The 115343-nt window shown below is 35.1% G+C and carries 109 protein-coding genes, 2 tRNA genes and 1 pseudogene (2 of these 112 cut by a window edge); 43 read left to right on the forward strand and 69 right to left on the reverse strand.

Going from position 1 to position 115343, the window contains the following annotated elements; genetic code table 11:
- Nucleotides 1-48 carry the 5' portion of a 30S ribosomal protein S15 gene (gene rpsO / locus ACPF63_RS14950; protein ID WP_034692246.1) on the reverse strand. It extends 222 nt beyond the left edge of the window, so only the first 48 of its 270 coding nucleotides appear in the window; it begins with the start codon at nt 46-48; its stop codon lies beyond the left edge, outside the window.
- Between the two features lie 173 nt (nt 49-221).
- Here rpsO and ACPF63_RS14955 point away from each other — a divergent pair, with 173 nt between their 5' ends.
- From ACPF63_RS14955 to ACPF63_RS14990, 8 genes are all read left to right on the forward strand, one after another.
- Nucleotides 222-770, forward strand: a complete 549-nt coding sequence (locus ACPF63_RS14955; RefSeq protein ID WP_077415517.1) for a pyruvate decarboxylase — start codon at nt 222-224, stop codon at nt 768-770.
- A 254-nt stretch (nt 771-1024) separates the two neighbouring features.
- Nucleotides 1025-1180 (forward strand): hypothetical protein, encoded by a 156-nt coding sequence (locus tag ACPF63_RS14960; RefSeq protein WP_426480458.1) that lies wholly within the window; start codon nt 1025-1027, stop codon nt 1178-1180.
- 158 nt (nt 1181-1338) lie between these two features.
- Nucleotides 1339-1479 carry a bacteriocin-like protein gene (locus ACPF63_RS14965; RefSeq protein ID WP_175627217.1) on the forward strand — a complete coding sequence of 47 codons (141 nt, stop codon included), beginning with the start codon at nt 1339-1341 and terminating at the stop codon, nt 1477-1479.
- Nucleotides 1480-1519: 40 nt separating this feature from the next.
- Entirely contained in the window at nt 1520-1666 is a 147-nt protein-coding gene (locus tag ACPF63_RS14970) for a bacteriocin-like protein (protein ID WP_172625734.1), read from the forward strand.
- Nucleotides 1667-1812: 146 nt separating this feature from the next.
- Nucleotides 1813-1962: a bacteriocin-like protein gene (locus tag ACPF63_RS14975; RefSeq protein ID WP_156121080.1), complete on the forward strand. Its 150-nt coding sequence runs from the start codon at nt 1813-1815 to the stop codon at nt 1960-1962.
- 346 nt (nt 1963-2308) lie between these two features.
- Complete coding sequence (mgtE, locus tag ACPF63_RS14980) at nt 2309-3631, forward strand: magnesium transporter (protein ID WP_077415519.1); 1323 nt, start codon at nt 2309-2311, stop codon at nt 3629-3631.
- 26 nt (nt 3632-3657) lie between these two features.
- Nucleotides 3658-4398, forward strand: coding sequence for an ABC transporter substrate-binding protein (locus tag ACPF63_RS14985; RefSeq protein ID WP_426480459.1), 741 nt, complete (start codon nt 3658-3660; stop codon nt 4396-4398).
- 50 nt (nt 4399-4448) lie between these two features.
- Complete coding sequence (locus ACPF63_RS14990; protein WP_426480460.1) at nt 4449-4916, forward strand: cupin domain-containing protein; 468 nt, start codon at nt 4449-4451, stop codon at nt 4914-4916.
- 95 nt (nt 4917-5011) lie between these two features.
- Here ACPF63_RS14990 and ACPF63_RS14995 read toward each other — a convergent pair whose 3' ends face one another.
- A complete protein-coding gene (locus ACPF63_RS14995) occupies nt 5012-5461 on the reverse strand; it encodes a GAF domain-containing protein (protein ID WP_047381126.1) in 450 nt (149 codons plus the stop codon).
- A gap of 13 nt (nt 5462-5474) precedes the next feature.
- Nucleotides 5475-6902 carry a nicotinate-nucleotide adenylyltransferase gene (locus tag ACPF63_RS15000; protein ID WP_077415524.1) on the reverse strand — a complete coding sequence of 476 codons (1428 nt, stop codon included), beginning with the start codon at nt 6900-6902 and terminating at the stop codon, nt 5475-5477.
- Nucleotides 6903-6956: 54 nt separating this feature from the next.
- Between ACPF63_RS15000 and ACPF63_RS15005 the strand changes: the two genes are divergently transcribed.
- Together ACPF63_RS15005 and ACPF63_RS15010 are read left to right on the forward strand one after the other, a co-directional pair.
- Nucleotides 6957-7724: an MBL fold metallo-hydrolase gene (locus tag ACPF63_RS15005; protein ID WP_426480461.1), complete on the forward strand. Its 768-nt coding sequence runs from the start codon at nt 6957-6959 to the stop codon at nt 7722-7724.
- 93 nt (nt 7725-7817) lie between these two features.
- Nucleotides 7818-7897: transfer RNA gene (locus tag ACPF63_RS15010), tRNA-Leu, on the forward strand.
- A 91-nt stretch (nt 7898-7988) separates the two neighbouring features.
- Here the strand turns inward: ACPF63_RS15010 and ACPF63_RS15015 are convergent.
- The 3 genes from ACPF63_RS15015 to ACPF63_RS15025 form a co-directional block, all read right to left on the reverse strand.
- Nucleotides 7989-8144, reverse strand: coding sequence for a hypothetical protein (locus ACPF63_RS15015; protein ID WP_426480462.1), 156 nt, complete (start codon nt 8142-8144; stop codon nt 7989-7991).
- Between the two features lie 171 nt (nt 8145-8315).
- A complete protein-coding gene (locus ACPF63_RS15020) occupies nt 8316-8585 on the reverse strand; it encodes a heme oxygenase (protein WP_426480463.1) in 270 nt (89 codons plus the stop codon).
- Nucleotides 8586-9091: 506 nt separating this feature from the next.
- On the reverse strand, nt 9092-9652 hold the full coding sequence (locus tag ACPF63_RS15025) for an AraC family transcriptional regulator (protein ID WP_318849366.1): 561 nt from the start codon (nt 9650-9652) through the stop codon (nt 9092-9094).
- Nucleotides 9653-9816: 164 nt separating this feature from the next.
- Between ACPF63_RS15025 and ACPF63_RS15030 the strand changes: the two genes are divergently transcribed.
- From ACPF63_RS15030 to ACPF63_RS15040, 3 genes are read left to right on the forward strand one after another with little or no spacing between them, the layout of a single operon-like run.
- Nucleotides 9817-9948, forward strand: coding sequence for a hypothetical protein (locus ACPF63_RS15030; protein ID WP_257468955.1), 132 nt, complete (start codon nt 9817-9819; stop codon nt 9946-9948).
- Nucleotides 9949-10977: a pesticidal protein Cry7Aa gene (locus tag ACPF63_RS15035; RefSeq protein ID WP_426480464.1), complete on the forward strand. Its 1029-nt coding sequence runs from the start codon at nt 9949-9951 to the stop codon at nt 10975-10977. It begins immediately after the preceding gene.
- A gap of 45 nt (nt 10978-11022) precedes the next feature.
- Nucleotides 11023-13290, forward strand: a complete 2268-nt coding sequence (locus ACPF63_RS15040) for a glycosyltransferase (RefSeq protein WP_426480465.1) — start codon at nt 11023-11025, stop codon at nt 13288-13290.
- 22 nt (nt 13291-13312) lie between these two features.
- Here the strand turns inward: ACPF63_RS15040 and ACPF63_RS15045 are convergent, their stop codons facing one another.
- A complete protein-coding gene (locus ACPF63_RS15045) occupies nt 13313-14410 on the reverse strand; it encodes a calcium:proton antiporter (protein WP_077415529.1) in 1098 nt (365 codons plus the stop codon).
- A gap of 465 nt (nt 14411-14875) precedes the next feature.
- On the opposite strand from ACPF63_RS15045, the gene ACPF63_RS15050 reads away from it, so the two are divergent.
- The 6 genes from ACPF63_RS15050 to ACPF63_RS15075 all read left to right on the forward strand — a co-directional run bounded on the left by ACPF63_RS15050 (nt 14876) and on the right by ACPF63_RS15075 (nt 18360).
- Complete coding sequence (locus ACPF63_RS15050) at nt 14876-15094, forward strand: hypothetical protein (protein ID WP_077415531.1); 219 nt, start codon at nt 14876-14878, stop codon at nt 15092-15094.
- A gap of 138 nt (nt 15095-15232) precedes the next feature.
- Nucleotides 15233-15571: a cupin domain-containing protein gene (locus ACPF63_RS15055; RefSeq protein WP_426480466.1), complete on the forward strand. Its 339-nt coding sequence runs from the start codon at nt 15233-15235 to the stop codon at nt 15569-15571.
- Nucleotides 15564-15803 (forward strand): hypothetical protein, encoded by a 240-nt coding sequence (locus tag ACPF63_RS15060; RefSeq protein ID WP_180565347.1) that lies wholly within the window; start codon nt 15564-15566, stop codon nt 15801-15803. Before ACPF63_RS15055 ends, ACPF63_RS15060 begins: the two co-directional genes overlap by 8 nt.
- Nucleotides 15800-16597: a hypothetical protein gene (locus tag ACPF63_RS15065; RefSeq protein WP_077415537.1), complete on the forward strand. Its 798-nt coding sequence runs from the start codon at nt 15800-15802 to the stop codon at nt 16595-16597. Before ACPF63_RS15060 ends, ACPF63_RS15065 begins: the two co-directional genes overlap by 4 nt.
- 43 nt (nt 16598-16640) lie before the next feature.
- Complete coding sequence (locus ACPF63_RS15070) at nt 16641-16904, forward strand: heme oxygenase (RefSeq protein WP_077415539.1); 264 nt, start codon at nt 16641-16643, stop codon at nt 16902-16904.
- A gap of 385 nt (nt 16905-17289) precedes the next feature.
- Nucleotides 17290-18360 carry an acyltransferase family protein gene (locus tag ACPF63_RS15075; RefSeq protein ID WP_077415541.1) on the forward strand — a complete coding sequence of 357 codons (1071 nt, stop codon included), beginning with the start codon at nt 17290-17292 and terminating at the stop codon, nt 18358-18360.
- A gap of 106 nt (nt 18361-18466) precedes the next feature.
- Here the strand turns inward: ACPF63_RS15075 and ACPF63_RS15080 are convergent, their stop codons facing one another.
- Both ACPF63_RS15080 and ACPF63_RS15085 read right to left on the reverse strand, forming a co-directional pair.
- Nucleotides 18467-20104: a S41 family peptidase gene (locus ACPF63_RS15080; protein ID WP_426480467.1), complete on the reverse strand. Its 1638-nt coding sequence runs from the start codon at nt 20102-20104 to the stop codon at nt 18467-18469.
- Between the two features lie 148 nt (nt 20105-20252).
- On the reverse strand, nt 20253-20948 hold the full coding sequence (locus tag ACPF63_RS15085; protein ID WP_426480468.1) for a VIT1/CCC1 transporter family protein: 696 nt from the start codon (nt 20946-20948) through the stop codon (nt 20253-20255).
- Between the two features lie 218 nt (nt 20949-21166).
- Between ACPF63_RS15085 and lgt the strand changes: the two genes are divergently transcribed.
- Nucleotides 21167-22003: a prolipoprotein diacylglyceryl transferase gene (gene lgt, locus ACPF63_RS15090; RefSeq protein ID WP_077415547.1), complete on the forward strand. Its 837-nt coding sequence runs from the start codon at nt 21167-21169 to the stop codon at nt 22001-22003.
- Between the two features lie 78 nt (nt 22004-22081).
- Here lgt and ACPF63_RS15095 read toward each other — a convergent pair whose 3' ends face one another.
- A complete protein-coding gene (locus tag ACPF63_RS15095) occupies nt 22082-22837 on the reverse strand; it encodes an SDR family oxidoreductase (RefSeq protein WP_077415549.1) in 756 nt (251 codons plus the stop codon).
- A 733-nt stretch (nt 22838-23570) separates the two neighbouring features.
- On the opposite strand from ACPF63_RS15095, the gene ACPF63_RS15100 reads away from it, so the two are divergent.
- Nucleotides 23571-23993 carry a cold shock domain-containing protein gene (locus ACPF63_RS15100; protein ID WP_077415551.1) on the forward strand — a complete coding sequence of 141 codons (423 nt, stop codon included), beginning with the start codon at nt 23571-23573 and terminating at the stop codon, nt 23991-23993.
- Nucleotides 23994-24252: 259 nt separating this feature from the next.
- On the opposite strand, the gene ACPF63_RS15105 is transcribed toward ACPF63_RS15100, so the two are convergent.
- From ACPF63_RS15105 to queG, 8 genes are all read right to left on the reverse strand, one after another.
- Nucleotides 24253-25710: a TolC family protein gene (locus ACPF63_RS15105; RefSeq protein WP_426480469.1), complete on the reverse strand. Its 1458-nt coding sequence runs from the start codon at nt 25708-25710 to the stop codon at nt 24253-24255.
- Complete coding sequence (locus ACPF63_RS15110) at nt 25691-28813, reverse strand: efflux RND transporter permease subunit (protein ID WP_426480470.1); 3123 nt, start codon at nt 28811-28813, stop codon at nt 25691-25693. Before ACPF63_RS15110 ends, ACPF63_RS15105 begins: the two co-directional genes overlap by 20 nt.
- Nucleotides 28814-28841: 28 nt before the next feature.
- Nucleotides 28842-29930 carry an efflux RND transporter periplasmic adaptor subunit gene (locus tag ACPF63_RS15115; protein ID WP_426480471.1) on the reverse strand — a complete coding sequence of 363 codons (1089 nt, stop codon included), beginning with the start codon at nt 29928-29930 and terminating at the stop codon, nt 28842-28844.
- 60 nt (nt 29931-29990) lie between these two features.
- On the reverse strand, nt 29991-30287 hold the full coding sequence (locus tag ACPF63_RS15120; RefSeq protein WP_426480472.1) for a hypothetical protein: 297 nt from the start codon (nt 30285-30287) through the stop codon (nt 29991-29993).
- 332 nt (nt 30288-30619) lie between these two features.
- Nucleotides 30620-31072: an SRPBCC family protein gene (locus ACPF63_RS15125; RefSeq protein WP_426480473.1), complete on the reverse strand. Its 453-nt coding sequence runs from the start codon at nt 31070-31072 to the stop codon at nt 30620-30622.
- 51 nt (nt 31073-31123) lie between these two features.
- Nucleotides 31124-31771, reverse strand: coding sequence for a murein L,D-transpeptidase catalytic domain-containing protein (locus ACPF63_RS15130; RefSeq protein WP_426480474.1), 648 nt, complete (start codon nt 31769-31771; stop codon nt 31124-31126).
- Between the two features lie 3 nt (nt 31772-31774).
- Nucleotides 31775-32458, reverse strand: coding sequence for a TIGR02117 family protein (locus ACPF63_RS15135; RefSeq protein WP_426480475.1), 684 nt, complete (start codon nt 32456-32458; stop codon nt 31775-31777).
- A gap of 358 nt (nt 32459-32816) precedes the next feature.
- Nucleotides 32817-33755: a tRNA epoxyqueuosine(34) reductase QueG gene (gene queG, locus ACPF63_RS15140; protein ID WP_180565808.1), complete on the reverse strand. Its 939-nt coding sequence runs from the start codon at nt 33753-33755 to the stop codon at nt 32817-32819.
- Between the two features lie 174 nt (nt 33756-33929).
- On the opposite strand from queG, the gene ACPF63_RS15145 reads away from it, so the two are divergent.
- Together ACPF63_RS15145 and ACPF63_RS15150 are read left to right on the forward strand one after the other, a co-directional pair.
- Nucleotides 33930-34229 carry a rhodanese-like domain-containing protein gene (locus ACPF63_RS15145; RefSeq protein ID WP_077415567.1) on the forward strand — a complete coding sequence of 100 codons (300 nt, stop codon included), beginning with the start codon at nt 33930-33932 and terminating at the stop codon, nt 34227-34229.
- A 27-nt stretch (nt 34230-34256) separates the two neighbouring features.
- Nucleotides 34257-34874 (forward strand): HD domain-containing protein, encoded by a 618-nt coding sequence (locus tag ACPF63_RS15150; protein WP_426480476.1) that lies wholly within the window; start codon nt 34257-34259, stop codon nt 34872-34874.
- A gap of 74 nt (nt 34875-34948) precedes the next feature.
- On the opposite strand, the gene ACPF63_RS15155 is transcribed toward ACPF63_RS15150, so the two are convergent.
- The 23 genes from ACPF63_RS15155 to ACPF63_RS15265 all read right to left on the reverse strand — a co-directional run bounded on the left by ACPF63_RS15155 (nt 34949) and on the right by ACPF63_RS15265 (nt 55752).
- A complete protein-coding gene (locus ACPF63_RS15155; protein ID WP_426480477.1) occupies nt 34949-35719 on the reverse strand; it encodes an alpha/beta fold hydrolase in 771 nt (256 codons plus the stop codon).
- A 15-nt stretch (nt 35720-35734) separates the two neighbouring features.
- Nucleotides 35735-36724 (reverse strand): NAD(P)H-dependent flavin oxidoreductase, encoded by a 990-nt coding sequence (locus ACPF63_RS15160; RefSeq protein WP_426480478.1) that lies wholly within the window; start codon nt 36722-36724, stop codon nt 35735-35737.
- Between the two features lie 71 nt (nt 36725-36795).
- Nucleotides 36796-37293, reverse strand: coding sequence for a hypothetical protein (locus tag ACPF63_RS15165; RefSeq protein WP_426480479.1), 498 nt, complete (start codon nt 37291-37293; stop codon nt 36796-36798).
- Between the two features lie 60 nt (nt 37294-37353).
- Nucleotides 37354-38721, reverse strand: a complete 1368-nt coding sequence (locus ACPF63_RS15170; RefSeq protein WP_077415575.1) for a peptidylprolyl isomerase — start codon at nt 38719-38721, stop codon at nt 37354-37356.
- Nucleotides 38722-38807: 86 nt separating this feature from the next.
- Nucleotides 38808-39731, reverse strand: coding sequence for a PfkB family carbohydrate kinase (locus ACPF63_RS15175; protein ID WP_077415577.1), 924 nt, complete (start codon nt 39729-39731; stop codon nt 38808-38810).
- Between the two features lie 27 nt (nt 39732-39758).
- Nucleotides 39759-40316, reverse strand: a complete 558-nt coding sequence (gene gldD, locus ACPF63_RS15180; RefSeq protein WP_047381079.1) for a gliding motility lipoprotein GldD — start codon at nt 40314-40316, stop codon at nt 39759-39761.
- A gap of 44 nt (nt 40317-40360) precedes the next feature.
- Nucleotides 40361-41395 carry an A/G-specific adenine glycosylase gene (mutY, locus tag ACPF63_RS15185; protein ID WP_426480480.1) on the reverse strand — a complete coding sequence of 345 codons (1035 nt, stop codon included), beginning with the start codon at nt 41393-41395 and terminating at the stop codon, nt 40361-40363.
- A 675-nt stretch (nt 41396-42070) separates the two neighbouring features.
- On the reverse strand, nt 42071-42232 hold the full coding sequence (locus tag ACPF63_RS15190) for a hypothetical protein (RefSeq protein WP_426480481.1): 162 nt from the start codon (nt 42230-42232) through the stop codon (nt 42071-42073).
- A complete protein-coding gene (locus ACPF63_RS15195) occupies nt 42219-42785 on the reverse strand; it encodes a DUF6934 family protein (RefSeq protein WP_426480482.1) in 567 nt (188 codons plus the stop codon). The genes ACPF63_RS15190 and ACPF63_RS15195 overlap by 14 nt, the downstream gene beginning before the upstream one ends.
- Nucleotides 42786-42980: 195 nt before the next feature.
- A complete protein-coding gene (locus tag ACPF63_RS15200; protein ID WP_426480483.1) occupies nt 42981-43226 on the reverse strand; it encodes a hypothetical protein in 246 nt (81 codons plus the stop codon).
- Entirely contained in the window at nt 43217-44143 is a 927-nt protein-coding gene (locus tag ACPF63_RS15205) for an IS1595 family transposase (RefSeq protein ID WP_426480484.1), read from the reverse strand. The genes ACPF63_RS15200 and ACPF63_RS15205 overlap by 10 nt, the downstream gene beginning before the upstream one ends.
- Before the next feature lie 3 nt (nt 44144-44146).
- The gene (locus ACPF63_RS15210; protein ID WP_426480485.1) at nt 44147-44521 is read right to left on the reverse strand and encodes a hypothetical protein; all 375 of its coding nucleotides are present in this window, start codon (nt 44519-44521) and stop codon (nt 44147-44149) included.
- 6 nt (nt 44522-44527) lie between these two features.
- On the reverse strand, nt 44528-44866 hold the full coding sequence (locus ACPF63_RS15215) for a hypothetical protein (protein ID WP_426480486.1): 339 nt from the start codon (nt 44864-44866) through the stop codon (nt 44528-44530).
- A gap of 454 nt (nt 44867-45320) precedes the next feature.
- The gene (locus tag ACPF63_RS15220; protein ID WP_426480487.1) at nt 45321-45536 is read right to left on the reverse strand and encodes a hypothetical protein; all 216 of its coding nucleotides are present in this window, start codon (nt 45534-45536) and stop codon (nt 45321-45323) included.
- Between the two features lie 96 nt (nt 45537-45632).
- Entirely contained in the window at nt 45633-46301 is a 669-nt protein-coding gene (locus ACPF63_RS15225) for a hypothetical protein (RefSeq protein WP_426480488.1), read from the reverse strand.
- Between the two features lie 646 nt (nt 46302-46947).
- Complete coding sequence (locus ACPF63_RS15230) at nt 46948-47799, reverse strand: hypothetical protein (RefSeq protein WP_077415583.1); 852 nt, start codon at nt 47797-47799, stop codon at nt 46948-46950.
- 75 nt (nt 47800-47874) lie between these two features.
- Nucleotides 47875-48945 carry a hypothetical protein gene (locus tag ACPF63_RS15235; protein WP_426480489.1) on the reverse strand — a complete coding sequence of 357 codons (1071 nt, stop codon included), beginning with the start codon at nt 48943-48945 and terminating at the stop codon, nt 47875-47877.
- A 212-nt stretch (nt 48946-49157) separates the two neighbouring features.
- Nucleotides 49158-49769, reverse strand: a complete 612-nt coding sequence (locus tag ACPF63_RS15240) for a hypothetical protein (protein WP_139348496.1) — start codon at nt 49767-49769, stop codon at nt 49158-49160.
- A complete protein-coding gene (locus ACPF63_RS15245) occupies nt 49766-50440 on the reverse strand; it encodes a hypothetical protein (protein WP_219072345.1) in 675 nt (224 codons plus the stop codon). The genes ACPF63_RS15240 and ACPF63_RS15245 overlap by 4 nt, the downstream gene beginning before the upstream one ends.
- Nucleotides 50437-53187: a hypothetical protein gene (locus ACPF63_RS15250; protein ID WP_426480490.1), complete on the reverse strand. Its 2751-nt coding sequence runs from the start codon at nt 53185-53187 to the stop codon at nt 50437-50439. Before ACPF63_RS15250 ends, ACPF63_RS15245 begins: the two co-directional genes overlap by 4 nt.
- A 199-nt stretch (nt 53188-53386) precedes the next feature.
- Nucleotides 53387-53845, reverse strand: a complete 459-nt coding sequence (locus ACPF63_RS15255; protein WP_228408734.1) for a hypothetical protein — start codon at nt 53843-53845, stop codon at nt 53387-53389.
- Between the two features lie 78 nt (nt 53846-53923).
- A complete protein-coding gene (locus tag ACPF63_RS15260) occupies nt 53924-55285 on the reverse strand; it encodes a DUF5458 family protein (RefSeq protein WP_077415595.1) in 1362 nt (453 codons plus the stop codon).
- Between the two features lie 20 nt (nt 55286-55305).
- A complete protein-coding gene (locus ACPF63_RS15265) occupies nt 55306-55752 on the reverse strand; it encodes a type VI secretion system contractile sheath small subunit (protein ID WP_047381441.1) in 447 nt (148 codons plus the stop codon).
- A 353-nt stretch (nt 55753-56105) separates the two neighbouring features.
- Between ACPF63_RS15265 and ACPF63_RS15270 the strand changes: the two genes are divergently transcribed.
- Nucleotides 56106-57152 (forward strand): hypothetical protein, encoded by a 1047-nt coding sequence (locus ACPF63_RS15270; protein WP_426480491.1) that lies wholly within the window; start codon nt 56106-56108, stop codon nt 57150-57152.
- Between the two features lie 63 nt (nt 57153-57215).
- Here the strand turns inward: ACPF63_RS15270 and ACPF63_RS15275 are convergent, their stop codons facing one another.
- The 4 genes from ACPF63_RS15275 to ACPF63_RS15290 form a co-directional block, all read right to left on the reverse strand.
- The gene (locus ACPF63_RS15275; RefSeq protein ID WP_426480492.1) at nt 57216-59312 is read right to left on the reverse strand and encodes a M13 family metallopeptidase; all 2097 of its coding nucleotides are present in this window, start codon (nt 59310-59312) and stop codon (nt 57216-57218) included.
- A 362-nt stretch (nt 59313-59674) separates the two neighbouring features.
- Entirely contained in the window at nt 59675-61732 is a 2058-nt protein-coding gene (locus ACPF63_RS15280; RefSeq protein WP_426480493.1) for a M13 family metallopeptidase, read from the reverse strand.
- 187 nt (nt 61733-61919) lie between these two features.
- Nucleotides 61920-65318 carry a polysaccharide deacetylase family protein gene (locus ACPF63_RS15285; RefSeq protein ID WP_426480494.1) on the reverse strand — a complete coding sequence of 1133 codons (3399 nt, stop codon included), beginning with the start codon at nt 65316-65318 and terminating at the stop codon, nt 61920-61922.
- An 87-nt stretch (nt 65319-65405) separates the two neighbouring features.
- Nucleotides 65406-66656 (reverse strand): CinA family nicotinamide mononucleotide deamidase-related protein, encoded by a 1251-nt coding sequence (locus tag ACPF63_RS15290; RefSeq protein WP_426480495.1) that lies wholly within the window; start codon nt 66654-66656, stop codon nt 65406-65408.
- Between the two features lie 115 nt (nt 66657-66771).
- On the opposite strand from ACPF63_RS15290, the gene ACPF63_RS15295 reads away from it, so the two are divergent.
- Nucleotides 66772-67245, forward strand: coding sequence for a hypothetical protein (locus ACPF63_RS15295; RefSeq protein ID WP_077415608.1), 474 nt, complete (start codon nt 66772-66774; stop codon nt 67243-67245).
- Between the two features lie 45 nt (nt 67246-67290).
- Here ACPF63_RS15295 and ACPF63_RS15300 read toward each other — a convergent pair whose 3' ends face one another.
- The 5 genes from ACPF63_RS15300 to ACPF63_RS15320 all read right to left on the reverse strand — a co-directional run bounded on the left by ACPF63_RS15300 (nt 67291) and on the right by ACPF63_RS15320 (nt 71853).
- Entirely contained in the window at nt 67291-67833 is a 543-nt protein-coding gene (locus ACPF63_RS15300; protein WP_426480496.1) for a lipocalin family protein, read from the reverse strand.
- Nucleotides 67834-67905: 72 nt separating this feature from the next.
- Nucleotides 67906-68640, reverse strand: coding sequence for a LytR/AlgR family response regulator transcription factor (locus ACPF63_RS15305; protein WP_047381057.1), 735 nt, complete (start codon nt 68638-68640; stop codon nt 67906-67908).
- Between the two features lie 81 nt (nt 68641-68721).
- Entirely contained in the window at nt 68722-69138 is a 417-nt protein-coding gene (locus ACPF63_RS15310) for a DUF6326 family protein (protein WP_180565329.1), read from the reverse strand.
- Between the two features lie 12 nt (nt 69139-69150).
- Entirely contained in the window at nt 69151-69843 is a 693-nt protein-coding gene (locus tag ACPF63_RS15315) for a DUF4386 domain-containing protein (RefSeq protein WP_426480497.1), read from the reverse strand.
- A gap of 216 nt (nt 69844-70059) precedes the next feature.
- Nucleotides 70060-71853: a tetratricopeptide repeat-containing sensor histidine kinase gene (locus ACPF63_RS15320; RefSeq protein WP_426480498.1), complete on the reverse strand. Its 1794-nt coding sequence runs from the start codon at nt 71851-71853 to the stop codon at nt 70060-70062.
- A gap of 134 nt (nt 71854-71987) precedes the next feature.
- Between ACPF63_RS15320 and ACPF63_RS15325 the strand changes: the two genes are divergently transcribed.
- From ACPF63_RS15325 to ACPF63_RS15340, 4 genes are all read left to right on the forward strand, one after another.
- Nucleotides 71988-72905 carry an SIMPL domain-containing protein gene (locus ACPF63_RS15325; protein ID WP_426480499.1) on the forward strand — a complete coding sequence of 306 codons (918 nt, stop codon included), beginning with the start codon at nt 71988-71990 and terminating at the stop codon, nt 72903-72905.
- A gap of 113 nt (nt 72906-73018) precedes the next feature.
- The gene (locus ACPF63_RS15330; RefSeq protein WP_426480500.1) at nt 73019-73699 is read left to right on the forward strand and encodes an SIMPL domain-containing protein; all 681 of its coding nucleotides are present in this window, start codon (nt 73019-73021) and stop codon (nt 73697-73699) included.
- A gap of 237 nt (nt 73700-73936) precedes the next feature.
- Complete coding sequence (locus ACPF63_RS15335; RefSeq protein ID WP_426480501.1) at nt 73937-75538, forward strand: DUF4139 domain-containing protein; 1602 nt, start codon at nt 73937-73939, stop codon at nt 75536-75538.
- A gap of 18 nt (nt 75539-75556) precedes the next feature.
- A complete protein-coding gene (locus ACPF63_RS15340) occupies nt 75557-76726 on the forward strand; it encodes a VWA domain-containing protein (RefSeq protein WP_426480502.1) in 1170 nt (389 codons plus the stop codon).
- Between the two features lie 364 nt (nt 76727-77090).
- On the opposite strand, the gene ACPF63_RS15345 is transcribed toward ACPF63_RS15340, so the two are convergent.
- Nucleotides 77091-78296, reverse strand: coding sequence for an NAD(P)/FAD-dependent oxidoreductase (locus tag ACPF63_RS15345; RefSeq protein ID WP_426480503.1), 1206 nt, complete (start codon nt 78294-78296; stop codon nt 77091-77093).
- Between the two features lie 115 nt (nt 78297-78411).
- Between ACPF63_RS15345 and ACPF63_RS15350 the strand changes: the two genes are divergently transcribed.
- Nucleotides 78412-78792: an STAS/SEC14 domain-containing protein gene (locus tag ACPF63_RS15350; protein ID WP_047377160.1), complete on the forward strand. Its 381-nt coding sequence runs from the start codon at nt 78412-78414 to the stop codon at nt 78790-78792.
- A 73-nt stretch (nt 78793-78865) separates the two neighbouring features.
- On the opposite strand, the gene ACPF63_RS15355 is transcribed toward ACPF63_RS15350, so the two are convergent.
- Nucleotides 78866-80068 (reverse strand): MFS transporter, encoded by a 1203-nt coding sequence (locus tag ACPF63_RS15355; protein WP_426480504.1) that lies wholly within the window; start codon nt 80066-80068, stop codon nt 78866-78868.
- Between the two features lie 182 nt (nt 80069-80250).
- On the opposite strand from ACPF63_RS15355, the gene ACPF63_RS15360 reads away from it, so the two are divergent.
- Nucleotides 80251-81150, forward strand: coding sequence for an AraC family transcriptional regulator (locus ACPF63_RS15360; RefSeq protein WP_426480505.1), 900 nt, complete (start codon nt 80251-80253; stop codon nt 81148-81150).
- A 306-nt stretch (nt 81151-81456) separates the two neighbouring features.
- Here the strand turns inward: ACPF63_RS15360 and lipA are convergent, their stop codons facing one another.
- Nucleotides 81457-82323: a lipoyl synthase gene (gene lipA, locus ACPF63_RS15365; RefSeq protein ID WP_002981042.1), complete on the reverse strand. Its 867-nt coding sequence runs from the start codon at nt 82321-82323 to the stop codon at nt 81457-81459.
- Between the two features lie 114 nt (nt 82324-82437).
- Between lipA and ACPF63_RS15370 the strand changes: the two genes are divergently transcribed.
- Nucleotides 82438-83070 carry a hypothetical protein gene (locus tag ACPF63_RS15370; protein ID WP_426480506.1) on the forward strand — a complete coding sequence of 211 codons (633 nt, stop codon included), beginning with the start codon at nt 82438-82440 and terminating at the stop codon, nt 83068-83070.
- Nucleotides 83071-83170: 100 nt separating this feature from the next.
- Here ACPF63_RS15370 and ACPF63_RS15375 read toward each other — a convergent pair whose 3' ends face one another.
- Complete coding sequence (locus ACPF63_RS15375) at nt 83171-83731, reverse strand: RNA polymerase sigma factor (protein ID WP_047420407.1); 561 nt, start codon at nt 83729-83731, stop codon at nt 83171-83173.
- Nucleotides 83732-83918: 187 nt separating this feature from the next.
- On the opposite strand from ACPF63_RS15375, the gene tyrS reads away from it, so the two are divergent.
- Nucleotides 83919-85214 (forward strand): tyrosine--tRNA ligase, encoded by a 1296-nt coding sequence (gene tyrS, locus ACPF63_RS15380; RefSeq protein ID WP_426480507.1) that lies wholly within the window; start codon nt 83919-83921, stop codon nt 85212-85214.
- A 77-nt stretch (nt 85215-85291) separates the two neighbouring features.
- On the opposite strand, the gene ACPF63_RS15385 is transcribed toward tyrS, so the two are convergent.
- On the reverse strand, nt 85292-85711 hold the full coding sequence (locus tag ACPF63_RS15385) for a hypothetical protein (RefSeq protein ID WP_426480508.1): 420 nt from the start codon (nt 85709-85711) through the stop codon (nt 85292-85294).
- A 199-nt stretch (nt 85712-85910) separates the two neighbouring features.
- Here ACPF63_RS15385 and ACPF63_RS15390 point away from each other — a divergent pair, with 199 nt between their 5' ends.
- Together ACPF63_RS15390 and ACPF63_RS15395 are read left to right on the forward strand one after the other, a co-directional pair.
- On the forward strand, nt 85911-87884 hold the full coding sequence (locus ACPF63_RS15390) for a tetratricopeptide repeat-containing sensor histidine kinase (RefSeq protein ID WP_426480509.1): 1974 nt from the start codon (nt 85911-85913) through the stop codon (nt 87882-87884).
- Entirely contained in the window at nt 87874-88512 is a 639-nt protein-coding gene (locus tag ACPF63_RS15395; protein ID WP_077415637.1) for a response regulator transcription factor, read from the forward strand. Before ACPF63_RS15390 ends, ACPF63_RS15395 begins: the two co-directional genes overlap by 11 nt.
- A 47-nt stretch (nt 88513-88559) precedes the next feature.
- Here ACPF63_RS15395 and ACPF63_RS15400 read toward each other — a convergent pair whose 3' ends face one another.
- Nucleotides 88560-88991, reverse strand: a complete 432-nt coding sequence (locus ACPF63_RS15400; RefSeq protein WP_264518604.1) for a hypothetical protein — start codon at nt 88989-88991, stop codon at nt 88560-88562.
- A gap of 246 nt (nt 88992-89237) precedes the next feature.
- On the opposite strand from ACPF63_RS15400, the gene ACPF63_RS15405 reads away from it, so the two are divergent.
- From ACPF63_RS15405 to ACPF63_RS15415, 3 genes are all read left to right on the forward strand, one after another.
- Nucleotides 89238-89876: an alpha/beta hydrolase gene (locus ACPF63_RS15405; protein WP_426480510.1), complete on the forward strand. Its 639-nt coding sequence runs from the start codon at nt 89238-89240 to the stop codon at nt 89874-89876.
- Nucleotides 89877-89996: 120 nt separating this feature from the next.
- Nucleotides 89997-91316, forward strand: coding sequence for a PDZ domain-containing protein (locus tag ACPF63_RS15410; protein WP_426480511.1), 1320 nt, complete (start codon nt 89997-89999; stop codon nt 91314-91316).
- 4 nt (nt 91317-91320) lie between these two features.
- Nucleotides 91321-91848 (forward strand): hypothetical protein, encoded by a 528-nt coding sequence (locus tag ACPF63_RS15415; protein ID WP_180565320.1) that lies wholly within the window; start codon nt 91321-91323, stop codon nt 91846-91848.
- Here ACPF63_RS15415 and ACPF63_RS15420 read toward each other — a convergent pair.
- The 3 genes from ACPF63_RS15420 to ACPF63_RS15430 all read right to left on the reverse strand — a co-directional run bounded on the left by ACPF63_RS15420 (nt 91841) and on the right by ACPF63_RS15430 (nt 94205).
- Nucleotides 91841-92884 carry a L,D-transpeptidase gene (locus tag ACPF63_RS15420; RefSeq protein ID WP_175627221.1) on the reverse strand — a complete coding sequence of 348 codons (1044 nt, stop codon included), beginning with the start codon at nt 92882-92884 and terminating at the stop codon, nt 91841-91843. The two genes, ACPF63_RS15415 and ACPF63_RS15420, sit on opposite strands and share 8 nt — an antisense overlap.
- A gap of 184 nt (nt 92885-93068) precedes the next feature.
- Nucleotides 93069-93908: an XAC2610-related protein gene (locus ACPF63_RS15425; protein WP_426480512.1), complete on the reverse strand. Its 840-nt coding sequence runs from the start codon at nt 93906-93908 to the stop codon at nt 93069-93071.
- A gap of 9 nt (nt 93909-93917) precedes the next feature.
- On the reverse strand, nt 93918-94205 hold the full coding sequence (locus ACPF63_RS15430) for a hypothetical protein (protein WP_426480513.1): 288 nt from the start codon (nt 94203-94205) through the stop codon (nt 93918-93920).
- Nucleotides 94206-94454: 249 nt separating this feature from the next.
- Here ACPF63_RS15430 and ACPF63_RS15435 point away from each other — a divergent pair, with 249 nt between their 5' ends.
- The 3 genes from ACPF63_RS15435 to ACPF63_RS15445 all read left to right on the forward strand — a co-directional run bounded on the left by ACPF63_RS15435 (nt 94455) and on the right by ACPF63_RS15445 (nt 99689).
- Nucleotides 94455-95504, forward strand: a complete 1050-nt coding sequence (locus ACPF63_RS15435) for a helix-turn-helix domain-containing protein (protein ID WP_426480514.1) — start codon at nt 94455-94457, stop codon at nt 95502-95504.
- Between the two features lie 135 nt (nt 95505-95639).
- Nucleotides 95640-98486: a TonB-dependent receptor gene (locus ACPF63_RS15440; protein WP_426480515.1), complete on the forward strand. Its 2847-nt coding sequence runs from the start codon at nt 95640-95642 to the stop codon at nt 98484-98486.
- Between the two features lie 21 nt (nt 98487-98507).
- Complete coding sequence (locus ACPF63_RS15445) at nt 98508-99689, forward strand: phosphatidylinositol-specific phospholipase C domain-containing protein (protein ID WP_426480516.1); 1182 nt, start codon at nt 98508-98510, stop codon at nt 99687-99689.
- Nucleotides 99690-99766: 77 nt separating this feature from the next.
- Here ACPF63_RS15445 and ACPF63_RS15450 read toward each other — a convergent pair whose 3' ends face one another.
- A complete protein-coding gene (locus tag ACPF63_RS15450) occupies nt 99767-100093 on the reverse strand; it encodes a winged helix-turn-helix transcriptional regulator (RefSeq protein ID WP_426480517.1) in 327 nt (108 codons plus the stop codon).
- Nucleotides 100094-100808: 715 nt separating this feature from the next.
- Between ACPF63_RS15450 and ACPF63_RS15455 the strand changes: the two genes are divergently transcribed.
- Nucleotides 100809-106313 (forward strand): T9SS type A sorting domain-containing protein, encoded by a 5505-nt coding sequence (locus tag ACPF63_RS15455; RefSeq protein ID WP_426480518.1) that lies wholly within the window; start codon nt 100809-100811, stop codon nt 106311-106313.
- A gap of 145 nt (nt 106314-106458) precedes the next feature.
- Here ACPF63_RS15455 and ACPF63_RS15460 read toward each other — a convergent pair whose 3' ends face one another.
- The 5 genes from ACPF63_RS15460 to ACPF63_RS15480 all read right to left on the reverse strand — a co-directional run bounded on the left by ACPF63_RS15460 (nt 106459) and on the right by ACPF63_RS15480 (nt 110411).
- Nucleotides 106459-106881 (reverse strand): transposase, encoded by a 423-nt coding sequence (locus tag ACPF63_RS15460; protein ID WP_426480519.1) that lies wholly within the window; start codon nt 106879-106881, stop codon nt 106459-106461.
- Nucleotides 106882-106887: 6 nt separating this feature from the next.
- A complete protein-coding gene (locus tag ACPF63_RS15465; protein WP_426480520.1) occupies nt 106888-107196 on the reverse strand; it encodes an IS3 family transposase in 309 nt (102 codons plus the stop codon).
- Between the two features lie 206 nt (nt 107197-107402).
- Nucleotides 107403-107495 (reverse strand): hypothetical protein, encoded by a 93-nt coding sequence (locus tag ACPF63_RS15470; protein ID WP_426483226.1) that lies wholly within the window; start codon nt 107493-107495, stop codon nt 107403-107405.
- 344 nt (nt 107496-107839) lie between these two features.
- A complete protein-coding gene (locus tag ACPF63_RS15475; RefSeq protein WP_426480521.1) occupies nt 107840-109351 on the reverse strand; it encodes a tetratricopeptide repeat protein in 1512 nt (503 codons plus the stop codon).
- Nucleotides 109352-109670: 319 nt separating this feature from the next.
- Nucleotides 109671-110411 carry a hypothetical protein gene (locus tag ACPF63_RS15480; protein ID WP_426480522.1) on the reverse strand — a complete coding sequence of 247 codons (741 nt, stop codon included), beginning with the start codon at nt 110409-110411 and terminating at the stop codon, nt 109671-109673.
- A 377-nt stretch (nt 110412-110788) separates the two neighbouring features.
- Here ACPF63_RS15480 and ACPF63_RS15485 point away from each other — a divergent pair.
- Nucleotides 110789-111899: pseudogene (locus ACPF63_RS15485) on the forward strand (IS3 family transposase).
- A 132-nt stretch (nt 111900-112031) separates the two neighbouring features.
- On the opposite strand, the gene ACPF63_RS15490 reads toward ACPF63_RS15485, so the two are convergent.
- From ACPF63_RS15490 to ACPF63_RS15505, 4 genes are all read right to left on the reverse strand, one after another.
- Nucleotides 112032-112105 (reverse strand) — tRNA-Asp (locus ACPF63_RS15490).
- Between the two features lie 396 nt (nt 112106-112501).
- A complete protein-coding gene (locus tag ACPF63_RS15495; protein WP_426480523.1) occupies nt 112502-113689 on the reverse strand; it encodes a glycosyltransferase family 4 protein in 1188 nt (395 codons plus the stop codon).
- Nucleotides 113689-114822, reverse strand: a complete 1134-nt coding sequence (locus tag ACPF63_RS15500) for a glycosyltransferase (RefSeq protein WP_079240790.1) — start codon at nt 114820-114822, stop codon at nt 113689-113691. Before ACPF63_RS15500 ends, ACPF63_RS15495 begins: the two co-directional genes overlap by 1 nt.
- Nucleotides 114822-115343, reverse strand: the final stretch of a protein-coding gene (locus tag ACPF63_RS15505) for a hypothetical protein (protein ID WP_426480524.1). It continues 579 nt past the right edge of the window; 522 of the gene's 1101 nt are visible here — the last part of the coding sequence; the start codon falls outside the window, past its right edge; its stop codon occupies nt 114822-114824. Before ACPF63_RS15505 ends, ACPF63_RS15500 begins: the two co-directional genes overlap by 1 nt.

Consider the following 115343-nt stretch of genomic DNA (forward strand, 5'->3'; position numbering starts at 1 on the left):
TCCGTGTTTTGCGAAAATTTCCTGCTTTTTGTCTGTTGTTAAGTACATTCCAATATTGTTTAATGATTATTATGTAACGGGTGCAAAATTACGACTATTTTTTGATTCTGCAAACATTATTGATTTCATAAATCAAATTTGATAGAAAAAAATGTTAAAAATTTCTTAATAAATTTTATGCAATCCAACGAAAAGGCAGTAATTTTGCATTCGAATTACAAATGAAAAAAATTATATTCTTTACGGCAATTACAACTTTTTTATTCATCGGCATTACTTCGGTAAAAGCTCAGAAAACGGCTGATGACAAAATAAAAAAAGTTCTGTACTTCAATCCTGAAGTAGAGCCTGATGTTGATGAGATAAAAGATCCCACCAACAATGCATTCTTTGACGCTGTTTCCGATAATTTCAGCAGCAGAAGAAATAAAATGCTCCGGGCGGAAGTTCAGGTTCCCTTTGACAGCATAGATAAACAGACCATCGCAGATTACTGCCTCAATAACGATGCTGATTTTGCGATTGTTTCCAAAGTACGGTATTTCAAAGTAGGCTTGGGAAAATATGTTTTCTCCAATCAGGTAGTTGTCAGCATGAAACTTTTTGGTTCTGACGGAAATCTTGTCACGGAAACAGACTATGATACTTACCGAAAAAATATGCGCCTGCTGGGTTCAACAGTAAACTCTGTTAAAATAGGAACCGAAGGAGCTATAAAAGGAATCATAAAAAAGCTGAGAAAGCTGAAGTCAACGGAAGCAGTGCTTTGAGTTTAAAGTTTAAAGTTTAAAGTTTAAAGTTGGAATATAAGACCTTTGATAATCAATGGTCAATTTTGCTTCGCAAGTCAATCGTGAATTTTCACTCTCAACGTCAGTTAGGTATACCAGAATAATTCATAATTCATAATTCATAATTCATAATTCATAATTCTTTCATAGCCTTTATCCTGCAGAATATCTACATGTATATCAATACTTTGAATGTTTTCATTAGTTTAGTTTGATCTTAAATCTAAATTATTATGAAAAATTTAAATTTAAAAAGACTGAACAGAAACAGTCAGAAAGAAATCTCAGGAAATATCATACATCTTCAGAAATGTCAATATCCTTTTGAATGTCCGGGTGGATCATGCTGTCACAGAGTATGTGTAGTGTATCCATGCCCTGAATTATAAATATTTTCATGTTAAATAAAGCACTTGTTCACGCCTATGAAACAGGTGCTTTTTAATTTAAACACATCATAAATAACTGATTAACAATTAAATATTTTCACCAAATAAGGAATTATTAAATATTTTTTACTATTTTAGTTCAATATTAAATAAACCCTATGAAAAATCTAAAGAAACTCAGTAGAGAAAAAGCAAAACAAATCAATGGAGGATCCATTGAAAGATGCAGTGACAGTAACCCGTGCACTGTAGGATATTGCTGCTATGGCATTTGTTCACCGTTCATCTGTCTTGAATAGAATATAAAAAACTTAACCCACTCACATAAAATAAAATATCATGAAAAATCTAAAAAAACTCAGCAGGCAAGTACAAAAGGAAATCAAAGGGAGCGGACCTTTCAAAAAATGTACAGAACATTACGAATGTCCGGGCGGTTCGTGCTGTCATAACATCTGTGTTGTGAATCCATGTCCCCTGGAATAATATATGATCATTACAGACACCTGCACTTGTAGGTGTTTTTTATTTAAAAATTAAACAAAACCTTTATTTATAGTAAAATATTTTCACCACCAAATGAATAATATGAAAATATTTACTATTTTAGTTTAACATTAAATCTAAACCATATGAAAAACTTAAAGAAACTCAGCAGACAAGCTGCTAAAGAGATCAACGGCGGCATCGGCCCCTTCAGATGCAGTATAACAAGACCATGTTCTGTGGGATATTGCTGTAACGGAGAATGTTGGGATCATGACTGTCCGATAGAGCCTTAATCTTACTATATTTGATTACCATGAAAAATTCAAATCTTAAGAAGCTCAACAGGCTGCAGCAAAAAAATATTAAAGGAAGCGGAATAAAAAAGTGTGGGGACAACTCAGATTGCGGCCCCTACCAGTGCTGTACAAATGCTGTCTGCACATACATCCCTACCTCGGAATGTGAACCAATTTAAAGAATATTGGAATTTAAATTTAATTTTTTAACATTCGCTTCGGCGGGTGTTTTTTTTTGGCCTTATACTGAAGTGATAAACTTTAATTAATCCTTAATTTTGCCACTTTATTGCTCAGTCTTAAAAATTTGAATTATTTTTGCATATCCAAAAAATTTCACGTTTTGAATTCTAGAGACGAACTTATCTTCAACCCTGCCGATATTGCCGAAACTCTCAGCGAACTTCCTGCTGATGAGAGACTGCTCGCGTTCCTGAAGGTTCCGAAAGAATACAAAGCAGAGGTTTTTTCACACCTTGATCCTGATTTTCAGGAAGATACCATCAGAAGTATCGGAAGCGATGAAGTTTCTGAGATCCTGAATGCAATGACTCCGGATGACAGGACTGCTCTTTTCGAGGATTTTCCGGATGAGCTTATCAAATATTCTATCAATCATCTTAACCCTCAGGAAAGAAGAATTGCTTTAAAACTTCTTGGATACAATTCAGACTCTATTGCCCGTCTGATGACGCCTTATTATATTCAGATCCGTAAGGAATGGACAGTAAAGAGATGTCTTCAGCAGATCAAAAAGGTAGGAAAAAGAGTGGAAACCATGAACTACCTGTATGTGGTGGATGAAAGAAACCGCCTGATTGATGACCTTGCTATCGGAACTTTGCTGTTGGAAGAGGAAGATACACTGGTTTCTGATATCACAGACAATCATTTCGTGGCGATTACCACTACAACTTCCAAAGAAGATGCAGTAACTTATTTTGAAAAGTATGACCGTGGCGCTCTTCCAATCATTACAGAAGCCGGTGTTCTGGTAGGAATTGTAACAATTGACGATATTCTCGATCAGATTGAACAGCAGAATACGGAAGATATTCAGAAATTCGGGGGATTGGAAGCATTGGATCTTCCTTACATCCAGACCTCCTGGACTGAAATGATCAAAAAAAGAGCAACCTGGCTGATCATTTTATTTGTTTCGGAAATGCTGACAGCTTCTGCAATGGGATATTTTGATAAAGAAATTGAAAAAGCTGTTGTTCTTGCTCTATTTGTTCCGTTGATTATTTCCAGTGGAGGAAACTCCGGATCGCAGGCAGCAACATTAATTATCCGTGCAATGGCGCTTCAGGAGATCAGTCTTAAAGACTGGTGGTATGTCATGAAAAAAGAAATTATCTCCGGATTATGTCTTGGGGCAATTTTGGGAGTTATAGGATTTATAAGAATCATGCTTTGGCAGCAGATTGGTCTTTTTGATTATGGCCAGTACTGGGCTTACGTTGGATTAAGCGTTTCAGTTTCATTAATTGCCATTGTGTTGTGGGGAACGCTATCCGGTTCTATGATCCCGTTTGTCTTAAAGAAATTAAACCTTGACCCAGCTACTTCTTCGGCTCCGTTTGTAGCAACATTGGTAGATGTGACGGGACTTATTATCTATTTTACCGTAGCCGGACTTTTCTTAACCGGAAAACTTTTGTAATTTTAGGCATCATCTAACATGCCAATATGAAAATCGTTTCACTTGTACCTTCAATAACTGAGGCTTTATTTGACCTTGGACTCACCGAAAATAAAGTTATCGGGAGAACAAAATTCTGCATTCACCCTCAGGATAAAATAAAAAATGTACCCATAATCGGTGGAACCAAGAATATAAATATCGAGAAAATAAAAGCATTACAGCCGGATCTTATTCTTGCCAATAAGGAAGAGAATGTAAAAGACCAGGTAGAAGCTTTAATGGATGACTTTAAAGTAACGGTGACGAATGTTGAAACGATTGAGGACAATTATTATCTGCTTAAAAATCTCGGACAACTTTTCGGAAAGGAAGAGAGAGCACAGCTTTTTAATCTTAAAATATATGAAATACTAAATCAGGCCAAGCTGGAAACACCTCTGAAAGCGGCTTATCTTATCTGGAAGAATCCTTATATGACCATTGGTTCAGATACATTTATTCATAGGATTTTATCAGAAATTGGCTTTGAGAATATTTTCAAAGATAAAACCCGCTATCCTCAGATTACTACTGAAGATCTTGCAGATGCAGAGGTTATCATGCTTTCTTCCGAACCATTTCCCTTTAAAGAAAAACATATTGAAGAGCTGCAGGCTTTTTACCCTGATAAAAAAATCATGATTGTAGATGGTGAAGCATTTTCCTGGTATGGAACTCATATTGCAAAATGTGAGAATTACTTTAAAGAATTATTGGCTGAAATTCACCTGATGCAGCAAAGCTAATTTTTTTGACCATTAACTTTAAACTCTGAAACATTAAACTTTAAACTCACATGTCCGATACAGTTATATTATCTGAAGGAGCAGAATTTGATCACGTTATTCAGGAAGTTTCAAAATACATCAATCTTTATGTAATGGCTTTTGAAAAGAATGAACGAGCCATCACACAAATGGATAAACGTCAGAATATGTACGGTGGAAAAGGGACTGTATATATGCTACAGATGTTTGATCAGAAGGAATTAGCCAATAATCGCCTTGCAGCGTATATGGTTTTACTGAATAAAGGTGATGAATCCGGGTTTCATACGCACAACCAAAGAAATGAGCAGGAACTGTACGTGGTCATTCACGGAACCGGAGAATATCGTGAAAGAACCGGACTTGAGGGATCCATACGAAAGAAAGTTATTAAGAAAGGAGATATTACAGCCATCAGTTCTATAGGATATCATTCTATTGAAAATACAGGAGACGAACCTTTAATCATGTTTGTTATTACCACTTATAATCCATAATTTCTGAATAGTAAGGCTAGAAATTTCCGGCTATACTTATAAAAAACTCCGACTATAAAAGCCGGAGTCTATATTGTATTCTTATTGAAATTCTACTATAAAACCTTAGAAACTTCGTTACAAAGCCATTCTAATAATTCACGGTCTTCATTAGTGAAAGGGTCTACTTTATGAGAATCAATATCAATCTGGCCGATGTTTTTTCCGTCTTTAAAGATAGGAACTACAATTTCTGCTTTTGTATCAATAGAGCAGCTTAAATAATTGCTTTCTTCATTTACATCAGGAACTACAAATGTTTCATTGGAAACCGCAACCTGTCCGCAGATTCCTTTACCGTAAGGAATAATGGTATGATCTGTTGGTGCTCCTACATAAGGACCTAAAATCAATTCTTCCTTATCTCCGTTTTTGAAATAGAAACCCGTCCAGTTGAAATAAGAAATTTCCTGATCCAACAAGTGGCAAACTTTTTCAAGTTTTTCTTCTGTATTATGTTTAGGACTTTCAAGAATTGAGGAAAGTCTTTTCTTTAATTCTGACATTGTATATATTTTTTTAAGAGAATTGTTTTAGGGAAAGTTCTTCTTTATATCCGAACATTCCACGCTCTTTAATCATTTCTGCTACGCCTTCCGGAACCTGGCTTTCCCAGCCTTTCACACAACATGCTATTTTTCTCAAAATTTCTCTTGAGTAGATTTCCAGAAACTCCGGATTATAGTTCGTAATATCTACAATACGATTGTTGTGTTTGAAATATTTATAGAGTTCTTTCAGGTTTTCTTCTACTTTCAGGTTTGAAGAATCCAGCAACTGGTGAGTTTCAGGATCTTTATATGGATAAAGATATACTCTCATTCCGTTTCTGAAAAATTTCCCGAATGCTTCAAGGATTCCTCCTGACATATCTTTATAGTATTTTTCATCAAATACCATCAAAAGGTTATTTACTCCCATCGCTACACCAATATCTCCACTTGTATAAGATGCGAAATAATCGATCAGTCTGTAATATTCAGAGAAGTTTGAAATAATAACAGTATAGCCCAGTTTACCAAGAATATCTACTCTATCAAGGAAATCTCTTTCATCAATATCTCCATCTGCTCTCAGATTGGAAATAGTGATTTCGATTAGAACTTCTGTTTCTTCATGGGTGCAGATAGCGTCTTTGAAAAACATATCCATCCCATTTTTAAGCATATCAATGTTTACTTTCGTTACCGGTCTGAAACTTCCCCTTACCGCGAAAATATTTTTCTTGTACAATACATCTGCCGGAAGCATATTACTGCCCTGAGAATTGAAAATCACTGCATCGGTCATTCCATTTTTCACCAGCTGAAGAGACATCAGTCTGTTATCAACATAGGCAAAAGCAGGTCCGCTGAAATCAATCATATCAATTTCCAGGTTGTCTTTTGCAACATCATCGTATAAAGATTCTACTAAAGTTCTTGGATTGTCAAAGTAATTGAAAGCCCCGAAAATAAGATTTACCCCAAGATTCCCTAAGGTTTCCTGCTGAAGGGTAGCATCATTTTCTTTGAATTTTACGTGAATCACGATTTCATTGTAATCTTCATTTTCTTTGGTCTGAAAACGAATTCCTACCCAGCCATGGCCTTTTACAGTCTTGTCAAAATTGATGGTTGTTACCGTATTGGCATAAGAAAAAAATTTTCTATCAGGATTATTATCTCTTGAAATTCTTTCTTCAATCAAAGCTACTTCATATCGAAGCATTTTTCGAAGCCTGTTTTGGGTAACGTATCTGTTTTTTACTTCCTTTCCGTAGATGGCATCACTAAAATCTTTGTCATACGCAGACATCGCTTTAGCAATCGTACCGGAAGCTCCTCCTGCTCTAAAAAAGTGGCGAACAGTCTCCTGCCCTGCTCCAATTTCTGCGAAAGTACCATAAATAGTAGGATCTAGATTAATTGTTAATGCTTTTTGTTTAGGAGTTAGTTTCTGATACATTAGGACATGAAATTTTTTGTAAATTTACCAAAATTAAACCAACCTCAAAACAAAATGAAGTTGAAATTTTTAGGAACCGGTACTTCTCAAGGTGTACCCGTTATAGGCTGTACATGTGAAGTGTGTACTTCTGAAAATCCCAAAGACAAACGTTTACGTTCTTCCGTGATGATGACTACGGAGGAAAATAAAAAAATATTGATCGACTGCGGTCCGGATTTCAGGCAGCAAATGCTTACCAACCAAGAACATACCGTAGATATTGCGTTGATTACTCATGAGCATAATGACCACGTAATCGGGCTTGATGATATGCGTCCATTGATTTTTAAGAGTGGAAAAGATGTTCCTCTCTACTGCTATTCAAGAGTCGCTCACGAAATTAAAAATAGGTTTCCTTACGCTTTTGCAGATGTAAGGTATCCCGGTGCGCCCGCTTTTGAACTTCATGAAATTGAAAACAAACCTTTTCACGTACTGGACACAGAAATCACTCCCGTAGAAGTGATCCACTATAAAATTACCGTATTTGGATACAAATTTAAAAACCTTGCCTACATTACAGATGCCGGATTCATTTCTGAAACAGAAAAGGAAAAGCTGAAGAATCTGGATGTCCTGATATTAAACTGTATCAGAAAATTTGACCCCCATCCTGCCCATTTTATTCTTCCGGACGTCATCAAACTGTTTGAAGAGCTAAAACCGAAAAAATTATTTTTAACACATATCAGCCATCATTTAGGGCTGCATAATATTGAAGACAAGCAGCTTCCGGCCGGAATACACCTTGCCTACGATGGTTTGGAGCTCAACTTTTAAAAATTTTTCTTCAAAAAGCTTTTGAACATTGAAAAAAGTTCCTATATTTGCACACCAATTTGAAACAAACATCACGTTTGAATTCAACATCAAGCCCAGGTGGCGGAATTGGTAGACGCGCTGGTCTCAAACACCAGTTCTTAGGAGTACCGGTTCGATCCCGGTCCTGGGTACAAGACCGGAGAAAGGTGATAATTCACTTTTTCTCCGGTTTTTTTTGCTCCTAAATTACTGTTTATCTGCAAGATATATGATAATAAAATATTAACCTCTAATTATTTGACTAATATCTCCGTCAAATTCAAATTTTTCAGGAAAAGTCGAATCCATTATTTTCCTTTTTGTTATACTATTTTCTTCTGTATAGAGTTTGGCAATATTTCCAATGCTCTCCATCGGCTGATCAATCAATTTAGACATATCAACTTTTTTCTCACATCTACTACACACAATCCCGAAATTACGCTTCTGCTATAGATACTGTTTCATTCATTGTAATGAGTGATGTAATCAAGTAAATTTTGCTAAAATTTCATACATCGAATGTTTAATGTTAATCTAAAAAGCTTTTTACACTACTGAAGCTAATATTCAGATAACGTCATAATCATTCATTGTTGTTACAAAATAATGCTCAATCATTTCCTTTGCATTTCCGCACATTGACAAAAGATTTTCTCTGGTCATATCTTCAAAAATAAAATCATCATGAACCTCAATAATGAACTCGGTCACTTTTTCGGTGTTCATTAGGTCACAGACCATTAAATCATTTAAATTATCTAATCTACATTCTTCCTTAAAAAAAGGAAGCTTTCGGGAAATGGAATTCTTAAACTGAAAAAGATGTATTGTTTTCATTACTTCTGGCATTAGGGTAATAATAAGAAAAGTCTGTTTATATATAAAAACGCTGTTTACTCATTAATGTTCAAACAGATTTCTTTTTGTGGATTCAGTTGATGAAATTTATTGTACATCAATATGGTTAAAAAGGACAGAAACCATAGGTTCCTATCCTTAATTAATTAAAACCTTCTGAAAACAGATCTACTGTTTTATCGGGATTTTAATATGCTCATTATTAAAATTGAGAATCCTTAAGCCTATTAATTTTATCATGGTGTATAATTCGCTTTTCCTTGTCTTTATTTACTACTGCGATGCTATCAAATATCGGAGAACAACATTTTGCATATGAATATTTCCAACTGCACACTATATTTTCCTGTCAAAAATTGTACTATTTATGATGATATAAACTTTAATGGATCTGATAAATTCCTGATTATTATGATACAAAGATGACTGTTTAAGAATATATTATACTGTATATATCCGGGATAATCTTACATATATCACACCTTTTATAAGTCTTCCAGGTTTCCAAGACGTTTTTGTTTCAACTGTTTATAAAATGAAGGGGAAAGACCTGTAATCTTTTTAAACTGGTTAGAGAGATGGGCCACACTACTGTAATTGAGTTTATAGGAGATTTCTGTAAGATTGAGTTCATCATACAACAATAATTCTTTCACCTTTTCTACTTTATTAATAATGATAAAATGTTGCAGGGTCATTCCTTTCACTTCAGAAAAGGTGTTCGCAAGGTAGGTATAATCATATCCTAATTTTTCACTTATATAATCTGAGAAGTTTTCTTTTGGGAGTGCATCTGAATAATGAATCATTTCTATGACTACATTTTTTATTTTCTCTATCAGGATGCTTTTTTTGTCATCTAATATCTCAAGCCCTGTTTTAAGTAAGTTTTCTTTTAGAATTTGTCTTAGTTCAACGCTGATATCATCCAATAATTCTACAGTTCCCAAATCTACAATAGCATTTTTAATGCCCAGCCTTTCCAATTCCTGATGAACAACCATTTTGCAGCGCAAACTTACCATATATTTTATATACAACTTCATCCCCTTTACTATTTATACTGCCAATTATTTCATTAACAGACATTTACTCAAAGTTACTCTATTAAATCGGAAATATCTATGATTTATACAACAAATTGAAAGACAATTGCAAAGCTTTCCTTTTTTAATGATTGAAATTTACAGGTAACAAAAAATATTTCACAATGTCAAAAGAAAAAGACGGAAAAAAGAAGTCAGATAAAACTCCACCCGCAAAATCCGCAAAAGAGAAACGGGAGGAAAAAATGAATAAACGAAGAGACAGGGAAAACGAAGCCCAAAATACCGGCAACTAAATGGTATCCCCGAAAAAAGACGGAATTATACTCAGAAAAACGACTTTAGACTTTGAGAGTGAAGGTGTTTTAAACCCCGCAGTTGTTAAGGATAACGGAAAAATACATTTATTTTACAGGGCTCTTGCAAAGAATAATTTCTCCAGTATCGGATACTGTATACTATCAGATTATAAGACAATAGAAACCCGGTTGAGCAAGCCGGTTATCATCCCCGAGTTTGAATACGAAAAACATGGTGTTGAAGATCCAAGAATCGTAAAAATCGATCATTTGTTTTATCTTACCTATACCAGTTATGACGGGATTAATGCACTGGGAGCACTTGCTGTATCGGAGGATCTTACGTCATGGCAAAAAAAGGGCATAATTGTTCCCAAAATTCCATACAACAAGTTTAGATTTTTATCAGAATCCCAAGGTGAAATAGCAGAAAAGTACAGACGTTTCAACAAACTCCCCCCTACTCTTACAAAGGATAAAGATGTCTTCCTGTGGGATAAAAATGTGATATTTTTCCCAAGAAGGATTAACGGTAAGCTTTATTTTCTTCATCGCATAAGACCCGATATTCAAATTGTAGGTATAAAAAACATTGAAGATCTGAATCCTGATTTCTGGAAAGATTATTTCCTTCACTTTAAAGATCATATTATATTATCTCCTCTGTATGAGCATGAAGTAAGCTACATTGGCGGAGGATGTCCCCCTATAGAAACTGAGCATGGGTGGCTTTTGATATACCATGGCGTACATGATACTATTGAAGGATATGTTTACAGCGCATGTGCTGCTTTACTGGATCTTAATACTCCCGAAAAAGAAATTTCAAGGCTTCCTTACCCTCTTTTCAAACCCGAAGAAGAATGGGAACAGAAGGGAGAAGTGAACAATGTCTGTTTCCCTACCGGAGCCATTGCAGAAGGAGATACACTCCATATTTACTACGGAGCTGCAGATAAAAGAATTGCTGTTGCTTCTTTAAATATCCCGGAATTACTGAAGGAATTACTACAGTATACATCATAACTGACTATTCTATAGAGAATATCATACTTTAAAATAGATATCAACATGAATAAAAATATAAAATCAGACGTGGAGGAAAAGACAAAAAGACGATCTGTCCAAAATAGAAAAAACACAATTAATCATAAACCAGAAATTATCTTTATAAGTACTTTTCCTCCAAAGGTGTGTGGTATTGCAACTTATTGTCAGGATTTAGTAAAATCTCTTCAGACCAAGTTCAATGAATCATTTAACATAATCATCTGTCCAATGGAAACTGAAGAGGAGCATCATCTATATGAAGAAAATCCTGAATATCGCTTAAATACATCCGATGCTATTTCTTATTTGGAGCTGGCTGATAAAATCAACAAAAATGACAGGATTCAACTGGTTATGCTTCAGCATGAGTTTGGATTTTTCACTGAGGCCAAAAACGGATTGCTGCTTTTTCTTCAAAACTTAGAGAAAGACGTCATCATTACTTTTCACACCGTTTTGCCAAAACCGGACTGGGAGTTAAAAGAAAAAGTAAAAGAAATCAGCAGTTTCTGCAAATCTATTATTGTGATGACAGGTATTTCTGCGGACATCCTTTCTACTGATTATGATATTCCATCTGGTAAAATTAAAGTAATCCCCCATGGTACTCACCTGTTACCATTTATCGATAAAATTTCACTGAAAACGAAATACGGATTTAAAGATAAAAAGGTACTTTCAACATTTGGCTTATTGGGTTCTGGTAAAAATATTGAAACCACTTTAGAAGCTCTACCTGAAATCATTGCTCAAAATCCGGATGTAATATTTTTGATTATTGGAAAAACGCACCCTGGTGTCATTAAGTATGAAGGTGAAAAATACCGTGATTTTTTGCAGGACACAATTAAAAGACTCCATTTGGAAAAGCATACTTACTTTATCAATCAATATCTGCCTTTAGATGAGTTGTTAGAATATCTTCAGCTTACCAATATCTATCTTTTCACTTCAAAAGACAGACACCAGGCGGTGAGTGGCACCTTTTCCTATGCTATTAGTTGTGGATGTCCTATTGTTTCTACTCCTATTCCACATGCCCTAGAAGTATTAAATGAAGATCTGGGAATTATTATTGATTTTGAAACTCCGAAACAACTCGCTACTGCTGTGAATACATTACTGAAAAATGAAAGCACACAGGAAAAATTACGTTCAAATAGTTTGGAAAAAATGGCTCCCACAGCCTGGGAGAATTCATCTATTTCACACGCCCTATTATTTCAACAATACAGCAAAGACAACATGATATTACATTATACATTCCCCATCATCAATCTTAGCCATATCAAAAATATGACAACAGATTTTGGAATGATCCAGTTTTCTAAAATCAACAAACCTGATATCAATTCCGGGTATACTTTGGACGATAATGCCCGTGCTATGATTGTAGCCTGCAGACATTATGAACTGAGCAGAGATGAATCTGACCTTGATTTAATCTTAACTTATCTAAGGCTTATTAAGTTTTGCCAGCAGCCGGATGGAAGCTTCCTCAATTATATAAACCAACATAAGGAATTTATACAGCAGAATTATGAGACCAATCTTGAAGATTCCAATGGAAGAGCTATCTGGGCACTAGGATATCTTCTTTCAATAAAAACAATCTTACCGCAACAGTTTTCAGATGAAGCAGAGTCTATCATTGAAAAAAGTCTTTCACCTATTGAGAACATCCATTCTACCCGAGCAATGGCTTTTATCATAAAAGGATTGCATTATCAAAACTCTGAAAACAATATTCCATTATTGAAAAAACTGGCCAATCGACTGGTAAAAATGTATCAGCATGAAAAACACAGAGACTGGCATTGGTTTGAAAGCTATCTTACCTATGGAAACAGTGTTCTCCCTGAGGCTTTATTGTATGCATGGATTACGACCCAAGACGAAATGTATAAGCAAGTTGCTAATGAATCATTCAAATTTTTGCTTTCGAAAATATTTATTAAAGGAGGCATCAAAGTAATATCCAACAAAGGATGGCTTCAGAAAGAAACGGTTAAAAGCCATGAATCAATTGGTGGTGAACAGCCTATTGATGTTGCTTATACCATACTGGCCTTATCTACATTCTATAAGGTTTTTAAGGATGAAAAATACCTGCAGATGATGAGGAATGCTTTTAGTTGGTTTTTAGGGAAAAATCACTTACATCAGATTATTTATAACCCTGCAACAGGTGGATGTTATGACGGCCTTGAAGAGAAAAACGTTAATCTCAATCAGGGAGCGGAATCAACAGTAAGCTATCTAATGGCAAGACTCTGCTTTCCAAAATAACAACCCTTAATTACTCGGTGCTTTATGGAACTATAGTAATAAAAAGGTAAATTAAAAAGATCGCAATCAATACAATTCCCTGCATAATATTGGTTCTGCCCGTTGCCAGTGAAACAGTAATAATAAAAAGCGACAGCCCTAAAAGTATTGTTGATTTGATATCTATTCCCAATGTCATTCGTATACCAGTCATTACAGATATAATGGCAATGGCAGGAATACTTAGTCCTATACTTGCTAAAGCAGAACCAAAAGCCAGATTTAATGAGGTTTGAATTTCATCACTTTTTGCAGCCCTGAATGCAGCCAATCCTTCCGGAAGGAGAACAATACCAGCAATTATAATACCTACCAAAGACCTTGGAGCACCCACTGAAACAACTATATGCTCAACATCCTTTGAAAGAAGCTTTGCCAGAAAAACGACTATTCCCAGGGATAAGATCAATAATATACAACTGATATACAATTGTTTTCGGGAAATCATTTCATGACTACTTTGTACAGGCTCATTTTTGGATAGTTTATTTTGCGGAGAAATAAAAAAGCTTCGGTGTCTAAACGTCTGGATCATAGTAAATCCGAGATAAAGCCCTAAAGAAATCAAGGCAATAAAAAGCAATTGAAAGGATGTATATTCGCCTCCGAGATGACTTATCGTATAATTAGGCAGAATAAGCACAAAAATAATCACGGAGGTAAGCGTAATGAGTGCCGTACTTACCCCCTGCAATGTAAAGCTCTGTTCTCTGTATCTTAATGAACCTATGACAATACAGCTCCCAATAATTCCGGTAAGGATTATCATCACTGCTGCAAAAACAGTATCTCTGGCAAGGGTAATGGTTTCTAAACCTTTTGCTCCCATCATGATAGAAATAATAAGTCCTACTTCTATGACCGTGATGGCAAATGCCAGAAGTAAAGTTCCGAATGGCTCCCCCAAACGATGGGCAATAACTTCAGAATGATACACTGCAGCCAAAACACTTCCTATCAGAAATAAAGTAAGAATCACAGAATAATACCCTGAAGAAAAAACAGAATTTCCAACATACGAAAGCCACGCCAAGATAGGAACTAAAAAAGTCCACATCCATAAATATTTTTTAATATTCATAAAAACACTAATATTTTTTACAGTTGAATGGTCTTTTGGAAAAATTCAATAGATTTATATTTTCCTTTTCAAAACAGTTTTATTAATGATTTGAAGCAGACTAGAGATGACGATATACCGGAAATATTAAATGATGAAAAGAAGAGAATATGCCGGAACTAAGAGTCTAGATCATCAGTTCAATGTAGTTATTCAGCAAGGTACGAATAATCAATCACTTATTTGAAATTATATAGTAATATTTTAAGTTTGTAATCATTTCCTAAGGCTCAATAATGTTCGTCACTTCATCAGAGTCACCAACTTTTTACAGCTTATAAACGACCGGATTTCAGATGCTCAAAACAATCCGAAATTTCGTAAAAGTGTGATATCTGCAACATAAAAGAAACAATCTGTAATACAATAGATTATTAAATACCCAACTTTGTACTGTAGCAATGAAGTTACACTAAAATCCACCTTATGGACACAAACCACAACAAAGGCGACAAATTTTTCAAAACTCCTGGAGACTGGATTGAACAGTCAAAACAATTGAAAGAAAAATTCTCAACATTAACGGATCACGATCTGAAATTTGAAGAAGGTAAAGAAAAGGAAATGCTGGAAAGAATCGGAAACAGATTAAGAAAAAACCGTGAAGAAGTTCTCAATATTATCAAAGAAATCAATCTTTCATAAATTGTTTTCAAGGACAGCTAAAGCCAATGAAAAGATATATTTATCAAAAGTTTTACTGGAAAAGGGATGGAATATTAGACAGTTCTGTCCCTTTTATTTACAATACCATCTACTCTTTTTATGTTTAAACCCAATGTGATGAATCATAGAGAACTTGAAAAATCGAAAGTATATATTACCAGCCAGATTGTAGATTACATTCCAAATTCTGTAGTCAGCAAAAAAATAATGGAAAAACTGACCGGCAATATCAGTGTTTTATCTTTTGATGACAAAGAAGGGTTATCTGAAAAGATTTCTCCTTTTGACACTGTTGCACAAATTATTGAAGGTAAAGCAGAAATTATTATAGACGGAGCTACTTATTTTATGGAAGAAGGTGAATGCATAATTATTCCTGGCCATATATCTCATTCGATAAAAGGAAATAATCGCTTTAAGATGATCGTAACAATAATAAAAAGCGGCTATGAATAATGTAGATACTATATCAGTTTTAACAAAAAAGATATTAAAAAAAACAGTTGAGATTCAAAAAGAATTTCCTGAACTGTATGACCTTTTAGACGAAACTCCATTATTTTTTTCTTTTGCAGAGAAAAATATTACGATCAGAGATTTAAGACAATATCTTATTTCCCTTATAAGACAGCAAAAATCCTTTGAAAAAGGGACATCAAAAAAAATAATATACAATAACTCCCAATGAAAAAGCTGACTAATCATCCAAAGAACAAATTGGGACTCAGAAATAAAAAAAATATTTCAAGAAGGGCCTATTACTCACAATTTGTTTCTTTATTTTACATCAGAAATACCAACATCACCTTAGAAAGAGACACGAAGGAAGTTCTTCGCATGTTAAAGGAATTACAGATTCTCAATAACAAATCAAGATTGGTATTTAGTACTCATTGCAGTTTAAGCCAGCATAATCTGTGGCAGTCTGTTTTAGAAGATCTAAGCGACAGTATAAAATACATTAGAATACAGTTTGAATATTTATTGGAGAATATTATTAAAAGAAATAAAATCAATTCACTCATATTCTGGAAGCAAAACAAAACCTATACAGATGAGCTGGAAGCAAGCCATAAAAAACTCATCCATTTGGCTATCCAAATTTTACCGGAAGAAGAAAGGTTATCATGGAAAACAGGTATTTGTAACTTTTATGATGAAATTTTTTCTTTATTCATTCCACTTATTGGTATGTGCAGGCTTGAATCTGACTTTATAGAAAAATATTCGCCTAAAATCTTTAACCAAACCACTATGGATATTATTAAAGATATTCCGAAAAATTACACATTACAGGAAGCAAAGAAATATGAACACGAATACTTAAAAGTATTAACTAACTACAGTCATGAATTCTATAGAAAAAATAATTTTTGGAACAGCTTACTATATATACTTTCAGGAGGCATGTACGCATTGCCGTCAGAGCATACTCTATCCAAAAAATGGATCAATAGAAAAATGAAAGATAAACTTTCTTAATGAACCTCACCCTACATTTTTCATCTTATTAAATATTTTTGCAATGAAAACAATACATTTCTTTCGATTTAACGATTATATTTTCCGTAAAATTCCTTTTTTTAAGGAAGAACACAGACTGAAAACCGATGTAACAGAACTTGATTTAATGGATATTGAAATAGTAACCGAATATATCGTAAAAACAGATGATGATTTTAGCTTCGACAACACATCAAGAAATGATCTTCTATCAATGTGCAAAAAAGCTCAAAAAACAATTGAACATTACTTTGTGATAAAATTAGATCAATATGATTTTATATGAAATTATTATTTATTGTCCTCAAGAGCTTCATACTCAATAAAACTGTTGATGATAATTATACCTTACAGTTTCTCTGATAAATAAAAAAACGCTCTCGTTTTCATGTTACTGTAGCGTCAATAAAAATTGTTAAGTTGCTATAAAATTGAAGTCTTTACTAAATATCTTATTAAAATAATTTGTAGAACAAACCAGAAAAATAAAGCCAATTAAAGTTCATACAATAAATAATTTCACTTTTACTCTTGTTGTTATAACTCTTATTTTTCAAATATTAGAAATATAATAATCTAAGCCTAAACACATTCATTAATAAAGTATTAGTAATATTATTTTTTAACACATTCAGATTTTAATTTTCTTTACTTTTGCGGAAAATTTTTTTATGAAGATAAGATTTGAGTTTCTTGATGGAATAAGAGGAATTTCTGCGTTATGGGTAGTTTTGTATCATTCTTTATTATTTAATGGCTATTCTGCAGCTCATGATATTAAATGGTCTAATGACCTTGTTCTCTATTTTATACAAAAAGCTACGTCAATTGGTCATTTGGCAGTATCTATATTTATAGTTCTTTCCGGTTTTTGCCTTGCGATTCCAGTGGTTAACAATAATATGGAAATAAAGGGAGGGTTTAAAAGATATATTAGCAGAAGAGCCAAAAGATTAATTCCGCCCTATTATATTGCTTTATTGTTATCAGGATTAATGATTTTATGTTTCCCCTTATTACAAACAGCACAAAATACAGCCTGGGATAGTAAAATACCTGTTACTTTTTGGTCTGTTATCAGTCATATTGGATTATTTCATAATTTAAATTCTTCATGGGTTTATAAGATCAATGGAGCACATTGGTCCATAGCTACAGAATGGCAGATTTATTGGCTTTTTCCTCTCATGCTTATACTTTGGAAAAAAACTAATAAATATGTCTCATTTATTATATTCGCTTTATTGGCATTATTATTAAAAAAGCTGATTCCAATGGCAAAACCTGAATTTATAATTCTATTTTTCATGGGAGTTATCTGTTGTTATTTATCATTTAAAAAGACAACAATCAATAAATTTTTAATTCCTTTAGCTGTAATTCTTTTCATAGGAAGCTTATCACTATTCGCATTGTTAGATATTAACAGTTTTTTAATGATATTAATTACAGGGGTAACATTCTCTTTTTTATTGTATTCATTAGTCACATACAAAAAAGCAACAGGAAAATCAATCATTATTCTTGAAAGCAAACCATTAGAATTTTTAGGAAAAATATCATACAGTTTATATCTTATACACGGTCCGTTCCTTGCATTAATAAATCTTTATTTATTAAAAAACTTTGAACTCACAGATGATACCCGGCAATGGGTGATCTTTGCATTTATTTTTATTTTTATTATCCCTATAACCACTATTTTTTATCACCTGGTTGAAAAGAGATTTCTAAATAAGTAATAATTACCTCTCATGAAATAAAATATGAGAATAGTTTATTAATACAAAAGACCACCTGCCTTTTGCAGGTGGTCTTATTCTTTTATCTAACTCATCTTTTTTTTAACTAATTCAATCCTTTTAAAACTGCTTCAAGCTCCAGATCCCGTTTCTGAATAATATCATCATCAGAATACTCAATGAATTCATTGATTCTCACACCTACTTTTTGAGTCTGGGAATTGTCATAATAAAAAATACCATTTCCGGTAAATTCCAAGTTATATCCGGCAGGCAGTTTCAATGTTCTGATGTCACCATCTGCACCTGCTGTTCTTTGGCCGATGGTTTTGGACTGAGGAAAAATATTCTGAAGATTCATTGTATTCCACTCGCTCATACTTAAGGACTCCGGATTGACAATCATAAATACCTTTCCCGTGTATGGATGGATGGTTTTATTTTTAATATCAGAATAATAAGTCCCAAAATCTTTATAACTGATTGGAATATAGGTCCCGATATTTTTCACGTTGGGTTTATAGTATTTTCCAAAATGGTTCTCTACGGGCGAGAAGTATTTGTAGACATAATAGAATACAAATCCACCCCAATCCGGATATCCTCTCATATCAAAGACAATAGCCTTTTTTGATGATGCTTCTTGGAAAATAGAATCCATATGATCATCCAGCTTATCATCAGCTATATTGTTTGTAAAAGCAAAAGCATCATTGATTTTAAAATAGGCAATATCTTTATGATCAATTTTGTACTGCTGCTTAAGGCGGGTTTTATTTTGGATGTACTCTGTTACTATTGCTCGTTGTTGTTTGTCTGTGAAATTAATAAACTCTGTATCTGCGTGATAGGCTTTATTATCCTTTGACATTACTTTTAAGTCTTTACGAGGCTGATCATCAGGCCAGATCAGATTTCTCTGGTAATCTGACATCAGATACAACAACGTTTCAGGGTTAGAGGTGGAAAGTAATTCTTTCTTTTCTTTAATAATCTGACGGATACTTTTACCACCAACCTCCGTTATTCTATCTCCAATATGAATATTAGCTTTGGAACAGATTTCAGGTAAAAGAAGCTTAGTAACCAATATATGATCTTTCAATATCACATAATCAAAGGGAGGAAAATATGATCTGTGGAAAATTTCATTTTTATAATTAAGCTGATCATAAAACCTGAAAGAATGGGTATCTTCCATTGAGGAAACTACTTTTGCCAGAATAATCTCAAACTCTTTTCTTGAAGTACAGTGAATAGTTTGGTCTGTTAAATCTGAAAAATAGGCTTCAGCATTTTTATCCATCAGATATTTATGTGGATAAAGATAATCAATCGCACCCTGCAATTTGGCCAATGTCAGCAAGCGGTAGGCAAGCGGCAGATTCTCATCTTTTTTAAATTCGTTTGTCTCAGAAGCAAGTATTTTTTCTTTCTGATCAGCATCAGCAATGAATCTATGGCTGTAGATATCATTCAGTACTATTTTGTTTTCTAAACTGACTTTTTTATTGTTCTGATACCATCTGAAGTCTTGATTGACAGAGAGTACATCTTTCGGAGTATCAATAACCGGAGCACCGGAAAATTTATGATTCAGATTTGCTGATAAAAAGGTAATAACTGCATTTTCATCTGATTTTTCATTCACTCTCCCAATAGTCTCCAAAAACAGGCTGTCGGCATCTTTTTTTCCACTGGCAACATCAGGATGATAATATTTTATGAAATTCCAGGTCTTCATAAAATAGGTGTAGCTATTTTTTTGAGCGCAAACAGTTGCATTCATAACAACCACAAAAAACAAAATAAAAATATTCTTCATTTATCTGAATTTGTGATGTAAAATACACTTTTTAAGGCATATAAAATGTAAATAATTTTTACAGACTTTACGCTACATTAACTCCAAAAATGTGCCCTACAAATGCTGTAATTCCCATTGCAACAGTTCCCCAGAAACAGATCCTCAATACGGCTACTTTAATACTGGAACCTCCCGCTTTGGCAGAGATTGCTCCCAAAAGCATTAAAAATATAATTGAAAATCCATATTGGAAATACACCATTTGTTTAAGTGGTGCTAAAAGAGAAACGCTAAACGGCAATAAAGCTCCCACAGCAAATGAACTGAATGAAGCCATCGCTGCCTGCAATGGTTTCGCCTGCGTTATTTCATTAATACCTAATTCATCACGGACATGTGCTCCCAATGCATCGTGTTCCGTAAGTTCAACTGCTACCTGCATTGCTGTCTCTTTGGTACATCCTCGTTTCTCATACACTTTGGCAAGCTCTCTAAGTTCTATTTCAGGCATTTCTTCAAGCTCACGTTTTTCACGAAGTAAATCTGCTTTCTCGGTATCTTCCTGCGAACTCACGGAAACATATTCCCCCGCTGCCATAGACATCGCTCCGGCAATCATACCTGCCAGTGCCGCAAGAATAATAATATGCCGGTCTGGTTCTGCGGCTGCAACCCCAATGACAATACTTGTGGTGGACAACAAACCGTCATTCGCTCCCAATACAGCTGCACGAAGCCAGCCTACCCTGTTTACATAATGTTTCTCCAACTGATGATGCATAGCTTTTTATTTTGGCGGTCCCCTAAAGTTACCAAATGTTTCATCAAGAATCATTTTAAATTATGTTCATTCTTACCCAAGATAAAGATCTCGTATGCTCAGAAACAGAATTCTATCTGATGTACAAAACGAACCCTTAGCATTCTGAAAATCAAATTGAAAAACAGTAAAATACTTCCATTCGGTTCAGAAATTCCTATTTTCTTATCTTTGCAGGAATGAATTTATTATATATCAACTGGGATGTGAATCCCGAAATCGTCAATATCTTAGGATTTCCTTTAAAATATTACGGGCTGCTATTTCTTGCAGGACTGGTTTTATGTTTAAATATTTTAAAACGTATTTATAAAAAAGAAGGCCTTAGTTCGCAGGCTCATGAAGCTTTATTCTCTTACGCACTTATAGGAATTTTGGTGGGTGCCAGACTGGGACACTGTCTTTTTTATGATTTTGATTATTATTCCCAGCATCCGCTTGAAATATTGCTGCCAATTCAGAAGGGAGTGGACGGAACCTATCACTTTACAGGATTTGCAGGACTTGCCAGCCATGGTGGTGGTATCGGATTGGTGATCATGCTTCTTATCTATGCGAGAAAATTTTCTATCCCGTTCATGACGGTTTTAGATGCTATAGCGATTGTACTTCCGTTGGGTGGTACTTTTATAAGGCTTGCCAATCTTATGAATTCTGAGATCATAGGAGTTCCTACGGACGTTCCATGGGCTTTTATTTTCCATCAGGTAGATAACCTTCCGAGACACCCTGCCCAACTTTATGAAGCGATCTCTTATTTTATTATTTTCCTTTCTGTGTATTTTATTTATAAGAAAAACATATTTAAAATCGGAAAAGGGTTTTATTTCGGAATCAGTATTCTGCTGATCTTCATTATGAGAATTCTGATTGAGTTCATCAAGGTAGACCAGGTAGAATTTGAGCACGGAATGATTCTGAATATGGGACAGCTGCTAAGTATTCCTTTTATTCTTCTCGGTTTATTCTTTATCATCAAAAGTATATTGGAAAAAGGAAAGGTAAAAACCACTTAATTTTCTGATTTTCTTCTAAAATAAAAACTCACTGAAAGCTGTTTTCAGTGAGTTTCTTTTTTATGATTATCTGATAGATTATCTTGTGGTATATCCTCCGTTAGCAAAAATGGTCTGCCCGGTAATCCACCAGCCTTCTGTTACCAGAAATTCTACCAGCGGAGCGATATCTTTTATATTTGTAAGTCCTCCCAATGCTGATGCTGATTTATGATAAGCAACGGCATCATCTGTTTCCTGTCCATAGAAGAAAGGAGTATCCATTGGTCCAGGGGCTACAGCCGTTACAGAAATTCCTCTTGCTCCGAATTCTTTAGAAGCAGCTCTTGTAAAATGCTCTACAGGAGCCTTTGCTCCGGCATAAGTAGAATACAGTCCTGTGTAAGCAGCCAGCAGTGAAGTAACAATGGTACAGATCTTCCCGTGATCGTTCAGTTTTTTACCTGCTTCCTGCAAAAAGAAGTAAGCTGATTTTGAATTGACATTGAACATGGTATCATATTCCGCTTCTGTAGTCTCTGAAAATGGTTTTTTCAGTACCATTCCTACGGTATTGATTGCAATATCAATCCCTCCGAAACGGGAAATTGTTTCATCAAAGAATTTTGTAATATTGTCTACTTTGGTAAGATCTCCCTGGAACAAAAATGCTTCTGCTCCTAATGCCTGTACCTCAGCAAGTGTTTTTTCGCTATCTGCTTTTGAACTTTCACTGTTATAATGTATTGCCAGTTTTGCTCCTTTCGCAGCAAAATCTCTACTTAAAAGTCCTCCAAGGTTTTTACCTCCTCCGGCAATTAAAACAACTTTTCCTTTTACATTTTGTGTTGACATCGATTTTATTTTTAAATGTTAATGAGACAAAGATGAATAATAAAAATGGTCTCAACATGGTGAAGTTTTCGGGAATTTTAGAAAACTGCAAAGTGATTATCAGCTGATATTATGATTCTCAATGTAAACTAAGACAGAAACATTTATTTTTTTTATAAACAACATTTTTTAATAGAATGCTATTTACCAGCCAGATATGACCCAAAACATCCCTTTCATATTAAACAAAGTTATATAATTCACTATTACGCATCAATTTTAGGCATAACATTTGATGCTTTTCCAGCCGTATTATACACCACTTCATTTTTATAATATATTTTTTTATAATCCTCAGTCTTCTGAGGATTTTTTTATGCCCTTGTTCTGGCTCTCATTATCGTCTTACATTCAGACTATAAAGGTATCCCGGCAGGTCTGCCGTAAAACCATTTCTGATAATCAATCATTTAAAACCTGATAATTCATTTTATTGTTGTATATTTGTACATTAAATAACCAAGTCTATACTTTGTTTTCTGTAACGACCCGAATATTTTTTATTCAGTCTTTGCTTTTTGAGCAGCCATATTTTAAACTTTTATTCTTCTACTAAGAACAATACTTGTCGGAATTTTAAAGCTCTGTATGATTGGGATTATCCAAAACAGAAAACATAGCCAGGCTTTATAAGGTCTAAAACGGACCAGATTGAACCAATTAATTTATAGAAACTAAATACTAAAAATAATTTATGGCAGATTCTTTTTCTAAAAAGGAAAATTTCAAGAAAAAAATTCAAAAGCAAAAAGAAAAGGCGCTAAGACGCGAAGATCGTAAGACGAACAACAACAAAGGAGCGGAGGACGTCTACATGTATGTAGATGAATTCGGAAGATTAACATCTACTCCACCTGAACAAAGACAGGAAGTAAACCTTGATGATATTCAATTGGGAGCAGCTCCTATTATTGAGGAAGATCCAAGAAAAACTGGAATTGTTACTTTCCTTAGTGAAAAAGGGTATGGCTTCATCACCGAAGATAATAACAAAGAAAATATCTTCTTCCACAACAACAACTGTGTGGAGCCGGTAAAAAAAGGAAACAAAGTATCTTTCGAAAAAGAGAAGTCTCCTAAAGGATTTTCAGCTGTTGAAATCCAGATTGTTAAATAATACTTACACATAAAATGATTCTGCCTGTAAAGCAGGTTTGTTTTAAGAAATATAGAAAGGGACTGTCTCAATGAGACAGTCTCTTTTTTTGGACATATAAAAAAAGTTAACTCAACTTATAAAAAGTTAGATTCTAACGCAATATCCTTGAATTATTTTAATTACCATTACGGGAACCCGCAGAACATAGTTAAAGTTTAAAAATATAAAATAAGCTGTCTTTTTGGACAGCTTATTTCATCATAAAAAAAAGTAAAAATTAATCCAGTTTCCCACCCAGCGCTTTAAACAGCAGGACGTTATTTATGGTATTCTGGTGCTGGAACTGTAATAAATCCAGTTCAGCAGTCAGTTTGCTCTTCTGAGAGTTGATCAGTTCAAAATAATTGGCATATCCTGTCAGATAGAGATCGTTGGAAACCTCCACCCCACGATCAAGAAAACCTACTTCCTCTGATTTCAGTTTCAGAACACGTTCATAGATCTTAGTCTGTTTCAGGATCGACTGAAGCTCATTAAAAGCAGTCGTAATACTTTTCTGATAGTTTAAAAAAGCAATTTCCTGCTCCTTATTCGCTACCTTGAATTCATATTTCAGTTGTCCCTTATTAAAAACAGGCACCATCAATCCACCCAACAATTGCCCTGCCAGTGAACTTGGTTTAAAAAATGTCTCTATAGAGAAAGAATTCAGTCCGAAGTCGGCTCCAAGATCAATTTTAGGATAAAATGCAGCCCTTGCAGCTTTTGCATCAGCCTGAGAAGCCTCTAAAACATAATAGTTTGCGGCTACATCCGGTCGGGAATGGATAACTCCTTCTACATTAATTGTTTTATTTAAGACTTCCATATTGGTAGGCATCAATATTTTTCCACGTTTTACATCTCCGCCATAACTTCCCGTGAGTGTAGTAATAGCCTGTTCTACAGTAACAATTTCTACCCTTATGTGTTCAATCTCTGCCAGCCAGTTGTTATTCTGCGCTTTGAACTGCTGTACAGCTAATTCTGTAGCTTTTCCCACTTCACGCTGTGCCAGAACAATTTCAAATGCTCTCTGCTGGAGGTTGTAATTCTTCTGGTAAATAGCAAGACGATTGTCTAAAGCCACCAGCTGATAATATAAATTGGCAATATCTGTAAAAAGTTCTACCTGCAGCAGTCTCAGCCCTTCTGTGGAAGCCAGATATTTCTTCTGGGCAGCAATCTTTTTGTTTTTCAGTTTGCCCCACGCATCAATTTCCCAGCTGCTCCTTGCTCCAAGCCCGTAATTAGGCGTAAAATTTCTATTGATCTTCTGATCTTCCGTAATATTGGGAGAAAGATTGGTATCATAGTTCCCGACTCCTTCCATGGTATATTTTCCATACCGGTTGCCGGAAGCCTCTACTCCTACTTCAAGGGAAGGCAGTAAATCCATTTTTGATCTTTGAAGGAAACTGTTGGCAATCTCCACTCTTTGCTGCGCAATCTGGAAATCCGGATTGGTCTGAACCACTTTATCAAAAAGTTCAAGCAGCTGCGGATCTGTAAAATAAGCCTTTAAGTTGATCTGCTGGAATTCATCCGGAGATTTAGATTTATTGTTATCAGCTTTGATAATTTCCTCTGGCAATTCCTGAGCTTTTTTCAATTCGGTTACTTTTGGAACAGCACATGAAACCAGGCTTAGTGAAGCAATTCCGTATATTATATTTCTATGATTTAATCTTTTCATCTTTCTTCTTATTTTCAAGTTTTGCAAAGAATATATACAGTCCCGGAATCACTACCAATCCGAAGATGGTTCCTATCAGCATTCCTCCTGCTGCTGCTGTACCAATGGAACGGTTACCTATTGCTCCTGCTCCTGATGCAATACATAATGGAATAAGCCCTGCTACGAATGCAAAAGAGGTCATCAGAATAGGTCTCAGACGCTGTCTGGCTCCTTCAATTGCTGCAGGAATGATATCGTATCCCTGTTTATTTCTTGCCACCGCAAATTCTACGATCAGGATAGCATTTTTAGCCAAAAGTCCAATCAGCATGACCAATGCTACCTGTGCATAAATATTATTATCCAATCCCATAAGTACCAATGCGACATAGGAACCAAAGATTCCCGTTGGAAGGCTTAATAATACCGGCATAGGAAGAAGAAAGCTTTCGTATTGTGCAGCCAGTAAAAGATAGACGAATAAAAGGCAGATCGCGAAAATATAAACAGTCTGGTTTCCTGATAAGATTTCTTCTCTTGTCATTCCGGACCACTCAACATCAAATCCTCTTGGCAGTGTCTCTTTGGCAACACGTTCTACAGCAGCAATGGCATCCCCGGAGCTGTATCCGTCCGCAGGTTCTCCATTGATCATCGCAGACATATACATATTGTATCTCGTCAGTACTTCAGGTCCGTACACTTTTTCAATGGTGATGAAGGTAGAGAAGGGAATCATTTCACCTTTATCATTCTTTAAATATAAATTCAGAATACTTTCAGGGGTATCCCGATGCTCCGGACTTGCCTGTACCATCACTTTATACATCTGACTGAAACGGATAAAATTCGTGGCATAATAGGATCCCAGCATGGTCTGTAATGTGGACATCGCATTGTCTACTGAAACTCCTTTCTTCGCTGCCATATCATAATCCACATTGATCATATATTGCGGGAAAGTGGCATCAAAACTGGTAAAACTGTTCTGCAGCTCCGGAGCTTCATTTAGTTTTTTAACAAAGTCCTTGGTGATTTTATCTGTGTTCTCAATGGTTCCTCCGGTTCTGTCCAGCAAACGCAGTTCAAAACCACTGGTATTACCGAATCCCGGAACTGTGGGTGGGGCAAAGATCTCAATCTGGGCATCTGCAATGCTTTTAGTTTTATCAGAAAGCTCCGTGATCAGATCGTTCACTGAAATATTTCTTTCTTTCCAGTCTTTAAGATTGATCATCGCCATTCCGTAGGATGAACCTGCGATTTCCGTTACAATACTGTACCCTGCAAGAGTGGTCACGTTTTCTACTCCTTTAATTTTCTTGGCAATAACAGTCACTTCATCCAGCACTTTTTCAGTTCTTTCTACCGTTGCTCCCTGCGGAGTAGTGACACTTACATACACCATTCCCTGATCTTCCATTGGAATAAATCCGGTTGGCAGGAATTTGCTGGTCACAAAAGTCAATCCAACGAATAAAAATAACAGTCCAAAAGTAACCGTAGTTCTCGTCGCAAATTTTGATAGAATACTTACATATCCATTGGTCAGCCTTTCAAAACCTGTATTGAAACTCTGGAAAGCTCTGTCAATGATTGTTTTCCTCTTATCGTGATTGTGAGGTTTTAAAATAATCGCACAAAGCGCTGGCGTAAGAGTCAATGCATTCACTCCGGAAATCACAATACTGATTGCCAATGTCAGTGAGAACTGACGATAGAATACTCCTACCGGACCATCAAGAAATGCTACAGGAATAAATACTGCTGACATTACGATGGTAATAGCCACTACCGCTCCTGCAATTTCTTTGGTTGCACTGATGGTTGCATCCATTGCATTCATTCCTTCTTCCATTTTCACATGGACGGCTTCAACGACGACAATGGCATTATCAACCACAATTCCGATGGCAAGAACCAATGCAAACAATGTTAAAAGGTTAACAGAGAAATCAAGCATATTCATGAAGGCAAAAGTTCCTACCAATGCTACCGGAACAGCCAACACAGGAATCAAAGTGGAACGCCAGTCCTGAAGGAAGATAAACACCACAATTCCTACCAGAATAAAGGCTTCGATAAGAGTTGTCAATACCGCACTGATGGAAGCATCCAGGAATCGGGAAACATCATACGCCATATTGTACTCCATTCCGGGTGGGAAAGATGTGACTTTTAATTCTTCCATTTTTGCCTTTACACTTTCAATAACCTCGGAAGCATTGGAACCGGGACGTTGTTTCATCATGATGGATGCGGATGGTCTTCCGTCTGTTTTGGAAACCATTCCGTAGTTCATCGCTCCGAATTCAACTTTAGCAATATCTTTAAGCTTTAAAATTGTTCCGTCAACATCAGATCTGATGGGAACTTCTTCATATTGTTTAGGCTCAAAAAACTTCCCTTTATATTTGATCACATATTGAAGCTGGCTGGAAGTCTTTCCTGACGTTTCTCCTACTTTTCCGGGCGCTGCAGAAATATTCTGTTTTTGTAATGAAGTGATCACTTCATCCGCAGAAATATTGTAAGCCGCCATTTTCTGTGGATCCAGCCATACTCTCATCGAATATTCTTTCTGCCCCATAATCTCGGCACGGCCCACTCCATCAATACGTTTCAATTCCTGAAGGACATTAATATCCGTAAAATTATAGATGAACTGCTCATCCTGGCTAGGATCTGTACTTGTTATATTGAGGTACATCAGCATACTGTTCACCTCTTTTTCAGTGGTAACTCCGGCTCTGATTACCTCTTCAGGAAGTTCGTCAAGAATGGTTGTCACCCTGTTCTGAACGTTTACCGCTGCTACATCAGGATCTATTCCCACTTCAAAGAACACCTGAATAAGGGTAAGACCGTCATTGGAAGTAACCGTAGACATATATGTCATTCCCGGCACTCCATTGATTGCCCTTTCCAGAGGAAGAGCAACCGCATTGGCAGATACTTCGGCATTGGCTCCTGTATATTTTGCCGTAACGGTTACTGAAGGCGGTACGATATCCGGAAACTGGGTAATAGGCATCTTTAATAAAGCCATAATTCCCAGCAGTACAAATAATATGGAAATAACCAACGAAAGCACCTTTCGTCTTATAAACATTTCTACCATAGTCAATAGATTTAAAGATTATGAAAGGTTAATACTTCTTTTTGATTTTGATGATATCACCATCTTTCAAAGACTGAGTCCCTTCATAAATGATTAAATCTCCTTTTTTAAGACCGTTTTCTACCATATAAGAATCTCTTAAGGTAGTTCCGATCTTAATACTGGTCATTTTCACTTTATTCTGTTTATCCATAACAAAAACATACGTCTTATCCTGGATGGAGAAGGTAGATTTTTGTGGAATAAGAATAGCATTATTCTGTTGTTCAGAAATAATAAGTTTCCCGGAAGTTCCGTGTTTAATCAGACGGTCCGGATTCGGGAAAAGTACTTTATAACGAATGGAACCCGTGGCTCTGTCGATTTCCCCTTCAGCGGTTTTTAAAGCGCCGTTGAACTGATAATTGACTCCATTGGGCAGCGTCAGCTCTATCTTTTGATGACTTCCGATCTTATCGTTGGCCAAAAGCTCAAAATACAGATTTTCAGGAATGGAAAAATACGCATATACTTCATTCAATTGAGACAGCGTAGTCAATAACGTCCCATTTTCTACCAGACTTCCGTCTTTATGAGGAATCACGTCAATTACCCCATCAAAAGGTGCCGTTATCCTTGTAAAGCTTATTTTCTGAAGAACCGTTCTCTTTTCTGCATCGGCAAAAGCATGTTTTGCTTTGGCAGAGGACAGTTTTGCTTTCACCATTTCCAACTCATTGTTGGCTACAAATTTTTTAGCATGAAGACTCTGAATCTGCTTCAGTTCTACTTCTGCTATACGAACATCAGCTTCAGTCTGCTTTAATGTCGCATTAGCTTTCAGAAGTTCCATCTGCAGCTCGGCATCATTGATTTTAAATAAAGCCTGCCCCTGATGTACAAACTGTCCCTCGTTTACATAAATATGCTGTATAATACCTCCGATTCTGGACCGCATTTCAACATTTTTTTTAGCCTGGATATCGGTGACAAACTGGTTGCTTACCAGTGTATCTTTTTCTTTGATTTCCAGTACGGGAACTTCTTTGTCTTTTTTATTATTTTTCTCCTTGTCTTTACTGCATGACACAGCGAATAATGTTGCCATAAAGCAAATTATCACAGTTTTAAAATACATTTTTAAATGTTTAAGTTATAAAATTTTCGTTATAGTAATTTGATATTCAATAACTTAAACCTAGTACAACTGGAGGAGATGGAGAAAGGATTTAACTCCACAAATAGTAGATACAGCAATCTCCGGAAGGATGATTTTCGGAATAACTTTTAAAATTCCTGAAAAATCCGCAATTGTGGGATCACTTTTTTTGACGGAATGTTTTACAATTTTGGCAGCTGCAGGCAATGCATGCGTGTTCATATCGGCCTCTTCGTACACATCCAGAAGATAAATATTGGTTACATGGGGAACATGAGGAATATTCTGCAATGATTTTTCTGCCCAATTCGAATTGAAAAGGGTAAAAACCAGCATGATATAAAATAAGATAAATGACCTCAGACCTGCCATGTCAACCAGAACACATTAGTTTTTTAGTAAAAACGATATGGTGCAAAAATAGTGATTTCTACTGGGAAATCCGATCATTGAACTGTTAAAAAAACTTAAACAATGGATGAATAATTCCAATAATTGGAATTTAGATTCTTGCGGAATGACAAACAGAACGTTATATTTATTCATAGCCTCTGTTATTCCATAGGAATTTAGATAAAATCATTAAAGGTTTTGGCTAAAGCCAATTGATTTTGCTTTTATTTTTAACGGGCTAAAGCCCATTCCTATTGAATAATTAAAATTAATAGCTAGAACAATTTCCTGAGCACTCTGAAACGGTAATCAAAAATATGTTCCAGTTTCTTTTTAACGAAAAGACGGTGAGCAATTTCGCCTAGAAATCCCATAGGAAGTTCATAATCTATGGTATCTCTCATCAGTACGCCTTCTTCATTGGGAATAAATTCATGATGGTGGTTCCATAGTTTGTATGGGCCTTTTTTCTGGAAATCAATAAAGCTTTTTTGAAAATCGACGTGGGTTATTTCTGTCTGCCATTTCATTTTAATACCAAACAATGGAGAAACATAATAGTCGATGAGCATTCCTTCATAGATTTCATCATCATCCATTTCCGTCAATACAATAAAGCCCATATCTTTCGGGGTAATTTCTGAAAGGTTATTGGCTGAAGAAAAGAATTTCCAGGCGGTTTCTATATCACAATTGAGCTGTTGTTCGCGGAAAAGCGTATGTTTCATAAGACGGAATCAATTTACATGATTGTTATGAAGCAAATGTATAACAAAGATTTAATTATATATCCACATCAGAACGGGTTTCTTCGAGTACTGAATCATCGGATCAATTTCCTTCATAGCATTGTTGGAAACAGTAGGACAACCCCATCCTTCGGGAGATCCTTTGGGAAAGACTTCATCATCACTCATCATGTCCCAGGAATGAAAGACAATAAATCTTTTTAAAGCATTGCTGTTTGTTTCCTCAAGTCCGTGCATCAGGTATTTGATATTAATTCCCCAGTCGCTGTACCCTCTTCCTTCAAGCTTATATTTTCCTAAAGAGGAAAGGTGGCTTCCATCTTCATTACTGAATCCCGGATTTGCTTTAGAATCGTCTTTACTCCATGAATTGGAACCACAACCATGGCCTACCAGGTATTTTTTGGAGATCTTATTATTTTTAAAATCCCAGACAAAAAACCGGTTCACTCCGGAATGGAGACTCATATCAATAAGAATACAGAAATCATTATTAAGGTTCTTTGAATTACAGAACTTCAACGCTTCTTCGGCTTTCATTTTTATCCCGGATAAGTCTGCTGCAGGCTTCTTTTCAATAGTAGCAGGTATTTCAGCAGTATGTATGGTACTGCTTTTTTTCTCCTGAGAACATGAACACAACCAAAACGCGATGAAAAACAGATAAATTCCCTTCATGAATTATTTATAGTGCTGAAAAATTCCGAAATCTGATGGAGTCCAAAGTGCTGCTTTCTGTCCTGCAGCCTTTAAAGCATTATTTGACCATGTATTGCAGGTGTAAAGAAAGCTGTAAGTCCCTTTGGCATCATAAAAGGCATCATTATCACTATACACTGCATTTGTAGGAATTAACATGAAATGACCGTTCTGATCTCTGTCAAATTTATCTTCTACAAATTTTACCAGATTCTCATACTGGTTTCTGCTGATCATAATCATTTTACAGTCGTCTCCTTCTTTCATTGTATTATAATAAGTACAGTGCATAGCGGAATCACTAAGCCAGAATGCTGCTTTTACAGCGGTTGAAAACTTCAGATCTGCCCATGTAGGCGTATCAAGATAGAATCCTTTGTCTCCCCAGCCTATTCCGATATACTGATAATCTGTTTTTTTTGATTTTGTATTGGCGAAAGGAATTTTCATGCTCCAGTCCTGCAGATCATTTTTTACAGGCATTACTATATCAGTATGTACTCCGTTGGTATAAATATAAATCGGAATTTCTTTCTTCTGTCCATCATTTTTAGCCGAAACCGGAATATAGGGAATCAGTAACCCCAGGATTACATAAATCACCACAATTCCTAAAATAATTCCTACCACTTTCAGGAGATACATTAATATAGTTTTCACAGTCATGTTTTAATAAAATTTAATCTTTAATTTTTAGTAAAAGTATTTGTTTTAATCGAAAAATTAGCTATATTTAGTTACGAAATATTCACAAATATGCGTAAAACTATCAAATCCCAAAAAAGGTTTAAAGTAAGAGTAAAAACTGCTCCTAAAAGAATACAAAAAAAACGTTGATTTTCGGTGAGATTCTGATCTCCTGAAAGTCATTTTTTCTTTATAGGAAACGGTTTTCAATTAACTTATTGATACAAATCTTTACCTCCTTAAAGCCAAAAATTTAAGGAATGGTCGATTATCAGCTCTGGTTTGGAACTATAAAAAATTCCGAAGGAGGGATCGTCACCGAAAGTTCAGGGAAAAATCAATCAGAAGACTTCTGTAAAAACTCAATATTTCGCTTCAAACCTGCAAATTTGGTTCTTTTTACGGGGGATTTCCTGAAGATTTCAGAGAAAATTTCCTGGGTAATTTCTTTCCATTCTCCTTTTTTAAAGTTTTTCAGGGCTTCATTGGGTTTGAAACGGCTTTGTTTGTTGGGAGCTGAAAAACGGTTCCATGGGCAAACATCCTGGCAGATGTCACAGCCAAACATCCAGTCTTCCATTTTATCTTTAAAATAATCCGGAATTTCATTTTTGAGTTCTATGGTTGCATAAGAAATACAACGGCTTCCGTCAATAATTTTCTCCGAAACAATAGCATCCGTGGGACAGGCATCAATACATTTTCTGCAGCTTCCGCAATGGTCTGTAGTGGCATGATCGGCAATCAGTTCCAAATCGCAGATAATTTCAGCCAGAAAGTAAAAAGATCCGTTCTGTTTGGTAATGAGGTTTGCATTTTTTCCTACCCAGCCGATTCCAGATTTTCGGGCCCAGCTTCTTTCCATAATGGGTGCAGAATCTACAAAAACCCGAAATCCGAACTCTCCTATTTCCTCCTGCAGCTCTGCAACCATCTCACGAAGGATTTCTTTGATTACTTCATGATAATCTTCTGCATAAGCATATTTTGAGATCTTGTAATTTTCTAATATTGAAATTTTTTCCTCGGGAAAGTAATTGTATGAAAGTGAAATAACAGATTTGGAACCCTCTACCAAAAGCCGGGGATCAAGTCTTTTGTCGAAATGATTTTCCATGTACTTCATTTCGCCGTTATAATTGTTCTTCAGCCATTTTTCAAGATGGGGAGCATCTTCTTCCAAAAAATCAGCTTTAGAAATGCCACAACTCTGGAATCCAAAACTTTTTGCCTTGGACTTTATCAGTTGGGAATATTTTTCAGCGCCTGCATTCATAATTTCACACTGCAAAATTAAGATTATTTTATCAATCTTCTGATTTCTGTGGAGGTTCATCTGAACTCCTGTTTCTATCCTGCTTCTTTTCTGAAAAATTATGTTTTAATTAGGATTTTTTTCAAAAAAAAATTACGTAATTTCGTTTCTAATTTAATGTTTAAACCAACAACTATGTCTTTAATAGAAGTAATACAATCCGGAAACTATGAATTAATTGACGTTCGTGAGCCAATGGAGCTTGAAATGGACGGCAATATAGATGGTGCTAAGAATATTCCTTTAGGTGAAGTAGAAGATAGACAGGATGAGATTCTATCTATTGAAAAACCTGTCATCTTATTCTGCAGAAGCGGAAACAGAAGCGGAAAGGCATTGGATTATCTTAACAATCAAGGATTAAAGGACGGTTATAACGGCGGAGGCTGGGCCGAGCTGAAGGCTGTTCTGGAATCAAATCAAGGAACTTTTTAAAAGTTCCTTTTTTTATATCTTATTTCTATGGATCTGAAAAATTATTTTGAAACGCTTTGTTCTCCTTTCACCGAAAACAAACAGCTGATCAACAACATGTGGAACGAACTTGAGACCAGATATTCTGAAAAAGGCAGATATTACCACAATCTTTTTCATCTGGAAAATATGTTTCATGAACTTGAAGCGGTGAAAGTTAATATTTCAGATTTTAAAGCTATTGCTTTCTCAGTATTCTACCATGATATTATTTATGATGCCACTTCCAAGTCTAATGAGGAAAAAAGTGCTGCTAGAGCTGAGAAAAGACTTGGTGAGCTTCATATAAATAACAACAAAATCACTATCATTTCGCAGCAGATTCTTGCCACAAAATCGCATCAGAAGTCTGATCATGAGGATACCAATTATCTTTTAGATGCTGATCTTTCTGTGTTGGGAAAAGATTTTAAAACTTATTTGGAATATACTCAAAATATCAGAAAAGAATATTCCATTTACCCTGATTTTCTTTATAAGCCGGGACGAAAAAAAGTACTCAGACATTTTCTGGAACTTGAAAGTATCTTTAAAACAGAGTATTTTAAGGAAAAATATGAGGTGCAGGCAAAGGAAAACATTGCCGCTGAGCTGGAGTTACTGTAACCGGAATTCATTTAATATAAAAAGACACCCGTTAAAAAGGTGTCTTAATTCATATTGTTTATCGTAATTCCAGATTAAGAATACTTACTTATAAATTCTGTTGCTCTTTCCAATACTAGTTCAGGAACTTCTTTGTGTGGTGTATGCCCTGTAGCTGGGATAATATATTTCTCAGCAATTCCGCTTACCTGGGTAACAGTTTTCTCTACCTGATCCAATGTCCCATATTCATCAGCTTCTCCCTGGATAAATAACAATGGGCAAATGATATGCTTCAAGAGATGTTCAATATTCCAAGTTCTGTAATCGTCCCGTGTCCATGTTTCCGTCCATGCTCTGAAAAGCATTTCGACTTTATCACCGTGGTATTTCTGCAAACGTTCTGCAAGATTGTTTGTTTTGTAGGCTTCCCAGGCATCATAAACTCCTTTCAACGTTACATCTTCCACAAATATATGTCCTGCTTCACAAACAACGGCATTTACTCTTTCCGGATATTTTGCAGCGGTGATCAAAGCAATGGTTCCTCCATCACTGTGCCCGAAAAGAATAGCGATATCAATATTCATTTCAACCAATAAATCATTCAAGAGATCTGCTTCCAGCTCCATATAATTTACCGGTCTTTCATGAGTAGGCATCGGATGTGATTTTCCATACCCTAAACGGTCGTAAGCAAGAGTATTGCACTGTGCAGCTTCAGATAATTTAGTTGGAAAGTCTCTCCAAAGCTGTACTGAACCGAGTGAATCATGCAGAAAAATAATGGTAGGTCTGCCTTCAAACGGATTATAGTGTTCTATATATAATTTTTTACCCTTTACATCAATTATTCTTCCTTCCATTAAATCAATTATATTTTAAAATACAGGCATTTTCGTTTCTTCAAATTCTTTTAATAAGTGACTGAAAACAGTTTCCACCGGGAGAACTTCATCAATCAGGGCAGAAACCTGGCCTATTTCCAACTCTCCATCTTCCATATCTCCTTCAAACATTCCGCGTTTTGCTCTGGCTCTTCCTAAAGAGGCAATTAAAGCTTCTTTATCTCTCCCGGTTACATAGATATCTTCCAATTCATTAAAGAATTTATTTTTCACCATTCTTACAGGTGCCAGTTCCTTCAAAGTCAGATGGGTATCTCCTTCCTGCAGTTCTGTGATTTTCTTTTTCCAGTTTTCATGAGCACTGGCTTCTGTAGTAGCGGCAAAACGGGATCCGATCTGTACACCATCTGCCCCCAGAATCATTGCCGCTTTGATCTGTGACCCTAAAGCAATTCCTCCTGCAGCAATTAACGGCTTAGAAATATGTTTTTTAACGTTTGGAATAAGGCAGAACGTTGTTGTTTCATCTCTTCCATTGTGACCTCCTGCTTCGAAACCTTCTGCAACGACAGCATCTACTCCTGCATCTTCACACTTTACAGCAAATTTGGTGGAGGAAACTACGTGAGCTACTTTTATTCCTTCTTTCTGCAGGGTTTCTGTATAAGTCTTCGGGTTACCTGCTGATGTGAATACAATTTTGACTCCTTCTTCAAGAATGATCTGAATGATCTCTTCAATATTAGGATATAACATTGGTACATTTACCCCGAAAGGTTTATCTGTAGCCTGTTTGCATTTCTGGATATTTTCTCTCAGGATGTCAGGATACATACTTCCTGCTCCAATTAAGCCCAATCCTCCACAATTGGAAACCGCAGAAGCGAGTCTCCATCCGGAATGCCAGATCATACCTGCCTGGATAATGGGATATTTAATATTAAAAAGGTGTGAAATTCTATTTTGGGAAGCCTCCATATCATGAAGTTTTTTTGCAGCGTTAAAATCTATAAAATTGCTCATGCGTAAAAATACTAAAAACAACGATTCCAAGGGTCTCCTGTTCGCTAAAAATATACAGAAAACTCATAATATCATCTTTTATAAAGTTCCAAAATGCGGTCAATAACTGGAGTTATTTTCAAAAAAAGCTGAGCAAGCTCACCTATATCTTTCTCTATACTATCTTCTTGTAGCTCTACCCAACCTTGCATTAATGTCAGAGGGCCATAATTTACACTCACATTAGGCCATTCTTTCTGGTATTCTAAAAACTCTTTCCTGAAATTCTGAGCAAAATCTCTGCTGGATATTTTGTAGGCTTTCAATGTTCTTAGTTTTAGGGCATGGGTGTTATAATAGATCTTTTTTTCACGAATCGTTTCATCATTTAACCAAACAGAAAAGAAAATCCGCCCCTCGGCATCCAAAGGTGACTGAGGGTCTCCACTCCATTCCGGATTGTAGACTTTAAGTGCAACAGATTCCAAAACTATATCAACAGACAATTTCAACCCATTATTACAGAGTATTTCTTCAGGAATTCCGGATGTTGCCAATTGAAATTTTCTAAGATAAAAAGCATAATCCATACTCTTATTTTTATCAATATATCAATAAAAAAACCTTCAGAAGTTCTGAAGGTTTTGATTTTATTTTGTCATGGATTGTTTCTTCCAGTTTGACTTAAAGCTACAACTGTCGTAACGTCCGTCAATAGAGATAAAAGTTGTCGGTAACTTAGAGTTGACAAACTTTTCAACCATTTCACTTTTCTTTTTATTCAGCGCCATTTGCTTGATTCTGCTGAAATCTGTTTCCAGTGTAATCTGGTGAGAAGGAATCACATCTTCCACTTTGATGATTTTGATTTCCTTTCTCTTGTTTTCTTCATCTTCAAAAGCTGTAGTGATATCTCCTTTGTTCAATCCTGCTAATTCGTAGCTGATTGTTCCCGGAATACTTTCTCTCTCAATTTTATCAGAACCATCTGCTCCAGGAATTATTCCTGCGTTGAATTTTGTTCTTTTATCATCTGAGAATTTAAAAGCAGCATCTTTAAATGTCATTTTACCACTCACGATAAGACCTCTGATACTGTCTAGTTTTGCTTTTGCAGTTTTAAGTTCATCATCAGTAGGTACTCCTTTTAGCAAGATATGTCTTGCATCATACACTTTACCTGATCTTTTCAGCAACTGGATAATGTGGAATCCGAATTCTGATTCAATAGGATCTGAGATATCATTTTCCTGAAGGTTCAGTGCAGCAGCCTCGAATGGCTTCACCATCTGCCCTTTATTGATATTTTTATATAACCCGCCGTTAGCAGCTGATCCTTCATCTTCAGAATAAATTCTGGCCTGGCTCTCAAAAGTTTCTCCTCCAAGAATATCCTGCTTGATTTTTTTCAATCTGTTGATAAGGTCTTGTTTGTGTGCTTCCGTTAATGTAGGATAGATCATAATCTGAGCTAAAGTAACTTCATCTTTTATCTGTGGCAGCTGTGTTTTATACATATTATAAAAGTCAGTTACCTCATTTGGAGTTACGTCAGCCTTCTCAGTAACTCTCTGGTATTTTGCCTGTCCGTAATACTGGTCAGTATCTATCTTTTCGATAGCATTTTTCATTTCATAAGCATTTCTGAACTTATAAGCGGTAAGCAAAGTTTTTTCATCCGGAAATTGAGAAAGCAACTGACGGTATTTTGCATTAGCCTGTTCTTTGATTGCTGCAGAACGGTTTTCAATTAAGGTATCTTTTTTTGCTTCATATACAAGAAGCTTGTTGCTGATAAGGTTTTCCAGGAACTCACATTTGTCTGTGTTGGCAGCTCCCTGCTGTTTCCCATAATTCATTTGCTCAAGAACATCAGATTCCAAAACAATCTCATCTCCGATAACAGCTGCAATACCATCCACCAAATCTCCTTGTTTTAGCTGGGCATTCATCATATTTGAAGAGAATATCATGATGAAAATCCCAAGAAGAAAAGTGATTTTTAGTTTATTTGTCATTTTACTATTTTAACAAGTTGCAAATTTAGAATTCTTAACGAATTTCACTCAATTTTTTATTATAAATATTTCTTAAAAAGACTTATTTACTGCAGTTCAACATCAAAAGTCGTTAATTCTTTGAATTGTCTCAATCTGCTGAACATATCTGCCTCGCTTACTTCCTCTATTCTTTCTGTTCCGAACTTCTCTACAGTGAATGAAGCCATAGCAGATCCTACGATAAGAGCCGATTTCATTGTTTCGAAATCTATTTTCTCTTTTTTAGCAAGATAAGCTGCAAAACCTCCTGCGAAAGTATCTCCAGCTCCTGTTGGATCGAAAACATCTTCTAACGGAAGTGCCGGGATAGCAAATACTTTATTGTCATGGAAAAGTAAAGCTCCGTGCTCTCCTTTTTTGATGATCACATACTCAGGTCCCATTGTATGAATCTTTTTAGCTGCTTTTACTAAAGAATATTCTCCAGAAAGCTGTCTTGCTTCTTCATCATTAATAGTAATTACGTCTGTTTTCGCAATCATATCCATTAAGATATCCCATGCAGAATCCATCCAGAAGTTCATGGTATCAAGGATAACCAATTTCGGACGGTTGTTCATTTTTTCAAGTACTGATAACTGAACTCCAGGGTGTAGGTTTCCAAGTAACAAAATTTCGGCATCCTGCATTGAATCCGGGATTTTCGGATCAAAATTCTCCAGCACATTTACTTCTGTAGCCAAAGTATCTCTTGTGTTCAGATCATTGTGGTATTTTCCAGACCAGAAGAATGTTTTTCCTTCTTTTACGATTTCAATTCCTTCGATATTTATATCTCTGTCTGTGAACATATCAAGATGTTCTTGTGGAAAGTCTCCTCCTACTACAGAAACAATTCCGGATTTAACGCCTAAAATTGATGAAGTGATTCCGATATAAGTGGCTGCACCTCCTAAAATTTTATCCGTTTTACCAAATGGTGTTTCAATTGCATCAAATGCAACACTTCCTACAACTAAAAGTTTCATATATTTTTCAATGTATATTAAAAGTAATTATTTTTTCCATTCAAAAGAGTCCAGCATGTGTTTCATATCGTTTTTGATATAGTTCACTGCAGGTGCAAGAGAATCCGGTTTCGGTCTCGTATTAAAGTATAAGTAAGCAGTAACGAAGTGTTTCGTACTGTCTGTAATGTAAAACTGAAGGTTGGAAGCACTCTGCCCTTTCAGCTCATAGAAGTTCCCGTATACTTTTTTTTCAGGGTATTCAAAGGATTTCGTATCTATAGAACTGGCTTTGATGGTATGCTCATATACCATTTTTTCAGCTTCTTTGATATGGTCTGCAAAGTCATTTTGTATCGGGTAATAGGTAACGAAAAGCTTTGCCTTCATTTTAGGATAGTTCACATAGAACCAGCAAGGTTTTTTAGCAGGAGCAATAGTAGCAAAGTCCGAGTACTCAAAGGTATAGGCACAATCGTTTTCAAACTTTTGGTATTTCGGTGTTGGATATTCAAGACGCAGTTCTCCATAAGGTTTGGGTGAAGGGTCTTTTCCACATGAAATTAAAAGCAGTGATACAAAAATAAAAATGACTTTTTTAATCATTTTGCAAAAGTACAAATTAGATTTCAGATTTCGGAAGACAAATTTCAGTCTTTCAGAGAGTTTTGAATGTAATTTTCCAAAGGCTTGGGAAATGATTTTCCGTGAGAGCCTTCAACATCTGTAATCAGGTATTGATTTTCAGCTATAAAATCATTCCATATCTTTTGTGAAGTGACCTCAACATTCAATATTTCAATACTTAAATTCTTATGAGTAAGTTTATGAGCAACCGTTTTTGAACCTGTAATAAATGGTTCCATATCCGATGAAATACCTGCAGGAAACTCAAATAACTTTTTCCATATGAAATCGTCTGTTCTCTGACGGATCAGAAATTGGCCGTTTCTGTGGACAAAATAATAAGTCAAAGCAAGATCTTCGGCTTTTATTTTTTTTGTTTTTACAGGATAATCTGAAGTCTTTTGCATAGAAAATGCCAGACAGTCTTCATTGATGGGACATTCTCCACAAAGTGGATTTTTGGGTTTACAGATCTCTGAACCTATATCCATCATCGCCTGATTAAAGTCCCCAACTTTTTCCGGCATCACCAAAGCAGCCAGCTCAGAGAAATAGGTAAAAGCTCTGGAATTCGAAATATCAAAATCATCAGCAAAAAGGCGGCTCAGAACACGATAGAAATTCCCGTCAACAGCAGGCATTTTTCCACCGAAACAGATACTTGACACGGCTGCAGCGGTATATTTCCCTACTCCTTTTAATTTTAGAATTTCTTCATATTGATGAGGAAAGACACCCTGGTAATCATCCATGATCTGTTGGGCAGCTTTATGAATATTAATGGCTCTTGAATAATAGCCCAATCCTTTCCAATACAATAAAACTTCATTTTCCTCAGCTTGCGCCAACGTTTTTACATCGGGAAATCTTTTAATGAAATTATTATAATGATTCAATCCCTGATTGATCCTTGTCTGCTGAAATACGATTTCACAGATCCAGATTTTATACGGATCTTTTGTCTGTCTGAAAGGCAAGTCTCTTGCATTATTTCTATACCATTCCAGGATTTTGTTGCCAACGTATAGAAATTCTGAGGCTGTTTTATTTTTTTCCAAAAACCAATCTTGTTTTAAATCATTGAAGAGATGATTTTCTCTTCCTCTTTAACATTATTTTCAATGCTGCAAAGATAGGTTTATTTTATTTTTTAGACCTGTTTAAAATTTTTAGAAAGAGTTTAAACAGATGCTCCAGAATTTTTTGAAATATGAAAGCAATAATAATATTTATTGTTTTCTTTATTAATGAGATGCCATTTACCTTTAAATAAATTACTGGCAATATTTTCCGAATGAATTTCATCATTCGTTTGTTTTTCTTATTTAGACTGTTTACAAGAGTATGGGAGAAGTGCGAATAATTAAAATCAATTTTTTTTTCATCATTTGGTTTATAAATAGGGTAAAAATTGACTTATTGCATCAATATCCATTCATTATTAGTAGATTCTCCTCCAACTCCTTTTATATAAAATTGAGTTTTATCTTTTTTAATTATAAATTTCGGATCAATACCTACACAATTTAATTGATCACCATTATAATATATTTCTAATTGATTGCCTTTTTCGATACCTATTTGCCTTCACAAAGGTTTGACTCTTTATATGTATTTAATGATAAGATTATATTATTTTTTTGGTAATTATACGTTAGTTTACACTAATTTGTTAAAAATAAAAGAGGGCTAAAATTAATTAGTCCTCTTTATTTATGTGTTATAATATCGATTTAAATAATGTCAGTATTAACATTTAACCTTTTGGAAATCTCTTTTGCTTCCCTAAGTTTTTTAGGGAATAAAACACGACCTTTTAGTTTACTAGAAACTAATGATAATAAGGTAGATTCTGGAATTAGTACCGTTTGTTCCCTTTTTTTATTTGTTCTCATTTGATTTATTTTTGATAACATAAACAATATTATATAAATGTTTTTCAGTGCTATTATAATCAACTAAATTTATGTTGTTATTTTCATCTTCAATACCACCATAAAATTTATATTGCTTTATCAAAGCATCATAATTTGCATCAATGTAATTGGTGTAAATTCTCAATCTTTGATTAAATTTTCTACAATTACCTTCTTCACATTTATCACATGCTTCTTGACAAATTTGTAGAAATTCTTTAGTTCCATCACTTCCTCTAACCATTAATATTCTATCAGAGTAATTTCCAAAAAAAAGTGGAATACTACTTAATACAGTATTGAATACTTTACGTCCATCATCATTATTTGAAACAACATTATCTATAATTTCATCTTTTTCTATATCATAATTTCCAAAAGCTAAATTATATATTTGATAATTACGCAAAGGTTGAACGTGCTGATATTCAATTGCTTTAACAATAACTTCTTTTCCCTGACTTATGAAAATATATTTTAATGTTTCTTCCTCTACATCTTCTAGTTGATAAAGATCTGTATTTAAATTCATTATTGGTTTTTAGTTCGTCAAATATAATGCTTTTTTATATTCATAACTACAATGAACTAGTCAATAATAATACATTAATTAAACAAATATAATTCAAATTAACGACAAAACTCGTCGTATTTAAATAGTTACTTTATAAATACATAACAAATATACAACCAAAATTTATTATAAACAAAAATCTTGATTCTCAGATTAAGATTCTTTATCTTTCTTCTTAGGTTTAAAGTTTAAAACCTTTCTCATATTCAAATCGAATTCCGTTAATTTAACTACATATTTGCCGTCAATTAAAGGAATATTGTCAATGTAAATTATTTCTCCACCATTAAACATAAAGTATTCAAAATATTTCTCTATATCTTCTACATAAAAATAATCTACACCATCTTTCGTAATGTATCTCACATTTTTTTCTTTAAGTGCTTCGCCTAATGACATAATTCTTTATACTTAGTTCGGACATTTGAATTTGACAACAAATATCTGAATTTTTCTTGGTCTGTGACCTTTCTCAGGTTAAATCTATACACAAATTCATCAACATATTTTTGAAGGTGCTTTCTGGAAACATGATTATACATTCCTGATACACTTCTTTTCAGAATGTTCCAACTTCCTTCTATATTATTTGTGTGTATATTATTGTCCTGCAAACTTACATACTCTTTTTTAGAATGATCTATGATTCTATGATCGTAATGTTTATTCAATCCGTTATAAGCCCACCATTCATCACTAATAATTGTTTGTGTTGTTGGTTTTACATATTTATAGATGTAAGGTTGAATACTTTTTCTTTTGGTATCAGGCACAACAAAAGCATTCATCTTACCATCTCTTTGCAACATTCCCATCACAGGAACTTTGTCTTTAAAACTTCGTCCTTGTGAGTGTGGAACCTTCTTATCTTTATGACGATTTTTGTTCTTGCCTCCTATGAACGTCTCATCAAGCTCAACAATACCTTCAAGCTCATTATTATTCTCAATACCAAAACATGCTCTAATTCTTTGTAACATGAACCATGCTGTTGCTTGTCTCACTCCAATATCTTTTCCTAGTTGTATGGAACTAATCCCTTTTTTGTGGGATGTAACAAGCCAAATAGCCATAAACCATTTACGAAGACTAACTTTTGAATTCTCAAACATTGTTCCTGTCTTAACATTAAAGTACTTGCCTGTATTCTTACATCTATATTGATTATTCTTACACTTATATACTTTTGAAGTTTCATCAAAAGGACTTACAGGAAGTTTGTTCCATTTCAACATCTCCAAATAATCAATACAATCCTGTTCAGTAGAAAAGATTTGAGTTAATTCAAATACTGATTTTATATTGGTGTTAAACATAGGCTATTTAATTACAAAAAATTCATAAACGTGTTCCCAATCGTTGTATCTTACATATAGCTTACGATTCTCGTTTACTATTTCTATTATACATCTTCTACCATTTGCATCCATACAGTAGTATTTTCCAATTCTTGATTTATTATCAAAAAATCCATCCAGAATGTCATAAGTCTGTGTTGTATTTGAATCTATGACTATTCTTTCATCTGATATGTTTACACTTATTAATACTGAAGCCTTTCTCCAACTTTCCCAATTTGACCACACATTATTTTGATTAATTCTATATGTGTAATATGTTGTTCTAAGTTTCAAAATCTGCCCAAAACAAATAACAGATAGTATTAATAAAGAAACTGTCAATAGCTTTTTCATACTATCTTATTTTGCAGTATCAAAAGGATTTTGATTAGCTCCCATAAAAACACTGCCCATGCGTTTATATTTCATTGGCTTTCCTGCAACACAAACCGAATACATTCCATTACCTTTTTGTTCTGAAATTCTTAGAAATACAATATCTTTTTCATCACAGTCATTTTCAACTGCAATGTGCTTTCTCAGATCTTCAATAGTGGCATCAGCACGTTTTAACCATGACTGAATTTTCTTATCAGGTTTTGGCTCCTGATAGCTTTTTGGTAGATCACATTTTTCTGTTTCTTGTGCAAAAAATAAGGTTGGTAAAACTAAGCCAACTGTAAGTAATAATTTTTTCATAAGTGAATTTGCTAATCCACTCAAAACCCAAAGTAGAAATATTTTTGATGTTAAAATAGAAAGGCGTGGGCTTTGTAGACTACTAATCCTGTTCTGAGGTTCTGACAAAACCTGCCCCAATGATAAATAGCAACATATAACCCACACCATATGGAGTGAGCATCAGTTACTTTAATCGTGTGGGGCAAAGTGTCGAAACTGTCAGATTTCAGAACCCAGATTAAAATAGCTTAACGCTTTCTTGTTCGATAAATATTCCTACAAAAGTACAAAAATTATACCTTTTTTACCTATATTTAAGGCAAAACTTTCAGCTTATGGACAACGAAAAATTACTTGATACACTAAAAAGACAAACAAAAATTAATAAACAAATTGAAAAGATACTTAAATCTCTAACTTTAGGTGGAACAAGTCAAGATCTCGATCAATTAAAGGATTTGATATCATTAAATCAATCTACAGTACATGAGTTTGAAAAGAGTATAAAGTTCTCTGAGGAATAGCCTTTCCATACATTTTCTATTTTTTTGTTTATGTTTGAATTTTCAAGTGTCCATTTTTCTAAAAAATTAAGAATTACTTTAATTTTCCAATATGGTTCACCTTGAAATTCTTTTAACAACTCTGTAATTAGTATTTCTACTTTTTGTTGTTTTGTATTTTTCATTTTGTAAAATTTAAATATTTATGAAATAAAAAAGACCTAACTAATTTAATAGTTGGTCTTTATTGTTTTGTTTTAAATTTACACCTTCGGTGTAAACTAGCGTATAGTTACCATTTTTTTTATATCAAATTTATATGAAATAGAAGCCATACCTATTGTTGTAGGCTCTGTTTTTACTGAAGTAGAATGAGTACCATCATAAGTTGATGAGTTGCTTTTAAGATTTTTAAAAAGCTCTTTCTGAATAAGGTTTGTTTCAAATGCTAAAATATCTTCTGGAATCTTTGAAGGCTCTATTTCTCCTATTTTTTTCCATTTATTGTTTTCATATAAATAGAAAGTTGTTTTTGCATTTTGCTTTGGTTCAAATTCTCCATCTTTCCCTCCTGTATAAGAGATGAATTTATTTGGTAGATAAGAAGCAACTATATAATAATCGTTTTCTTTAATATAGTTTTTTATCAATTTTGAATCTTGAGAATCATTTTCTTTATTGATGGACTTTGAAAAAAAACCTTTTGAATTGTTGGGGTTCCAGAAATTTTGTTCTATATCTTTTTTTCCAATAAAGTCAACACTGAAAACACCCATTTTTTTATCCGAATAAGTGTATGTTGGATAAGGATTGGAGATATCTGGAATAAAAAAACCAATTGTTTGGTATTTTGTATCTAGAAAATTTATGTTATCATTTTTCTCTTTTTGACCTTTACAGTCGTAAAAGAAAAAAATAAGAAGTAATAAAATTAAAAAGGGTTTCATCATTGTCCTTTTTTTTATAAAATTTTATTCAATTTCATTTCCATATAGTAAAAGTTTACCGATAAAATCACTATTCCAATTTTCTATATATATATGTTTTGAAGTTCTGAAGCCCAACCAGATGTCTCTTCTTTTTTACCATCAAAGTATGATGAAGTATAAAACTTACCTGTAATAAAATTAAATGATTTTGAATAATTCTTTTGAGCTTTTGTATAACTTAGATCATACCCAATAACTTGTATTTTTTTGTTTTTAGGATCAAACCTAAATTTTATTTTTTCAATCAGATTCTTTCTCCGGAAATATTTGGTTTTGTAATTTGATCGGCATAATCTACTCGAATGATAATGATTTTATTTTTAATAATAGGATCACTTAAATAATAATCTGATTCAGCATTGTTATATAGAATACTATTATTTATAATGGGGATTTCAACCGTTTTGTTCAAAGAAGATAAATAGATGGATAAAATAAAACTTGAGAGTTCTGCATTTTGTTTCGCCCTAACTTCCGCTTTGTCCCAAATATTATCATCATCAAAGTATAATGTTTCATATTGTTATTCTATACTATCAATAGCTTTTGCATTATCCTCTTTGCAGTTAATAAAGAAAAGTAAGGATAATAGAATTATTTTTTTCATTTATTCTAATAGGATTTTATCCAAATCAAGTTGTTTAAGGGATGTTTTTTCAGAAATCTCTTTTTGCATCCATTCTTCCTTACCTGTTTTCGCACTCGTTCCCAAAGTTGCAATAAATAATTTTTCAATAAGTAAATCATTATTTTTGAAAAATACTGGTATAACAATTTTCCGAGATGTGTTTTGATATTGATCAGTGTAACCTAAAATTAAATTGAAAGCTTGTTTGTTTTTTGTATTAGTATCTATTTCTATAAAATCACAGCTAATATTTTTGGTAAAAAATACTTTATTATCAGTTTGTGCTTTTAAAGTATAGTCATTTATATTTTTTTCTATAAAAACGATATCATTTTTATCACTTTTATTAAAGTTAACTCTATAATTTTTAGTTTGTGTAGATTCTGAATTAGAAGAAGAGGATAGATCTTCTTCTTCCATATTTTCTTTAGATTTGAGAAAATACTTTTTACATTCCGGTAGTTCACATCCTAAGATTTGTGTTTTTTTTCCATCAAAAAAAGAAATGTATGAACCTCCATTAATCTGTAAGTCATATTTTTTTCCTTTATATGAATAACCTTTTATATTAATATTACATGGTGTAATCGGATATGAAAAATGCCATTCTTCTTCGGTAAGAGGAACTGATAAATTCATGATTTTTTCAATATCACTATTATTGAGAGACCATCCTTTATCTTTTTTAGTTAATTTTTCTTTTGTAGAATATTCACCTTTACAGTTGGCAATGTAAACTTTTGTATCTATTTTCTTTTTTTCATCCTTATCCTGGCCTTTGCAATTGTAGAATAAGAATATAAGAAGTAGTAAAGTAGTAAAGTTTTTCATTATTTGGTTAAGTTATTTATTCTGCTTTTATTCTGCTTTTGTGAACATATCCCTTTTTACCTTCTTTAGAAACTACTAATCACCATTTTGATCTAAAACTTCAATTTTTTCACCTGTATTTATCTTTTGGAGAATTTGAGAAGACGAATTTTTATCCTTTCTTAAATTAGTATAGCCGTCAGAATCTTGAATGATAAAATTGGTATTGTTTTCTTTTTGGTAGATATATTTTACATAACTTTTTAAAGTAGCTAAATCATAAAAATTGTTTTTTTCCAGATTTGATTTATATTTTGGATTTTTATTTAAATAGCTTTCAATATCACCTTGTATTCCAACTCTTAATTCTCTCTCAAATAAATAAGATATTGTTTTTTCAGGTTCAAAATATTCTTTTGGAGATGATGATATTTTACTTATAATATCACCTATTCTTAAATAACTATTACCCTCTTTAGCATAAGAAAAGTCTTCAACTTTACCTTTGTAAATAATGGTTTCTATGTCGTCAAATATTTGTTTTTTCAATTTTTTATAGCCACCAGAATCTATAAAAATTAACTGTTCCATATCGGAAAGGTTATTAAAATCGAATTTTTTAAATACTGATTCTACAAGCTTTTTATCCTTATTGTATCCATAGTAAACAACTAAATCGTATAAAAGATTTGAATTGTTTGTTTGCAGCCAAACATAAGATACGGGAGTATTATAAAATACGTAAGAATTAAAATGATATAATAAGTCAGGATTTATAAACTCTGGTTCTTCAGCATCGGCATCCTGAATGAAAATAAATTTATTTTCTTTAATAACTACCTCTGGAAACATTGCTGGACGTAAAGCAATTATGGAATTTTTATAATCTTTTAAATTGAAAGAAAATATATCCAAAATTTTTTGACTAAATGTATTTTCGTCAGGAAATTGAAATTTTCTTTGCTCTAATACTTTTTTCGCTTTATTGATAAATTCAGGAGACAGGTCACCACAGTTTGATTTTGTGCCGTCTCCTTCATCTGTAATATTATAAGGTGCGTCTTTTAATGAAATTATTTCTTTGATATTCTGCAAGTGAAGTTTACTTTCTTGTCCGGTGCAAGATAGTAGCAGTGAATATATAAGAGCTAAAGAAATGTTTTTCATTATTTGTGGTTATTTTACACCCCTATTATAGGGTCCCAATCTTATCAAAATCGTCTCTGTGCCAAATCATATATTCTAAATAAGGTAAATTATAATTAAAATAGCTTGAGAGTTTATTTCACATTTGATCGTACTGTGCAGTGTACAAAAAACTATGATTTTATATTTGTTTTATCAAAGTTTCTTTTTATGTTTTATACTATTAAAAATATTTAATAATATAAATTAAGCTCATCTAATTTCAGATCCAAAGATTCATCTAAATATTGTATCGAATCCGATTTAATAGAACCATCAGAAGATATATTTCTCTCTGTATAGGAAATTATATTAAGACCTTTATTATTGTCTGAGTGAAAATATTTGATTTGCCATATTTTCCCTGTTTTAGAGTTAAAATATGATAAACAATTATACATACCTAATTCCGACTGAGGAATATTTCTGTAAAATTGTATTGAGTCAGTTTTTTTATTGTTGATAAAAGTAAAGAGGTTTACTTTTATTGTATTTTTACCTTCTAGCTTTTCTTTTATAAGTTTAATTGAAATATTATTCTCTAGCGGCAAATAAAGCTCATTGTTTTCAGTTAAAGAGTATTTTTTCAAATATTCTTCATTTTGTTTTTTTAATACTAAATACCCTTTTCCGTTCTTTAGAGAATTGAAATAGTTTGCACTTGCAAGAATAGAATCTCCAATAAAATAATTTTCATTGTGTGCGATGTTTTTTGATGAAGTATCCACTGCTTGTTTACAACAAATACTTATCAATATTGTCAATAACAAAGCGAAGTAACTATATACTTTTTTTATGGTTGTCATTTGATATTAAATATTTTTTTTAAATTTTTTTTATGGGATCCTTCAAAATAAACTTTGTCTTCTTCAATACTAAATTTTTTACACTCTAAATTTCCATTTTTATCTAAATAACATATATTTTGTTTTGTTGCGTATGGATAATCAATTTCAGAAAAGATATTTTCACTCTTAAGGACATTCTTACCTTTAAAAATAGCAACATCTACTTTAAAAATCTTTACAGGGAATTCGTATTCATCACTATCTAAAGTTGCTACAGTTTTAAATGCTAATAATTTTCTACCATCATGTAAATTTGTAGAATCAGTAATAAATAAAGAATCTATTTTTGAGATCTTTAATATGCTGTCTTGCTTAATGAAATTGAAATAATTTGGATTCGTGTATTCATTTTTTGTTCCCTTGATTGTATTAAAATAATCAATTTTTTCAAGTTTAGTCTGAGAAGTGATATCATCTTTGTTAAGTGATACATTTTCTTCCATATATGTATTAACTTTCCATTCTTTTGGAAAGGAATAAACTTTTATAGACTCTAAACCTATCGGTTTAAATTGAAAAGTTGTATCAGTTTTACCTAATGTTAGTTGAGAATTATTATCCTGAATAGTGTTGCTTTTTTTGCAGCTTATAATAATTAGAGATAATAAGAAAATTATATTATTTTTCATTCTTTTATAATTTTTATTTTACCAGGAGCGATAATTCCTGAATGTAAGTGACTGTTATGTAATTTTTTACCGTCAGTAGTATGAGTGAAAGCTTTCTTTTTGCTACCTCTTAATTGCTTAGTGATACCAAATTTATGAAAAGCATTAATTAATTTCTGTTCCCTAATGTCATCTAAATATAATGTGTCAATGCTTTTCCCATTAACATGTTCAACACTTGGAAAACAAGATGCTTCACTAAAACAGCTTCCTGTTGTTTGAACATCAGAATATCCACATTCTGCTAAGACACCTATAAATACAGCAAGATGCCCAGGCTCTGTGTATCTCCTTTTAGTATTGGTAAAAGAGTATTTAATTGAAATTCCTGAATTATTATAATTTAAAGAATCAGGCATTTTAACTAGTTCTATTTTTCTTCCAGTTACTTTATAAAGAACCCAAAATGATTTTCCTTCATTTGTCCCATATTCGGCAATATCACCATTTTGATATTTTACTCTTCTTTTAGTTTGTCCATCCGATACTGGAATATCTGAAAGTATTTTGCTGTGTGTTGGTTTTATTCCTGGTTTTTGTCCATTTAATTTTTCCTGCGTTATATGCCATTCTGCTTTACATATAACATGCTCCTTATTATTCTTGTCATGATAAATATATTGGTATAGGTATTGGTTTTCTAATTTTATATTTTTAGGAATATGTTTTTCGATATCTCCATTAGCAAATATATGATATGTGACAATATCTTTAGCATTAACAGGTGTAGAAGGAGAAGTATTTCCATGAAATTTGTTATATATGAAAAAACCTGTTTTTAATAGATCGTAATTATTTTTTCTTATTTGCCATCCATTTGGCATTTCTGTTTCTGAATTACGTCCATTTAATAAAACAGAAATTAATTCTAAATATTTATCACCATATAATGCTAACTCATTCAGAGATTTTCCTAAAGTTTCTTTACCCCATTTGGTTATTGCATCAGATTTAGGATTACTGGTCATTTTTTTATTAACGCTCCAAATCCAAGCCCCACTATCAATACAATAATTTGCATTGTTAGCAAGAATACTCGGATTTTTTACAATATTTTGATCATTTTTATAATCAGCATAATCCTTATAAGGCCCAGGTTTATTAAATAAAGTTGTTAAATCTTTCTCATCTGTTCTAACACCAGTTAGTTGTAGTAATCCGCGACCTTTATAAATACTTTGACTTGATAAGTAATCACTTTTAGTTTCTTCTGATAGGGCAAAGGTACCAGCCTCTTCACAAGCTTGGGCGAGGAAATGGATCTTTTGAATACAGGTATTAATATTATACTTTTTGAATGCAGAGTTTAATCCTTTTGTAAGGGTGGCAAAAGACTTGTCACTGATATTGCAAGGAGCTCTTTTACCTCCTTTTAATGCTTGTCCTTCCCAAATTGTTTCAGTTCCTTTTAGTAACTTAACAAGTTGCTTTACATCTTTTTCTTCAAAATCTCTATTACAAAAACATTTTTCTCCAGTCTGGTTTTTGTTTTGTTTCTGCACCCCCGCCGCACTCTTCACCTTCTCCACTTCCATCAAGCCCTCCGAATTTACCCCAAATTTCTGAGATTCTGCGGATAGTTCTTTGGAGATAATTTCTATAAAATAATTTTGTGTATCGGAGTCAGGATCACCAATACGAGAGTCTATTCCTTTTCCAAAAATCTCTTTACTAATGACAAATCCTGAAGTGTCACATACATCGGCAGGAATTTTAATATTTCCGCTTCTGTAGACTTCATCGTTGGAAGTAGTGTCATATTCCCAGACCACATACTGGATGTGTTTTCCAACCATATTTTTGGAGTGAATTCTTATTCTTACTTTATCTCCTACAGCTACTTTGGAAAGTTCATTTCCTGTATCATCAATGAAAAGAGCTTCTATAATATTACCCTTGAATTTTGGTGTGTGTTGCTGAGGTTGATTTTGATTTTGAGGCTTAGGTTGTGGCTTGGGCTGATTTTGAGGCTGTCCTTTATAATCCGGATTGGCTACATCTACATTCACCTGGCTGGCTCCCTGAATTTTCCCGGAGTAAGTTGCCGTAACATAGTATTCATGATTAGCTCCTTCATTCTTGTCACCTTTCATCATAAACTGATTGGCTACCTGACGAAGAATTTTTTCATCAGACATCAGGGGGATTGGTACTTCTGCAATCCCTTTTTCATTGACAAGAGCCTTGTAACTTCTTGTATGACGGTTGTTTTTATTAATGTTGGGATCATGGCCTTTGCCCGGAGCATCATCTTCCCAAAGGTGAAATTCTATTTCCTTATTGAACATTGCAATGCAGTGAGCCTGGGCAATAAGAGTATCATGATAGCTGGCTTTATTAACATCTTTTCCTCCTCTGTTGAAAAGAATTACTTTATCTATTTTTGGAACCTTGTTACTGGTAGGAATCAGTATGAAAGTGGCAGCCAATTCTTTGGTAGCAGGAAGCCCCGGGAAAATACCTTTTTTAGTTTCGTAGACTTTCATTTGAAACTCTATTCCCAGCGCTATTTCTCCAAAATTGTAGGTTACTTTTTCACCGGTTTTGGGTTGGTTGGTGATATCTTTCCAGGTTCCGTTTTTTTGTTTCTTATAAAGATGCCATTCATATTCTCCTTTCAACCCGAATGAGAGGCCGGAAGGTTGTATTTCGTAAGGATAGGCTTTTCCCACCATTGGATTTTGATTCCCGATAATAGTTCCTGTCATGGGTAATATAATGTATTACTAACTTTTAGCTGACAGTTATTTAGACAAGTATTGATTTTCGGATCAAATTGTAAGAAACGATGATGGATAATATCATCAATTAGGATAACATTTTTTTTCATTTTGTTTTTGTGTTTGTTCAAAAACAAAAATACAAAAAATCATTATATCGTGATATAAAAAATTATCGGATTCAAAGTTATTTCTTATCTACATTGTAAACAGGAGCCGCTTTTAACCACTGATAATTAAGGTTTCTGTCTTTCTTTAAAAAACGGTATCCTTCCAGTTTTTTCAGATAAACATACATAGAATCCGTATTTTTTATCTTTAATTTATACTGGGATAAAAACAGCATCGGCATTTCTACAGTAGAATCTCTTACTGTTTTTAATACTTTCCCAGATCTTACTTTGTAAAGGAAGAATGATTTTCCACGGCCTTTTGAACTGTCTGCCAGTTTTACTTCTGAACTTGCAATTACCAGCTCACTGCCATCAAAACATTCATCCTTACTCATGATATATGCCTTCCCTTCCTGATGTTCATCTGCAAAAAGATCATTTTCGTATTGTCCGGGACTTTGGTATTTTTTCTCACAGCTTATCAAAAGCACCATCAATATAGCGGGTAAGCTAATAATAAGTTTCTTATTCATATTAAATTTCATAGGTGTTGGTTGAAAAAAAACCGATGTAAAATTGCATCGGTTTTTGTTATGTAAAGTACGTTGATGTTACTCCTGAGTATATTCTGCATCCCATTCGTTGCCATCATCTCCTTTGTGTCCGTCAAGTTTAATAACGAAACTCTTCGTAGGGAAATAAGGGGTCATACGGATATCCAGCCACACTCTGTCTTTGTTTACTCTATCCTGCTCGAAACGAACAATTTTGAATTTTTCGATCAATTTGTCCGGCCCTTTAATGTTATCAAGGAAGGTTACGATCTGTCTTCTCAAATCGTCCTCGTTTTTAGCATTCCAGTTTTCAAAAGCTCTTCTGTTCAGGAAGTCCAGAAGTACTTTGGTTACGTAGTCGAATACACGAACTACGGAATACGTCTGAAGACCGATATTGTCTCCTGTAAATAATGTCTTCGCAGAGAAGGCCATAATTTTTCCGTATTCGTTTACCATTGGTACAAGACCCATTTTTTCCAACTGAGAAATTTCACTTTTCTTCAATTCAAATTTTACAGCGTCTACTTCGTTGATATTACCATGTTTTTTACCTGCTGCAACCTGAGACATCAGGGTTTTATGGATTTTTCCTGCTAATGAAGTGGAAGGTGGAAGTTCTACATTTTCTTCTTCCCCTACTTCTTCAGCTTTACCACGTCCTACCAGCCAGTTACACGTCATAATAACGTTACTTCTGTGAAGTTCTCCTCCTGTAAGATTAGCTGAGTGGAATAAGTCTACCACGTCATCCGGCTTATCAAGGTTAGCAAAGTCTGTAACCATCATTACTTTGTTTTCGTTACAGATTTTTGCCCATTTCTCGATTACCTTGTTGGATCCTAAATATCCTGGTATTGCAAGGATTGAGTAGTTATCTCTAAGGTCAAGACGGTCATAGTAATTTTTAAATTCTTCTGAGATTGCATCAATGAACAAAGGATTATCCAAATCTGAAACCTGTTCGATGCTTGCGTTTACAATACTTACGTTGTCCACTTTATCCAATTCTGTGTTTTTGTAGAATTGAGCTACTGTTCTGTAATTGGTTTCCAACAGACGAACAGTATCCAGTGTATTTTTTAAGTTTGTCTTTAAGTTTTGGTCGGCCTGTTGTGCTTTAGTTTTGCACGTATCAGCCATTTTATCTGCAGATTCGCTACCTTCTAAAAGGTTTACCCAAAGATTGATCTTCTGAAGAAGTTCTTTTCTTTCATCTGCTTTATTGCTGTCATTCAGGAAGATTTCTTTTCTTGCCTTTCTTGTTGGGTTCATATTGGCAATACCGTCTACAACGGATTCAACAAAGCCAAATCCTCCCATTTTATTGAGCTCTGCAAGCGGGTTGCCTTTCGGTTGTCCCGAGTGCTGCTGCTGACCCTGCTGCTGGCTTTCTTGTGCCTGTAATTTGCTATCCATGATTTAATGTAAGTCTTTAATTATTTTTCAAGTTCTTGTGCCACTTCTTTCAATACTTCTATGAACGCTGCTCTTGTCTGATCGTTCTCCAGCATATTGCGTAGAATTTTGTTTGTTTTCAGCTGACGTACGATTTTATTGTACTGCTCCTGCTCCATGCTCAGCTGCTGCAGATAATCTGACTTCTGAGTAAGGCTTTTAGGGGTAAAGTCTCCAAGGTTTTGAAAACGGAATTCTTCTTCTACCACTCCTCCGTCTTCTGTTTCGTGTTGTACCGATATTGAAGGCTGAAAATGTTTGAAAACGTCTTCCACTGTTTTTAATCCTGTTACGATTTCAGGTGTATAAGACTCTTCTGTTGTAAGTTGGCTTACTATCAGTGATTTATTTTCCTGTATTTCCTGAATAGCTTCATTAGCGTCTACTTTTACTTCGTTTCCGCCAACACCATAATTAAACATTGCCATATTATTGTTATTTTGAGATTTCTTATTTTGGTTTGGATCTGTCTTTGAGTAATTTACAGATGAATCAAATAAATTACCAATCCAGTGTTTAAATTTAAAAAAAAACTGTAACATAAAAAACTTTACTAAGATTTTTCTTGAATCATCTAATTTTATCTACATTTATTCAACATAAAATCACCATATTACGATATCACTAAGCTATGAAAAAATAAATAAAAAAATTCAAGAAAAAATAAATAAAATTTTTGTTCACTTTATTCTTATACAAAAGCATCCAATGAATGTTAAAATAAGGATTCCCAGTTATTACACAAAAAATATTCTTTATATTTAATCAAAGTGAACAGTGTATGAAAGATGTAAAAATAGCGTTTAGAAAACCGATATTTCCAGTTTCAGAAGCATTACAGCAATACCTGGAAAAATATAACAGAACTACTAAGATTAAGTTTTTGTATGAAGATCTTCTAAGGTTCAGTGACAGCGTGAGTATTCTGGATAAAGACGGAAAAGATACTTTGTGGCTTGGGGTATTATATCCTGAATTTGAGTTTAAAGAAATAGAGGCTAATTTAAATAAGATTTATACCCTTCTTCATTCTGATGGAGACATCGCTACTTTACCTTATCTGAAAGTGGATACCATTGACTTTTGTACTTTCGGAAATTCTAAACCTTTCCGGGTTCGGGTGAGAAATATCCTTAACGATAATTATACTTATTTTTATATTAAACAGGCGGATGCTTCCCGAATATTCGGACTGGAACTTGAAGACCTGCTTTCTCCCAACCGAATTAATTTTCTGGTGTATAAAAACACTTTGATTGAAGAGCATATTTTGGGAATTCCAGGGGATGTTTTTATTCAGAAGCATATGTTCAACTGTACGGAATTGGAAAAGGCACAGATTTCCAAGGAATTTGTGAAATTCAATGAGCGCTGTCTTATTGGGCTTCTTGGTGATATGAGGTCTTATAATTATGTTGTGATTCCCATACATGATTTTGACCAGGTCATTTACAGAATCCGCCCCATTGATTTTGACCAGCAGTCTTATGAGGGAAATCTGAAAGTTTATCTTCCACAGTATTTCAAAGAAAACAGTCAAATGGTGAATATGGTACTGGAAAAACTGAAGCCCAGTTCTATAGAGCAATACCGTAAGGAAGTACGTTCACAAATCGTAAAAAGAGTGACAAGCAGCCAAAACAGATTCGATGAGCTCATTTCTATTATGAAAAAAGATAATATTGCACCGGAAGCCAATGTTACAGAACTAAAGACCGCTTTACAAAAACTCACTTATGATATCAATTTCAAGTATTGTAAAACAATGGGAGATATTATAGAAACCGGAATAAAATTTGTTCTCCGGAATTATAAGAAAGAATATTAAAAAGAGAATCCGCCCCAACCAATGTGAGACGGATCCTTTCTTTTCTAACAATTTAAGGTAAAATTACCAGATTTTTATTCTGTCCTGAGGAGCTTTATATAATTTGTCTCCCGGTTTGATATCAAATGCTTTGATGAATGAATCCTGGTTTACCAGTGGCCCGAAAGCTCTGAACATTCCCGGAGAGTGCGGGTCTGTTTTCACCTGATTGATCATATACTGATCAGTAGCCTTTGTTCTCCAGACGGTTGCCCAGCTCATAAAGAATCTCTGATCCTGAGTGAACCCGCTGATCTTACCTGGATTTCCTTTATCTTTTAAATACATCTGCAGCGCGTCATAAGCCACCGCTACTCCACCTAAGTCACCGATGTTTTCACCGCTTGTAAATTTACCGTTTACGAAACTTCCTTTTACAGGCTCATAAGCGCTGTACTGAGCTGCCAGCTGACCTACTTTTGCATCAAAGTTTTTACGGTCTGCATCACTCCACCAGTTATTAAGGTTACCATCTCCATCGAAACGGGAACCGCTGTCGTCAAATCCGTGAGAAATTTCGTGACCGATAACGGCACCAATACCTCCGAAATTCACTGCTGCATCAGCTTTAGGATTGTAGAAAGGCGGTTGAAGAATAGCTGCAGGGAATACAATTTCGTTGTTTGATCCACTGTAGTATGCATTTACCGTTTGTGGAGACATTCCCCATTCTGTTTTGTCCACAGGTTTTCCTACTTTATCTAAACTCCTCTGATACTGCCATGCTGCTACATTCTGAAGGTTAGAATATAATGTTGCTCCCTCTTTTGGAGATTCTACTTTTAACTGTGTATAATCTTTCCATTTATCAGGGTAAGCAATTTTCACGGTAAACTTGGATAGTTTTTCCTGAGCTTTCACTTTGGTTTCAGGAGACATCCAGTCTATATTGGCGATATGTGTTTTGAATGATTTTAAAAGGTAATCAATATACGTTTCCATCTGCTTTTTAGCTTCAGGAGTGAAATATTTGTCAACATATAATTTTCCGAAAGCTTCTCCAAGAACACCATTTACAAGAGTAAGTCCTCTTTTGTTCATTGGGCGCTGTTCTTTCTGACCCTGCAAATATTTAGCATAGAAGTCAAATCTGATCTGCTCCAGGCTGTCATTCAGGTTGCTTGCATTTCCATTGATGATATGATATTTCAGATAGTCTTTCAGTAAAGGAAGGTTTTTCTGCGTTACAAACTGATCCATATTCTGGTAGTACTTCAGTTCACCAATGATTACTCTGTCTGTATTTACTCCGGCATCCTTAAGATATTTTGCAAGGTCAACATTTTTAACCAGACCAGACAATTCTGATACATTTTTAGGGTTGTATCTTAAATTGGCATCTCTGTTTTGCTCAAGAGTCAATAGATAATTAGCAAGCTGTTTTTCAAAGTCTACCACATTCTGTGCAGCCTGTGGAGAATTTTTATATCCTAAAACTCCGAATAGCTTTCCAACGTATGCCTGATATTCTGCCAGTGTTTTGGTATTGGCCTCGTTTACTTTCTGATAATAATCTCTTCCCAACCCTAAATCCGGACCGCCAAGATATACTGCATTCATATTGGAGTTCTTCATATCAGCACCTACTCTCCATCCATAGAAAGAGTTGTCTCCCAATTTTGTAGCATCCAACAGGTATTTCTGAAGATCATTAAGGCTTTTAATGGCATCTACTTTGGCAAGATCAGCTTTGATAGGAACGAGTCCTTCTGCATTTCTCTTATTGGTATCCATAAAAGAGGCATACAAATTCTGGATTTTCTGTCCTTCTGATCCGGCCGGATATGATTCTGTAAGGATTTTGTTTAATATATCTAATGAAGCATCATCTACGTTTTCTCTCAAAGCATTGAAAGAACCCCAGTTTGCTTTATCAGAAGGAATCTGAGTAGTTTTCACCCAATTTCCGTTTACATAGCTAAAAAAGTCATCCTGTGGACGGACACTGGTATCCATATACGATAAATTGATTCCCTCTTCTTTTGCTTCTTCTTTTACCGGTTCAGCCACTTTTGCTGCAGCTTCTGTTTTATTCTCTGTCCCTGCAGTCTTTGCTGCACCACACGAATTAAGAAATACAATACCTGAAAGGGCAAGTATTCCAATATTTAGCTTTTTCATTAAAGATTATTTTTGATTTTACACAAACTTATCAAATATACAAACTTTAATGATATGTGATGAGTGATATTTATATCTGAATGGAGATTTAAGGTTAAAAATTTAAAGTTTTGAGTTTAAGATTCAAGGTTCATAGTTTAAGGTTTGATGTTTTTGGGTGTTCTTTTGAAATGTGGGTGGAAAATAACATTGTTGTAGACCACCCCGTCAAAAAATTCTTTGAATTTTTTGACACCCCTCCAGAGGATGGGAATGATGGAAGTCGTTATGACAAATATAACTCATCCGATTCCCTAATCCCTAATCCCTATTCACCTGCTACCTAAAAAACAAAACCGCCCATTGCTGAGCGGTTGTTATTGTTACCAGATTTTGATTCTTTCTTCCGGAGTTTTGTATAATTTGTCTCCTTTTTTCACGTCGAATGCTTTATAGAAGGCATCAACGTTGATAAGCGGACCAAAACTTCTGAAGTATCCCGGAGAGTGCGGATCAGTTTTCACCTGATTTACCATATATTTCTCACTAGATAATGTTCTCCAAACCGTTGCCCAGCTTAGGAAGAATCTCTGATCCTGAGAGAATCCACTGATTTTTCCTGGGTTTCCTTTGTCTTTTAAATACATCTGAAGAGCATCATAAGCGATATTCACTCCTCCTAAGTCAGCGATATTTTCACCGTTTGTGAAAGTACCGTTTACAAAAGTTCCTTTTACAGGCTCGTATTTGTCATACTGGGAAGCAAGAGCTTTTGTTGCCTTTTCAAAGTTCGCTTTATCTTCCGGAGTCCACCAGTCTACTAAGTTACCATCAGCATCGAACTGTGCTCCTGAATCATCAAATCCGTGGCTCATTTCGTGACCAATAACGGCACCAATACCTCCGAAGTTTACAGCAGCATCAGCTTTAGGGTTAAAGAATGGCGGCTGAAGGATAGCAGCAGGGAATACAATCTCGTTGTTTACCGGGTTGTAATATGCATTTACAGTCTGTGGAGTCATTCCCCATTCTGTTTTATCCACTGGCTTACCAATTTTAGCTAAATCTTTATTGTATTGCCATTCACCGATGTTCTGAAGGTTTTTATACAGGTTTCCACCTTTAGCTTCAGAAACAATATTTAATTTTGAATAGTCTTTCCATTTGTCCGGATAAGCAACTTTTACCGTAAACTTATTCAGTTTCTGCATTGCTTTTTCCTTAGTTGTAGAAGACATCCAAGCTAAGTTGTTGATATGAACTGCGAAACTTTTCTTTAAATAATCGATCAATTCTACCATCTGAGCTTTAGCTTCAGCAGGGAAATATTTCTCAACATATAATTTTCCGAAAGCTTCACCTAAAGAACCGTTGATCAATTCAAAACCTCTTTTGTTAAGAGCTCTTTGTTCCTGCTGTCCTCTAAGATATTTACCATAGAAAGCAAATTTCATGTTTCCTAAGTTTTCACTTAAGTAAGAAGCACTTCCATGGATCATGTGGAATTTCAGATAATCTTTGATCACAGAAAGATTCTGAGCATTTACTAATTTATCGAAGTTTTTATAGAATCCTAATTCACTGATAATTACTTTGTCAGAATTTACTCCAACTTTTTTAAGATATCCCGGAAGATCTACATTTTTTACCAGAGCAGAAAGTTCAGCCATCGTCTTAGGATTGTACTGAAGTGTGTTATCACGGCTCTGCTCGTTTGTCAGATAAGTCTGTGCGATGCTTTTTTCATAATTTACGATACCTTTTGCTGCTTCATCAGCATTTTTGTACCCTAATTCTTTTAGCATGGAAGCTACATATTTCTGATATTCAGCAATTGCTTCTGTATTTTTTTCGTTTACTTTCTGATAGTAATCTCTTCCTAAACCTAAAGAAGCATTTCCTAAATAAACCGCGTTCATTTTAGAATCTTTAAGGTCTGCATCTACTCCCCATCCGTAAAAAACATTTTCTCCTTCTTTCGTTACAGAAGTAAGGTAGTTCTGAAGATCAGCCATGTTTTTAATAGCATCAATCTTATTCAGATTTTCCTGGATAGGTTTGATTCCGTCTGCATTTCTCTTCTCCATGTTCATGTAAGTAGCATAGAGATCCTGGATTTTTTTACCTTCACTTCCGTCAGCAAATTTATCTTTCAGAAGAGAGTTCAGGATTGTCATGGAATTGTTATCCGTGTCCTCAGCCAGTTTGTTGAAGCTTCCCCAAGTTGGTTTATCAGATGGAATTTTGGCAGTTTTCATCCAGGTTCCACTCACATAGTTGTAAAAATCATCCTGAGGACGCACCGAAGTGTCCATCAAGCTAAGGTCTAAACCTTTGTCTGTATTGTTCACTGCTACTTTAGCAGCTTTAGCTTGTGCGCTCATGGTAGTCTGAGTACAAATCCCTGCTATTAAAAACAAAGAAAGCGTTATTTTTTTCATTATGATAACAATTTTTAGAATAGGTATGATTTATTTCGTATTTGTTACTTTTTATGAAAACAAATTTAAACAAATAACATTACAGCATTATAAAAATTTATAAAAGATGGAAGCTGGGAGAAGGAAGCTGGAAGTTATGAAAATCATACAATAACTTCCAGCCTCATTCTTCCGGCTTCCCGGCTTCTTAAGAAGTTGCTATCTCTTTTACATTTCCGGTTCTTTTCAGGAATCCCCAGGACTGCATTTCGCCTTTCAATGCCTTTCTTAAACTTTTAAACAAAACAATATACATCAGCCATCTATATCCGAATCTCTGCGGAATAATATACAGCAGATTGATCAGTTTTTCACGCTGCATAATGAATGCCACTAAAGCTAAGGAAGCATCCACCAAAAGGAAGATCAGATAATAGGTAAATATTTTATCTCCGTTACCGGACAAAATTCCAAAGAACATAATCACATCTGCCAGCGGTGAGAAAAATGGAATAATATATTGGAATAATAAAATATTCGGCATTGCCCAAAGTCCCAATCCTTTATATTTGGGGTTAAGGAAAGTCTGTCTCTGTTTCCAGAACATCTGCATGATTCCGTAAGTCCAGCGGAAACGCTGTTTCAAAAACTGGCTCGCAGTCTCCGGAGCTTCCGTAACAGCAACCGCTCTGTTTTCATTGGCGACGGTATACCCTGCTTTTAAAATTTTCACGGTAATATCACAATCTTCTGCTAAAGTGTCGGATGAATAACCTCCGGCCTCAAGGATCACAGCTCTTCTGAATGCCCCAATAGCACCCGGAATTACGGTAATCGCATTGATATTCGCATATGCAAGCCTGTCAAAATTCTGACTTGTTGTATATTCTATAGCCTGCCATCTGGTAAGCCAGTTGACTCTGTTTCCAACTTTCACATTTCCTGCTACGGCTGCAATTTTCTCTTCCGGATCTGAGTTCAAAAATCTTGCAACCAGATATTTTACGGCATCCTGCTGCAGTTTGGTGTCTGCATCAATGCAGACTACGTATTCTGCATCTGTCCGTGATATTCCGAAGTTCAGGGCCGTTGCTTTTCCTCCATTTGTTTTGGTGAAAATTTTCATTTTCGGATGCCCAGGGAATGCTTCTAATACCTTTTCATAAGTAGAATCCTTACTTCCGTCATCTACCATAATAATGTTAAAATTCGGATAGGTCTGCTTCAGCAGATTCTGCAGGGAAGAAACAATATTCACTTCTTCATTATAAGCAGGCACAATAATAGAAACTTTCGGATAAGATTCCAAAAGCGGAAACCCACCAAGTTTTTTTTCTTTTTTTCGTTCTTTAAAAGCCCAGTATGTCATCAGCAATAGTCTGATCAAACCCAATACAATGAAAATGGTAAATAATGCAACCAGAAAATGGCTTATTCCATAAATTACAGTGGCCAAAACAAGGTTGAGCTGCATGATATAATATGACTTCGTTTTCGGAACTTCAGGCATCAGTTCACTTCTGGTTTTATGCAGAATACTGGTAAGGTTGGTAAAATGATAGCCCTGTTTCTGAAGTGTAGGGATCAGGATTTTTAAAGCTTTCACGGTTTCTTCTCTGGTGTCTCCGCCCGCATCATGAAGAAGGATGATATTTCCTCTCTGTAGTTTGAGCCCGGCCATCACACGTTTTACAATCTCATCTGCTTTTATTCCCGGCTGCCAGTCTTCAGGATCTATATTTTCCCCGATATCCAGATAGTTTTGCTGTCTTGCCAGTGCTACCGGAATAATTTCTTCCGAAGTAGTAGGCTCAGAGTCTGCATTATACGGAGCTCTGAACAGAATTGTACTGTGTCCTGTCACGCATTCTATCAGCAATCTTGTTAGTTTCAGTTCCAACAAAGCTCTTTCCGGACTTACTTTCGCTACATTCTCGTGGGTAAATGTGTGATTTCCTATCTCGTGTCCTTCTCTGTAAATTCTTTTAACGAGTGGAAGGTTCTTTTCTGCATTTAATCCTACTAAAAAGAATGCTGCCGGAACATGATATTTGGACAGTACATCTAATATCTGCGGAGTATATGTTTCGTCCGGACCGTCATCAAAAGTAAGCACCAATTCTTTTTGTGGGGCACTTCCATATTTTTTCACCTCATAAGAGCTTGGATAGGTAATATAATTTTCATCCGTGATTATTTTTTCTTTCGGGTCAATTTCAAGTGCAATTTTTCCGTCATGAGGCGTATTCAGAACGTCTAATACTTCTCCATCACCAATATAATCCACCATGGTCTGCCCTTTTACATTTTCCAGTGTTTTTAAATTTAATTTTGAAAGGCCGGCAAACGTAAGATCTTTATCATAGAAATTCCAGACTCTGCTGTCCTCACTTCCCAGTCTCCAGAGTGCTGTTCCTGCCAATGGATATTCTGAGGAGAAACGCATCGTATTGAAAATAGAAGCCGCATCATTGAAAAACACCGTGTGGGTGAGGTTTTTAGAATCGGTATAGGAATAATTTAAATTAAAAGTATTGTCATTAAAATCAATTACTGCTTTACTGGCGCTGGCTTTGGTAATTGCCTGCATATAGGTTACAGAGGTATTGTCATCTTTATTGGAACTCCAATCATAGCCATAAGCTCCCAAGCCCAGAATGATTTTTTGCGGAGAAGTTTGTTTTACGATTTTTCCTGTCTGTTCTTCGATCCATTTTTGAGAGGAAACCGGCCCTGCATCACTTCCTGCAGAATATTCATCGTAAGCCATCAATACAAAGTAATCTACATAGGGATTCAATCTCGGGATGTTGTAATCATCATTGTCTGTCATGATATCCATAGTCACCAGCAGCTGGTTCTTTTTGAAAGTTTCTGAAAGCTCTTTCATAAAAGCAATCAGATTTTCATCAGAATCCAGATTCATATCCTCAAAGTCAATATTAATGCCTTTGAAATGGTATTTTTTACATTGCTGGGTAAGTTTTTGAATCAGATGTGATCTTTTCTGAGGATCATTAAGGACTTTTACAAGTCCTTCTGAATGAAATTCCTGATCAGAATTGTTGCTCAACATTGGCATTGCAGCAACTCCCGTTCTTTTAATCACTTTGTACCCTTCCGGATCCACATTGGTTTTCAGATCACCTGTTTTCGGATCAAGGAAAAACCATTCCGGAAAAACCAGATTAACGTGTCTGATATTTCGTTTCAGAGACATCAGAGACTGAGGGTCCCATGCTACATAGAATGCAGACCGGATTCCGCCTGGAAACTGAGCCCAGTTTCTGTTCTGATTTTTATATCTTTCTGCTCTCGCTTTCTGAATTTTATCGAGGTTGGTATGGATTGTTTTTTCCGAGATAAAGCTTCTGAAACCTTTATATTCTTTGGAAATTTTATTCTCCTGAAGATAGGGTTTATTGGCCGTAATTACAGCTTTATAATCTTCTTTAAAAGGAATTTTAGGACTTCTGTCCAGGGTCATCATCAGCCCCAAAGCAAGCAAAAGCAATATTCCTACAAAGATAAAAATACGGCTTCCCCACTGTACACTTTTCCAGCGTTTCTTGCTGTTGGTCTGAAAAATCTGTTTGGAATCTTCCACAATTTTGAAATTTATTGAATGGGTCTCAAAAAGTGTGAAAAACTATACTGAAATTAATTAAAAAAAAATTAAAAAGCAGAAATGTATCTAACTGTTTATAAGTAAGCTTACAAGATCCTGAATCACCTTTTGGGAAACGAAATTCATGAAGTCTACTCTTTCCAGATGAGGCATGTATAATTTAAATGTTTCTGCCTTGTCATTAATCCTTATCGTATAATAAACCGTTCCGATATCCTTACCGTCTTCTCCTTTTCCCGGGCCAGCCACACCTGTCGTAGAAAGAGAAATATGGGTTTCAAATAATTCTTGACAACCTTTTGCCATTTCCTGAGCTACCTCTTCACTTACCACAGTAAACTGATCTACGGTTGCTTTAGAAACATTTAAAATTTTAATCTTTTTCTCTGTAGCATAAGCCACCATTCCGCCAAGGAAATATTTTGAACTGCCGGAAACTGAAGTGATCATTTTTGCCAGTTCACCTCCGGTACAGCTTTCTGCTGTGGAAATCGTCAGATTTCTTTCGGTAAGCATTTCTGCCAGAATATTTTCGATTTTATCCTCCGATACAGCGATTACGTGACCTTCTACCAAAGGAAGTAGTTTCTGAATTTCTTCTTCCGTTATCTGTTTCAGCTGTTCCTCATTATCACCGGAAGCTGTCAGACGAAGCTTTACACGTGTTCCCACCGGAAGATAAGACAGTGCAATATTTTCCGGAAGTGCCAGCTCCCAGTCTTCAATGGTATCTGCAAGGATACTCTCGGGAATTCCCACTACGGAAACAATCCTGGTATGGATATAATGAAGGCTGAATCTTTCCTGTAAATAGGGAATAATCTGATCTTTGATAAGCGGTTTTACCTCGTAAGGAACACCAGGAAGGCTGTAGCACAGTTTACCTTCCAGCTCCATCATCATGCAGGGCGCTGTTCCGTAATGATTCTGAAACACAATAGATTTTGTAGGGACAAAAGCCTGTTCCTTATTTCTTTCGAGAATATCTGCCCTTCCTCTTCTCTCCATATACCCTTTAAGATGATCGAATGTCACCTCATCCAGGGCAATTTCATCATTGAAATACTCCGCAAGTGCCTTTTTGGTTTTGTCGTCTCTGGTAGGCCCGAGTCCTCCTGTTGTAATCACTAAGTCGCCTGCTTCAAAAGCAACATTCAAAGCCTCTTTAATGGTTTCAATTTCGTCTGAGATGGTAAGAATCTGAGTAACTTTTATTCCTATGTTTTTAAGTTCAGCAGCAATAAAATTAGAATTGGTATCTACCGTGTTTCCAGAAAGGATTTCATCACCAATGGTAATCAGAACAGCTTTTTCCATATGTTTTTTTGTTGAAAAAAATTCTATGCAAATGACGGAAAATTCTGTGGCTGCAGCAATATAAATTGATTTTTTCTATTTTTGACAAAATTTATTTAAAACTACAATAAGAATTATGTCGAAATATGATGATGCTTCATGGCATTATGGTGGTGATTTTCCTGAGGAGCTTCCTCAGAAAAACGGAGCAACACATACAGGAATGTTCCTGAACTGGTGCATTCAGAATGATCTGATTTCTGATGAACTGAAAGAAGATAATGAAGAGGAAATTGAAAAATTAAAACGCAGAGAAATCACAGGTGCAGAATTTATTATGGAGTCCTGCGACGGGAAATTTTCTGAATATGACCTGAATGAGCTGGGAAATCTTTTTGCAAAGGATTACTATGCCGATGAAACAGATTTCGGAAACAGATACAGCTCATTTGCTGATGATTACGTTAATATTTTTGATGCTAAAGCTGAGGAAAACGATTACGAATACGAAACCTTCTACCACATTGAGGATACCTACGAAAACTATGATCTGATGAAACAGGTTATTGATCACCGCTTTGAGGAATGGAAAGAATATATTAAAAACTAAAAAATGAAAGGGCAAATTTGCACATCATTTTGCCCTTTCATTTTTTTACTGATTATGTTTTACCCAGATCAGCTCATCTGTATTATAGCCAATTTTTCTTGCTTTCTGAAGGAAACGCTGGCGGATACTTTCAGGAATGTTAGGAGTACGGGAAAGCATCCATAAATATTTTAAGCTGCTTCCTGCCACCAGAGCATATTGATAGTCTTCATCAATATCTATAACGTTATAACCGGCCCAGATTGGTTTAAAAAAGGACACTTTCAGACGGGCTTCTTTCGGATCTTTTACAAATTTTGCTTCCCCGATAGATTCATTCCATACTTTTTTAATGTAATCGTACCCTTTATTTCTGACCTGAACTGTTCCATCCGGATTTTCTGTATATTCTGCAGTGACATTATCCATATTTTTTTCAAACCTGTAATCAAAACGGGCAACCTCATACCATCTGCCAAGGTATTTCTTAAGATCAAAATTCTTTACAGCAGAAGCACCTCTGGGAATCCTTACAGAATATGAATTGAAGACAATAAGCCCTAAAGCTCCCAATGAAACGGGAAGTATAATTTTATGAATGGTTTTCATGACAGAAATATTTTGTTGGTTATAATAAAACGTCAAAAATAATGCCTTTGGTCTGTTAAGAACCCATAAATTCTATGAAAAGACTTTCAGGAAATTATCTTTAAAGCTTCCTGAAACCTCAATTTCAGTATCATCAGACAGCATTACCGTTCCGCTTTTATGGTAGGATTTCACAAATCCTGTATTGATAATATGGGAACGATGAACTCTCACAAACGGGCTTTCCAGCAAGTCATCGAAATGTTTTAAAAAGCGACACACCATTTTTTTTGAGCCGTCAGTGAGATAGACCTGCGTAAAGTTTCCATCAGCCTGAAGTCTCATAATATCTTCAGTCTTTACAACATCGAATCCTTGCAGGGTTGGAAGAATTAACTGCTGTTTTTCAGGTTTTAATTTCAGGTTTTCAAGCAGAATCTTATTCCGGTTGAGCTCTTCTTTTTTCTCAAGGCTTTCTACTACTTTATTCACTGCAAGAATCAGCTCCTGAATATCAATAGGTTTTAAAATATAATAACTTGCTGATTTATTTAAAGCCTGTAATGAATATTGTGAAAATGCAGTAATGAAAATGGTTTCATAGGAGAATTCCTTGGTAGCTTCCAATACATCAAAGGCATTTCCGAAAGGCATTTCTACATCCAGAAATACCAACTGAGGCTGCTTTTCAGCAATCAATGGCACGGCTTCTTTAATATTTTCAGCTTCACCAAGAATTTCCACCTGCGGACAGTATTTGGTAAGATAACTTCGTAAAACTTCTCTTGCTATAAGTTCATCGTCTACAATTACGGCTTTTATTTTCATTACGTAAGATATTATTCCAGATGCAAATTAGGAATATTTAATTAACCTTACAATCTTACCCAAACCATGTGTGGATAAAGGTTATACTTTCTTCCAGCACCATGCGTGCTTTACGATCAATATTGTAATAATGCATTCTACCATGGCAAGAAAAACATAAAACAAATACCAATCCGAGAAAGAAATAATACCAATAAACAGCATTACCAGAGTAAAAAATGTACCAAAGATGATGTTGAGCATTCTGTTCACTACCGGTTTTAATATCAGAGAAAGAAACACCATTACCGCGGGAATAGCCAAAATGACTGAAGCAAGAAGTAATTTAGATGGGGAATCTAATAAATTGGTTCCCTCCACCAGACCACGGGTTTTCCCCGGAGTATAAAGCTCGAAATAATCACCGTACAGATAGCACAGAGTAACCGAAGTCCAAAGACCTGCCAATATGATTTTCACATTGATCTGCACATCTTCAAATTTTGTAGAATTGTTCATGGTTATGATTTTTTAATCTATTTTTTTATTTCGTATCCCAACCAACAGCAGCCACAGACAGGTTCCTATCTCTCCTACTGTTGCCGGTAATGTGACATAACCAGATATTGAATTGTCTGAAAAATGAGGAATTGCAGTTCTTCCAAAAACGTTGATCACATATCCAAAGCAGCCCAACATTAAGAAGATTCCTAAAACTTTTGGTAAAAAACCGGACTTATATACCAAATATCCAAAAGGAAAAAGCCACAATCCCCAAAAGATCTGCGCAATTAAAAGTCCCTTGTTATAACTGCTCAGCAAGAGCATCATCTGGGCCTGCAGCTGCTGTAGATCAAATATTTTCAGATAGTCAGCGCCTTCAATAATAGTAAGAACAGAAAATTTGCTTTGGAGATTGATAAAGGAAATAGGAATACTGATAAGAGCAAGAATAACCATCAGTTTTGCATAACGATCATCTACAGCTTTCAATAGTTTATACAAGACCAAAGGAAGTAAAGTAAAAGCGATATAACAGGTAATGCTGCTTGCTATACTTAATCTGAATAACTGTGCTGAAGAAGAAATATTTTGAAAAGTCAATGCAGGATTCTCCCAGACGATCAGCTTAGACGGAACGTACATTAGGCTGAAAAGTCCGGTTACGATAACAATAAGATAAAAAAAACCTGCGAGTCTGGCTGTTTGACGGTTAGTTTCCATTTTGGGTTAAGTTTTTATCTATTAAGACAATAACTTTCTCAAAATGGTTACAGGTTTTTTGGGTGGCGGGTGGCAGATAGAAGGTAAAAGGTATTAGAAAAGTGCAATTTTCGAGTGTTTCTGGCACTTTGATAAAAAGTAACATCCTATTAAATTAAAAAAACATAGTAAGTAAATGACTGATTCACAAACAAAATACACTAACCTGAATTCAGATTAGTGCATATTAATTTTTATAGTGACTAAAACTCCGGTATCATTTTCCTTGTCCTTTACAGAGCAGGTAATATCTTTTTTGTACAAATCATTCAGAAGCTGAATTCTTTCCAGTGTATTTTTCATTCCTCTGCCCTCTCTTGTTTTTTGATGCTGGGTTTTCTGCTTTTTGCTTTCTTCAATGCCTATTCCGTTGTCTTCGATAAGAATCTTCAGATGCGATTCACTCTTTTCAAAGTTTAATTTTAAAAATCCTTTTTCTGTTCTGTAGCGGAGTCCGTGCCATATTGCATTTTCCAGAAACGGCTGTATCAGCATTCCCGGAATCTGGAGGTTTTGCATATTCAAACTTTCATCTACTTCAATTTCATAATCAAACTTATCTGCAAAACGTGTTTTTTCTAAAGCAAGATAATTCTGGAGAAGGTCAAGCTCCTGTTGGAAAGGAATAAAATCCTCGGTAGAATTTTCCATCACGCCACGCATCAGCTTGGAGAATTTTGTCAGATACTGGTTGGCTTCCAGTTCATTATTGGTTGCAATAAAGTGGTTAACACTATTCAAACTGTTAAAGATAAAATGCGGGTTCATCTCTCTGCGCAACGACTGAAGAGCAATCTTTTTATTTTTTGTCTGAACTTTTTTCAGTGTTCTGAAAATAAAAATAATCAATCCGGTTAAAAGAATTAAAGCTCCGATCAGACTATAATTGAATACATTTTTCTTGCGGATAAGCTCATCTTTCAATTCTCTTTCTTTTTCCAGCTGAGAAATCCGCTGCTCGGTATCTTCCAGAATTTTATTGTCTACCAGGCTTCTGTCCTTGGAAACCAGGTTTGGAAGTTTTCCTAAAAAGTCTCTGTACAATTGAACGGAGGCATCAATATTTCCTGAAATAGCGTACAGACTGTCCAGCTTTTTTACGCTCTTCTGCGCTTCTAATGTATGGCCTTTATCCAAAGCAATTCCATAGGCATTTTTCAAAAGATCTACCGCTTCTTTAGGATCATTTTTCTTAATATAAATATCCGCAAGTTCCTGAATCTGATTGACTTTTTCCTGCGAGTTTTCTTTTACAAAATCTTCTTTCAAAATCTTCTTTTTGGCTTCAATAGCTTTTTCAAAGTTCTTGTTTTCAACATAAAGATCTGCGAGTTTCTGATTGATGGCCAACGCTTGCTGCGGAGCTTCTTTTTTAGAGATTTTATACGCTGTATTAAGATTTTCTTCCGCACTGGAAACATCTTTCTGTTTAAGATTGACATCAGCTAACTGACTGTAGCTTTCCGCAAGATCACCCTGTTCGTTTTCTTTTTTACTCAGGTTGATATTATTCTGAATAGCTTCTGCCCTAAGCTCCGGCGTAGGAGAAGAAAGTCTTGTAACGTCATTAGAATTGACGGCCTTACTTTTTTCACTATAATTCATTTGTGCCGCTCTGCCATAGTTACTGATAGCAGGCGTTATTTTATTCTGTTTTTCCTGTGACTGGGCCAATCTGCGGGTTGCTTTTTCAATATTTGGCTTGTCATTGAGTTTTTCATACAGATTTTTCGCTTTGGTGTAATACTCTTCACTTTTCGGAAAATTTCCACTATTAAAAAATGTTTCGGCAATATTATAATATGAATCTGCCTGGGCAGGTTCATTTTTAGTATCCATTGCTTTTTTCAGCTTCTTCGTTTCTACCTGCACTTCTTCCACAGCAGCACTGCTATTATTAGTGTTCTGGGAAGACATAGTATTTCCCCAAAGCATCAGTAAAAAGATTGTAAGAAGTGTAAACATTTTCATAAAACAAAGATATACATATATATAGTGTACTCAAAAACTATTCACCAAGTGAAGATTGCCTTTCACCAAGTTTAGTCATTGACACTGTGACCGTAAGACTAAGTTTGGGGCAAAATAATTCAAATTTAAAAATCATGAAAAAACAAACAGTAGCATTTTTTCTCATCATGACTTCTTTTTTAAGCTTTTCAAAAGCGCAGGTGGGAGGAAACCAAATTTACAGAGACAAAAATAACAGCGATTATTCCGCCCTAAAAAATCTCCCTGACTTCAACAATACTAATAGTTATTTCGCCAATGATTCCACCTTGGTTGTTAGTGTAAAAGTATTGATGAATAAGACTGCAGACCAATATAAACTTACTCTGGGTTTGAATGAAGAAGCTGCCACGCCTAAAATTGCCATCGAAAATATCAACAGGAGAATCAATGGTTTTATAAAAACGATATCATCAATGGGCATCAAAAACGATGATATTTTTGTGGATTTTATCTCGCAGACAAAAATCTATGATTATGACATTAATAAAGACACTCAGGTAACCATTCAGAAAATGGATGGGTTCGAAACCAAGAAAAATATCATTATTACGGTAAACAAACATTCAATGATTGAAAAACTGATTTCTGAAGCTTCGGATTTTCAGATCTATGATATTATTAAAGTGGATTACATCAACAATGATATTGATAAAATCCAGGAAAATCTTCTCAAAGAAGCATATGCTGTTTTCGATAAAAAGAAGGAAAACTACTTTGGTTTATTTAAAAAGGAAATTATCGGCAACCCTACAGCCAGTTCAGGTTTTACTTATATTTTTCCCAAAAATCAATATCAAAATTATACCGCTCTTGAAAGCGCCAGCGTCACCTATGGATATGACAGCAGATATGTAAAAAAAGAAGAAAGGAAATCAAAGACCTTTTACTATGACGGAACAGATTATACCGGCTTTGATAAGGTTATTAACAACTCTGATCCTGAAGTCGGTATACAGTATATTATGAACCTCAACGTAAAATATGATCTGAAGAAAAATAAAGAGAAGTAATTCATTTCTGAAGTCTCACCAAGTGAAAGCTCCATTTCACCAAGTCTCCCGAATTCCGGTTTCTGATCGGCGTAATTTTACATCAGTAATTAAAAATTTAAAAACAGGAAATTATGAAATTGAAACATTTTTTATTAATCGGAATTTTAACTCTTGGAAGCTTTGTAAATGCTCAGACACAAGAAGTAAAGAAAAACGCAATTGAAGTTACAGGTGTTGCCGAAATGGAAGTAGAACCGGATGAAATCATCTTCAGCATCGGAATAAAAGCAGATAACAAAAATGATCTGGCAGATAATGAGAAGAAGTTATTTGAAACTTTAAAAAATGCAGGCGTAAAGAACGAGGACATCAAGTTCAAATCAATGTACCAGAATATTTATTCTAAAACAGCCAAATTTACTAAAAGTTATCAGTTTAAAGCAGGCACAAAATCAAGTCTGAGTAAAATTTTTGAAGACCTGAACCAAAAATGGGTAAGCAACCTGAACATCGCAGAGGTAAAGAGTACTAAAATTGCAGATTTCAGAAAAGCAGTAAAGATCAATGCTTTGAAAGCCGCTAAAGAAAAAGCAGATTATTTACTGGAAAGTATGGGCAAAAAAACCGGAAATGCTCTTGAAATCGTAGAAATAGAAGACTATACCAGCGATATGATCATGCCGGCAGCTTATAAAGGCAGAGTAAACAGCGTACAGATGGAAATGGCTGATGCTCCGGTAGACTATTCTTTTGATAATATTGAAAACATCAAGCTGAAATACAGCATTAAGACAAGATACGAGATTCTTTAAAATAATAAATTAAATAAGGCTGCCCCCAAAGGGTAGCTTTTTTTTGTTTTCTGTCATTTCGAACGGAATCGAATTTATTGTAAAAGAGGTTCTTCCTTCGTCAGAATGACAATTTTGAAACAACCTCTTTTTTCTCTATGGCATACTCACCAAGTCAAATTACCCCTTCACCAAGTTTCCCAATTTTCAGCCTTAAATAGAGATAATTTTACTTCTAGAAATTCAAAATAATAAACGATGAAACGCTATTTTTTACTATTAATCATATTTTTGGCTGCCTTTAGTAAAGCACAGGAAATAAAAAAAGAAATTGAAGTAAAGCAGGCCACTGTATTTCTTCAGGGAGCAAAAGTTTTCGGAAGTACCAATGTGAGTCTTCAGAAAGGTAGAAATACCATAAGAATTGTCAATCTTCCCAATAATCTGGATGAAAATACGTATAAAATCAATCTTGAAAAAAATACTACACTCCTTTCCATAACGCCTCAAAATAATTTTTTGAAGAATGATGAATTATCAGACAATGAAAAGAAACTTGAAACAGAGACAAAAAAGCTTCAAAGACAGGTGAGCCTGCTGAATATTCAAATCAAAAACCTGATGGGAGAGCAACGGATCATTAATGACAATTTAAAAGTCTCCACCAATGATAAATCTACTCCGCAGGAACAACTTATTAAGCTTACGGAGTTTTATAGAAAACGAATGCTGGAAATCGATAGCCAGGTATTTCTTCTGGACGAACAGAAAACGGTTCTGGATGAAAGTATCGCAAAACTCAACAAGCAGTCTGCCGAGGAGCAAACGCATAAAAATACCAACCGCAGAGAGCTATTGCTTGAAATTCTTGCAGATAACGAAACCAATCTGAATCTTGGGGTAAGCTATATTGTTTATGATGCCGGATGGATTCCTTCTTATGATTTGCGTGCTGAGTCTGTCAAGAAACCTCTTGAAATGGTTTATAAAGGTAAAATTTATCAGAAGACCGGACAGGACTGGAAAAATGTGAAGCTGTTTGTCTCTACTTACAGACCTTCATACAACCAGGACAGACCTATTCTGTCGCCACTTTATGTAGCAGAATATACTCCTTACAATTCTCAGATGGAAATTGCAGGTTATAAATCTAAAAAAGAAATTTCAGCGGCCAATGCTTATCAGATGAGAGAAGATATTGCTGCAAAGCCAAGTCAGATTCCTGTAGCTTCAGTTTCTGACAGCCAGATGAATGTGATCTATGAGCTTAATTACAATCAGACCATAGTAAGCCAGGAAAAAGAACAGTATGTCATTCTGGATAAAAAACAAATTGATGCCACTTATAAATACCACACCGTTCCGAAACTTAATAATCAGGTATTCCTGATGGCTTTTATAAAGAACTGGCAGAATCTTAACCTCATCAATGGAGAAGCCAATATTTACTTTGATGATAATTATATCGGGAAAACCAATATTACCAGCAATTATGTGAAAGACGAATTCCCAATTTCTCTGGGAACAGATGAAAGAATTACGGTAAAAAGAATTAAGCTTGAAGATAAAACTTCTCAAAAGGCAATGAATTCTAACAAATGGGAAACAGAGTCTTACCAGATAAGTATCAGAAATAATACGAAAGAAAATATTGAACTGGAAGTTCTTGACCAGCTCCCAATCAGTGAAAATTCTAAGATTCTGGTTAAAACATTAGACCTTGGCGGTGGAAGCCTTGATGATAAAACGGGAAGTATCCTGTGGAACAAAAACATAGGTTCAGGCAATTCTGAGAAGATTACTTTCTCCTATGAAGTAAAATATCCTAAAGAGATGCAGATCCAATATTACAGCAGATAACCAATAATAAATAATAATATGACAACTTTAAAAATCTTAGCACTTGCAGCGGGTACAGCTTTTTTAAGCTCTGGCAATATTCCGGACAACCGCTCTATACAAAGTAATGTACCAGTAACATTGATTCCGTCCAGCTCAATGGTAAAGGACAATAAAATCCAGGTCGCTCTTTTACTGGATACTTCCAATAGTATGGACGGGCTGATTGATCAGGCAAAATCCAGACTGTGGAATATTGTGAATACTTTGACCACTTTAAAGTACAACGGAAAAGCGCCCCAGATTGAAATTGCCCTGTATGAATACGGCAACGACGGAATCCGCGATGAAAATTATATCCGCCAGGTTGCTCCTCTTACTCAGGATCTTGATCTTATTTCCGAAAAACTATTTGCCTTAAGAACCAATGGCGGCAGTGAATATTGCGGTGCTGTTATCCGTGATGCCTCTGCCAACCTGAACTGGGACAGTAATGATAAAAGTATGAAACTGATTTATATTGCAGGGAATGAAGCATTCAATCAGGGAAAAATAAATTATAAAGATGTTGTTTCAAAAGCAAAGGATAAAAACATTTACACCAACACTATTTTCTGCGGAAGCCGGGAAGAAGGAATCCAGACATTCTGGCAAAACGGCGCGTCTTTGGGAGGTGGAAAATATTTCAATATCGACAGTGACAGAAAAGTAATCTATATTGAAACGCCTTACGATATCAAAATTTCCGAATGCAATGCAAAGCTGAACGATACTTACATCTATTATGGAAACCACGGTTCGGAATACAGACTAAAGCAGATCACGCAGGATAAAAACGCGGAATCACAGTCAGCATCCAACTTAGTGGAAAGGGCCGTTGCCAAATCTAAAAAGAATGCTTACAAAAATGATCACTGGGATTTGGTGGATAAGGCCGAAAAGGATGCCGGATTTATTGCCAATGTAAAAGAAAGTGAACTTCCTGCCGAGCTGAAAGGAAAAAGCAAGGAAGAAATTCAAAAAACGATCACGGCAAAGTCTGCCGCTCGTGATAAAATTCAGAAAGAAATTGAAGAGCTTTCCAAAAAGCGCCAGACCTTTATTGACGGAGAAATGAAGAAACGAGGCACTGATGATTCTGATGATCTGGGAAAAGCAATTGAGAGTTCTATTGTTGAACTGGCTAAAAAGAACGGGTATAGTTTGTAGTTTAAAAGCGGGTTTTACCCGCTTTTTTATGTTATTAAATACATGTAAACCACCCTGTCAAAAATTCTTTGAATTTTCGCCACCCCTCCAGAGGATGGGAATTAAGCGTCTGCAATTGGAGTATTTGTTGGAGTATCTATTTATTACATTTTTTCAAGTAATTTAACCAGGATTCTTACGGAATGACAACCTGCATAAATAAACAGCTATTCCAATTGTGTCATTCCGTAGGAATCTAAACAGTTTTTATGGATAGATTAAAAATCGAAAGTTTTCAGAAACTTAAGTGCACTCCTTAAACATTTAGCAGTAGCTTAAAATAACTTAAGTGTTTAAAGACTTTTGTGGTTCAAAAACTCCAGTATCATCTCCCAAACTTAAAATATCTTGACAGCGGATGTTTTTTATTTTTCATAAATAGAGAAGCCATCTCCATTCCCGTTACTGAAAAAGTGATTCCGTTTCCTCCAAAACCTAATACAAAATAGGAGTTTCTCAGTTTTTTATGTTCTCCGATATAAGGCAGACCATCTTTAGTTTCTCCAAAAGTTCCTGCCCATACAAAATCGGAGTAAAAATGGTAATCAGGCTTTATTTTCTTTAGATTTTTAAGGATCTCTTTTTCTTTTTTATTAAGGAGACTGTCCCGTTTTTCAGCGTCATAAAAGTCTTCGTCTCCTCCTCCAATAAGAATTCTTCCGTCGTCGGTAGTCCGCATGTAGAGGTAAGGATCATCAGTATTCCAGACCAATGTACTGCTTATATTTTTAAACTTGTCTTTGTCTATTTCAGAAACCACAGCATAGGTACTTTTCAGATTCACAAAGTTTTCTTTCAGTAAATTTTTACTTTCATAACCAATGCAGTAAATGATTTTTTTTGCTTTGATCTGATATCCACTGTTTACCGTAACCAGGTTAAAACCTTTATGCTCCTCCACTTTTATCATTTCAGTTTTATCAAATATCTTCAATCCTTTCTTTACATTATGCATGAAAATTTCATGAGCAAACTGAAAAGCGTCAATACTTGCTCCATGCCTGGATAAAATACCGCCGTAAGTATTTTTAAATTCAAATTTTTCAAGAATCTGTTCTGCATCAAGCCACTGCACTTCAAATCCGTTTTCTTTTCTCACTTCATATTCTTTCTTCAGCCATTCTGCATCTTTCTTTTTTGAAGCAAAATACAGAGATTTCTTTCTTTTAAAACCTGCATTGGATTTAATCATTTTTGAAAGTTTTTCCAATGTATCAATAGCATCACGACAGGCTTTATAACTTAAAACAGCTCCTTTTATGCCTATTTTTTCTATCAGTTCATAAAGAGGAACATCTATTTCGTACTGCAGCATTGAAGTCGTAGCAGAAGTGCTTCCATTGCAAAGCTCTCTTTTATCAATAAGGATTGTATTATATCCGTTTTCTATCATCTGATGGGCAATCAGACTTCCTGTAATACCACCTCCCAAAACAAGAGCATCACATTCTTCATTTGATTTTAAAGAAGGATAAGAAGCTAACAGTCCGTTTTTTAAAAGCCAGAAAGGTTCATTTGATTTGAGATCCATATTAATATTTTACATTGAAAGTAACAATATTTATACCTTTTTTAACAATTTTTCATCAAATTATGGTGTAATTATTGTTGTTCTTTAAAACTCAAACCACCATAAAATATTTATTATGATAACAATTATTCCAGAAGCCCCGGAAAATGTTGCAGCATTTAATGCAACGGGAGAAGTAACGAAAGAGGATTTTGAAAGACTGGTAATTCCGCGCGTAAAAGAGAAGGTAGAGCAATTCGGTGAGTTGAATTACTTATTGTATTTGGATACCGATCTGGATAATTTTACCATGGGAGCATGGCTTGAAGATCTGTTGTTAGGATTGAAAAATCTTACCAACTGGAATCGGTCGGCCATTGTGACTGACAAAGAAGGGATACGTGATTTTACCAGTATTTTCAGTGTTCTGATGCCGGGAGAGTTTAAATCTTTTCCCAAAGAAAATTTATACAATGCCCTCTATTGGTGCAAAAATGGAGATGAGGTAGAGGCATAAAACTCATTTTATACAAAAGAGCCTGTTTCTGATTGAAACAGGCTCTTTTTTTATTTCATAAGAAAGAATAATCTTATTTATCACAAGATACACATTCTGCGGCAACTTCCTCTTCATTTTGAGCCTTTGAACCGTACAGATACATATACCTTACACTTATAATCACCCCAATAAAAGTCATTCCTACTCCTACCAGTGATGGATAGTTGAATGAATAACCGTATTCCAGAGGAATTCCCCCAAAAAAAGCTCCCATTGCATTGGCAATATTAAAACCTGCCTGCATAAAAGCAGCGGCCATCATTTCGCTTTTTGGAGCAGCTTTCATCATCATAATATTGATAGGCGATGCAATAGACATCGATAAAGCGCCACACATAAAGGTCAGTATAAGAGCGATATTCTGATGCTCAGCAAGGAAAAATACTCCACCCAGAGAAATCATCATCAGGAAGATCAGAAGGGCACATGTTTTTTCAGGTCCCAATTTATCTGAAACGATCCCTCCTACCAGGTTTCCAACTACCATTCCGGCTCCGGCAAGAACCATGACATAGGCCATTTGGCTGCTTTTGATTCCTGCAACAACAGTCATTAAAGGTGTAATATAACTTAACCATGTGAAAAGACCTCCAAATCCAATCGCTGTAATGGCAAGGACCAGCCAGGATTGTTTATTTTTAAGGAATTTCAGCTCTTCCATAAAATGTGTATTTTGATTGGATTCCATTGCAGGAAGCCACAGTTTCAAAAATAATATGGCAAAAAGACCAATAACTGCTACAATAGCAAAGTACAGTCTCCAATGGAATGTATGTCCGATGTAGGTGACCAGAGGAACCATGGCCAGGTTGGCGACCGTGAGCCCCGTAAACATCATCGATATATAAAATGCTTCTTTCCCTTTTCCTGCCATTCTTGAAGCGACTACCGTTCCTACTCCGAAGAATGCTCCATGAGGAAGTCCAGACAGAAAACGGATAACCAGCATACTGTTATATCCTGGAGCAATTGCAGAAAGTCCATTAAATAGGGTAAAAAGGATCATAAAAGCGATTAAAACTTTCTTAGGGGAAAATTTCACCGAGTACCCGATCAGAATCGGAGCTCCGATGACCACTCCCATAGCATAAGCAGAAATTAAATGTCCGGCCTGCGGGATCGTAATCTGTAATGTTTTTGCAATATCCGGCAACAGCCCCATTACGGTAAACTCTGTAGTTCCTATCCCCAAACCACCGATGGCCAGGGGGATTATTCTTTTATCAATCTTCATTGTATCTAAATCTTTTTTCTGAATTATTTTCTTTCAAATTAAAAATACCTGAGCGTCTTCATTTTGAAAGTGCAAAAATCGAAAGAAAGTTTGAATTTCACACCTCTTCGAATGATAAAAATTTGCTCCATATTAACCTTTTTATTTAATTTTATATTCAGAAACAATCAAATAAGAACAAAATGAAAATCCAGAAAGAAATTATTGAATTTGAAAAAGGGAAATCTTTCAAACTATTTGCCCCTTCCCTGAAAAACTGTTTTTTCTGGCATTATCATCCGGAAATCGAATTGGTCTATGTAGAAGCCGTGAACGGAATCCGGCATGTAGGAAGAGATATTTCGGCCTTTACAGACAGTGATCTTTTATTGATTGGATCTAATGTTCCCCATCTTAATTTTGATTATGGTATTCAGACTGAATGCCAACAACTTGTGCTGCAGATGCGGGAAAACTTCCTTCAGGATATTATTCTTCCTGTTCCTGAATTTGAGAATATCAAAATTCTTTTAGAACGCTCATATCTTGGATTATCATTTTCCGGAGAAACAAAAAATACAGTGGTTGAAAAACTGCAGATCATTAAAGATAAAAACTCCTTTGAATCCCTGGTAGGATTAATTGAAATTCTACAGATCCTCGCTGATTCAACAGAAGTAAAGGAACTCAACAAGGAAGATACCAGAATCAAGTGGTTTCTGAATGATAAAATCCGAATGGGAACCATTTACGATTATATCCACGAAAATTACGACAAGAAACCTAATGTCAATGAAATTGCAAAAATTGTAAGTCTAAGCACGCCTGCGTTCTGCCGTTATTTTAAAAAGCAGACCAATATGACCTTTACCGATTTTGTTAATAACTATAGAATCAATCAGGCTAAAATATTCCTGTTGAAAGATTATTCTGTGACTGAAGTTTGCTTTCAGGTAGGTTTTGAAAGTCTTTCTTACTTTAATAAACTATTCAAACAGCATACAGGCGAAACACCTTCCGAATTTAAAAAGAAACATTTTAAACCGATTGAAATCAATGGCCGGATTGGAGTAATTACAAAGGAAACGGCTTGTAATAAGTAGGATCAATTTGCAGGGTGTACAAAAAATATTCACAGCTTTAGGTTTCGGCTAAAGCCGGATGATTTTTAATTCTATAATAAGCGGACTAAAGTCCGCTGCTATTGATATTTAATGAAACTTTACATTTTTAACCACCCCGTCAAAAATTCTTTGAATTTTCACCACCCCTCCGGAGGAAGGGAATTATGAAAATCGTTATTACAAATGGAAGCCCTTTCACTCCCTAATCCCTAATCCCTAATCCCTACAATCTAATCTCTGCTACCTAAAAAAACAAAAACCGTTCATTGCTGAACGGTTTATATTTTAATGAATATGTTTTTCTGCGTGGTAAGAGCTTCTTACAAGAGGAGAGCTTTCAACGTGTCTGAAACCTAAGCTTCTTGCAAAATCTCCGAACTCATCAAATTCTTCAGGAGTAATGAATTTTTTTACAGGAAGATGCTTTTTAGTCGGTTGCAGATACTGTCCAAGAGTAATAACATCTACATTCGCATTTCTGATATCCTCTATCGTTTGGAAAACCTCATCTTTAGTTTCACCTAATCCAAGCATAACTCCTGTTTTGGTTCTTCTTTGTCCTGCTTCTTTCAGATATCTTAATACTTCAAGGCTTCTTTCATATTTTGCCTGGATTCTCACTTCTCTGGTCAGACGTTTTACCGTTTCCATGTTATGAGAGATTACTTCCGGAGCTACTTCTACCAGCCTGTCAAGATGTTTTGTAATACCCTGGAAATCAGGAATCAGAGTTTCCATCGTTGTTCCCGGAGAGATTCTTCTTACAGCATTCACTGTTTCTCCCCAAAGAATAGATCCCATATCTTTCAGATCATCGCGGTCTACAGAAGTAAGAACGGCATGTTTGATCTTCATTAATTTGATAGATCTTGCTACTTTTTCAGGTTCATCCCAATTTACATCAAGCGGTTTTCCTGTTTTTACGCCACAGAATCCACAGCTTCTCGTACAGATATTTCCTAAAATCATGAAAGTTGCTGTACCTTCACCCCAACATTCTCCCATGTTCGGGCAGCTTCCGCTTTGGCAAATGGTATTTAATTTATATTTATCAACCAAAGTTCTCAGCTCTCTGTAATTCTTTCCGGTAGGAAGTTTTACGCGGATCCATTTTGGTTTTTGAACGGTAGTGTCTTGAACTGAATTTTCCATTTCTAAAATTGAAGTTCAAAGTTAAGGATTTTTTAATGGAAACCATCAACCAGAGATATTGATGAAACTGATAATTCAAAATTTCATTGTACATTTAAGTTTTCAAAATTCCTTATGAGAAAAATAGTCTTTATTTTATGTATGGCAGCCGGAACATTCTGTCTTGCTCAAAAACAATTTCAGCCAGCAGGTTCTACTCTTCTTGAAACAGTAGACGGAGATCTTGATGGTGATAAAATTCCTGAAAAAGTAATTATTTACAATACAAAGGATACAACTGATATGGGAAACATCCGCGAAATTCAGATCCTGAAGAAAGTTGGAGGAGCATGGACTGTCCTGGAAAAATCGAGAAACGCTGTTATGGAAAGCAATGGTGGAGGTATGATGGGTGATCCTTATAGAGAAACTAAAATAGAAAAAGGAATTCTGGTTATTTCTCAAAATGGCGGAAGCAGCTGGAAGTGGGATGTCACAGATAAATATAGATTTCAAAACGGGCATTTTGAATTAATAGGAACATCCTCCACTTCAGGAAGGCCGGGAGATTACTGGAAAGATGTAGATTTCAACCTTTCAACGGGGCAGCTAAACTATTCAAAAGAAGTTGAAAATGTAGCTGAATATGGTAAATCCTTAAAGGAAACTTATATTAAAAAAGGACTCAAGATCAATCTTCAAAACAGAAATCAGGAAAAACAACAAAAAATAATTCTTCCTAAAACAAAAGAAGAAGTTTATTTTTAAACTAAATTATAAGATTTATATTTTGGCTAAAGCCGATTTTGAAATTTTTTTTTTCAGTAAACGGGCTAAAGCCCGCTTCTATTGAATAGTATTATTGAACTTAATTATCATCAAACTCATTATTCTTCAAGAGCTCAGCTAAGACTTTTTTAGCACGCATTACCCGTACTTTGGTATTGGCAACGGAAATCCCCAGCTCTTCAGCAATTTCTTTGATGCTTTTTTCTTCAAAAAACCTCAACTTGATAATATCCTGATAGTTGGCATCCAGGGATTCTATGGTTTTGATGATTTTCTTCTGTTCTTCTTCAGAAATCAGAAGTTCTTCCGGAGATTTTGCATATTGGTTTTTAACCTCATCAAGATTTTCGACAGCATCTTCATTCTCACGGTTCTTTTTCCTCCAGAAATCGATAACGGTATTCTGGGCAATGGTCAATATCCAGGTTTTAAACTGAAAATGAGGATCAAACATATCCAGTTTCGACAATACTTTTGAAAAAACATTTACGGTAATTTCATCGGCATCGTTTTCATCCCTTACCTTTTTCATTACAAAAGAGAAAACATCCACCCAAAAAACATTGATGAGTTTAGTTTGGGCCTTCTGGTCTTTATCCTTGGCCTTTTGTATGAGCAGGAATAGCTGTTCGTCGTTCATTACTAACAAATATAGCGTATTTGGGGCATAATTGCAAAAGGGAAAACAGTGAATCTACCTTTGCTTCCAAAGTTACCACCAAAGCATTTTCAGGTTTTTATTAATTTGCTTATTTGCTGTTTCTCCTTTTTTCTCTTCCTTCTGAATTTACTATCTTTGCTTCTTAAAATTTTAAAGTTAACAATCAATGAATTCCTTTATAGAAGAACTGAAATGGCGTGGTCTATTTGCCGATATGATGCCAGGAACCGATGAACAACTGAATAAAGAGGTAACTACTGCATATATTGGTTTTGATCCTACTGCCGATTCTTTACATATCGGAAGTCTTATCCAGATAAAAATTTTAGCTCACTTCCAGCAGCATGGCCACAAACCGATTGCTTTGGTAGGAGGCGCTACAGGTATGATTGGTGACCCTTCCGGGAAATCGGCTGAAAGAAATCTTCTGGATGAAGAAACTCTTTTACACTACGTTGATTGTTTAAAGAACCAGCTTTCAAAATTCTTAAATTTTGATGGAAATGGACCCAATAAAGCTGAATTGGTGAACAACTATGACTGGATGAAGAATATTTCTTTCCTTGATTTTGCTAAAAATGTAGGGAAAAACATCACAGTCAACTATATGATGGCTAAAGATTCTGTAAAGAAAAGACTTTCAGGAGATGCAGGTGTTGACGGAATGAGTTTTACAGAATTTACCTACCAGTTAATTCAGGGATATGATTTCCTTCACCTATACCAAAACAACAATGTAAAGCTACAGATGGGAGGTTCTGACCAGTGGGGGAATATCACTACAGGAACAGAATTGATCCGTAGAAAAGCTCAGGGTGAAGCTTTTGCATTAACGGTTCCTTTGATTACAAAAGCTGATGGCTCTAAATTCGGAAAATCTGAAAGCGGAGAAAACTATTGGCTGGATAAAAAGAAAACGTCTCCTTATAAATTTTACCAGTTCTGGCTGAATGCTACTGATGATGATGCTGAAAGATTTATCAAATTCTACACTTTCCTTGGAAAAGAAGAAATTGAAGCTTTGATTGAAGAGCATAAAACAGCGCCACACGAAAGAAAACTACAAAAGAAACTTGCTGAAGAGGTAACAGTTTGGGTACATGGAAGAGAAGAATATGAAAAAGCACTGAAAGCTTCTGAAATTCTTTTCGGGCGTTCTACTGCTGAAGATCTGGTAAGTCTTGATGAGGAAATATTCCTTGAAGTTTTTGATGGAGTTCCTCAGAAAGAAATTGCAAAAACTGATGTTTTAGGAGTGAATATTATCGATCTTCTTTCTGAAAAATCAGGATTCCTAAAATCTAAAAGTGAAGCTCAAAGAGAAATTAAAGGAAATGCGATCTCTGTCAACAAGCAAAAAGTGAATGACACTTTTACAGCCAATGAAGCCGATCTTATTGACGGTAAATTCCTATTGCTCCAAAAAGGTAAGAAAAGCTACTTTATTGTTAAGGTAGGCTAATCTTAAATACCATATAAAAATAAAAACAGGCGCTGAGATGAATCTCAGCGCCTGTTTTATGTCCTAAAAATTTGATATTAAAATGTATAGCTTGTAGAAGCTGATAAATACTGTCCGCTGGAAGTTCCTTCTTTCTTCAGTTCTCCGTCTACCCAGATCTGAACCTTCAAAGTAGCAGAACCGTCTGCCCCGATAGCGTTTACGGCAACATTGGCACTGTATGCTCCTGATTCTGATGTTACTTCAGGGCTGCTCCATGTTGATCCGCTCAGACTTGATGCTGTAGTAGGGTTACCGTCAATTCCGTACACCGCTACATCAATATTACTTCCTGATGAAGTGATTGCTTTAAAAACCACTTTATGACTTTTCCCTGCTCCATTCACATTGTTGTCATCATCATCATTACTGCATGAAGCTGTAAATCCAATAAGCATTACTGCTATTACTGCAACAAATGCGCCTCTTAACAGCTGATTCATTCTCATTTTTTTCATAATCTTTTTGTTTAAATTTTAGTTACTATATTAAATATTCTATGATTCATGATTTGATATCTGCAAAGCTATGAGCATCACTTATGTCTATCAATCCTGAAAAATCAGTAATTTTTTCTACCTAAATTCAGGTATTTTTTATGCTAAAATTTTTAATTAAATTGAGCGTTTAAAAAAATATTTTCAGAATTGATCCATAATGAAGAGATTACTTGTCCTATTAAGCCTATTCTTATTTTTTAAATTGCAATCCCAGCAAATTATTCCACTTAATGAGAAATCTTATATAGACAGCTTACAAAGCATTACACAGGGAAATCTTCCGAATACGTCAAAAGCAACTGCATTTTTTCTTTTATCTAATTATTATAGAAATAGTGATTCTGTTTTGAGTAAAAAACATCTTGAAAATGGGAAGATACAGGCCCGAAACAATCCTTTCTTTTCAGCTAAATATTATTATTACGAGGGACAATATAACCTTGACAGAAACAAAAGGAAAGCAGGTCTTTCTTATCAGCAGGCTATCAAATCTTTATCTAAATTTAAAAATGAAGAATCCGATTTTTTCCAGGCACTGGCCTGGTACAGCTATGGAGTTACCCAAAAAGATAAAGAGGGATATATTCCTTTAGTCAAAATCATGCTTGAAAAAAGTATTCCTCTGGTTGAAAAATATGAAAACAGCAGGAATTTAGGTTTTTTATACACTCAGCTTGCGGTGATCCTTACATATAATGCACAGTTTAAAAAGGCGGAAGATTACAATAATAAAGCATTGAAAATTCTTGAGAAACAATATCCGCAGTCTGCTGAATTATTTTTCACGTACCTCAACTCTGCCAACAATTTCTGCTATCAGGCCAATGGAGATGAAGCTGAAAAGTTCTTACATAAAGCAGAACAACTCATCCGTCCTTATCCGGAGTCTTCATCTAATGCATTCTATTATTACAGTAAAACACTTTTCTATATTACGCGGCAAAAAAATGAAGAAGCACTCCCGGTGATAGAAAAAGGGATTTTTTATGCAAAAAAATTCAATCAGAATCTTCTGGCTCAGATGTTTTATTTCAACAAGTATGATATTTTAAAGAAACTTAAAAGATATAAGGAAGCTAAGATTACTTTAGAGGATGTTTTAACGGAAAAGTCCTTAGCTATTGATCTTAACAACAGAAAAACTTTTTATAAGCAACTTTCTTTACTCAATGAGGAAACAGGAAATACCAAAGAAGCACTTCTATGGGAACAAAAATATTCTAAACTTAATGACAGCCTGAATACCGAGAATGTAAAGCTTGAAATCAACAAACTCGAATCCAAGTTCAATACCGCTGAAAAGGAAAGAAAAATAGCGACTTTAAATGCTGAAAAAAATCAAAAGGATCTGGAGGTAAGCAAGAAGAACTCTTATTTATGGGGAATGGGTCTTGTTTTATTGCTGGCATTAAGTCTTCTGGGCTTTCTTTTTATCATTTTCAGAAAAAATAAAAAAATAAACAAGCAGAAAATAGAAGACATTAAACAAAAGGAAGAATTATCCCTTACCAAAGCTATTCTTGATGGGGAAGAAAGAGAAAGAGAGCGTATTGCAAGAGATCTTCATGATGGTTTGGGCGGAATGCTTGCGGGGGTTAAAATCAATTTTTCTACATGGTCTTCCACTCATCTTCACCCTGAAAAGGATCAGGAATTTTATAAAATCTTAAGCCAGCTGGACAACTCCGTGAGTGAGCTCCGGCATGTAGCCAGAAATTTAATGCCTGAATCATTGCTTAATTTTGGTTTGGAAACAGCCATACATGATTTGTGTGAATTTTACAGCAGAAAAAACCTCGAAATTGATTTTCAGGCTATAGATATTAGTAAAAAACTGCCTTTAAATATTCAGCTTAATATTTACAGAATTGTACAGGAATTATTGGCCAATGCCATAAAACATGCAGAAGCCAGCAGCATCTTACTTCAATGCTCACAATCCGGCGAAAATTTTATGATCACGATTGAAGACAACGGAAAAGGTTTTGATAAAAATATAGAAAACACCACCAAAAGTATGGGACTTCGTAACCTGAAAAACAGGGTCAATTACCTGAAAGGAACAATGGAAATACATTCTGATGATCAGGGAACTACCATTAATATAGAACTCAACATCCATGGAGAATGAGAAAATAAATATCATCATCGCAGACGACCATCCTATTGTCATTGAAGGCCTTAGAATGATGCTAAACAGCCAGCCCGTTTTTAACGTAGCAGGAAGTTTTACGACTGGTGCAGAAACCATCAATTTTATCCAATCAGAAATGGTAGATATTATTCTCCTTGATATTACGCTACCTGATAGCAACGGCACGGAACTCTGCAGAGAAATAAAGAAAATATCCCCGAATACCTCAGTGATTATGTTCAGTAACCGCTCTGAGCGGAGTATCATCATGCAGTCTATACAAAACGGGGCGAGTGGTTATCTTCTCAAGAATACTTCTATTGATGAACTCGTCATATGCATCAAAGGGGCTCTTTCCGGAGACATTGTTTTCTGCAATGAGACAAAACAGATTATCAGCCGTCCATCTCAGCATGATCTTCCAATGCCGCGGCTTACCAAAAGAGAAAAACAAATCCTGCAGATGGTAGCACAGGGGAAAACAAGTAATATGATTGCCGAAGAGCTGTTCTTAAGTCCGCTTACTGTAGACACCCACCGTAAGAATCTGCTTCAGAAATTCCATGCAAAGAACTCAACAGAATTGATCAATCTTGCAGTACAGCAACAATTGATTGAAAAATAAAAAAACCGCTCTTAGAGCGGTTTTTTGTATATAAATACTGTATTATTTTATGGTTCTAAGAAACTGTAATCGATAGAAGCAACTAATACTCCTTTTCCTTTTTTCTTAACAGTTCTTGCAACTTCTCCATCTATATAAAGATTGATCGTTAACTCAGAATTATCATCCGGCATTGACGCGTTAGCATCAAGATTCAACTGTGCCTGGCTGGAGTTCACAAAGAATTCCCCACTTGTCCATGGTGAAGTTACCGGTGACTGTGGAGTATTGTATATCGTGTTCTGAGCTGTGCCCACTTGTGTTACAACACTTATAATGTTTCCTCCTGTAGTGGTTTTCACTTCAAACTGAACCACATGATCCTTAAATTCTTCATCGTCATCTTTTTTACAAGAACTAACAACGGTAATTACAGAAAATAATAAAACGAATAAAAAAGAAAGTCTAAGTAAACTTTTTGAATTGTAAAATTGCTTCATTTCTCCAAATAGATTTTTTAATGTTTCAAATATAAGTTTTTTATTAATATAAAAATAACTTTTATGAAAATTTTCTAACAAAAATTTCTAAATAATATCAAATCAACAAAAATAAAAATCTGTCTCTAAAGCCCAAAAATACACTTCAAAGAAACAATCCTTACACATAAAGCATCATCCTGTCAAAGTTCATTGTATGAATAATAAAAGTTAAGATTCTGAATGTAATTTAATTATCTTTGCTCTATGAATTTAGATTATCTAGTAAGAGAGCCGGAAAATATTACCTCCAATACCCCTATTCTTTTTATGCTTCATGGCTACGGCAGTAATGAGCAAGATCTTTTCAGCTTCAGGGAAACACTTCCCAATGACTGGATCATTGTAAGTTTCAGAGCTCCACATGATACTCAATTTGAAGGATATTCCTGGTATGATATTAATTTCAACGATCCCGAAAATTTTATTGATGTTCCTCAGGCAAAGGAATCTTTAAATGCCGTATTGGAAAGCATGCTTAAGATCATCAACCATTATGGACTTACAGAAAGTAAAACTCATCTGTGCGGTTTCAGCCAGGGAGGAATTTTGTGCTATGCTTTGGCTTTAAAACACCCTGAATTATTCAATTATGTTGCCTGTCTAAGCAGTTATCCTGAAGATAAAATTCTGGATGGTATTGTAAAAGATAAAAAGAAACTGGAAGGACTTCGTTTTTTCATTTCACATGGTTCCGATGATGCTGTGATTCCACTTGAATGGGGACGAAAAGCGGCTGACCTTCTGTATGATCTCAGCTGTTATTTCACTTTCAGAGAATATATGAGCGGACATGGTGTCAATCAGAAGAATTATATGGATCTGATGGAATTCTTCTCCAAATAATCAAGACCCAATTTGAAATAAATTCAACAAAAAACACTACTTCATTGTAGTTTACACAAACATTCCTGCTTTTGGAATGTTTTTTTATTATCATATAGATAATTTCAGTAAATTCAGTAAATGAAATTTAAATTGCTTTTACTGGGATTATTTCTAAGCATTTTTATAAATGCCCAGAACTCTTTTGAGCTGATTAATACGAAAAAAGCGGTGATTCCTTTTCAGTTTATCAACAATCTTATTTTTATTCCTATCAATGTCAATGGTGCGGAACTTACCTTTTTGCTGGATACGGGAGTTTCAGAGACTATTCTTTTCAGTCTGGAAAATAAAGAACTGAAACTGAGTAATGTTGAAAAAGTCAAATTTTCAGGTCTTGGGGGAAGTTTAAGTATTGATGGCTTAAAATCCGAGCGTAATATAGGTAAAATAGGTGATGTCATAGTTAATACCTCTATGTCTCTATATATTATTATTGATGAAGAATTTAATATTTCACCTCACGTAGGAATTCCTGTAAATGGAGTTATTGGATATCATTTTTTTAAAGATCATCCTATTTACATTGATTATGCCTCAAAGAAAATAACAGTTTATGAAAGTGCTGATCTTCTAAACAAGAAAACCAAAAGATTTGAAGAGTTTCCAATCACAATTGAAAAAGACAAACCTTATCTATATGCCGGTGTGGAAATGACAAATGAAAAGAAGGATTCGAAACTTTTGATTGACCTTGGAAACAGTGATGCGATCTGGCTCTTCCCCACTCTTATTAAAAATTTCGTCTACAACAGGCCTAATATTGATGATTTTCTGGGCCGTGGTTTCAATGGAGATATTTATGGTAAAAGAAGCCGTATTCATAATTTTTATCTTGGAAAGTTCAAATTTGAAAAACCTCTTACCGCTATGCCTGATGAATTTTCTATCCAACACGTTAATTTAGTGGAAAGCAGAAAGGGTTCTGTGGGAAGCGAAATTATGCGAAGATTTACTGTAATTTTTGATTATCCCAACCAAAAGCTATATTTGAGAAAAAACAGATATTTTGATGATCCTTTTCATTTTAATATGAGCGGTCTGGACTTCAAACAGGACGGATTAGAATGGCAGGAAGACAGGCTAAAAATTGAAACCCAAAAATCAGCTACCGTAGTAAATGAAGTTTATAAAGATGCTTTTCAATATAAATTCAGTTTGAAACCTATATTTTCCATTGCAGGAGTAAGAAAAGATTCTCCCGCTTATGAAGCCGGTTTACAAAAAGATGACAAAATTATAAGCATCAATGGAGAACGAACATCAGATATGACTCTGGAAAAAATTGTAGAACTCATGAAATCAAATGAAGGAAGAAATATCAACATGGTTATTGAAAGGAAAAATCAAAAACTGACGTTGAGTTTCGCTTTGGAGGATCCCATTCCATATCAAGAATAAAAATATGAATACTGAAGAAAGCACCTTAGACAGAATAAGAACCCGGCCAAGATTTAAAATGTTTACTCATCTCACCAAGGAAGAGTACGCTGAAAATCTGAAAAAGTATATGGAAGAGCATAAAGATGAGTTTTCAGGTAATATCAATAGAGAAGTTGCTACCATCTGGATAAAAACAAAATATGACAACTACTGGAAACCCTGCCTTGCACTAAGGGTAGAAATGGAAGATGAGCATACGGCAATACGCGGAGTATTTGGTCCCAGCTCTGCGGTGTGGACATTCTTCATGTTCCTGTATTTTACTTTTTCTATTCTCTGGATGACTTTCTTCACTATGTATTACGTAGAGAAGCAAATAAAAAGCGCTGAATACCCTTGGGCACTGAGCGCTTCTTTTATCATGTTATTTTTTATTCTTCTTACTTATATCGCTGCAAGATTTGGGCAGCATAAAGGTAAAGATGAAATGCTTAAGCTGAGAAGGTTTGCTGAAGAATCTACTCTGCAGTTTGAAAAGAAAATTAATTAGACGGGGATTCTTCAGGCTTTTCGTTCTGAATAGGTGTGGCCATTGCTTTTGCCGTTTTGATAGAATCCGCTACTTTTTCTCTGTTGCTTTGTTCTTTCAGCATTTTCGGAACCTCCGGTTCAAGGAGCTTGGTAAGTTCTTCAACGGATATATTGTTGGCATTAGGATCTTCTAAAAGCTTTCTCCATGGTTTTCTTCCACCCCATTTATAATCTCCGAATACCATTACTGCTGTACCTTTGGCCTTAGTCGTAGCACCTCCAGGATTCAGTATCCAGGTATCTGCATAAGAATACAGCCATTGGGCATCTTTCCTCAGCAATCGAAGACATGAGTGTGAGGCAGGATATCCCGGAAGCGTATATTCATGCCATCCGATCCCTCCTATATTGTGAATATTGAAATTATAGGGAAGCTTCCATTCTGTGCTCACTGTGGAAATTGCCAGCTTCTTTTTCCAGTTCGCAAAAGTAAGCCCTCTTGTTGTCTGTGCAGCTTTTTTCCCCATACTTGTAGGTCCCCATTTCACAAGACTTCCATTGGAATATACCGCAAAAGCCTGTATAGGATAAGAGAAAATAACGAACTTTTTCACTCCGCTTAATACATCTAACTGCATTGGGAATGGTGAATACGCCATTAATGTTGTATCTATTTTCGCTGGAACTACCAGTGTATCGGCATTCCATTTACTTTTAGAGTCCAGTCTGTTTAAAGCTAAAATAGCTGTACGTTCTTCTACACTGTATTTCTTACTGTATTCAGCATAGATAGAGTCACGCATTTTTTTATCCTTTGGAAGAACAAAAGCATTATAAAAACCATTTTCCTGCATTACAGGTGGAACAGATTCTTTCTTTACTACAGGAACAGAATCTTTCTTTATAGAATCCTTTTCTACCTCCGGGGTCTCCGAAGCAGACACGGTATCTTTAAAAGTATCGCTTATTTTGTCTATTTCTTTTTTACAGGAAACAAGAAAAACTGCGCACAAACATGCATAAAGAAAGGATTTTTTCACAGATATGTTTTTCATAAATAAATCGGCCATTTAGTTTGGCTACCCAGTACAAATATCAGACCTAAAATTGAAACACAAAAGACATTATTAAAAATACCGTAAAAAAACGGAGGCTTTATCACTGTAAATGAGGAGTTATAGCGTAAAGGTTTTATAAAAATATAGATTTAAAGGTGTTTTCAAACGTTGAACAAAAACATTATTCTTCCGTCTGTTCTTTTGTGGCAATCCATTCTAAGATCCCGTTTTTAACGAAGCGGTAGACATCCTGATGCCATCTTGCTCCCCCTCTGCATCCTGTTTTTAAAAGCTTCTTATCTTTTTCTATAGTCACATCACAAAGGCAGGAGCAGCTTGAACGGGAATAAGCCGGCTCTTTAAGTTTTTCAAAACGTTTGCTTCCAGGATTGTACAGATAAATATCAAACATCCTGTAAACACCCATGCCTTCATCAGGAACAGAGAATGCGATATCATCATAGCCATCAAAGTTATAATCCTCTATAATGCTCTGTCTGACAAAAGAAGGTTTATCAGGAGCCGGAAGTTCTATAACCGTCTTTTTCCCGTCAGAATAAGTAATGGTGAGGTTATTATTATAAAAATGATTAAACGAAAGTAAAGCCCCATGCAGAAGATATTTGCCACTTCCGTCGTACTTTTTTTCATCTTCAACCATTTCCAGCGTAAACTTTCTGTTATCCTTTCCTCTTGTATAGCTAATGTTTGAAGCCTGATGTTGCATGATTTCAAACTTGTATACTCCATTTATTTTCCCTCCAACCATCTCATTCCAGACGTAATACTCGATATCCGGCTGTCCGTCACTTCTCCCGTCAGTATCAACTTTAAAGCTTTTTACTTGTAAAGGAATGATTTCTTTCTTCCCTGAGTACTGCACAAAAGCTCCTTTGCCTTGCGCTCCGTAATAAAGTGTGAGGCTGAACTCTTTCGCTTCTCCTGTAGATTTCAGGGTAAAAGGCTGCGCAAAGTACACAGCAGAGATCATGATAATACAGAATAGCAACAATTTGTTCATAGGAGTAATTTATATAATCAGATTCACCACAAACCTTACAAGCCATAAGAGTATGATCAACAGCAGTATTGAAAACTGAACTTTATTGACGTTTTTATTTCCGAATTTCCATACGAGAATCCGGTCTATAATAATCACAAGCAATATGGGAAGCAGGCTAAACAGAATATACATTCCGAATAATCCATCAGCAGCAGACACTCCTGTCATTAAAATAATAGAACCAATCAACCCGCCAATAATTGCAATGATTCCTGCAATAAAAAAGAGAGTCCAGTTTTGAAATTGTTTTTTCATGAATAATATGGTATCAGTGATGGGTTATATTAAAACGGACATTGAATCTGTAAGAATAAATTTTCTTTTTTGACATCCGAATTATGCTTACTAGCTAAAATAACAATATCCGCTCAATATACAAAACCGGAAAAATACCTGTCAGTATCTATATCTTAATTATTGTCTGTTTTTATAAGTTGATATTTAATAATTTGTTAAAGATGCCATGCCTATATTATCTATAATTTTGGTAAAATATCAGTTATCATGTTATATATCATTATGGTAGTTGTACTACAGGCACTTATCACCCTTACTCTGCTTATATTTCTCATCAAAAACAGGGAATCTGTACTGAATATGCTGCTATTGTATATCGGAGTGGTCACACTGGATATGGGATATGAATATTTCATCATTCAAAAATTCGGTTATGAATCTGTTTTGTATGAAATTCCGGGAAGCCTTCGTGTTTTTAAAGGGCTCATTTTTCTTTATATTACTACCCATTTAATTCATGCAAAATGGAGAGACAAGCTTAAATACCTGATTGTTCCGCTAACATTGGTTGTTATTCATCATGCCATTGCACTTTCTGCAAAGATGCTTGACCTTTCCTGGGCAGATCTGGCCATCACATCTTATAAATCCTACTTTGTATACTACAGTTATTATTGGATCGCCTGCCTTGTTTTATGTATTTATTTACTGACAAGATACCGCAAAAATATTACCCATCCTGTAGCCGGCAATTTCCGTTATCTGGTTGGTTACGTATTATTGGGAGTATTGATGTTCTGGGCGGTCTACCAACTGGGATGGGATACTTTGATCTATCAGAAGATCTACAGCCTTCTGTTTCTCTTTCAATTCGGGTGGATTTTGTACGTTTATATTTTAACGTACCAGCACAAACTGCAGGAACAGCAAAATATATCACATTCTTCTGCTCCCAAAGAAACCTATCAGTATAAAGATCTGTCAAAAATAGATTTTGACTCTGTGCAAAGTGCTATTATTTCTTTCTATCAGGAGAGTCATGTATATTTGGATGAGGAATTTACCTTAGACCAGCTCTCGGGTCAACTGAAAATAAACAAGGCGGATTTAAGCATCACTTTTAATAAACATCTGCATTCCAATTTTCACGAATATACTAACAGAAGCCGTATACAGCATTTTAAACAGATTCTATCAGAAGATCCTTCAGCCAGTGTTACGGATATCGCATTTCAATGTGGTTTTAAATCCAAATCTACTTTTTATAAATATTTTAAAAAGGAATTCGATTGTCTTCCTTCTCAGCTTGTTCATTAGTTACAATTATTTAACATTAGCAACTTATTGATTTACAACATAGTTCACCTCGAACTCAACAGAAAAAGTTGCATAAAATTTAAATGAACCAAAACTTTTGAGGGAGCTGACATCTTTGCACCAAACTTTATAAGGATGTCACGAGAAAGACTTTTTTTAACAAAAGCAGCATTTTTTCTTCTTGGGCCTTTGGCCTTTGCACAAACCACCGTTCACGGAACCGTAGTAGACAGTCAGGGAAACCTTCCCAATGCTTTGGTTTATATTGAAAACAGCGGACAGAAGATAACTTCTGATACCGACGGTTCTTTTGTTCTTAATAATGTTTATGACGGCAGTTATAAGCTTGTTGTGGAATATAAAGGATATGATAATGTTTATATTCCTTTCACCATTACGGATAAAAAGGAAGTAGACCTTGGCTTGATTAAATTCGGAGCTAAGTTTAAAGAAAACAACCTTCAGGAAGTTGTGGTTACCAGTGTGTATAAAGCATCACAGGCCAGAGCAATTACCATGAAGAAAAACTCCAACACAATTACGGAAGTACTGTCTGCCGATGCCATCGGGAAACTACCGGATCGTAATGCCGCAGATGCCGTACAGCGTATGCAGGGAGTATCTATTGAAAGGGATATGGGTGAAGGACGTTTTGTAGCGGTAAGAGGAACGCCTATACAATGGACTGCTTCCACTCTGAATGGCAACAGAATGCCGAGTGCCAGCGGTGACAATGCCAACCGTGGAATTCAGATGGATATCTTCCCATCGGAACTTATTCAGAATGTCCGTTTGTCTAAGGCTTTAACTCCGGATCTTGACGGGGATGCCATTGGAGGAAATGTGGATTTTATCACGAAAACCTCACCCAATAAGGAAACTTTGGCTGTAAGTATGGCTTCCGGATATGTCAACATGTCAAAATCCCCCAGTTACAACACGTCTATTGTCTATGGAAATAAAATTACTGATAAGCTGAAATTCATTACCTCAGCAGTGATCTGGGAGCGCTCTACAGCTATTGATCAGATGAGGAATATTTACAACTATGGACTGGAAGATAAAACAGCCTCTTATTCCATCAATCAGCTTCAGCTTCGTGATTATCTGGCGAACCGGAGAACGCTGGGATTCAATTTAGGCTTGGATTATGAGATAGACAGCAGGAATAAATTATATGCAAAAGCATTATACAGCCAGTACAAAGATGGTCAGTCCGTAAGGGAAACCTATTTTAATTTTGACAGTAAAAATGTCCTTCTTCAGGCTCGTCATGCAGATTATCTTACGGATCTTTATTCTATTCAGCTTGGAGGTAATCATCAAGTGGGACAGCGTATACAGGTGGATTGGTCTTTATCCAAAGCGCGTTCTGAGTTTAAGTTCGATTCGCCGGATAATCTTGAAAAAGATCAAAGAGGCTACCCTATCATCAATTTCACACAAGCTATGACCTATGGAAATCTGTCTGCTGACGGAAGAAAATATATGGCGATGGATGCTCCGGACGGTATTGGTGATACAGGAAGATATCCCCTTCCTTATAATCAGCAGGCAATAGCTGCAGATAAACTTAAATTGAATCAGATTATCCTAAGCCAGAATCATAACAGTGAAACGGATCTTAGAGGACAGGTTGATATCAAATATAAAGCAGCAGATAATTTTGAGATTAAATTCGGAACAAAATACAACAACAAGAATAAAATAGTTGACAGCTCTGTATTGGTTTGGATGCCCAAATCATCATTGGGAATTCCGGGATCTCCGGTAACCTATTTAAGCCAGCTTGAGCGTGAAGGTTTCCCATACAAAGGAGGTTTTATGAATCCATTGGGTAATCCTTACAATGCAGTAATCATTGATCAGATTACCAATGCGCAGATCGACCAGATGTACAATCCTGCCACACAAAACAGCCTGGGACTGATGCAGGTGAGCGGTAAAGACAGCAATTCGAATATTACAAGTTCCTACAGAGGTACCGAAAATGTATGGGCCGCATATCTGATGGGAACCTGGAAGATTTCAGACCAGCTTCAGGTATTGGGAGGTTTCAGGAATGAATATAATGACGTTACCTTCTGGGGCAAAAAAGTAATCTCTGATAAAGACAATAAAACGGAAGACATTAAAGACAATAAAACCTATAATGTAGTACTTCCTATGGTGAATATGAAATGGAATATCAGCAGTGACCGCATCCTGAGACTGGCCTACACCCGTTCTTTTGCAAGACCGGATTTTAATGACCTAAACCCAGGAACCATTGTCAATGATATTACCAACACCATCACTCAGGGAAATACCAAACTGGATCCTACATTTTCAAATAACTTTGATCTTATGTTTGAGAACTACTTCGGAAAACTGGATCTGATAACAGCCGGAGTATTCTATAAAGATATTACCAATCTTATTTACAAAGACCAGTCTGTGGTAGATCTCGCAGGAAGAACTTATACTTTTACAGCTCCCAAAAACCTGGAAGGAGCCAAACTGTTTGGTTTTGAATTCGGAATATCCAAACGTTTTGAAAATCTACCGGGTTTCTTGAAAAACATTGGTTTTGAAGGGAATTACACCTACATCTCTTCCAAAATGAATATGCCGGTGTACGAAAACGGCAAACAGACCGGAACAATGTCTACCACAATCCCAAATCAGGCCAAGCATATTTTCAATACTATTCTGTTCTATGAAACCAGTAAACTGATGATCCGTCTGGCTGGAAATTATAAAGGAAATTATGTAAGCGAAATCAGAGCGGCTGCAGGTGCAGATCATTATCAGTATTTTGATAAAAACTTTACGGTAGACCTTTCCACTTCTTACAGTCTTACAAAGAAGGTCCGCCTGTTTATTGAACTAAACAATATTTTTAATGAACCCAACCGATATTATATGGGTACAAAAGACCGTGTAGAAAATATTTCTTACTCAGGAATACGAGGGCAGCTGGGATTCAATTTTAATTTTTAATCAAAAGTTTTTTTAATTCATATGAAAAAGTATATGTATGGAGCTGCATTTTGTATGACAGCACTGCTGCAGGCACAGGATAACTGCCAGAATATAAGAATCAATCAACTGCAGATTGTAGGAACTCATAATTCATACGCCCAGCCGGCAGATCCTAAAGTACTGGATCTGGTAACTCCTATCATCAACGGAATGATGCAGAAATACAGCAGTATGATGTCTGAAGAGCAAAAAGCTAAATTTAAAGAGTATCACCCCTATGGAATGGACTTGAAAGAAGGACTGAATTATAATCATCCTGACTTCACGGAACAGCTCAACGCCAATCTTAGAGGCCTGGAAATAGATGTCTATTATGATCCGGAAGGCGGCAGATTCAGCCATCCTGCCACGTATGAAATATTAAAGGCAAAAGGAATAACAGATCTGGCTTCTTTTAATACAAAAGGTATGGATCAGCCTGGTTTTAAAGTATTGCATATGGCAGATATTGATTTCAGAACTCATTATCCGACTTTGAAAGATGCGCTTACCGCTCTTAAAACATGGTCTGATCAACATCCTGATCACACTCCGGTTTTTATGATGATCGAATCCAAAGATTCAGGTTTCCCGATTCTTGAAAACAGCACAAAAGTCCTTCCTTTTGATAAAAGAGCCTACGATGATCTGGATGGAGAAATTGTAAAATACCTTGGAAAAGGCAAGATCATCACTCCAAAAGAAGTTCAGGGTAAATACCCTACGCTCAGGGAAGCTGTAACCCACAATAACTGGCCTAAACTGAACGACAGCAAAGGGAAATTTATTTTTATGCTGCTTCCCGGAAGTGCGGGAACTTTATCTTCAAAGAATAACCCTTACCTCATAGACGGTTCATTAAAAGAAAGAGTCATGTTCCTAAACAGTGAGCCTGATGATTCTTTCGCAGGATTTATCCTACGGGATAATGCTATTGTAAGACAGAAAGAGATACAGAATCTGGTAAAGCAGGGCTTTATGGTCAGAACCAGATCAGATATTGAAACCTACGAAGCTAAGACCAATGATTTTATACGTTCTAAGGCAGCTTTCGCCAGTGGAGCCCAGGTAATTTCCACTGACTTTTTCCGCCCGGGAAATACGTATGGAACACCTTATTTTGTACAGCCGCCACAAGGGAAAGATTATCTTAACAACCCTTTAAATTCTTCATGTAAATAAACAGTAAGCCGGTTCACTCAGAGCCGGCTTTTTGATTTACGATCAGCTCTACCTGAAGGTAAAATAATTTTTCACTTTTATACCAGACCTTCCAACTGTTGAAAAATGGGGATTAATGCTTTTCCTTTTTTAGTAAGATTATATTCTACATGCAAAGGTTTTTGCCTGACAACCACTCTCTCCAATAAATCCATTTCTTCCAGCTCTCTTAATGCAATGGATAGTGATTGTTTATTAGATCCTTCAATCTCACGCAATAAACTGCTAAAACGTAAAGTTGACTTAATTGCCAAACTCAATATTTCCGGTTTCAATTTCCCTGAAATGGATTTTAAAAGCTTTTGAACAGGGCATATTTCTCTACCCTCAGCTGAGGTCATATTAGTCAGATTTTTTTGACTCATTGTGTGTTTTTTTTAATATCGTATATTTGCAAAAATAATGGTTATTAACAAATTAATGCAGTTTTACGCTCATATTTATTTAAAACATTATAAAAAGCGCAAAAAAATCAATAGAAAACTCTCATTAATACAATATTTATTTTATGATATTTTCTTTCTGTTTATCCTGATTGTAAGTTGACATAACTGTATAATTGATTATCCATTATTTTTATAAAAACTAAAAAACTAAAAACACAAACATGAGAAAAAGACTGTTAATCCCAAGCCGGGCTGCTTATACTCTATTATCAGCCTATTACCCATTACAAGATAACACGACCCCAACAAATCTGTCATGATCATTTAGATCAAAAAACTGCAATGATGTAATAATTTACCATCTAATCTGGGGTACCTTATTGTGATTTTGTAATAAAAAACGGTTGTAATAAATAATCGGTTCTACATGTCTGCTATTCATTATATACTTCTTCTAAATCTATAATTCGGAACCTACAAATACCATAGAATTTGAATACGGTTCATAACATAAATCAGATAAATCCTAAAAAACATGCATATGAGAAAAAAACTTCCTTATCAATCTGGGCTGTATTACGCTCAGTTGTATCCGTCAAACTCACCACCTAATTGTCACCGGTTAACATTTAAAATATGGCTAACAGACCTATTGGTTCTCAAGAATTATTGAACATATGAAAAAAATTAAATAATGAAAAAAAAACTACTGAAGATTTTTATCTTTCTATTCTTTACTTCATGGTTTACAGGCTTTGCTCAAAGTAATGTTTGCTTTAAGCGTTTACATGGAGGCTTTGCTGAAATCATGATTCCCGTAAACCAGTGGAATGGAAATAACGTAACATTAACAGCTCATGGTATTGCAGGAGGACTGGCATTATCACCTGTTACATTAAATACAGTGGACTTACCTAAAGTAACCTCTGCAAATGGCACACAGTATTATTATATTAAACGTACGGCAGCTGCTCCTACTGAAGATCTTGTTTTCGAAGTAAGCAGTCAGTCAGATGCCGCCATATCCTATACCTTACCAGCATTACCACAAGATCAATGGAATACCGCCGGGACGGCTGATGTATGTGGAGTTTCTAAAGCTGATGTATGCTTCAACCGTCTTCATGGAGGCTTTGCTGAAATATTAATTCCCGTAAACCAGTGGAATGGAAATAGTGTGACATTAACAGCCTATGGTATTGCAGGAGGATTGGCATTATCACCTGTTACATTAAATACAGTGGATTTACCTAAAGTAACCTCTGCAAATGGCACACAGTATTATTATATTAAACGTACGGCAGCTGCTCCTACTGAAGATCTTGTTTTCGAAGTAAGCAGTCAGTCAGATGCCGCCATATCCTATACCTTACCAGCATTACCACAAGATCAATGGAATACCGCCGGGACGGCTGATGTATGTGGAGTTCCTAAAGCTGATGTTTGTTTCAGCCGTCTACATGGCGGGTTTGCTGAAATCTTAATTCCTGTAAATCAATGGAATGGAAACACTGTAACAGTAAAAGCTTTTGGTTACGGAGGAGGGACGGCGTTATCTCCTGTTACATTAAATACAGTGGATTTACCTAAAGTAACCTCTGCAAATGGCACACAGTATTATTATATTAAACGTACGGCAGCTGCTCCTACTGAAGATCTTGTTTTTGAAGTGAGCAGTCAATCAGATGCCGCAGTATCTTATACCTTGCCGGCAATTCCACAAAATCAATGGAATACCGCCGGGACAGCAGATGTGTGTGGAGTTCCTAAAGCTGATGTTTGTTTCAGCCGTCTACATGGCGGGTTTGCTGAAATCTTAATTCCTGTAAATCAATGGAATGGAAACACTGTAACAGTAAAAGCTTTTGGTTACGGAGGAGGCACGGCTTTATCTCCTGTTACATTAAATACAGTGGATTTGCCTAAAGTAACCTCTGCAAACGGTACACAGTACTATTATATCAAACAAACGGCTGCATATCCTACAGAGGATCTTGTTTTTGAAGTGAGCAGTCCATCAGATGCTGCAGTATCTTATACCTTGCCGGCAATTCCACAAGATCAATGGAATACCGCTGGTACATCAGATGTATGTGGAGTTCCCAAAGCAGACGTTTGTTTCAATCGTCAACATGGTGGTTTTGCAGAAATTCTGATTCCTGTAAATCAATGGAATGGAAACACTGTAACAGTAAAAGCTTTTGGTTACGGAGGAGGGACGGCTTTATCTCCGATTACTTTAAATACAGCTAGTCTGCCAAAGGTTACATCCGCAAACGGCACACAGTATTATTACATCAAACAAACTGCAGCCTATCCTTTCGAAGACCTAGTTTTTGAAGTGAGCAGCCCATCAGATGCTGCAGTATCTTATACCTTGCCGGTATTGCCACAAAGTGAATGGAATAATTTTACACTTCAAAATGCCTGTATAAATAAAGCAAGCGGAGTATGTATCAACCGTAACGGGCAAACTTATACCATTTATATTCCTAAGAATAACTGGAACGGAACGGACGTCTGGGTAAAATTATACTATCCAAATGGAGGAGTATTGTACAGTCAGACATTTACAAATCCTGCCACTGAAATTTATAGTGGTTTCTTATGTTATAAATTAACTGTTAATTATAATGCTTATACTAATGAAAATATAATTGCCGAAGTTTCCAGCCAAAGCAATGCTGCATTATACATGCTGTTAAACCCTGTACAACAGTTATGCAATGGCAATGCCTGCCCAAATCCTGTAATCCCTGCATTTACACAGATTGCAGCTATAAATCAAGGTGGGGTATTTAATTTACCGATTGCTTCAAATGAAGGAATTACCGGTACATGGGCACCTGCTCCAAACAATCAGACAACAACTACTTACACCTTTACTCCGGCGCCAGGACAGTGCGCAGGAAATGCAACACTAACAGTTGAAGTAAAATCACTGGACTGGACTAAGGCTCCCAACAGTTATATTTTCACAGGCAAAGATAAGGAAGGCAATAACGTAGACGGATTGTATATTCCTGTAAAAAAAGCCTACGAAATGTGGAGAAACGGGAATTATATGAAAGGGGTTGACATACCTTCAGGAACCGTAACCGCTGATGTATTGTGGGAAGATAATATGGGATTGATAAAATCTAAAGAAAATTATACTTTGGATATTATAGGCTCAGGGGAAGATGCAAAAATAAAGGTACCTGTTAATAAAGTAAAAGAAGGAAATGCATTGGTTGCTTTTAAGGTAAATGGAGAAGTATTCTGGTCATGGCACGTTTGGGTAACGGATGACCCAACAAATGGTACTACCTATAAAAGCTATGATGATGTAAAAAGACAATTAAGCGACGGAACCGTAGAAACTATTCCTAATGCTGAGTGGGGTTGGATGGACAGAAATCTTGGTGCAATTGGAAGTTCTCTTAATGGGGAAGGTTGGAACAGAAACGGAGGGCTTATGTACCAATGGGGAAGAAAAGACCCTTTTCCACCATTGACAAATAGAGATGCCAGTTTTTATCAGGTAACAGGAAGTGTAGGTAAAATTATTTATAATGAAGCAGTACCAAGATTTAATTTTCCAAACTCTTTTAATTATAAAAATTTTAATGATTTAAGGCTCTTTATCAATAAATCAACAGCAAACATAACAGACAATATTAGGACGTCTGTAAAAAATCCTTTAAGCTTACTATATGTCAACGATGACGGTACTGCTAATCCTTCTATATATGGCACTGCTAGTAATGTACCATACTATTACAATTGGTTTGGACAGGTACCAGGACTGCAAACTAGTGATTTAAGTAAGGTTAATTTATGGTCTGATAACTCTTTGGGAGTGCAGGCAACAACAGATATTTCAGTTCCACAGCCCTATAGAAATAAATCTTCTTATGACCCTTGTCCTAATGGATGGAGATTACCTTCATTGTTGGTAGCATCATCATCAAAAAGTATGAGAATAGATTTTACTCCTTTTGGAACCAAAATAAATAGCCCCTTATCTGCATTGAATACATATCAGATTCCTCCCGGATTATCAAATCTTAAAACTTATCTTACAGGCATAAAGATATATCCTCAATACGGTTTTGATATGTCGAATGTAGGAGGAAACAATATTGGAATATTCCCAGGAACAGGATGGATAGGAAATGGTATTAGTACAGATACCAGATATCACGGAAAACCTGAATTTACTGATCAGCTTGAAACATATCTATGGACATCCACAATGACTAGTTTCGGTGGTTATTCATCAATAGCAAGTGCATTAAGATTAATTCCATCTTCTGACCAAATTGTAAATAATTACAGGCCAGATCCTACGAACTACCCTAATGTTTATGGTTTTTATAATTATAGACCAGCTGAAGACTATCCTACAAACAATGCACATGCTTGCCGATGTATTAAAGATCCGTTATTTGTAAAAAATAACTACAACTTTGAAACTACTTTCTTTAGTGAAACTGAAACTTACAAAACAGGACTAGATAATCCTAATACTTATATGGTTACAAGATCAACTGCTGATCAGACTGTTTCAATACCAGTAAGTAAAGCTTTCTCTGTGCAAAGTAATTATTTAGGTAATACCCAAATCTTGAATACAACAAGCTTCAACGACTTAAAAGCGAATATCCTTTGGACAGATAATCCGGCCTTGGTAACACGATTAACTGTAAATAATCCTTCTTCCAAAGATGCGATTATCGATGTGAAAGTAAATGCTAACCAATCTGGAAATGCTGTTGTTACTTTACATAATGGTTCAATCAGCAACCCTGTGTACTGGAGCTGGCATATCTGGGTAACCAATACACCTGTTAATTCTCTTACCCATGTCAATGATGACCCTATCATAACTGATAATTATATGAATTATACGCAGCAGGGAACGATCATGAAAACAACAATTCAGGATAGAAATCTAGGAGCTATTGATGTAATGCCGGCACTTTATACGCAGTCAGCAGCTGATATAGCACAGTTAAATAATTCTCAGGGATTACATTATCAATGGGGAAGAAAAGATCCTCTACCTACATTCACTAATATAGCTCCTAATAATACTAAATTTAATGTATTTTCAGGGACTACTAATAATGGGGTTGTAACATATTCTACTTTAACTGAAACTATATATAATTCAACTAATGTAGTGGATTACAACACCTACAAAAGCAGTATTAACACAGTTGATAAAATAGATGTAAGAATAGAAAAACTACTTGGATATTCTGTAGCAAACCCATTAAAATTCATGAAACCAACTGTTGCTTATCCAACTCGCTCTGATGTAACATATATTCTAGGTTCAGATTGGTTGTTTGATACAAATTATCATGGATTATATGATGAAAGATGGGGCTTAGGTGCTAAAAAATCTGTATTCGACCCTTGTCCAGATGGCTGGAGAATTCCTGAAACCGGTACAACTCCTATAAAATCATCTCCTTGGAGCTTAAAAAATAATCCTGAATTTTTTACAAGTGGAGGACGTGATGGTAAGCCTGTTGACCTTACTGAAGAAGGCTATTACGGGGCCGTTATTACTCATTATCCAGCAGGGATTATCAATCCCTATGGCAATACCGTAGGATTTAAATTTGAAAACAGCCTATATAACGTAGGATACTATCCCAAAGGTTATATGAGAGGTAAGAGATCTGTCCTCAATGCAGGTCAACTAAGTGGTACTATTGATGCATTATCAGCAAGTGGAATCTGGTATGCAAACTTACACCAAAACCTTACTGGAAGAGGTACATTTATGAGTCTGGACAGGTTTAACAGAATTCTTGTGAAATATACAGACGCAGATCCTTATGTAGGCATGAACTGCAGATGTGTGAAACAAGAAGATAATGGTACTCCGAGAGGTCCGCTGCCAGGTATTCCTGTAACACCAAACACAGGCTTTCAGGCCAGAACTGCTTTCAGTAAAACGGTTATCGAGGAAAAAGTAAAAGACAATAAGCTTGTTCTATATCCTAATCCTGTAAAAGATATCCTGTATATTGAAGCTAAAGACAATAAGGACTATTATTATCAGATTTATAATATGTCCGGACAGTTGATGAAAGAAGGTAAATTTATCAATAAACAAACAGATGTTACTTCATTATTAACCGGAGCTTATCTGGTAAGAATCAACAATTCTGAAACTATTGTAAAAATTATTAAAAAGTAAATTATAAACAATACTTTAAAGCAATGATGGCTGGAATTTCTTCCAGCCATTGTTATGTATGTTTAAATATATAAGAGTAGATATGAACTTGCAACAATTTTTGAGACAAAATTTATATACTCTTTATGCTACATTTTTAGATAGATTAGACATTAAATTTTGATACTCTTTTATGGTTAAATTCCCTAGCCTTCTCTGAGTTGTAAAATGTTTCTATATATTCAAACACAGAGTTTTTAGCATGGTCTCTAGTTTCATATTTATTTTGATAAATAAGTTCGGTTTTCAGAGTCTTGAAAAAACTCTCCGCTACAGCATTATCATAACAATTTCCTTTTCCGCTCATACTTCGGGTAATGTTTTTTTCGACTATTGAGGTAAATTCTGTGCAGGCATACTGTATCCCTCTGTCCGAATGGAAAATTAAACTATCATGATCCTGTAAAGGACGGTGAAGCCGTGCCATTTTCAAGGCAGCAATACTTGTATCCTGAGCCTTCATCGTCTCACTTAATGACCAGCCGATAACTTTTCTGTCATATAAATCAATGACCGTTGTGAGATACAACCAGCCCTAACCTGTTCGGATATAGGTAATGTCAGAGACCCAGACTTCTTTACTGCTTTTAACCTGAAAATTCTGATTCAGATAATTCTCTACAACAGGGTATCGATGAGAAGAGTTGATGGTTTTCTTAAATTTCTTCTTTACAATACTTCTCAAACCTCTTTCTCTCATCAGCTTTGCTACAAAAGAGCGAGAAGCTCTTATCCCTTTTGATTCCAGTTCCCTGACAATCTTGGGGCTCCCATGTCTGCCACGGCTCCAATGATAGATACTGAAGATCTCCGCAGATAAAACAGTTCTTCTTTCTGATCGCATAGTGGGTTTTCTTTTCTTCCAATGATAGAAACTGCTCCTGCTTACTTTTAATACCTCACACATCTTCCCGACAGGAAACACACAAGCGTGTTCTTTGATAAATTTATATCTTACCCGTCTCTCTTGGAGAAGATGCCTATCGCCTTTTTTAAGATGTCACGTTCTAACTTTGTTTCTTCTAGTTCCTTGCGAAGCCTCAGTAGCTCTTATCTTATAGGATCAGAGGAAATTTGTTTTTCTTTTGTAAGCTTACCTTCTTTGTGAAGCTTTCTCCAATTGACTAAACTTTCTTTGCAGATCCCAAATTCTTGAGCTACCGAAGATACGTTGCCCCGTTGTTCACTTAAAGATACTGCTTGATCTTAAACTCTAGACTGTAATTTTTTCTGATCTTTTTCATACTCTTAAAGTTAAAGAGTATAAGAATCCTGTCCTAACAAAGTTAGCAACTCCATTTTTTCATTTACTTATTTTTTGACATTTAAAAAATTCTGTTCCCCAATCGTTTTGAATATGCCCTATGGGGTAATCATGCATTAGCTTTTTTGGAGTCATTCAAGAATATTCTGATTTCTTTCATTTCACTTTTCTTAGTAGATTTAATCAGCAAACTTACTGTTGAGTTTTTTTATTCCTTAAATGTTCATTTATCCTGAGCTTTTATCATGTTTTTCAGCCACATTGAAAAATCTACCTCAGAAGGTATTTGTAACTTTTTCCTAAGATTGTAACGGTTATTATCTATAGTCTTTGCTGATTTAAATGTATACTCTCCAATTTCTTTGCTGGTAAAACCAAAATATATATATGCACACAGAGTAAGTTCAGAAGTTTTCATGCTTGAATTCAACGAGACCAGATTTTCGCGAAAATCTGGGTAAACTTCCTGAAAACGAGTCCAAAATTGAGGATTATTTTTTTTGGCCATCTCTATTAGCTCTAAAAAAGAATCATTTAGTTTTTGTTCAAGAACTTCTATTCTTTGTTCATTTTCGTAAATTATTTTTGATTGATCTTTTAAACAGTTGTTTTTTTTATTAAGTTCTCTTGTCTGATTGGTTCTATGAATTTTTATACCTATGTAAATAAGTATCACTACAAAAGTGAAGCTCAGCAAAATAGTAATCAGATTTTTTCTGTTTTCTTTATTTGGGTTTGAGTGATCTTCCTCTTTTAGTATTGACTTTATGGCAATCTGGATATCATTTTTATTATTACTTTGATCTACAAGGAGATCATTAGACGATTTTTCTAAATATAATTTCTCATTTCGATCATCTCCTAACAAGCCATATACCCTTGAAATTTTTTTATTTATATCTGCACTGTGTTCTTTGAATTTCTTCTTATTTTGCATCACATTGAGATAATATTGAAGTGCTTTGTGATAATCCTTTTTCTTGAAATAATAATCTCCATATAAGGCTAAAAAAGGTGATATATCAACATGATGATCAGAAATAGCCTGTACATAGGCCTTCTCCATATAGTATCTGGTAGAATCTAATTTGTTCTCACTGAATAGAATTACAGCCTTATAATAATAGATAAAAGCTTTTCTTTTATTAATTCTATTGGTTTTGATATAATCGCCATCAGAAATCGTTTCTATAGAACGAATTGACTTATTTGAATAAATATTTGCCAGATGTAAATTATTTGCATCAGTATAATGGTCAGCAATTTCCATATAAACATTAGCTAGGAATATTTTAGAATTAGGGTCATTCCGTGGAGTTAATAAGGATAGTATTTTTTCGAGTTCTCTAATTTGCTGATCTGCCAAATATAATCTTGAGTAATTTATGCATTTTAAATCCATAAATGAAGCCTTTAAAAAGGCATTTTTATTTGTGGCAGGTTCTCTCATCCCTTTTTCAATATAGAAAAAACTTTCTTCATGCCTTTTGAAGAAAACAAAGCTTCTAGCAAGATAATAGTAAGATTCAGCTTTTTTTTCAGAATTATTTATAGCTTCAGCTTTTAAGCTTGCTTTCTTAGCATAATGCATTGATTTTAGGAAATCTACATAAACATAGTAATCTGCGTTTCTCAATAAAACATCTATTTCCTTAAGCTTTTCCTGTTGAGAAAAAGCAAAAGAGGGAATAAAAAAAATAAAAAAAACAGGTATAGTTTTAAAAATTTTCATCATAAAATTGTCCACAATCCAATTTTCGGAGAATAATAATTTAAATATTCTTTCTTTGTATTTTATTAATAATAAAAAATTTTAAAATTTTTCTTAAACAAATATATTTATTTAAAAAAAATTTTAAAATTTTTCTTAAACAAATATATTTATTTAAGAATTATTGTATAAATATTGTATCGCTTTATTAATTATTTTTAACTGCACCCATTAGGATAAAATTAATAATTTGTGGTAGTACTAATTTCCTCTCCACTTTTATAGATGTGAAGAGGAATTATCAAAATATCGGTAAAAGATTTTATTTTACTAGAATGGCTTACTATGGTAGTGGTGAAGATGTTGCAGCTCCTATACCAGAACTATTAACCATACCAGTTTGGCTAGCAATATTGATAACTTGATTCTTGTTAATAACCAATAAATCAAATGTCCAATAATAATCAGTACCATTGACACCAGGTGCTGCATTCACATAATCAGCGTTTAAACGCCAGGTACCAGATTCGTCAAAAGTTCCTATATTAAGAAAAGGGGTAGCAGAATCTGTAGCACTAAGACCAGCAACATTATTAATTATATACGAGGCACCGGATCCCTTTTGAAACTGGGCCGACGTTACAATTACAACATACTTGTTTGAAGGAATCTTGGTATCGAAATTAGATACCCAATCTTGATGTGGTGCTGTTGATACTACATACCTTAGTATATTAAAAGGTTTTTCTGCATCTGAAGCTCCTCTTGAAATGGTTTGATTTACAGTGTCCCACACTAAAGGAATAGAAGTGGTAGAATTATAATTTCCAAGTTCTGATAGTTTAATTTTTCCTATAACATCTAAAGCTTCAGTTGGGTTTGTTTTACCAATACCCACTTTTCCTGTTGAGGTAACTGTAAAATCATTCAATTGTTGCGCTGCGCTTGGTGCTCCTGTTGAGGGGTTGTCTTTAGCGCCATCAACATTAAAAATTCCTTGTGGGTTTGCTGTATTTATACCAACTTGGGAATAAGCAAATGATGAGAGAAGAATCATGCTCAGATGTAAAATGTTTTTTTTCATAAAGTTTAATTTAAACGATCTTAAGGGAATCATATTGATCACCATACTAAAGTTAACCGTTGTGTTATTTATTTGTGCTTTTAGAATACTTAGCAAAACTATTTCTAAATAATTTTTGATGAAAAAAAAATACTACCCAAGTAACTCACTTTTTTTATAATTAATTGAATTATAATAAATTAATTAAAAAAAAAAAAAAAACAATAATATAAGAGCAGCTGGAATTAATTTTCTGTATTTTTACTAATATACCTTGAATAATTGATTAATAAATCTATACAAATCCCAATATGAATATGACCTTCTCCCAAAAAACCCTACCATTTAAAAGTAGAGATTTTCGATAAAATTATAACTTAAAAAAAAAAGAAAATCTTATGAAAAAGAGCAAATTCACGGAGAGCCAGATAGTCTTCGCCTTAAAGCAATCTGAGACAGGGTCAAGGTTGAGGAGATTTGTCGTAAAATGGGCATCAGCGAGGCCACTTACTACAATTGGAAGAAGAAATACGGTGGATTGGGTATTTCTGAGCTTCGCAGATTACGGCAGTTGGAAGAAGAAAACAACCAGCTTAAGAAACTGGTTGCCGATTTAAGTTTGGATAAGCAAATTCTACAGGATGTTTTGAAAAAAAAGTTTTGAAGCCAGCTCAAAAACGAGGGTTGGCTACTGAAATACACGATAATTACAAAGTATCTTTAAGAAGAAGCTGCGATTTGGTAATTCTTCAACGAACGGTTTATTACTATCAATCTCATCGTAGGGATGATACTGCCCTTAGAATGCGACTGGTGGAACTTTCACAAATCCGTATCCGTTATGGCATTCAACGCTTGCAGGTTCTTCTCAGGCGTGAGGGTTGGAAAGATAATCACAAACGGGTATATCGGATTTATTGTGAAGAAGGTTTGAATCTGCGTAGAAAGAAGAACAAGAGAATAAAATCCGCAAGAAACAGAAAACCTACAGATGGTACATCCTCCAGTTTACATGAGTGCTGGAGTATGGATTTCATGAGTGATGCCCTGTTTGATGGAAAGAGATTCAGGCTTCTGACTTTAGTTGATAATTATCGTCGAAAATGTTTGGCAATTCAGGCGGGAACTTCCATTAAAGGTGAAACGGTTACGGAAATATTAAAAAATATTACCTTTGAAGAGCAGACTGTTCCTAAGCGTATCAAAATAGATAACGGACCGGAATTTATCAGCAAGGCATTGGATAAATGGGCCTACGAAAAGAATGTGGAACTGGATTTTTCCAGACCAGGGAAGCCTACTGACAATGCATTTATAGAGAGCTTTAACGGTTCATTGAGAGATGAATGCCTAAGCGTAAACTGGTTTTTATCACTTCAGGATGCACAGGAAAAATTAAATACATGGAAAGAGGATTATAATGATTACAGACCGCATAGCTCATTAGGAAATCTAACCCCAAATGAGTTCATCGAAAGGCAATCAAAAAAGCAAATTTCTCTATTTTAGATTGGTAATATTAACGGGGAGAGGTCAAAAAACAGGAAAGTCTACCTTTTAGCTCCATTTGGAACAGGCACAAAAAAAATACTGTAAAACATCTATTTTACAGCATTTTGTACTATTTTAATTTAATAGTTGCGATCCGGACGGGACTCGAACCCGCGACCTCCGCCGTGACAGGGCGGCATTCTAACCAGCTGAACTACCGGATCAATTTTTTTAAGGTAAATTGACAAAACTTTTACAATCCAGACAGAGCTTCTGATTTTCAGAAAAGTTCTATCCATCTGCTTTAAGATACTCTCCTATTTAGTAAATGATCATATAAATCACTTTCGTAAACAATCTAAGAGCATTTGTTTTTAACTGGTGCAAATATATAGCTTTTTTTAGTTTTTCCAAAGAAACCTATTCCTTTTCTTTTAAAGCTTATTGTAAAATACACATTTTCAAATATAAAAATTTCGGATATAACTACTCTAAGTAACTTTTTAACAGATTATACTTAGAACATATAAGAAAGTCGATTATAAAACACACACAAAATCAACATTCTTATTATTATTTCAGATATATTTTCTGTATATAAGATCTATTCTCTCTCTTGATCATTTATTTTGTTCGATAACTTCAACAAATTTTTTGCACAAAATAGACTTGTCATAAACTGTTTCAGCTAATTTCCTTGCATTCTGTCCCATTTCCTTTACCAATTCAGGATTGTCTTTCAGATAGAGTACTTTTTGTACAAGCTCTTCAGGACGGTTTGGATTTACATAATATCCGCAATGGTATTTTTCGGCTATATCTTTCGTCCATCCTGCAGAGTTTACAATAATTGGTTTTCCTGCAGACAACGAATCGAAAAGCTTGTTTGGAGAGTTGGTATACAAAATCGGGATATCCAAAAAGGAAATCATCGAAACATCCGAAAAATTGACAATCTCGGATACGTCAGTCATAGGGAACTTTCCGAGAAATTTTACATTTTTAAGATTGTTTTTTTCCACTTCGTCTATTAAATCTTTTTCAGTAGAGCCTCCTCCGACAAACAAAAATTCTATATCTTCTCTATTGCTTAATAATTTGGCGGATTCAATAATTGTCTGTGCTCCATTTGCCAACCCCAGAGACCCAAAGTGAACTATTTTAAAGGAATCTTTTTTTAACCCGAGTTTTTCCATCAGTTGATCATTTTTTCCCCTGGGCCAGAATTCGTCCATTTTAGCCATATTAGGAATCATGGATGTTTTTTCTTTTGGAATATATTTTACAACTCCTTCCTGCATACCCGGAGAAAGCGCAATAACACGGGAAGCGTTTTTATAAATCACTTTTTCCAGCAGACGTGTCGTTTTTATTGTCCAACTGTTTTTTATGGCTCCCATCTGTATTGGCACCTCCGGCCAGAGGTCTCTTACTTCAAAAACAAAAGGCTTCTTTTTAAACCACTTTAATATAAGTGCCGGAATACCTATTGTAAGAGGAGTAGATGTAGCAATCACCAAATCGATATCTTTCTGTTTCAATCCTAGCACAGATGATTTGTACATAAATTTCAAGAAAGCCTTTAACCTTCTTGAAACACTCATATTCTGGTCGTAGTCTTCTTTTATATAAACGACTTCAATACCATCAATTTCTACAATTTTAATATCCTCTGAAAATTTGGATGATGAGGTGAGCATGGTAACTTTATGCCCATTTTTAATAAGTTCTTGTGCCAGCCAGTACGATCTTGTTCCTCCTGGCTCCTGAGGAGTTACGAAATATTGGTGGATGTATAATATATTCATTATTTTTTTTCTATATATAATTGTTGATATACTTCAGCTATTCTCTTCCAGTCATGATTTTCTAACAATTGTTCAATATCAAAACTATAATGATTTCGTTTTTGGATTAACCGTTCAAGCCCTCGTTCGATAGCAGAAACAGAGGTGTCTTCCACTTTTTCTCCAATAGAATCATCATAAAAACCGTCGATCCCTTCATTTTGCGTGTACATTACCGGTAAGCCCTGCAGAAGCGCTTCTATATAGACCAGGCCAAAGGTTTCTGCTTTGGAAGGCATTGTAAAGAAGTCACTTCGTTCGTAATAGGATTTTAGAACAGGCAGACTGTCTACTTTTCCTACAAACTCAAAGGAATGATCGTTTTTAATAGAATCCAGGATTCTTTTCTCGTCATTTCCTCCTCCTCCAATCAGTGTTAATTTTATCCTATTCTGAATTTTGTGATTATGATTCTTAACAGCATTAATAAGGTTAAAGACATTTTTGCCTTTATTGAATTTCCCTATATAAAGCAACTGAATGCTTTTTTCATTCTCAACAATTTTCCTGTTCATAACCTTTGATTCTATCCAGAAAGGGTCTACACCATTTGGAATTACCATTAGTTTTTGCTGTACATCGCTCATGATATGAGACAGGCGTGAATCTTCAAGCATTCTTTTTTTATAGACTGCAGAAATGGTTATGATCTTATTTGCATTCTGAAGTATTTTTTGTCCGTAGCCTCTTTCGTGAAGAAAATACTTCAAAAACACATTAAGATCCGTATTGCGCACTGCCAATATGTATGGGATATTATATTTTTTATGAAGCTCATAGGCCACTCCGCCATCGCTATACCATGTGTGAGCATGAATAAATTTGACGGTCTTGAGGTCTACTTTTGCTTCAATGTCTTGTACTATTTTTTTAATTTTTTTCTTATACAAAACCCGATCTGCATATTTTGATAAAATATGGCTGTAGATAATCTGTGAGCGGGTACTTTTAAAATCTATTTTATTTTTCCCTATTCTGGAAGATTCTCGAAATGGATTATATACAATCTGCTCTAGCCCGTTATTATCCAGCTCCCTCACTAAATTTTTATAAACTGTAGATCCTGAGTAATCGTTTGTAATGTGAAGTATCATTATGGATAAATTGAATTAAACTGCAGCTCTAAAGAAGAGTTGTTAATTTTATTACTATAATTTGCAAGTTTTTTTTCGACTAAAGGATATAAACTTGTATCAAAATAGATAAGTTTCATCCAGCCATCCGATATTTTCCATCCTGTATTCTGCACACTTGGATCTGTAGTGCCATCTACATTATCGGCAATACTATCTCCTTTTAGAATCTTAAGCTTCAAGGTATTGCAGAGGTAACTGAAATTAAAGTCAGCCCAATTGGCATTTCCCAGTTCTTTTGCCTTTATTAAATATAATACGACATGATTTCCATGCGATACATCTTGTACGACCGGTTTATAATTCTTAATTTTCTGTAATGCCTTACAAAAAGTATCAGGATATGTACTGTTCCACGTGTAATACAAAACGCTACCTGCGCTCTTGTTTAAAACCAACGCTTTTTTCAGCTGCTGATCAAACTGATTTACAAATAAGGCATATGAATTTTTTTCAGATTCGTCATATTTCATGAGATAGAG

It is taken from the genome of Chryseobacterium sp. R2ACT005 (genome assembly GCF_049949215.1).
Taxonomy (GTDB): Bacteria; Bacteroidota; Bacteroidia; order Flavobacteriales; family Weeksellaceae; genus Chryseobacterium.

Coding starts and splice junctions, on each gene's coding strand:
- ACPF63_RS15260 (WP_077415595.1), bottom strand. CDS start 55,285: ATGGATAGCAAATTACAGGCACAAGAAAGCCAGCAGCAGGGTCAGCAG.
- ACPF63_RS15135 (WP_426480475.1), bottom strand. CDS start 32,458: ATGACTGTGAAAACTATATTAATGTATCTCCTGAAAGTGGTAGGAATT.
- ACPF63_RS15340 (WP_426480502.1), top strand. CDS start 75,557: ATGACAACTTTAAAAATCTTAGCACTTGCAGCGGGTACAGCTTTTTTA.
- ACPF63_RS15040 (WP_426480465.1), top strand. CDS start 11,023: ATGAATAAAAATATAAAATCAGACGTGGAGGAAAAGACAAAAAGACGA.
- ACPF63_RS15405 (WP_426480510.1), top strand. CDS start 89,238: ATGAATTTAGATTATCTAGTAAGAGAGCCGGAAAATATTACCTCCAAT.
- ACPF63_RS15205 (WP_426480484.1), bottom strand. CDS start 44,143: ATGTTTAACACCAATATAAAATCAGTATTTGAATTAACTCAAATCTTT.
- ACPF63_RS15355 (WP_426480504.1), bottom strand. CDS start 80,068: ATGAAGATTGATAAAAGAATAATCCCCCTGGCCATCGGTGGTTTGGGG.
- ACPF63_RS15000 (WP_077415524.1), bottom strand. CDS start 6,902: ATGTATCAGAAACTAACTCCTAAACAAAAAGCATTAACAATTAATCTA.
- ACPF63_RS14955 (WP_077415517.1), top strand. CDS start 222: ATGAAAAAAATTATATTCTTTACGGCAATTACAACTTTTTTATTCATC.
- ACPF63_RS15155 (WP_426480477.1), bottom strand. CDS start 35,719: ATGGAAGGAAGAATAATTGATGTAAAGGGTAAAAAATTATATATAGAA.
- ACPF63_RS15320 (WP_426480498.1), bottom strand. CDS start 71,853: ATGAAAATGTTTACACTTCTTACAATCTTTTTACTGATGCTTTGGGGA.
- lgt (WP_077415547.1), top strand. CDS start 21,167: ATGAATTTATTATATATCAACTGGGATGTGAATCCCGAAATCGTCAAT.
- ACPF63_RS15225 (WP_426480488.1), bottom strand. CDS start 46,301: ATGATGAAACCCTTTTTAATTTTATTACTTCTTATTTTTTTCTTTTAC.
- ACPF63_RS14995 (WP_047381126.1), bottom strand. CDS start 5,461: ATGTCAGAATTAAAGAAAAGACTTTCCTCAATTCTTGAAAGTCCTAAA.
- ACPF63_RS15190 (WP_426480481.1), bottom strand. CDS start 42,232: ATGAGAACAAATAAAAAAAGGGAACAAACGGTACTAATTCCAGAATCT.
- ACPF63_RS15050 (WP_077415531.1), top strand. CDS start 14,876: ATGGACACAAACCACAACAAAGGCGACAAATTTTTCAAAACTCCTGGA.
- ACPF63_RS15330 (WP_426480500.1), top strand. CDS start 73,019: ATGAAATTGAAACATTTTTTATTAATCGGAATTTTAACTCTTGGAAGC.
- ACPF63_RS15070 (WP_077415539.1), top strand. CDS start 16,641: ATGAAAACAATACATTTCTTTCGATTTAACGATTATATTTTCCGTAAA.
- ACPF63_RS15455 (WP_426480518.1), top strand. CDS start 100,809: ATGAAAAAAAAACTACTGAAGATTTTTATCTTTCTATTCTTTACTTCA.
- ACPF63_RS15270 (WP_426480491.1), top strand. CDS start 56,106: ATGAAAGATGTAAAAATAGCGTTTAGAAAACCGATATTTCCAGTTTCA.
- ACPF63_RS15005 (WP_426480461.1), top strand. CDS start 6,957: ATGAAGTTGAAATTTTTAGGAACCGGTACTTCTCAAGGTGTACCCGTT.
- ACPF63_RS15195 (WP_426480482.1), bottom strand. CDS start 42,785: ATGAATTTAAATACAGATCTTTATCAACTAGAAGATGTAGAGGAAGAA.
- ACPF63_RS15095 (WP_077415549.1), bottom strand. CDS start 22,837: ATGTCAACACAAAATGTAAAAGGAAAAGTTGTTTTAATTGCCGGAGGA.
- ACPF63_RS15450 (WP_426480517.1), bottom strand. CDS start 100,093: ATGAGTCAAAAAAATCTGACTAATATGACCTCAGCTGAGGGTAGAGAA.
- ACPF63_RS15240 (WP_139348496.1), bottom strand. CDS start 49,769: ATGACAACCATAAAAAAAGTATATAGTTACTTCGCTTTGTTATTGACA.
- gldD (WP_047381079.1), bottom strand. CDS start 40,316: ATGATTAAAAAAGTCATTTTTATTTTTGTATCACTGCTTTTAATTTCA.
- ACPF63_RS15275 (WP_426480492.1), bottom strand. CDS start 59,312: ATGAAAAAGCTAAATATTGGAATACTTGCCCTTTCAGGTATTGTATTT.
- ACPF63_RS15500 (WP_079240790.1), bottom strand. CDS start 114,822: ATGATACTTCACATTACAAACGATTACTCAGGATCTACAGTTTATAAA.
- ACPF63_RS15395 (WP_077415637.1), top strand. CDS start 87,874: ATGGAGAATGAGAAAATAAATATCATCATCGCAGACGACCATCCTATT.
- ACPF63_RS15430 (WP_426480513.1), bottom strand. CDS start 94,205: ATGAAAAAACAATTTCAAAACTGGACTCTCTTTTTTATTGCAGGAATC.
- ACPF63_RS15125 (WP_426480473.1), bottom strand. CDS start 31,072: ATGAAACATACGCTTTTCCGCGAACAACAGCTCAATTGTGATATAGAA.
- ACPF63_RS15420 (WP_175627221.1), bottom strand. CDS start 92,884: ATGAAAAACATATCTGTGAAAAAATCCTTTCTTTATGCATGTTTGTGC.
- ACPF63_RS14965 (WP_175627217.1), top strand. CDS start 1,339: ATGAAAAATCTAAAGAAACTCAGTAGAGAAAAAGCAAAACAAATCAAT.
- ACPF63_RS15165 (WP_426480479.1), bottom strand. CDS start 37,293: ATGGATTATGCTTTTTATCTTAGAAAATTTCAATTGGCAACATCCGGA.
- ACPF63_RS15360 (WP_426480505.1), top strand. CDS start 80,251: ATGAAAATCCAGAAAGAAATTATTGAATTTGAAAAAGGGAAATCTTTC.
- ACPF63_RS15175 (WP_077415577.1), bottom strand. CDS start 39,731: ATGAAACTTTTAGTTGTAGGAAGTGTTGCATTTGATGCAATTGAAACA.
- ACPF63_RS15335 (WP_426480501.1), top strand. CDS start 73,937: ATGAAACGCTATTTTTTACTATTAATCATATTTTTGGCTGCCTTTAGT.
- ACPF63_RS15290 (WP_426480495.1), bottom strand. CDS start 66,656: ATGGAAAAAGCTGTTCTGATTACCATTGGTGATGAAATCCTTTCTGGA.
- ACPF63_RS15150 (WP_426480476.1), top strand. CDS start 34,257: ATGGATCTGAAAAATTATTTTGAAACGCTTTGTTCTCCTTTCACCGAA.
- ACPF63_RS15435 (WP_426480514.1), top strand. CDS start 94,455: ATGTTATATATCATTATGGTAGTTGTACTACAGGCACTTATCACCCTT.
- ACPF63_RS15130 (WP_426480474.1), bottom strand. CDS start 31,771: ATGAAGGGAATTTATCTGTTTTTCATCGCGTTTTGGTTGTGTTCATGT.
- ACPF63_RS15100 (WP_077415551.1), top strand. CDS start 23,571: ATGGCAGATTCTTTTTCTAAAAAGGAAAATTTCAAGAAAAAAATTCAA.
- ACPF63_RS15170 (WP_077415575.1), bottom strand. CDS start 38,721: ATGACAAATAAACTAAAAATCACTTTTCTTCTTGGGATTTTCATCATG.
- ACPF63_RS15080 (WP_426480467.1), bottom strand. CDS start 20,104: ATGAAGACCTGGAATTTCATAAAATATTATCATCCTGATGTTGCCAGT.
- ACPF63_RS15210 (WP_426480485.1), bottom strand. CDS start 44,521: ATGAAAAAGCTATTGACAGTTTCTTTATTAATACTATCTGTTATTTGT.
- ACPF63_RS15015 (WP_426480462.1), bottom strand. CDS start 8,144: ATGTCTAAATTGATTGATCAGCCGATGGAGAGCATTGGAAATATTGCC.
- ACPF63_RS15300 (WP_426480496.1), bottom strand. CDS start 67,833: ATGAAAACCATTCATAAAATTATACTTCCCGTTTCATTGGGAGCTTTA.
- ACPF63_RS14960 (WP_426480458.1), top strand. CDS start 1,025: ATGAAAAATTTAAATTTAAAAAGACTGAACAGAAACAGTCAGAAAGAA.
- ACPF63_RS15075 (WP_077415541.1), top strand. CDS start 17,290: ATGAAGATAAGATTTGAGTTTCTTGATGGAATAAGAGGAATTTCTGCG.
- ACPF63_RS15235 (WP_426480489.1), bottom strand. CDS start 48,945: ATGAAAAACATTTCTTTAGCTCTTATATATTCACTGCTACTATCTTGC.
- ACPF63_RS15440 (WP_426480515.1), top strand. CDS start 95,640: ATGTCACGAGAAAGACTTTTTTTAACAAAAGCAGCATTTTTTCTTCTT.
- ACPF63_RS15495 (WP_426480523.1), bottom strand. CDS start 113,689: ATGAATATATTATACATCCACCAATATTTCGTAACTCCTCAGGAGCCA.
- ACPF63_RS15215 (WP_426480486.1), bottom strand. CDS start 44,866: ATGAAAAAATTATTACTTACAGTTGGCTTAGTTTTACCAACCTTATTT.
- ACPF63_RS15160 (WP_426480478.1), bottom strand. CDS start 36,724: ATGAGCAATTTTATAGATTTTAACGCTGCAAAAAAACTTCATGATATG.
- ACPF63_RS15065 (WP_077415537.1), top strand. CDS start 15,800: ATGAAAAAGCTGACTAATCATCCAAAGAACAAATTGGGACTCAGAAAT.
- ACPF63_RS15310 (WP_180565329.1), bottom strand. CDS start 69,138: ATGAACAATTCTACAAAATTTGAAGATGTGCAGATCAATGTGAAAATC.
- tyrS (WP_426480507.1), top strand. CDS start 83,919: ATGAATTCCTTTATAGAAGAACTGAAATGGCGTGGTCTATTTGCCGAT.
- ACPF63_RS15120 (WP_426480472.1), bottom strand. CDS start 30,287: ATGCTGGTTTTTACCCTTTTCAATTCGAATTGGGCAGAAAAATCATTG.
- ACPF63_RS15230 (WP_077415583.1), bottom strand. CDS start 47,799: ATGAAAAACTTTACTACTTTACTACTTCTTATATTCTTATTCTACAAT.
- ACPF63_RS15200 (WP_426480483.1), bottom strand. CDS start 43,226: ATGTCATTAGGCGAAGCACTTAAAGAAAAAAATGTGAGATACATTACG.
- ACPF63_RS15045 (WP_077415529.1), bottom strand. CDS start 14,410: ATGAATATTAAAAAATATTTATGGATGTGGACTTTTTTAGTTCCTATC.
- ACPF63_RS15315 (WP_426480497.1), bottom strand. CDS start 69,843: ATGGAAACTAACCGTCAAACAGCCAGACTCGCAGGTTTTTTTTATCTT.
- ACPF63_RS15255 (WP_228408734.1), bottom strand. CDS start 53,845: ATGAATAAGAAACTTATTATTAGCTTACCCGCTATATTGATGGTGCTT.
- ACPF63_RS15345 (WP_426480503.1), bottom strand. CDS start 78,296: ATGGATCTCAAATCAAATGAACCTTTCTGGCTTTTAAAAAACGGACTG.
- ACPF63_RS15425 (WP_426480512.1), bottom strand. CDS start 93,908: ATGAACAAATTGTTGCTATTCTGTATTATCATGATCTCTGCTGTGTAC.
- ACPF63_RS15250 (WP_426480490.1), bottom strand. CDS start 53,187: ATGACAGGAACTATTATCGGGAATCAAAATCCAATGGTGGGAAAAGCC.
- ACPF63_RS15475 (WP_426480521.1), bottom strand. CDS start 109,351: ATGATGAAAATTTTTAAAACTATACCTGTTTTTTTTATTTTTTTTATT.
- ACPF63_RS14970 (WP_172625734.1), top strand. CDS start 1,520: ATGAAAAATCTAAAAAAACTCAGCAGGCAAGTACAAAAGGAAATCAAA.
- ACPF63_RS15085 (WP_426480468.1), bottom strand. CDS start 20,948: ATGCATCATCAGTTGGAGAAACATTATGTAAACAGGGTAGGCTGGCTT.
- ACPF63_RS15445 (WP_426480516.1), top strand. CDS start 98,508: ATGAAAAAGTATATGTATGGAGCTGCATTTTGTATGACAGCACTGCTG.
- ACPF63_RS15220 (WP_426480487.1), bottom strand. CDS start 45,536: ATGAAAAATACAAAACAACAAAAAGTAGAAATACTAATTACAGAGTTG.
- ACPF63_RS15035 (WP_426480464.1), top strand. CDS start 9,949: ATGGTATCCCCGAAAAAAGACGGAATTATACTCAGAAAAACGACTTTA.
- ACPF63_RS15370 (WP_426480506.1), top strand. CDS start 82,438: ATGAGAAAAATAGTCTTTATTTTATGTATGGCAGCCGGAACATTCTGT.
- ACPF63_RS14985 (WP_426480459.1), top strand. CDS start 3,658: ATGAAAATCGTTTCACTTGTACCTTCAATAACTGAGGCTTTATTTGAC.
- ACPF63_RS15410 (WP_426480511.1), top strand. CDS start 89,997: ATGAAATTTAAATTGCTTTTACTGGGATTATTTCTAAGCATTTTTATA.
- ACPF63_RS15060 (WP_180565347.1), top strand. CDS start 15,564: ATGAATAATGTAGATACTATATCAGTTTTAACAAAAAAGATATTAAAA.
- ACPF63_RS15265 (WP_047381441.1), bottom strand. CDS start 55,752: ATGGCAATGTTTAATTATGGTGTTGGCGGAAACGAAGTAAAAGTAGAC.
- ACPF63_RS15295 (WP_077415608.1), top strand. CDS start 66,772: ATGTCGAAATATGATGATGCTTCATGGCATTATGGTGGTGATTTTCCT.
- ACPF63_RS15245 (WP_219072345.1), bottom strand. CDS start 50,440: ATGAAAAATAATATAATTTTCTTATTATCTCTAATTATTATAAGCTGC.
- ACPF63_RS15280 (WP_426480493.1), bottom strand. CDS start 61,732: ATGAAAAAAATAACGCTTTCTTTGTTTTTAATAGCAGGGATTTGTACT.
- ACPF63_RS15110 (WP_426480470.1), bottom strand. CDS start 28,813: ATGGTAGAAATGTTTATAAGACGAAAGGTGCTTTCGTTGGTTATTTCC.
- ACPF63_RS15305 (WP_047381057.1), bottom strand. CDS start 68,640: ATGAAAATAAAAGCCGTAATTGTAGACGATGAACTTATAGCAAGAGAA.
- ACPF63_RS15390 (WP_426480509.1), top strand. CDS start 85,911: ATGAAGAGATTACTTGTCCTATTAAGCCTATTCTTATTTTTTAAATTG.
- ACPF63_RS15375 (WP_047420407.1), bottom strand. CDS start 83,731: ATGAACGACGAACAGCTATTCCTGCTCATACAAAAGGCCAAGGATAAA.
- queG (WP_180565808.1), bottom strand. CDS start 33,755: ATGAATGCAGGCGCTGAAAAATATTCCCAACTGATAAAGTCCAAGGCA.
- ACPF63_RS15350 (WP_047377160.1), top strand. CDS start 78,412: ATGATAACAATTATTCCAGAAGCCCCGGAAAATGTTGCAGCATTTAAT.
- ACPF63_RS15465 (WP_426480520.1), bottom strand. CDS start 107,196: ATGCGATCAGAAAGAAGAACTGTTTTATCTGCGGAGATCTTCAGTATC.
- ACPF63_RS15400 (WP_264518604.1), bottom strand. CDS start 88,991: ATGAAGCAATTTTACAATTCAAAAAGTTTACTTAGACTTTCTTTTTTA.
- ACPF63_RS15030 (WP_257468955.1), top strand. CDS start 9,817: ATGTCAAAAGAAAAAGACGGAAAAAAGAAGTCAGATAAAACTCCACCC.
- ACPF63_RS15415 (WP_180565320.1), top strand. CDS start 91,321: ATGAATACTGAAGAAAGCACCTTAGACAGAATAAGAACCCGGCCAAGA.
- ACPF63_RS15385 (WP_426480508.1), bottom strand. CDS start 85,711: ATGAAAAAAATGAGAATGAATCAGCTGTTAAGAGGCGCATTTGTTGCA.
- ACPF63_RS15055 (WP_426480466.1), top strand. CDS start 15,233: ATGAATCATAGAGAACTTGAAAAATCGAAAGTATATATTACCAGCCAG.
- lipA (WP_002981042.1), bottom strand. CDS start 82,323: ATGGAAAATTCAGTTCAAGACACTACCGTTCAAAAACCAAAATGGATC.
- ACPF63_RS15025 (WP_318849366.1), bottom strand. CDS start 9,652: ATGAAGTTGTATATAAAATATATGGTAAGTTTGCGCTGCAAAATGGTT.
- ACPF63_RS15145 (WP_077415567.1), top strand. CDS start 33,930: ATGTCTTTAATAGAAGTAATACAATCCGGAAACTATGAATTAATTGAC.
- ACPF63_RS15020 (WP_426480463.1), bottom strand. CDS start 8,585: ATGAAAACAATACATCTTTTTCAGTTTAAGAATTCCATTTCCCGAAAG.
- ACPF63_RS14975 (WP_156121080.1), top strand. CDS start 1,813: ATGAAAAACTTAAAGAAACTCAGCAGACAAGCTGCTAAAGAGATCAAC.
- ACPF63_RS15115 (WP_426480471.1), bottom strand. CDS start 29,930: ATGTATTTTAAAACTGTGATAATTTGCTTTATGGCAACATTATTCGCT.
- ACPF63_RS15325 (WP_426480499.1), top strand. CDS start 71,988: ATGAAAAAACAAACAGTAGCATTTTTTCTCATCATGACTTCTTTTTTA.
- ACPF63_RS14990 (WP_426480460.1), top strand. CDS start 4,449: ATGTCCGATACAGTTATATTATCTGAAGGAGCAGAATTTGATCACGTT.
- ACPF63_RS15480 (WP_426480522.1), bottom strand. CDS start 110,411: ATGAAAAAAAACATTTTACATCTGAGCATGATTCTTCTCTCATCATTT.
- ACPF63_RS15105 (WP_426480469.1), bottom strand. CDS start 25,710: ATGAAAAGATTAAATCATAGAAATATAATATACGGAATTGCTTCACTA.